Here is an 81,716-nt window from a genome sequence, read left to right on the forward strand (position 1 = left end):
GCGTCACCGGCGACAGGAAGAGGGAGGTGCACCGTGACAGTTGATTCCTCGGGGGGCCCCGAATCCGCCGGTCCGCCGCCGCTGGTCAGGCTGCTTCAGGAGTTCAGCCTCGAGGCCAACCGCTACGTGGATTCCGCCGGCGGCCGCAATGACATGCACCGGACCGACCTCAACGCCCTGGCTGTGATCATGCAGCACACCGCGAGGAACCAGATCGTCACTCCGGGAGTGCTCCGCAAGGAACTCCGCCTCAGCTCACCCGCCACGACCGCGCTGGTGGACCGGCTCTACAACTCCGGCCACGTGGTCCGCGAACGGCAGGGCACGGACCGCCGCCAGGTCCAACTCCGGATGACCCCCAAGGCCTACCGCGACGGAAGCGCCATGTTCATGCCGCTGGCCCGCCAGATGGACGCGGCGATGGCCCAGTTCACCGCCGAGGAGCTGGAAATCGCCACCCGGTTCATGACTTCGATGATTGACGCGACGGTCAGGGCCGGGCAGGAGGCGGCGCAGCGGACGGCACCGGCTCCAGCCGACCCGCACTAGTTGCCGCTTCCGCGCGTCCCGTCGGCAGCGTTCGCAAGCCGGGCAGCCGCCGGCGCGGCGCCCCCGCCACACCCGCCCGGCGGGCAGGCCGTGCCGCCCACAACGCCCCCGCCGCCAGTCCCACGGGGACCAGGAGCGCCCAGCCGCTGAACAGCAGCACGGCCAGCATGACAACAGCGGCCACAATGACGCCGTACCAGGCAGGCGTCCGGGCGGGCAGCAACCGGATCCCGGCAATCAGGCCGAACGCCGTCACTGCGGTGAAGCACGCCGACGCCGCCCCGATCTGGAACTGCGTGTTGCTCAGCCCGCCCGCGGCCGCACCGAAGGACAGGAGCGTCATCACGGCGAGCAGTCCCAGGCTGGCCGTGGGAACCTGGCCCGGACCGGCGCCCCGCACGAGGGTCCGCGGCAGCACGCCGTCGGACGCCAGGCTCGCACCCAGCCGGCTGGCACCGGCAACGAAGGTGTTGATGGGGCCGAAGGTCAGCACCGCGGCGGCGACGGCGGTCAGCGGGGCGGCGAGTCCGCCCAGCCCCTTTTCAAGCAGCTGCGCGATCGGCACGTCGCTGCCGGGGAGGGCCGGGCCCAGCACGGCGACCGAGGCGGCAACGACGCCGATGTACACCACGCCGACCACCACCAGGGTGAGCCATGTGGCCCGCTTGAGGTCCCGTTCCGGGTTGCGGAATTCACCGGCGAGATGCGTAACGGCGTCCCAGCCGGCGAAGCAGAAGAAGAGCAGGCTGGCCACCCCGCCCACAGCCCAGTAGCCGTGCGGCGCGAACGGCTCGAAGTTCCCGGCCCGGGCGAACGGGGCGGCAAGGGCGACCGCCAGCGCCAGCAGGCCGACCAGGAGCACCATCAGCACCAGCTGGATGCCGCTGGACATCCGGATCCCGACGGCGTTGCTCGCGAACGCCGCGGCCAGCAGCAGCGCCGCCGCCACCAGCGCCGTCCCGCGGCCGCCGCCCAGGGCGTGGGCGATGTAGTTGCCGCCGATGACGGCCGTCGCGGGAGCGCCGAACGGGATGGCGAAGTAGAAGAGGTAGCCGGCCACAGCTGAGGCCCGGCGCCCGTAGGCGCGCGTTACAAAGTGGGCGATTCCGCCGGCGTCGGGCTGCTGCCGGCTCATCTCCGCAAAACTGAAGGCCACGGGCGTGCAGAACACGAGCAGCAGGGTCCAGGCCAGGAGCGACGCCGGCCCGGCTTCCTTGGCGGCGATCGCCGGGAGGACCAGGATGCCCGAGCCCAGGATCGCCCCGACATAGATCCCGGTGGCCCGGAACAGGCCGAGCCCTGCCTGCCTGCTGCTGTTGATGTTCACTCCTCTAATCATCCGCGGAACGGCGCCGGGCAGAAGCGGCAAAACGGACGGGCACGCGCGAAATCCTGCMGTCTTCCCGGCCGCTTCCCCCGGCTTTCACGGATTTGTCGGCGCGGGGCGGTAGCGTTTCATTATGAGTGCGCAGCAGCCTGAAGATGTGTACAGCCACGGCCACCACGAGTCGGTGGTCCGAGCCCACGCCTCACGGACGGCGGAGAACTCCGCGGCGTTTGTGATCCCGTACCTGGCTCCGGGGGTGTCGGTGCTCGACGTCGGCTGCGGGCCCGGCAGCATCACCTGCGATTTCGCCGGGCTCGTCTCCCCCGGGAAAGTCACCGGGCTGGACCGCTCGCCGGAGGTGATCAGCCAGGCTGCTGCCCTAGCGGCCGGGCGCGGCGTGCAGAACGTCGAGTTCGTCGCCGGCAATATCTACGACCTCGACTTCGAGGATGAAACGTTCGACGTCGTGCATGCGCACCAGGTGCTGCAGCACCTCACGGACCCGGTCGCTGCCATGCGCGAAATGCGCCGCGTCGCCAAACCCGGCGGGATCGTGGCGGTGCGCGACGCCGATTTCCACGGCATGAGCTGGTTCCCGGCCGTCCCCGAGCTGGATGAGTGGATGGAGCTGTACCAGCGGATCGCCCGCCGCAACGGCGCCGAGCCCGACGCCGGCCGCCGCCTGGTGTCCTGGGCGCAGTCCGCCGGGTTCACCGACGTCGCGCCGTCCAGCAGCAACTGGCTCTACGCCACCGGCCAGCAGCGCCGCTGGCAGGCACGGGTGTGGGGCGAGCGGGTGCTGCATTCGGCCTTCGCGGACCAGGCGCTCGAGTACGGCTTCGCCAACGCCGCCGACCTGGCAAGGATTTCGGCCGGCTGGCACCGCTGGGGTTCCACGGACGACGGCTGGTTCCTGATCCCCAACGGCGAGGTGATCGCCCGGGCGTGAGTTGCGGCCGTCCACGCCAGCCATTCCCCGCCGGCGGATCTGCCGCTAGGGTGCACTCAGACACCCTGTGACAAGGAGGAAGCATGCGCAACGTGACGGCCGGGCTGTTCAGTTCCGTGGACGGCGTGGTGGAAGACCCGTTCCTTTGGCAATTCGACAGCTTCGATGAGGAACTGGGCGCGGGGATGAACGAGATGATGGGCCGGATCGATACCGGGCTCCTGGGCCGCGTCGGGTACCAGCAATGGGCGGAGTACTGGCCGAACGCAGATGCCGACGCCGACTTCGGCGGGTTCATCAACCCGCTGCCGAAGTATGTAGCGTCCCGTACGCTGGCCGGCGATCTGGCGTGGCAGAACTCGCAACTGATCGCGGGGCCGCTGGAGGATTTCGTCGCGGGGCTGAAGGACGGCGACGGCGGCGACATCGGCGTGTTCAGCAGCATCTCGCTGGTCCGCCAGCTGTTCTTCGCCGGGCTCTTGGACAGCCTGATGCTGATCGTCCATCCTGTGGTGGCCGGCAGTGGCCGGCGGCTCTTCAACGACGGCGATCCCCTGACCCGGCTTGAGCTGCAGTCATCCCAGCAGACCAGCAAGGGCAACATGATTCTGAGCTACGGCCTGCGCGGCAGCTGAGGGATAGCCAGGCTTCCGGCGACCTCCCGGCGGCCGGCAGCACACGGCGTGTGACGGCGTTGTGAAGCTGCGACCGGGCGGGTCCGTCCGCGGCCGTAAACTGGCTCCGTGCAACCCTCCCTTTGGCTGGCCCTGGCGGGCGCCGGCGTCCTGATCAGCTTCACGCCCGGCGCGGGCGCCATCAACACCATGAGCAACTCGCTGAACTCCGGCTTCCGGCGTTCCATCTGGGGTATCCTCGGGCAGCAGGCCGCACTGATCGTGCACGTCGTGATCGTGGCCCTGGGCGTCGGAGTCCTGGTGGCCAGCTCACCGGTCGCGTTCAACGTGATCCGCTACGCCGGCGCCGCCTACCTGGTGTATCTGGGCATCCAGCAGTTCCGGCATAAGCCCGATCTGGACCAGGAGAAGGCCGCAGCACTGCGCAATGAGCCGGCCGCCTCCATGTTCCGCCGCGGCCTTTGGGTCAACCTGCTGAACCCCAAGGCGATCGTGTTCTTCCTGGCCTTCATGCCACAGTTCATCCGCCCCGGCGATCCGCTGCTGCCGCAGTACCTGATCCTGGCCGCCACCGTGATCGTGATCGACATCCTCGTCATGTGGTTCTTCTTCGCCGCCGCGGCCAAGACCTTCCAGCGCTTCACTCACGATGCCCGCGGCCAGCGGATCCTCAACCGGACGTTCGGTGTCCTGTTCATGGCGGTAGGCGTCATGCTGGCCCTGATCCACTGACGGACCCGCCGCACCAACGGCATACGGCAGGCAGGGGCCACGGCCCAGGCAGGGTCCCGGCGGGCCCCCGACGGCACATGACAGCCCGGAATACAAGTGTGACAAACTTTGTAATACGCGCGGCCCGGAAACTAGCCAAGCGGACCCGCATGACTCATGCTTGCTCTATGACCTCAATGTCGAGCCAGTACCGGATCATCGCGGTCTGCACCGGAAACATCTGCCGGTCCCCGATGGCCGAACTGATGCTCGCGGAGGCCCTCGCCGCCGAGGGACTGGCCGGCGCCGTCGTGGATTCGGCAGGAATCACGGCGTATGAGGTGGGCCGGCCGATCGACCCCCGCGCCGCCCGCAAGCTCACCGCCCACAGCATCCCCTCGGACCGTCATGTAGCGCGTGAATGGCAGGCGGAATGGTTCCGGAGCCGCGATCTCATCCTGGCCCTGGACGTGGACCACTTCGGCTGGCTGCAGCAGGCGGCGCCGGACCGCGAGTCTCTGGCAAAAGTCAGGATGCTGCGCAGCTTCGATCCGGCCGTCGCGGGCAAGGACCCCCTCGACCAGGGCATCGAAGACCCCTGGTACGGCGGCCACGCGGACTTCGACCTCACCTGGAACCTGATCCACGCCGCGCTCCCCGGGATCGTGGCGCACGTCCGGACAGAGCTCGCACTGCGGCACCACCCGCACCAGCAGGGTACCGGCAGTGATCAACCCAATGCACAGCAGCCGGTACGCTCTATTTCATGAGTCCCGCACCCGTCATTATCGCCATCGACGGACGCTCCGGCGCAGGCAAGACCACCCTGGCGATCGAACTGGCGGCCCGGCTCCGCGAGCACCACAAGGTGTCCCTCTTCCACCTCGAGGACATCTACCCCGGCTGGAACGGGCTCGCGGCCGGCATTGAGCGCTACGCTTCGACCGTCCTGGCCCCGCTGCACCGCGGCGAGCCGGCCGAGTGGGTCAGCTGGGACTGGACCGCGCACTACGACGGCGCCACCCGCACCACACTGCCCGCCGAGATCGTCCTGGTGGAGGGCGTGGGGGCCGCCGCGGAGGCAGCCCGCCCCTACCTGGCCGCGGTGATCTGGGCCGATTCACCCGAACAGGACCGGCGCAGCAGGGCCCTCGCCCGGGACGGCGAAAGCTACGAACCTTTCTGGGACGAGTGGGCCGCGCAGGAAGAGGAGTGGCTGGCCCGGGACGACGTTCCCGCCCATGCCGACGTCCTGGTGCACAATCTTGCCGACGGCGAAGCCCCGGCGGAAGTGCTGCAGGCGCTCCAGTACCTGCCGGCGCTTTCCCCGGCGCTGGTCCCTGAGCTTGCCGCCCGCCGGGGCCTCGAGCTCCGCGCCGAACGGATCGACGCCGCCCCGGACCCCTCCCGGCTGTTCGAGTCCCTCTTCGGCCACTCGGCCAACGCCGTCTGGCTCGATTCCTCCCTGGCACCGGAGGCCAACGCCGCGGCGGAACGGTGCCGCTTCAGCATCCTCGCGGACGACGGCGGCCCCTTCGGCCAGTCGGTCCGGCACAGTTCGGGCAGCACCCAGGTGAGCATCGGCAACGCCAGCGTCCGGACCGAGGGCCCCTTCTTCCGCTGGCTCGACGGCGTCTGGGGCCGCCGCGCCCTCCGCGGCCCGGAGGGCTACCCCTGCGAGTTCACCCTGGGCTGGCTCGGCTACCTCGGCTACGAACTCAAACGTGAGACCGGCGGCAGTGACGTGACGGCCGAATCCCCCGACGCCTGCCTGCTGTTCGCCGGCCGCGCCGTGGTGCTGGACCATGTGGAGCGCACCGTCTGGCTGCTGACCCTGGACACTGCGGACGCCGGGGACTGGCTCGAAACGGCACGCTCCGCCACCGCGGCGGCCCGCGGGTACGCGGCAGCATCCGGCGACGGCGCCAGCGGCGTCGGCGTCGGCGTCGGCGTCGGCGCTGCTGTCCCCGGCCACGCCCCGCTGGACTTCACGGCACGGGACTCGGAGGTGGCCTACAAGTCGAAAATCACCGAGGCCCAGTACGAGATCGCCGAGGGCAACACGTACGAGGTCTGCCTGACCACCGCGCTGACGGCAAGACTTCCCGGCGAAGCGCTGGACCCGTGGCAGGCCTATCTGGCGTTGCGCCGCCGGAACCCGGCCCCGTTCGCCAGTTTCCTGCGCTTCGGGGACCTCACCGTGGCGAGCACCTCGCCCGAGCGTTTCCTGCGGATCGCGGCCGACGGCGGGATGCGCGCCGAGCCGATCAAGGGCACCCGGCACCGGGACGCCGACCCCGCGCGGGACGCACTGCTGCGGCAGGAGCTCGAGTCCTCCCCCAAGGACCGTGCCGAGAACATCATGATCGTGGACCTCCTGCGCAACGATCTCAGCCATTTCGCCGTGCCCGGCTCGGTGTCCGTCAGCCGGCTCTGCGCGATCGAAAGCTACGCCACGGTCCACCAGATGGTGAGCACCATCGACGCCCGGCTCAGGCCGGGGATGCCCCGGGCCGAGGCCGTCGCGGCGTGCTTCCCCGCAGGGTCCATGACCGGCGCCCCGAAGGTCAGCACCATGGCCATTCTCGACCGGCTCGAGGGCGCTCCCCGGGGCGTGTACTCCGGTGCGATCGGCTACTTTTCACTGAACGGCGCCACCGACCTGGCCGTCGCGATCCGGACCCTTGTGCTCAGCGAACAGGTCGGAGGCGGCACCGGGCTCAGCCTCGGCGTCGGCGGTGCGATTACGGCGGATTCCTCGCCCCAGGAGGAGTACGAGGAGATCCGGACCAAGGCCTTCGGCGTCCTCTCGGCGCTCGGCGCGGAGTTCCCGCCGGGCTGACGACGGCGCCGCAGCACGGCTGACGCCTACTGCAGGGTGGCTGTCAGCCGGGCCACGTTGTCCACGTATTTGACCCGCATCGGCCGCTTCATCCAGTCATCAAGGGTGAGTTCGCGCGAAATGCCCCGGTAGGTGTCCTCCACGGCGCTGATCCGCCGCACGATGTCCTCGCCCAGGAGCATCACCGAGACCTCGAGGTTCAGCGAGAAGGAGCGCATGTCCATGTTGCTCGAGCCCAGCACGGCCACCTCGTTGTCGATGGTGAAGTGTTTGGCGTGCAGCACAAACGGTGCTTTGTACAGGTAGATCCGCACCCCGGCTTCCAGGAGCGCCTCGTAGTAGGACTGCTGGGCGTGGTGGACCAGGAACTGGTCGCCTTTTTCCGAAACGAAGAGTTCGACGTCGACGCCGCGCTGCGCCGCCGTCGTCACCGCGTACAGCAGCGAGTCGTCGGGGACGAAGTAGGGGCTGCAGATCGAGATCTTGTGCTGCGCCGAATAGATGAGCGTGTTGAAGAGCCGCAGGTTGTTTTCCGTGATGAAGCCGGGGCCGCTGGGCACCACCTGGGCCGTGATGTCGCCGGCGTGCAGTTCGGGCCGGTGCGCGAGCTGGTCCTCGAGCGACTCGTCGGTCTCGCTGAGCCAGTCGGTGGCGAAGACGACGTTGAGGGTGGTGACGATCGGCCCGCGCAGGCAGGCCATCAGCTCGACCCATTCGCGGCCGACCTTGCGGTGCCGCGGGTTGTTGTAGGAGGGCTCGATCAGGTTCTGTGAACCGGTGAAGGCCACCTCGCCGTCGATCACCATGATCTTGCGGTGGTTGCGCAGGTCCGGGCGGCGCCACTGCCCGTGCACGGGGCGCAGCGGCAGCATGGGCCGCCAGCGGATCTTGCTGGCCTTGAGCCGGGCGATCAGCTTGCTGTAGCCCTTGATGCGCAGGGTTCCCAGGTGGTCGAACAGGAGGCGGACCTCGACGCCGCGTTCGGCTGCCTCTTCCATCGCGGTCAACAGATCGTCAGTGACGTGGTCCGAGCTCAGAATGTAGAACTCGGCGTTGACGAAGGACTCCGCCTTCCGCACGGCGGCCGCCATCGTCTTGATCGAGTCCGGGTAGCCGGGCAGGAGCTCCACGTGGTTGCCGTCCACCATCGGCAGCGAGCCCAGGGTCTTGTTCAGCTCCGCCGCGGAGGACACCCATTCCGGGCCCTCGTAGCGGCTTTCCAGCATCGCCAGCTCGGACGTGCCGGCGCGGACCCGGGTGTTCACGGCGTCCTGCTGCGCCCGGCGTTTGCGGGAGAGCCGGAAGTTGCCGAAGAGCAGGAACAGGACCAGGCCGACGGCCGGGACGAAGAAGATGATCAGCAGCCAGGCCATGGCAGTGGTCGGACGGCGGTTTCCCGGGATGATGCCGAGGGCCAGGACCCGGATGGCGAGGTCCACCACGGTCAGGATCAGGATCACCCAGGACGGGAGTGAACCCGCCAGCGAAAACGGCCACAGCACAGGCGTACCCCTCAGGTTCCAGACCCGCGGAACAGTTCCGGAACGGGCAACGGTCAAATCCTATCCCGTTGCCCGCCGCACTAAGCTGAAGCCATGAGTTCTCCTGCCGCCGCCCCCTCCCACGCCACGGTGCTGGTCTTCCTCGACCCAGCCTTCGAAGAGGGCCGGCTGGCCGATGCGTCCAAGCCGCAGCTGATGGCGACGGACCAGGGCGCCACCCGCGGCGACGGGGTTTTCGAGTCGCTGCTGGCCGTCGGCGGGCGGCCCCGCAAGCTCCAGGCGCATCTGGACCGGCTGGCCGGATCCGCGCGGCTGCTGGACCTGGACATCCCCGCGGAGGAAGCCTGGCGCCGCGCCATCGCGACGGCGATCAGCGAATACCGCAGCCAGCACCTGCCGGGGGCCGAGGCCGGCACCGACGACGAACTCGTGGTCAAGCTGCTCGTCACCCGCGGGGTCGAAGCCGCGGCCGCATCCACCTGCTGGGTCCAGGCGTCCGCCCCCGGCCCCGCCGGGCGGCGGCAGCGCGAGACCGGGGTCGATGTGATCCTCCTGGACCGCGGCTACGACAGCGAAGTCGGGGAACGTGCGCCGTGGCTGCTTATGGGCGCGAAGACGCTCTCCTATGCCGTCAACATGGCCGCGCTCCGCTACGCCCACGCCCAGGGCGCGGACGACGTCATCTTCACCTCCTCGGACGGCCGGGTCCTGGAGGGCCCGACGTCGACCGTGCTGCTCGCGCACCTGGAGACCTCCGACGACGGCGCCGGCGGCGTCCGCACCGTCCGGCGCCTCATCACCCCCCAGCTCGACAGCGGAATCCTGCCCGGCACCTCGCAGGGCGCCTTGTTCACCGCGGCCAAGGCCGCCGGCTGGGAGCTGGGCTACGGCCCGCTGGAGCCCCACGACCTGTACGACGCCGACGCCGTCTGGCTGATCTCGAGCATCCGGCTGCTGGCGCCCGTCAACCACATCGACGGCAAGGAAATCGGCACCCCGGAGCTGCGCCGGCAGCTCACGGCAGAGCTCAACGCCCTCTACTCCACGATCGAGTAGACCCGTTGCCGGTCCAGGACCCGGCTAGGACCACGCCTGGGGAACGAACCCGACCCGGCGGCCGGCTTTGCGTACCCGCCAGGACAAGGCATTGACCTCGTTCCGGACGCCCTCCGGGAACGGGCCCACGACGTCGAGGATCCGTCGGGGCATGGCCACGATTCGGCTGGCGGGGGCCAGCCCGGCCGCGCTAAGGGCCTGCCGGACCAGGCTGCGGACCGTATGGCTCGTCCCGGGCAGCAGCCTCCCCGGCCACGGCGCGCCGTCCGCCGGCCGGTTATCTCCGACGACGGCGCCTGTGCTTTCGTCCTGGAAGCCCTGTAGGAGCCGGTCCACGGTCCGCCGGGAAACACTCGCCTCCGGATCCACGAAAATGAGGACGTCTCCAGCGGAATGGTGGCTGCCGAGGTTCAGCGCCGCGGACCTACCCGACCGGGCCTGCCGTACGAGTTTGATCCGCGGGTCCGCGGCGGCCAGTGCCGCCATGAGTTCCGCTGTTGAGTCCGTGGAGCCGTCGTCGACGAGGACAAGTTCCCAGCGCTCGTAGCGGGTGAGCTGGATGGACCGGACGCACGCGGCGATGCTGGCCTCGGCGTTGCAGGCTGGGACAATGATGGACACGCTGGGCCATTGGTCCCACAGCGTGGCCCCCGCGCGGCGCGGATCAGACCAGGGCACTGACGCCCGCTCCGGCGGCTCCCGTAAAGGACGCCGGGTTGAAGGCCGGCAGCACGCAGCACGCCAGGACGGCGTCGAGCAGTTCCGGGGCACGCCAGCTGTTCGCGCCGAAACGGGCCTTCAGGTCAAGGACCACCGGGGTCCCGTCCGCGCGGCGGCGGACATCGACATCCGCGGGCCCTGTCAGTCCCAGCGAGCGCACTGCGGCCATGGCCACGTTGCCCACGTCCATGGCTTCGTCCGCGTCCACGCGCCGCATCGCGACCGCTTTGCCCACAGCGCCGCGGTCCAGTTCGGTCTTTTCCACGACGACGACGAACGGCTCGCATCCGTTGTGCGCCGGACTGCCGAAGACCATGGGTGCGTACCCCGCGCCGGGGATGAGCTCCTGGACAATCTGGCCCTCCGGCAGCCGGTGCCAGGGGAAGTCTGAGCTGCGGTCGATGACCAAGGCGGGGCGCTCCCCGCCGGACTGCCTGGGCCGGACGACGACGGGGCCGCCCAGCGCAGCCATCGCGGCGTCCGCATCGGCGAAGTCACTGGGGACGCCGAAGCGGGGAACGGGTATGCCCGCGGACTGCAGCTGCCAGGCGGTGAAGAGCCTGTCGTGGGCGACGGACACTGGCCCGGGTTCGCCGATGATGACGCGCACGCCGGTGCCGAAGGCGGCGCGGTACGCCGCGAGAAGGGGGAGTTCCGCGCTCACGGTCGGGATGACCAGGTTGATGCGCTCCCGGGTGACGAGGCGGCGGAGCGCCGAGACCATCTCCGGGTCGGTGGCCGCGGGCACCGGCACCACGGTGATGCCGGCACCGGTGGGAAGCTCGCGGATATCAGCGCCCAGGACGGGGATACCGCGGGATTTGAGTTGCCCGGCCAGGGCCCGGCCGGCCGAGCCGCCGGCACCGGTGAGCAGGACCCTGGGCTTCATGGCCGCCCCGTTCCCCGGTGCCGCCAGCCGGCCGGGCCGTATGCGGCGGCGTGGCTGCTTTCCTGCTGGCCACCACCAATGACGGTGGTGCGCGGAACGTGGATTGACATCATGTGAATGGCCCCCCGGCGAGTTTCGTGGCGCATGAGACTTTCTGGGCACTGTGGGACGTGCCCCTTCAGTAAAAGCGGGGGTCGCCTGGAATACCCGAGTAGCGGCTACTCGGAGTTGGCGGGGGGCGGGAGCTGTCGCCCGGGCGCCGGGTACTTAGGTCCGGCGGCCGGTACTCGGTTCCGCCAGCTCCTCCGCGACGTCTGGCGCCACCCGGATATGGTTTTCGGCCAGCCACACCGGGTTGAAGGCCTTGCTCAGGTAGTTGCTGCCGGCGTCGGGGGCGATGGCCACCACCACCGAGCCGTGCGGCGCGGCGAGCGCCACCCGAAGGGCGGCCGCCACGGCGAGTCCGGAGGACGGTCCCAGTGACAGGCCCTCATCGTTCAGCAGCCGGTGCGCCGTCGTGTAGACCTCGTCGTTCGGGATGCGCAGGAAGCGGTCCACCGTGGAACGGTTGAAGGCTTTCGGCCAGTCGGCCTCCGGCCAGGTGTTCCCCACCCCGTCCACCAGGATCTGCCCCGCATGGCCGCCGCTGTAGACCGAGCCGAACGGATCGGCGCCGATCACCTCGACATGGCCCGCCGATTTTTCCTTGAGGTAGCGGCCGGTGCCGCTGATGGTGCCGCCGGTGCCAACCCCGGCGACAAAATGCGTGACCGCGCCGCCCGTCTGCTCCCAGATCTCCGGCGCCGTGGTGTCGTAGTGCGCTTGCGGGTTGGCGGGGTTGTCGAACTGCAGCGGACGCCAGGCCCCCGGTGTCTCCGCCGTGATCCGTGCCGCCACCGCGCGCGCGTTCTCCGGCGATCCGGACGGCGCATCCCAGTCCGTAATCACCACCCGGGCACCGTAACGGTGCAGGGCGGCCAGCTTCTCGGCGGAAATCGAGTCACCCGTGACCACAACCACCGGATGGCCGGTCAGGGCCCCGATCAGGGCAAGCCCGATTCCGGTGTTCCCCGACGTGCTCTCCACGATCGTGGCGCCGGGCTGCAGCGCCCCGCTCCGCTCGGCTGCCCGGACCATACTCAGGGCCGTCCTGTCCTTGATCGATCCGCCCGGGTTTTCCGATTCGAGTTTGACGTAGACCGCGCTGGCCAGGCCCTTAGTGATCGTTCTCAGCCGCACCAGCGGGGTGCCGCCCACCTGGGCCAGGACGGCATCCGCGTCATTGGGCAGCTTCTCCGCGACCGTGTGCTTCCCCGTCATGGCTTTCCCCCTCCCCTGTGGCACGTTCCGCGAGCGCGGAGTGCAGATCATCGCGCGCCGCGTCCAGCAGCGCGGACGCCGTCAGCCCGCCGGAGGCGCCGTGGGCCAGCACCCGCTCAAGGCGTGCCTGGATGGCGCCCGTCCCCGCCCCGAGCGGCCGCTCTCCGGTCCCGGCCGCCCCGGGACCCCCACCGGCGCGGGCACCGGCACCGGTAGCGGTAGCGTCGCCGGCCCGGGACAGCAGGTAGGCCGCCGTCAGCGCCTCGATGGTGAAGAGCTTCTCGGCGGCCTCGGCGGAGCGTTCGAGCTGCTGCAGGGCCAGCGGCGCCAGCGTGGAGTGGTCCTCGACGTCGGCGGACAGGGTGGGCGCCCCGAGCGTGGCCGGCGCCGCCAGGGTCTTCAGCTCGGCCAGCAGCCCGGCCGCCGAGTACCAGAGCAGGCCCGGGAGCTCCTCCCGCGCCAGGGCGGCGCCGTCCCCGGCAGCGGCGAGGTGTTGCTGCCGGATCCGGCGCTGCGGCGGATAGAGCTTGGCGATCCGGCGTTCGCTGCTGATCCCCAGGTGCGCCAGGCCCAGCCGGAGGGCTTCGAAGGCCAGGGCCAGCTGCATAGGCTGGAAGTTCCCGCCGGACACCATCCGGCCCGAGGCCAGGTCGGTCAGCGGGTTGTCGCCCTGTCCGTTGAGCTCCACTTCGAGGGCTTCCTCGAGGGCGCCGAGCTGCCAGCGGAAGGCGCCGTGGGTCTGCGGTGCGGCCCGGAAGGACAGGGCATCCTGCACTGAGGCGTCCCGGCCGTCCTGCTCCAGCCAGCCGCCGCGGACCAGCCGGCGGACATTGCCGGCGGAGACAGCCTGGCCGTCGACGGCCTTGGCCGCCTGCACGGCCGCGGAGAAGGGGCTGAGGTTCCCGCCGCCGTCGTACCGTGCGGTCGCTTCCAGCGAGAGCGCCAGCGCGGTGTCGGCCAGGTCCGCCAGGCGCAGGAGCCGTCCCAGCAGGAGCGCGCCCACGCCGATCGAGTAGGAGTTGGCGCTGACCAGGGCCAGTGCTTCCCCCGGTGCCAGGGCCAGGGGCTCCAGCCCGGCGGCGGCGAGCGCCTCCCCGCCGGGGACGGGCGGCCCGTCCGGAGAGAGGACTTGTCCCTCCCCGATGGCGACGGCGGCGACGGCGGCGAGCTGGGTCAGGTCCGAGGATCCCACGGAGCCGTCGCGCGGGATCGCGGGAAGCACACCGCGGTTGAGCAGCCGGGCGTAGAAACGCGCCGTCTCCGGGCGCACCCCCGAGCCTCCGCGGCTGAAGCCGATCAGCCTGGCAAGGACCGTGGCGCGGGCTTCGGCGGCGTCCAGCAGCCCGCCGACGCCGCTGTCGTGGTAGCGGACCACCTGGATCTGGTAGGCGAGGATTGATTCCTCGGCCACTGCCGTGTCGCGGCCGGACCCCAGCAGCGTGTTGAGGCCGTAGACCTTGTGCCCGGACTCAATGGCCCGCTGGACCACTTCCCGGGAGCGGCCCAGCACTTCGAGGGCCTGTTCGCTCAGGACCACCCGCACGGAGGGGTCGGCGGCCGCCGCGGCGACCTCCCGGGCGTGCAGCCGGGCCGTGCCGATGAGGAAGGACGCTGCGGCGGCCGGCTGGTCGGTCATGGCGCTAGAAGTCCCGCAGGTTCCGGCGGAGGCCGCCGTCGCCGTAGCTGGTCCGTATCAGCCCCCGGCGGCGGAGCACGGGGGTCAGCCGGTCCAGGACGCCGTGGACCGTCGCGGGGTCCACGAACCCGGAGAAGAGGAACCCGTCGCCGCCCACCTGCGCCCCGGTCTCTTCGAGGTAGTCCGCGATCTCCTCGGCCGTGCCGATGATGCTGTCCCCCGCGCCGCCGCTGCGGGCCTGGAGGAGCTGGCGCAGCGTGGAACCCGGCGGCGCGGCCTTGGTGAAGTGGTCGAGGGTGCCCTGGTTGCTGTTGGTGTGCAGCTCCGGCAGCGGGGCGTCGAGGTCGAACTGCTTGAAGTCGATGACGGAGAGGTAGGAGATGGAGTTGAGCTGGCTGTCGATGTCCCGCTGCGTCAGGTCCCGGCGCCGGGCCCGCAGCTCCTCCGCCTCCGCCCGCGAGCCGACCACCGTGGGCTTGAGGACAAACAGCACCTTGACGTCATCCGGGTTCCGGCCGGCGGCGGCGGCCTCCGCCCGGATGGAGTCCCGGTAGGCCTTCATCCCGTCCGCTCCCCGGGCGAGCGCAATCGCGACGTCGGCGTTGCCCCCGGCGAAGGCCTTGCCCCGCGGGGAGGCCCCTGCCTGCACCAGCACGGGTTCCTCCGGCAATGGTGCCGTGTTCAGCGGCCCGCGGACCTTGAAGAACTCGCCGTCGTGGTGGATCGGGTGGACTTTGGTGTGGTCCGCAAAAATGCCCCCGCCTGCGTCCTCCCGGATCGCGTCCGGTTCCCAGCTGCGCCACAGCCGGCGGACCACATCCACGAATTCCTCGGCCTTCTCATAGCGCCGGTCGTGTTCGATCTGCTGGTCCAGGCCGTAGTTCTGGGCAGCGAGGTCGCTGCCGGAGGTCACCACGTTCCAGCCCAGCTGTTCGTGCGAGAAGTGCTGCAGGGTGGCCAGCAGCCTCGCCGCCGTGAACGGCGGGTAGAAGGAGGCGCTGATCGTGGGCACGATGCCCAGGTGCCTCGTGGCGGAGAACAGGTACGGCACGAGGGCCAGCGGATCGTGTTTCGGCGCGAAGGACGCCTGCGCCAGGGAAACTTCCGCGCTGCCGCTGTAGGTGTCCGGGACGGTGAGGGAATCCTCGATGATGAAAAGGTCCAGGCAGGAACGTTCAAAGGCCCGGACCGCGTCCTGGTACAGCGCCGGCTTCTTCCAGTCATAGCCGATCCCGTAGCCGGGGGTTCCCCAGCCCTGGACGCCGAAGCCGTGGCCCACAAACCACCCAAAATGCAGCATGGGACCGACTGTAGGGGCATCCGAGGCGTTCACGGCCACCTGATTTCATCCGGCGTAAAGGGACTTCACCTCCCGTCATTATCCCCCCGGAACCGCCGGATGGGTCCCCGCACTCCGGCGGATTCCGTTACCTAACATGACGACGGCGGCGGTGCCGGCCGGCGTCGCGGGTGTTACGTTTTTGGTGAGTAATGAGAACCGGCGCCAAGCCCTGACTGGCCGGTCGGCAACCCTCCCTTTCGCGGCGGGGTGCCTCAGGTGAATACTCGGCATATCGACCAATTCGAGCTGCAAGCGTGAAAGAAGGAGATCCGTCGTGCCTGACGCGTCCGCCCCCGCTGTCCCCGATACAGCACCCCGTACAGTGCCAGCCCCGGCCCCCGCCGTCCCCGCTGCCGGGGAGAGACTGGCGTACCGCCTGTTCACCGGCCCCGATGACCGCGCCTTCTGCGAGCGCGTCTCGGCCGCCCTGGCCGAGGGCTATGTGCTGCACGGCGGCCCGGCCGTCACGTCCAACGGCGGCAGCGTCATCGTGGCCCAGGCCGTGGTGCTGCCGGCCGCGATCGCCAGCGCCGATGCCGCCGTCGCCAATGCCGTGGATGACCTGGAGTTCGACGGCGAGGGCCACGCGTGAGCTACGCCGGAGACCTCAGCCCGCAGGAGGCCTGGGCCAAGCTGGAGGACGGCGCCATCCTGGTGGACGTGCGCACCGAGGGCGAATGGGCCCACATCGGCATCCCGGACACCAACGAGACCGACAACGATCCGCTGTTCATCCAGTGGAACCTCACCGGCGGCATCCCCAACGCGCGCTTCGTGGAACAGCTGAAACAGCAGGCCCCCGAAGAGCCGGGCACCGAACTGGTCTTCCTGTGCCGTTCCGGCGCCCGCTCGATCGCCGCCGCGATCGCCGCGACGGAGGCCGGCTTCACCTCCTACAACGTTCTCGAGGGCTTTGAAGGCGGACCGGACCGCTACGGGGAGCGCACCGTCAACGGCTGGAAGAACCGCGGCCTGCCCACCAACCTCGGAAAGCACTAAGTGGCCTTCAACCCCGATGCCGCCGGCTGGAGCGCCGACACCCAGGCCGTCCGCGGCGGGCTCGACCGCACCGGCTTCCAGGAAACGTCCGAGCCGATCTTCCTGAACTCCGGCTTCGTCTACGAATCCGCGGCCGCCGCCGAGCGTGCGTTCACCGGCGAGGACGAACGCTTCGTCTACTCCCGCTACGGCAACCCCTCGGTGGCCACGTTCCAGGAACGGCTCCGGCTGCTCGAAGGCACCGAGGCCTGCTTCGCCACCGCCTCGGGAATGTCCGCCGTCTTCACGGCCCTCGGCGCCCTGCTGGCCGCCGGCGACCGGGTGGTCGCGGCCCGCTCGCTGTTCGGCTCGTGCTTCGTGATCCTCAACGAGATCCTTCCCCGCTGGGGTGTGGAGACGGTCTTCGTGGACGGCCCGGACCTGGAGCAGTGGCGCGCCGCACTGTCGGAACCCACGACGGCGGTCTTCTTCGAATCGCCGTCGAACCCGATGCAGGAAATCGTGGACATCGCCGCCGTGAGCAACCTGGCGCACGCCGCCGGGGCGACCGTCGTCGTCGACAATGTCTTTGCCACTCCCCTGCTGCAGCGCTGCGGGGAGCTGGGCGCGGACGTGATCGTCTACTCCGGCACCAAGCACATCGATGGCCAGGGCCGGGTGCTCGGCGGCGCGATCCTGGGTACCAAGGAGTTCATCGACGGCCCGGTCAAGCAGCTCATGCGCCACACCGGGCCGGCGCTTTCGGCGTTCAACGCGTGGGTGCTGACCAAGGGGCTGGAGACCATGGCCCTGCGGGTGAACCATTCCTCCGCTTCCGCGCTGCGGCTGGCGGAATGGCTTGAGGAGCAGCCCGCGGTCAGCTGGGTCAAGTACCCGCTGCTGCCGTCGCACCCGCAGTACGATCTGGCCGCCCGGCAGATGAAGGCCGGCGGCACCGTGCTGACCTTTGAGCTCTCCCCGTCCGCCGGGCGCTCGGCGAAGGAGGCCGCCTTCGCGCTGCTGGATGCGCTGCGGATCATCGACATCTCCAACAACCTCGGCGATTCGAAGTCCCTCATCACCCATCCCGCCACCACGACGCACCGCGCCATGGGGCCGGAGGGCCGCGCGGCAATCGGCCTCAGTGACGGCGTGGTGCGCCTCTCCGTGGGGCTCGAGGACATCGAGGACCTGGTCCGCGACTTGGGCCAGGCGCTCAAGCAGGTCTAGGTTTCCGCCGCGAGTTGGCATTTCGCGGCAGTGTTTCCTGAACACATTGCCGCGAAATGCGCACTCGGCGGCGGGCCCGCTCAGCCCTGGCGGATCCGCCTCAGGGACGTCCCCTGGTCAGCCTGGTCGCCCGCGGTTCCCTCCGTGGTCACCTCGACCGCCCGTTCGACGACGGCGGCGAGCCCGCCCGCGTGGAACGGCTCCCGCTGCAGCTGCGAACCCGAGCCCTCCGCCAGGATCCGGCCGACGCCCTCGCGGACCAGATCCAACTCGCCCTGCTCCTCGAGCACGGGGGCCACGAAGTCCACGAGCGACCAGACCACGTCCGCGGCCGGGGCCGGAGTGAACGTTCCAAAGTCCAGCAACTCCCCGCGCAGTCCGCAGTTGCTGGCCTGCCAGGCCGCCATCCGCAGCAGCAGGGTCGGCACCGGGGCGGGTTCGACGCCGTCGTTCCATTCCCGGGACGCTGACTCGACCAGGGCACGCACGATCACTGCGATCAGCCCCGCGTCCTCGGCCCGCAGGCAGACATCGGCGACGCGGATCTCCACGGTGGGATGATGCCGTGCCAGCCGGGCGTCGAAATAGACCATCCCCTCGTCCATCAGGACGCCGCTTTCCACGAGCCGGGTCACCACCCTCCGGTAGACGGGAAGGCTGCCGAAGATCATGGTGGGGCCGGACCCGGGCCAGCGGTTCCACGCCTGGGTCCGGTAGCTTTCGAACCCGGTTTCGGCGCCATTCCAGTAGGGGGAGTTCGCGCTGAGCGCTATCAGCACGGCGAGCTTGTCCCGGATCCGGTCCATCACCGCCACGCCTTCCTCCGGGGACTCCACGAGGGTGTGGACGTGAAGCCCGCAGGTCAGCTGGTTCCGGACCGTGAGCCCGAAGCGCTGCTGCATGGTCATGTAGCGCTGCTTCGGCGTCAGGTGGGTGGCGGCGCCCTGCGGAGACGTGGCGAGGGCTGCGATGCGGCCGCCGTGCGCCCGGGCGGCACGGTCCGCACGGCCGCGGCCCTGCCTGAGCTGCCGGAGCAGCTCCGGGTAGTCCAGGCAGGGGCGCGTCTGGGTTTCAATCTGCTCGAGCTTGAGTTCGTAGCTGAAGTCGGCGCCGTCCTCATGGACCGGTTGCTGCCCGGGGAGAATCAGGGCGGCGTCCTGCTTAGGCGGGACCAGGACGGGCAGCATGACATCGGCCAGGGCAAGCAGCATCCCCGTTTCGGGATCCACTATGAGCAGTTCTTCCTCCACGCCGAAGGTGCGCATAAATCTATTGTGCGTCAGGAACCCCCGAAACGCTCAAGGTCCAACGCGGGGTCAGATCCGGCCCATGCGGGGCGTCCGGAGGAGCGGGATGTGGCCCCGCGTTGCTTGGAGCTGTTCAGCGGGTTCAGCGCATTCAGTCTTGGAAGTACTCGATCTTCGCGCCGATGGTGTTGAGGCGCTCGGCCAGGTCCTCGTAGCCGCGCTCGATCACGTAGATGTTGCGCAGTTCCGAGACGCCCCGGGCGGCGAGCATCGCCAGCAGCAGGCAGGCCGCGGGCCGCAGGGCCGGCGGGCAGCCAACCTCGGCTGCCCGCCATTTTGTGGGTCCGTTGACGTAGATCCGGTGCGGGTCCAGCAGTTGCACCTGGGCGCCGAGCTTGTTCAGTTCGGTCAGGTAGATCGCGCGGTTGTCGTAGACCCAGTCGTGAATCATCGTCTGGCCCGTGGCGTTAGCGGCGATGACCGCGAAGAACGGCAGATTGTCGATGTTCAGCCCGGGGAACGGCATGGGGTGGATCTTGTCCTCGGGGGCGCGCAGTTCCGAGGGCCTGGTGGTGACGTCAACCAGCCGGGTCCTCCCGTTGCGGGCCAGGTACTCGCCGGACACTTCGAGCAACTGGCCCATCTGTTCCAGGGTCGCGAGTTCGATTTCCATGAATTCGATCGGAACGCGGCGGATGGTGACCTCCGAGTCCGTGACGATGCCGGCGGTGATGAGGCTCATCGCCTCGATCGGGTCCTCGGAGGGGAAGTATTCGATGTCGACGTCGACGGCGGGGCGGCCGGTGATCTTCAGCGTGGTGGTGCCCACGCCGTCGATCTGCACGCCGAGCATCTGCAGGTAGAAGCACAGGTCCTGCACCATGTAGTTGGGGCTGGCGTTGCGGATGATGGTGGTGCCGCTGCGGTGGGCGGCGGCCATAATGGCGTTTTCGGTGACGGTGTCGCCGCGTTCGCTGAGCACGAAGGAGCGGTCGTGCCCGTCCGACGGCGGCGCCTGCACGGCGTAGAAACCTGACTTGGCGTCGACGCTGAGGCCGAACTGGCGCAGCGCCTGCATGTGCGGCTGCACGGTGCGGGTGCCGAGGTCGCAGCCGCCGGCGTAGGGCAGCCGGTACTCGCTGGATTCGTCCAGGAGCGGGCCCAGCAGCATGATGACGCTGCGGGTCCGGCGGGCGGCCTCCACGTCCATCGAGTCGAGGTCAAGCACGGCGGGGCGCCGGATCTGCAGGTCGTTGGCGTTGAGCCACGTGCATTCGACGCCGATGCTGGTCAGCACCTCGACGATCCGGTTCACCTCTTCGATCCGCGCGAGCCGCCGCAGCGTGGTGGTGCCGCGGTTGATCAGGCTGGCGCACAGCAGCGCGACGCCGGCGTTCTTGCTGCTGTTGACGTCCACGGAACCGGACAGGGTGCGGCCGCCCTCGACCCGGAGGTGCGTCATGGCGGGCCGTCCCACCTTCACGATGCTCCGGCCAAAGATGGTCTCGAGCCGCTGGATCATTTTCAGGCTCAGGTTTTGCTTGCCCTGTTCCATCCGGGCGATGGCGCTCTGGCTGGTTCCCAGCTCGGCAGCGAGCTGCCCCTGAGTCCAGCCCTTCTGGCCGCGGGCGTCGCGGAGCAGGGCTCCGACGTGTTCAGCAGTCTCTTGAGTCATTCCCCGAAAATATCACGCATGATTTATTAACCACTGCAAACCGCGGCAAACCCGCCGGAATGCCGTTAATCTCACAGTGATACCCGTACTGTGCGATAACCAGTGCTACTGCTGCGCCAGGAAGACCATGTTCCAGGTCCCCGCCGCCAGGGCAGACGCGACGGCGGCTCCGGCGATCAGCAGGCCGCCCAGGAACACCCAAACGTCCAGGCCGCTGAAAACTGAGGTCCGGGCCCAGGTCCGTTGTGCGCTGCCGAAGCCGCGGGCTTCCATGGTGACGGCCAGGCGCGAGGCGCGCCGGACGGCCTGCACCAGCAGCCCGAAGCTCTGCCCCAGGATGGCCCGCAGCCGCTGCAGCGGGTTCCCGTGCGAGCCCACCCCGCGGGCGCGGCGGGCCATGCCGATGGTCTGCCACTCCTCGGCCATCAGTCCCACAAGGCGCAGCGCGGCGAGTGTGCCGAGAACAAAGCGGTGCGGCAGTTTTGCTTTCTGCGCGAGGGCGTCGGCCAGGTCCGTGGGATCCGTGCAGCTCATCAGCAGGACGGCCGGCAGCGCGATGGCCAGGCCGCGGATCATAAAGCCGAGCCCGAGTTCGAGGGACCCTTCGCTGATCGACCAGATCCTGGCGTCGAGCAGGATGTTCCCGCTGTCCGGCGCCAGGATCGTGGTGCTCCAGCCGCCCAGCGCCGCGGCGAGGATCAGGGGCCAGCCGCGCTGCCAGAGCAGTCCAAGGGTCAGGCCGGCCAGCGGAAGCAGCGCCAGTTCGAAGGCGAGCGCCACCGACGCGGACACCCAGTCGATGGACAGCGCCAGCACCAGGGTGATGAGCATGACGGCGGCGAACTTCGCCAGCGGGTTGGCGCGCGCCAGCAGCGCAGGGTTGCCGCGCAGAGTCAGTTCCTGCCTCATGGTGCCTGGACCTTCCCTGGTTCGCGGTGTTCTGGGTTACGGCGTTCTGGTTCCGGCACTCCCGGCGTCCGGCCAGGTTCCCGGTGTTCCGGGGCGCGAAGGCTCAGTGTGGTGCCGCCCAGGACCTCGCTGAATTCGGCGTCGTGCGTCACCGATACGACGGCGGTGCCGCCGTCGAGCAGTTCGGAGAGGAAGGAGGCCAGCTCGGCCCAGGTGTTGGCGTCCTGGCCGAAGGTGGGTTCGTCCAGGACCAGCACCTGCGGGTGCGCGGCGAGGACGGTGGCCACGGACAGGCGCCGCTTTTCGCCGCCCGAGAGTGTGTACGGATTGGCGTCCACCAGATCAGTCAGCCGCAGACGCTCCAGCAGTTCGTCGACGCGTTCCCCGCCGCGGCCCAGGTGCCGGGGTCCGAACATCAGCTCGTCCAGCACACGTCCGGTGACGAACTGGTGCTCGGGCTCCTGGAACACGGTGCCGATCCGGGAGATCAGCTGCTGCGCCTTCCACCGGTAGGGATCGATCCCGGCGCCGGCGCTGAGGTCCAGGGCGGCGGACACCGTGCCGGAGACCGGCGCCAGCAGGCCGGCGAGGGTCAGGGCGAAGGTGGACTTCCCCGACCCGTTGGGTCCCGTGATGGTCAGCGCCTCACCGGCGCGGACCTGGGCCGTGATCCCGGACTGTACGGGCTCCGGCGGAATGGGACGGAATCCTCCGCGGAACCCCGCCCGCCGCGGCCGTTCCCGCGAGACGGCCAGGTCCTCCGCGGCCAGCAGCAGCTGCCCCGCGATATTGCCTTGTGCGGCTTCCGGGCCGGTGGCACGTGTGCCTGCGGCCCGTGTACCGCGCGCCCGGGTCTGCGGCACGTAGCCGGGTACCCAGACCCCGGCTGCGGTGAGCATGTCCCGTGCCTGCGCCAGGACCAGGTCCGGCGGTCCGTCGATCAGCACAGCGGAATCCGTGGCCGATCCTGGTTGCAGCACCACGATCCGGTCCACGAGGTCCTTCCACACCGAGACCCGGTGCTCCACCACCACCAGGGTGGCTCCGGTCTTGTCCAGGCAGCGGCCGACGGCGTCCCGGACTTCCAGCACTCCGGCGGGGTCCAGGTTGGCGGTCGGCTCGTCGAGCAGGATCAGCCCGGGCCGCATCGCGAGGATGCCGGCGAGCGCCAGCCGCTGCTTCTGGCCGCCGGAAAGGGCCGACGTCGGGTGGTCCAGCGGCAGCCGGCCCAGCCCGACGTCGTCGAGCGCTTCCGCGACGCGTGACCAGATCTCTGCCGGAGGCACGGACAGGTTTTCCGCGCCGAAGGCGACGTCGTCACCGAGGCGGGAGAGCACCACCTGGGTCTCCGGGTCCTGCTGCATCAGCCCGGCACGGCCGCGCCGGGCGCGGGGAGCGTCGCCGTCGATCAGCAGGCTGCCGGACTCGTCCGCGTCCCCGGCCGCGCCGCTGGCAGTAAGGTCAGCGCCGCCGGTCGCACGGCCGGCGTCACCGGCGGAGCTGTCGCCGAGCACCCCGGCCAGGGCGTGGAGCAGCGTGGACTTGCCGGCGCCCGAAGGCCCCAGCAGCAGCACGCGCTCCCCGGGCCGGATATCCAGGTCCAGGCCGCTGACGGCGGGCCGGAGCCGGCCGGCGTGCCGCCAGCCCCAGCCCCGCGCGGTGATCGCCGCCGGCCGGACGCCGCTGCCGGTGGATGTGTTGGAGGCGGGCATCAGGAAAAGACGGGCTCCGTGGCCGCCTTGCGGGAGGCAAAGGAACTGAGCACACCGGTCCGGGCCAGGCCCCGGGTGGCGATCCACGACAGTCCGCCGGCGATCACGGCGCCGGAGACGGTGGTGAAGGCGATGTAGGCCAGCTTGTCCGCGGCTTCGTAGGCAATGTTCCAGCCCCACGGCAGGAAGGAATCGTTCAGTCCGCAGAACAGCCCTGCCCCGGCTCCGGCCAGCAGGGAAACGGGCAGGTTGAACTTCTTGTAGATAAACGCGGCGAAGACCAGTTCGGCGCCAAGGCCCTGCAGGAAGCCCGAGAACAGCACGGAGGCGCCGTATTGCGAGCCCATGATCAGCTCGCCGGTAGCGGCCACGGTTTCGCAGAACACTGCCGCGCCCGGCTTGCGGATGATGAGCATGCCCAGCACCGCCGGAATCATCCAGCCGCCGGCGTAGAGCCCGGTCAGCGGGGGGTAAACCGCATTGAGCGGGACGGAAACGAGGTTGGCGCCCTGGGACCAGGCCCAGAAGATCACGCCGCCGGCCACCGCGATCAACGCGGCCACCACAATGTCCACCACGCGCCAGTTGTAGCTGCGCCGGGTGCGCGTCTGTTTCGCAGATGCAGCAGATGTATCAGTCATATCGTCCTCCTGAGGAACAGGAGGGGAGAGTGCCCCCGGGCCGCGGCTTCCGCCGCCGCCTTGGGCACTCCGAGAACTCGACTCCCTTGCGCCGGTACTAACCGGATCAGGTTCGAGGGTCTGCGGCTGTCCGCACTCTCAGCGCCCACCTGTGGTTTCCCCGGATTTCTCCGGTGATACCCGACGGCGGCGCTCCCCTGTCGTATTGAAAATAGCCCTTGTGGGCGTGGCCCAGTTTACACCCGGGGGTCCTTGCTTTCCGGGGCCGGCCGTCACAATCCGCCGGCGTCGGCGCCGGTGACCTGCGGACACCTGCTTGGTAGAGTCGGCAGGGCATGGGAACACCGGACACCGCTGCGGCCTGATGGCCACCCGACGGCGGCTCACTAACGGAAGCTGAATCACGTGACCAACCCACCAGTTCCTTCCCCCGGCTACGATCCGGACTCGACCGAAGCGCAGCCGCACGGATCCCTGGCGGCACTGATCGGCAGGATCCTGGCGGAAATGGACGAACTGCAGTTCCCGTCTTTCAGCAAAGACGACGCCCTGGATCTGGGGCTCCGCCTGGTTGAACTCGGCAGGCAGCGCTCCTACCCGATCGCCATCGACATCACGAAGGGCGAGCAGGTGCTATTCCACGCGGCACTGGAAGGCGCCACCCCGGACAACGAACGCTGGATCAGGGCCAAGCAGCGGACGGCCGCGCGGTACGAGGTCCCGTCGCTGCTGGTCGGACTCCGGGCCCGGTCCGCGGGGCGGATGATCGAGGACAACGCCTGGTTCGATGAGAAGGAGTTTGCCGCCCATGGCGGGGCCTTCCCCATCTACGTGCGCGGCACCGGAATGGTTGCCACGGTCACAGTGTCGGGGTTGCCGCAGAAGGCCGACCATGAGCTGGTGGTTGAGGCCCTGTCTGACATCCTCGGCCGCGCCGGGAATTAACTGGGACGCCGGGCCCGGACGGTTCGCCGCTTCCTGCCGGGTTCCGCGCGGTGTGCCGTTGATCACCAGCGGGTGAGTGTCCGGTTAGAGTGGTGGGCATGACGTTGGGGGACGCGGCCGCGGAGCCGCTTGTACACATCAAAGACTTCAGGATGGACTTCGGGGACACGACGGTCATTAAAGACCTCTCCTTCGATGTCCGGGCCGGGGAGACCTTCGGATTCCTCGGCAGCAACGGGTCAGGGAAAACGACCACCCTCCGGGCGCTGCTGGGCATCTACCAGCCGACCGCCGGGACCCTCCACATCGGCGGCAAGCCCTTCGCCCCGCAGGACGGTGCCCGGCTGGGATACCTGCCCGAGGAACGCGGACTCTACAAGAAAGAGTCCGTCCTGGACGTCATGGTCTACTTTGGCCGGCTCAAGGGCCTGGACAAAACCCATGCCAGGACCTGGTCGCGGGAGTATCTGGAACGCGTCGGTCTCGCCGACAAGGCGAACACACGCCTGGATAAGCTCTCCGGCGGACAACAGCAAAAAATCCAGCTCGGCGTGACCATCATGAACGACCCCGAGCTGCTGATCCTGGACGAACCCACCAAGGGGTTCGACCCGGTCAACCGGCGCCTGCTGATGGACATCATCGAGGAACAAAAACTCGCCGGCGCGACCGTCATCATGGTCACGCACCAGATGGAGGAAGTCGAACGCCTCTGCGACCGGGTGATCCTGCTCAAGGACGGCACCTCCCGCGCCTACGGCACCGTCGCGGACGTCCAGGAACAATTCGGCGGGACCGTCTACCGGCTCACCTACGTCGGAACCCTGCCGCCCTCTGCCCGGTACGACATCGTCACCGACGCCGGCGGCGCCGCTGAACTCTCCCCCGGCCCCGGCGCGGACGAAACGGCGGTCCTGCGCGAACTCATCGACCACGGCGTGGCCGTTCAGTCCTTCACCACCGCCAGAACATCCCTGGACGAGGTCTTCATCAAGGTGTACGGCGAGAACCACGAAATGGCGGAGGTCTAGATTTCAATGGCACAACAAACATCCACCCAACTCCCGCCCGAATCCCCCGCCCCGGCGCCGTCCACGCCGGTACCGCCGAAACGGCCCTTCGCCCGGCACAACCTCCGCACCGTCGTGGACTTCGAAGTCACCCGCACCATGAAAAAGCGCGGCTTCTGGATCGCGACCCTGTCCATCCCGGTCATCATGGCGATCGTTTTCGCGCTCATCTACATGAGCAACTCCTCCACCGCAGCCAGCGAAGACGCCCAGAAAACCGCCGCCATGACCTTCACCTACACCGACGACTCCGGCCTCATCACCCCGGACATCGCCACGGCCATGGGCGGAACGAAAATCACCGACCCCGACGCCGCGCTCCAGGACGTCAAAAAGGGACTGACCGAGGCGCACTTCGCCTACCCCGTCGACCCAGCCACGCAGCCGGTGAAGGTCTACGGCACAGACAAGGGGATCTTCGAAAACGGCAAGTACGACGCCGTCGCCAAACAGCTCCTTACCGCCTCAGCCCAAGGCGCGATCGGCTCCCCGCAACTCACCGCAGCGGCCAGCGGCGACGTGACGACCGAGACCAAAACGTTCAAGGACGGCCAAACCACGGGCGGGTTCGGCTCCGCCATCCCGCCGCTGATGTTCCTGGTGATCTTCTACGTCTCGATAATTCTGCTCTCCAACCAGATGCTCAACAGCACCCTGGAAGAGAAAGAAAACCGGGTCACCGAGATGATCCTCACCACCCTGAACCCCACCACCCTGATCACCGGCAAAGTCATTGCCTTGTTCATGGTGGGTCTCATCCAGATCCTGGTCTTCCTGACCCCGATCGTTGTGGCGTTCCTCTTTTTCCGCGACAAACTCGCCATCCCGGACCTGGACCTGTCGATGATCAGTTTTGAGCCCGGAACCATCATTGTCGGGGCGCTGCTGCTCCTGGGCGGATTCACCGTCTTCACCGGCGTCCTGGTCGCGATCGGCGCCATCATGCCCACCGCCAAAGACGCCGGCACAATCTTCGGGCCCCTGATGGCCTTGATCTTCGTCCCGTTCTACGCGATCAGCCTGATCATCTCCGACCCGCGCGCCCCCATCGTGCAGATCTTCACCTACTTCCCGCTCTCGGCCCCCGTGACCGCCCTGCTCCGCAACAGCTTTGGCACGCTCAGTCCGCTTGAGTCCACGATCATCATCGCCGAACTGTTCATCGCCGGATTCCTCATCCTCCGGCTCGCAGTCCACCTCTTCCGGTACGGGTCCATCCAATACTCGAGCAAACTCTCCATCGCCGGAACCTTCCGGAAACGCACCGCACCAGCCCGGAAATGACAGAACGCCGACGACGGCAAGGGGCGTTGTTCTCAGCACGCTGCGCCTTGGCTGGACCGCCGGTCCGGGAACGCTAGGCTAGGGGCAGCCCTGTTTCCTCCCGCAAGGAGTTGCGAAGAATGAACATTTTCATCAAACTGCTCGGCACCGGCATCAGCCTGTTGGCCGGCTTCCTTGGCACCAAGCTCGTTGACAGCGTCTGGGAAAAATCCACGGGGAACAAGCCGCCGAAGGGCAACGACGACGACGTGCCCACCACGCTGCGCTCGGCCCTGACCTTCGCGCTGATCTCAGCGTCCGTCAGCGCCATCATCCAGGTCCTCGCCAACCGCGGCACCCAGCGCGCGATCACGCGCTTCGCCAAGACTCAAGACGTGGTTTAAGGCGCCTCGTTCAGGCGCCTGGCTTGGGGCGGGGTCCGGCCGCTACCGCCGGCCGGCGACCTCGTCGCCGTCGTCGGTGAAACCGTCTGTACCCGCCGCCTGCTGCACCACAGCTTCCAGTTCGTCGGTGCTGAGCAGCTCCGGGTGCAGGTGTTTGGTGCGGTAACCGGCCCGGCCCACCATGTGCGCCGACACCGGCACCGTCAGCAGCTGGAAGATCCAGGCCACCACCAGCACCGGCCACACCCACCAGGTGCGCATTTGGAGCCCCAGCGCGAACAGCAGCAGGAACAGCCCCAGCACCTGCGGCTTGGTGGCCGCGTGCATCCGGGTCATGAGGTCCGGGAAGCGCAGCAGCCCCACCGCCGCCGCAAGGGACATCAGCGCGCCGACCACCATAAAGACCGCCGAGACGGCGTCGATCACAGTATCGCCGGAGAACGTCTCAGGATTCACGGGGCTGCTCCCTTCGGTCGGCGACGAACCGGGCCACGGTGACGGAGCCGACAAACCCGATGAGTGACACTGCCACCAGCAGCATGAGGTTGTTCAGGTGCCGGTTCACGGCCATGTCGATGCACAGCGCCGCTCCCAGGATGGCCAGCAACACGTCCGCGGCGAGCACCCGGTCCAGCAATGACGGCCCCCTCGCGATCCGGATGATCGCCCCGCCGGCGGCCAGCGACAGCACGACGGCGGTGACGGTCAGGACAAGCTGCATCATGGCACCAGCTCCTGGTTGAGGGCGGACAGTTCGGCTTTGGTGCCCATGATCCTGATCAAACCGGCCTCAGTGTTGCGGACGTCTTTGCGGAACTGCGCGGCGTCTTCGGCGTTGCGGACGTTGATGCCGTGGATGTAGAGCGTTGACGTGGAGCGGTCCACTTCCACCACCAGCGAGCCGGGGATCAGCGCGGTCACATGCCCCGTGGCGGTGACCAGCAGGTCGGAGTGGCTCCGCAGCGGTACGGCGACGACGGCGCTGATGACCTTGGGGCCTTTGGCCACTGCCAGGAACAGGACCTGGAAGCTCGCCACAACCACTTTGCCCAGGAACATCAGGGCGAACGGCACCGCACGCAGCACGTTGAAACGCCCGCCGAGTTCCACCGGGGGCAGGTAGAACAGCCGGGCCACGAGCACCGCGATGAGGGCACCGAAGAGCAGGTTTCCCGGGCTGAAGTTCTGCCACAGGGCGCCCCAGACGATCACGAGCCAGACCAGGAGCGGCAGTTCCTGGCGCAGGGAAATCCGTTTCCGGCTCATTTGCGCTCCTCCCCGCTGGCCGGCGGCACGCCGGCGGGGTCCGGGCCGGGCTGGGAGAGCGCCGGGACCGGCGCGCCCTCGCCGAGGACCGCGTGGATGTAAGAGGTTCGGTCCAGCATTTCGACGGCGGATTGGTCCGCCACCCGGAACAGCGGCCCGGCAAAGACCGTCAGCGCGACGCCGAAGATCACCAGTCCCAGCGTGGAACCCACCATGGTCCGCGGCAGGAGGGTGACGTTGCTCTGTCCGGCCCGGTCGCCCCTGGCCGAACCGGCGGGATCCGCCAGCAGGACCGGGTCGGGGTGTTCGGCGTCCTCGGGTTTGCGCCAGAAGGCGCGGTTCCAGACCCTCGCGATGGCCAGCAGGGTCAGCAGGCTGGTCAGCACACCGCCGATCACCAGCGCGTAGGCCAGCGGCGTTCCGAGCTGGACGCCGGCCTGCAGCAGGCCCACTTTGCCCAGGAAACCGGAGAACGGCGGGATGCCGGCCAGGTTCATGGCGGGCACGAAGAACAGCACCGCCAGCAGCGGGGACAGCTTGGCAAGACCGGCGACGCGGTCCATCGAGGAGCTCCCGCCGCGGCGTTCGATCAGGCCCGTCACCAGGAACAGGCTGGTCTGGATGGTGATGTGGTGGGCGACGTAGAAGACGGCGGCGCCCAGCCCGGCCACCGACGACATCGCCAGGCCGAACACCATGTAGCCAATGTGGCTGACCAGGGTGAAGGACAGGAGTCGTTTGATGTCGCTCTGGGCGAGGGCGCCGAGGATCCCCACCACCATGGTCAGCAGGGCGGCGACCATCAGCGGCGTATTGAACGTGTCGCCCGGGAACAGCAGCGTTTCGGTCCGGACCATGGCGTACACGCCCACCTTGGTCAGCAGGCCGGCGAACACGGCCGTGACCGGGGCCGGCGCCGTCGGGTAGGAGTCCGGCAGCCAGAAGGACAGCGGGAACACGGCGGCCTTAATCCCGAACGCCACGAGCAGCATGACGTGCAGCAGGTTCCGGGTGCCGGGATCCAGCTCGGCGAGCTTGAGGGCGAGGTCGGCCATGTTGATGGTTCCGGTGGCCCCGTAGATCATGGCGATCGCGATCAGGAAGAGCACGGAGGACACCACCGAGACCACCACGTAGGTCACCCCGGCCCGGATCCGCGGTCCCGTTCCGCCGAGCGTCATCAGCACGTAGCTTGCGGTCAGCAGGATCTCGAAGCCCACATAGAGGTTGAACAGGTCCCCGGAGAGGAAGGCGTTGGACACGCCGGCCACCAGGATCAGGTAGGTGGGGTGGAAGATCGAGACCGGAGCGTCCTCGTCGCCGTCGGCCATGCCCTGCCCGGTGGCGTAAATCAGCACGGCGAGGCTCACGGAGGAGGACACCACCAGCATCAGTGAGGAGAACTGGTCCACCACCATCACGATGCCCCAAGGCGGGAGCCAGCCGCCGATGTTGACCGCCGCGGTGCCGCCGTCCCAGACGGAGGCCAGCAGCCAGCACTCAAGCAGCAGCGTCACGGACAGGACCCCGATGCTCACGGTCCGCTGGGCCCGCGAATGCCGGATCAGCAGGAAGGTCAGCGCGGCGCCGAGGATGGGGAGGAGGACGGCGAGCGGGGCGAAACTGGCAATGTTCATTGTCCGCCTCCTTCCTGCTTGGGTTGTTTCACGTTGAGGGAGCCGGGTTGCTCCTCCGAGGCCGTCTCGTCGGCCTCGAGCTTGTGGTCGCCCACCTTCACGGTGGCGCCGGAGGCCCCGTCGGCGCCGTCCGGGCTGTTGGATATCGCGTCGCCGTCCCCGCCGATCATGGTCAGCGGGAATTCGGAGGTTTCCACCGGAATCACGGAGTCGTCCTCAGCGTCGAAGCTGGGGGTCTTGGCGACGCGGCGGTCTTCGGCGTCGTCCTGGATCTCGTCCTGGCGGGCCAGCACCCAGGTGCGGTAGATCAGGCCGAGCATAAACGCCGTGACGGCGAAGGAGATCACGATCGACGTGAGGATCAGTGCCTGGGGCAGCGGGTCGCTGTATTCGCCGGGGCCGGTGTCCTTGCTGAACAGCGGCGCCAAGCCCGCGTACCCGCCCGTCGTGAGGATCAGCAGGTTGGTGGCGTTGGTCAGCATCATCAGGCCCAGCAGGACTCTGGTGAGGCTGCGTTCCAGGAGGAGGTAAATGCCGCAGGCATACAGTGCCCCCATGACCGTCAGCAGGGTCAGGTTGACGCTCATGCTTTCCCCTTGGCTGTGGTTTCGGCCGGGATGTCGCCGGCTTCCTGGTCTTCGGACGGTTCCGCCGGGTGTTCCTCAAAGTGCTCATCGATCTCGGCGCCCAGGCTGCGGAGGACATCCAGGGCCAGGCCGACGACCACGATGTACACGCCGATGTCGAAGATAGTGGAGGTGACGAACTTGACGTCGCCAAAGACCGGCAGCCAGAACTCGAGAATGGCGGTCTGGAACACCTGTCCGCCCAGCAGCAGCGGCGCGACACCGGAGGCCGCGGCCGTGGCGAGGCCGATGCCCAGCAGCGCGCCGGCACTGACCGGGGTGGCTTCGCGCAACTCGAAACGGCCGCCGGCGAGGTAGCGGATGGTGAGCGCCAGCCCGGCAGTGAGGCCGCCGGCGAAGCCTCCGCCGGGGAGGTTGTGGCCGGCCAGCAGGAGGTAAATCGAGAAGACGATCATCGAGTGGAAGATCAGCCGCGTGACCACTTCGAAGATGATCGAGCGGCGTTCCGGCGCCAGGGTCCGGCCCGCAACGAGCCACGCATCGCGGCTGGAGGCGGCAAAGCGGCGGCTCATGGCCAGCGCGGCGTCGTCGCGGGTGTTGCCCCGGCCTACGGCGCCGGGCTTCCGGCGCCCGACGGTGCCCTCAGCGACGCTCGACGATGCACGGCTCCGGTCGCCGCGGCCCCGGACGAAGATGAGGCTGGCGACGCCGGTGGCCGCCAGGGCCAGGACGGAGATCTCGCCGAAGGTGTCCCAGGCCCGGATGTCCACGAGGGTCACGTTGACGATGTTCAGCCCGCCGCCTCCCTCGTACGCCAGCTGGGGGAATTCGAGTGAGACGGGCGCCGCCACGCGGGCGCCGAGGGCGTAGATGGCGGCGAACACCATCGTGATGCCGAAGGCGGCGCCGATGATCACGCGGACCACCCGGTACCTCCCGCCGGTGCGGTCCCGGAGCTCCGCGGGGAGGCTGCGCATGGCGAGGACGAAGGCCACCAGGATGATGGTCTCCACCAGCATCTGGGTCAGCGCTAGGTCCGGGGCGCCCTGCAGCGCGAACATCAAGGCGATGCCGTAGCCGGTGACGGAGACCATCAGGACGGCCAGGAAGCGCTTGTTGGCGCGCACGGCGGCGAGCGCGCCGATCACGATCCCGGCGCCCACCACAATCTGCAGCGGCGCGTTCGGGTCGATGAAGTAGAGGTCTTCCGGCAGCGGCTTGTTGGCCATCACCAGCGCGGTGAGCGGCAGGACGAACGCCACGGTCAGGATGACGGACAGGTAGAAGTACAGCGAACCGCGCTGGGTCCGGCCGGTAATCCAGACGGCGACGTCGTCGAGGGCGCCGATGGTCAGCTGGTAGGTGCGGTCGCCGTCGATCCAGCCCGGAACCAGGCCCTGGAGCCGGGCGACGGCATTGCGGCCGTAGAACATGGCCAGGCCGAGTGCGAAGGTGATCGCGGTGAGCCCCAGGGCGGGGGTCACTCCGTGCCACAGCGCCAGGTGGCCGGCGGCGGCCGCCACGTCCTCGCCGGCGGGCACGAACAGAGCCGCGTACGGCTGGATCCAGCCGTCCACCGGGGCGGGCCACAGGCCGTAGACGATGGTCAGCAGGCTCAGGATGGCGGGGGCGGCCAGGAAGGCCGGGTTGATCGGCTTGAACGGGGTGGCCTCGACGCCGGGCTTGACGGCGAAGGCGCCCCACATGAACCGTGCACTGTACGCGAAAGTCAGGATGGACCCCAGCACCAGGCCGACAAGGATGACCGGCCCCCACAGGCCCGCGGCGGGGTCGGACGCGTAGTGGACGAAGGCCTCGAAGACGGATTCCTTGGCGACGAAACCGGCCAGCGGCGGGATGCCCGCCATCGAGGCGGCTCCGATAGCGGCCACGATCGCGAGGGCACGGGAAGACCGGTAGACGCCGGAGAGCTTGCGGATGTCGCGGGTTCCGGCTTGGTGGTCAATGATGCCCACCACCAGGAAGAGGGTGGCTTTGAAGAGCCCGTGCGCCAGGAGCAGCGCGAGCCCGGCGAGGGCCGCGGCGGGTGTGCCAAGGCCAACCACCATGGTCAGGAAGCCGAGCTGGCTGACCGTGCCATACGCCAGGATTAGCTTGATGTCCGTCTGCCGCAGCGCCCGGTAGCCGCCCACCAGCATGGTGGCCAGGCCCAGGCCGAGCACCACCGGGTGCCAGAACGTGGTTTCCGCGAAGCCGGGGGCCAGCCGCGCCACGAGGTAGATGCCGGCTTTCACCATGGCCGCGGCGTGCAGGTAGGCGCTCACCGGGGTGGGGGCCGCCATGGCGCCGGGGAGCCAGAAGTGGAACGGAACCAGCGCGGATTTGGTGATCGCGCCCACCAGGATGAGGACGACGGCGGCTGCCACGGCTCCGGAGGCGGGCCCGGTGGTAAGGGCCGGCGCCTGCTCGAGGATGGTCGAGATCCGGTAGGTGCCGGCGGTGAAGCCCAGGATGATCAGGCCCACCAGCATGGCCAGGCCGCCGGCGGTGGTCACCACGAGGGCCTGCAGCGCGGAGCGCCGCGCTGACAACCGGGTCCGGGCGTAGCCGATCAGCAGGTAGGACAGGACGGTGGTCAGTTCCCAGAAGATGAACATCAGGAGCAGGTCATCGGCCGTCACCAGGCCGAACATGGCACCGGCGAAGGCCAGCAGCTGGGCTCCGAACCCGCCGAGGTAGTCGTCCTTGTCCTTGAAATACCGGGCGCAGTAGACCAGGACCAGCGCCCCCACGCCGAGGACCAGCAGGGACATGACCCAGGCCAGGGCGTCCAGCCGGAAGGCGAGTTCGATGTGCAGCTCGGGGATCCACGGCAGGACCTCGGATACGGCGTTGCCGACTGCCGTGCCGGTAACGTTGGCGTCCGAGTAGACGGCGCCGTGCTGGAGGAGCAACCAGACGAACGAGACGGCCGGCACCGCTGCGAGGACAAAAAACGAATTTCGGCCGAACTTCCGGAACAGAAATGGCGCCACAGCAGCCACCGCAAAGTGCACGGCAAGGACTGTGATCACTGTTATCTCCGCAACGTCAGGGTTTCGATGGTCAATAAGTTGGAGCAGGCGGCGCATTCGTTAGGTTCAGTCCAGACAGTTTACCAAGCGTTGACAAATTCTTTTCGCAGGGTTTCTTTCGCACGGTGCGCCGGGCCGCGCACCCGCTGCGGATAATATTCGAGCTATGAACTCCGCCGCCGCCCCAGAGGCCATGCGTCCCGCCTCGGAACTGGAATCCGGAAGCCAGGTCTCCCACAAGGGCCGCATCCTCGCCTGGGCTGCCTGGGACTGGGGCTCGGCCGCTTTCAATGCGGTCATGACCACCTTCGTCTTCACCGTCTACCTGACCTCGAATGCCTTCGGCGGCGAGGACCAGGCGTCCGCCGTCCTGGGCGGCGCACTCGCCGTCGCCGGCGCCGCGATCGCGCTGCTGGCCCCCGTCACCGGGCAGCGTTCCGATACGGGCGGGCGCCGGAAGCTCTGGCTCGGGGTTAACACCGCCGCCGTCGCGCTCCTGACCGCGCTGTGCTTCTTTGTGTTCCCCCGGCCGGAGTTCCTGCTGCTCGGCGTGACCCTGATTGCGATGGCGAACGTGTTCTTCGAGTTCGCCGGCGTGAACTACAACGCCATGCTCACCCAGATCTCCACCCCGCAGAACATCGGCAAGGTCAGCGGCTTCGGCTGGGGCATGGGGTACCTCGGCGGCATTGTGGCGCTGCTGGCGGTGCTCCAGCTGTTTGTCCAGCCCAGCTTCGAGTGGTTCGGCGCCTCGACGGCGGACGGCCTGAACATCCGACTGGTCGCAGTGTTCTCCGCGCTGTGGTTCTTCATCTTCGCGCTGCCCGTCATGTTCGCCGTCCCGGAGCTTCCCCGGTCCCGGCAGGGCGCCAGCCTGGGGTTCCTGGCCTCCTACGGCCTGCTGGTGCGGCGGATCAAGGCGATCTACCGGACCAGCCCGCACACCATCTACTTCCTGCTGGCCAGCGCCGTGTTCAGGGACGGGCTGGCCGCGGTGTTCACCTTCGGCGGCATCATCGCCGCGGGCACCTTCGGCTTCGAGCTCAAGGAAGTCATCTTCTTCGCGATCTTCGGGAACGTCGTTGCCGCGGTTGGCGCCATCCTGGGCGGCTTCCTCGACGACCGGATCGGACCGAAGGCGGTGATCACCGGATCCCTGACCGGGCTGCTGATCGCCGGCACCGCGATCCTGGTCCTCGGCAACGAAACCCATTCCATGTTCGGCATGGAGTGGTCCGGCAGCACCACCTTCTGGATTTTCGGTCTGTTCCTGTGCCTCTTCGTGGGGCCCGCACAGTCCTCCTCGAGGGCCTATCTGGCCCGGCTTGCCCCGCACGGAGAATCCGGCGAGCTGTTCGGCCTCTACGCCACCACCGGCCGGGCCGTCAGCTTCCTCGCTCCCGCCCTCTTCACGCTGTGCATCACGGTCGCGGCGCCGCTGGTCGAGCCCGGCCAAGCGCAGCGCTGGGGCATCCTGGGGATCATGGTGGTGCTCCTCGCCGGGCTGCTGCTCCTGCTCCCGGTCAAGGCCCCGGACAAGACGGAAATCGCCGTCGTCCCCGCCGCCTGACGCTGCGCGAAAAGCCATACGGCGCATTAGGCTGGAGGCATGAACGTGGATGAAACAGACCTCCCGGGACTGGGCCGGCGCAAGGACTTCATGACCGCCTCCGGGCGGCGGATCGGCGTCGTGGAATACCGCGAGGGCCAGACCGAACTGATCGTCTCCACCTGGGATGATCCGGACACCTGCCAGGCGTCCATCCCGCTGACCGCCGACGAGGCCGCCGCGCTGGGCAACCTGCTGGGCGGCCAGCGCCTGGCCATGCAGCTTTCGGAAGCCCACCGCGAGGTCCCGGGGATCGTCACCCGGCAGTTCTCCATCGCCGCCGGCTCCCCGTTCCACAACCAGCCGATGGGCAAGGCCGCCATCCGGACCCGCAGCGGCGTCTCGATCGTCGCAATCATGCGCGAAGGCGAGGTGGTCCCGTCACCGGGACCCGACGTCGTCCTGCACCCGGGCGACCTCCTGGTCGCTGTCGGAACGCAAGAAGGCCTCGACACGGCGGCCGGCATCCTCCGCAACGGCTGACGGCATGGATCCGCTCGCATTGACCCTGATTGAACTCGGGGCCGTCGTCTTTTGCCTCGGCATTCTGGCGAGGCTGGCCGGGCGGATCGGTATGTCCCCTATCCCGCTGTACCTCCTCGGCGGCCTGTTCTTCGGGGCCGGCGGTGTTGTGAAACTCGACGGTATGCACGAGTTCGCACATCTCTCGAGCGAGATCGGCGTCATCCTCCTCCTGCTTATGCTCGGATTGGAATACACGGCCGCCGAACTGGTCACAGGGCTGCGCCGCTCCTGGCAGGCCGGCGTTCTGGACCTGGTCCTGAACTTCGCGCCCGGCGCCCTCCTCGCGATTCTGCTGGGCTGGGGCGTCGTCGGAGCGATGGTGATGGGCGGCGTCACTTACATTTCATCGTCGGGGATCGCAGCCAAGGTGATCACGGACTTGGGCCGGATCGGCAACCGCGAAACTCCGGTGGTGCTCTCGATCCTGGTGTTCGAGGATCTCGCCATGGCCATCTACCTGCCGGTCCTGACGGCCACCCTGGCCGGGGTCAGCTTCGCCGTGGGACTGCAGACAGTCGGGATCTCGCTTGCCGTCGTCACCGTGGTCCTGCTGGTGGCTTTGCGGCATGGCCACCATGTGTCCAAGGCCGTGCACAGCGAAAATTCCGAGGTTTTCCTGCTCAACCTGCTGGGGGCCGCACTGCTCGTGGCCGGCCTCGCCGCAGCCATGCAGGTGTCCGCGGCGGTGGGCGCCTTTATGCTCGGTATTGCGATTTCAGGGGCCACCGCGCACAACGCCACCAGGATCCTGGAGCCGTTGCGGGATCTCTTCGCGGCCATCTTTTTTGTGGTCTTCGGCCTTAATACGGACCCCTCCACCATCCCGCCGGTGCTCGGCTGGGCGCTTCTTTTGGCCGCCGTCACGGCGGCCACCAAGATGCTCACCGGGATCTGGGCGGCGAAGCGCRCCGGGATCGGCCTGCCGGGCCGCTTCCGCGCCGGCGCCGCACTGATCGCCCGCGGGGAGTTCTCGATCGTGATCGCCGGACTCGCCGTGGCCTCCGGCGTGGTGCCCGCAGAACTCGCGGCCCTGGCCACCGCCTACGTGCTGATTATGGCGGTGACAGGCCCGCTCGCCGCCCGGTACGTGGAGCCGATGGTGGCGATGCTGCGCCGCCCGGCGACGCCGCCCGCGGTACAGACGGCCGACGGGATCTGACCGCACAGCCGGTCTTGCGCCGCCCACCCGCGGGAGGTGGGTCCTAGACGTCCGTGCGGTGGAAGTTCAGGTGGCTGCGGCTGGCTGTCGGGCCCCGCTGGCCCTGGTAGCGGTTGCCGTACTCGCCGGAGCCGTACGGGTGCTCAGCGGCCGAGGTGAGCCGGAAGAAGCAGAACTGGCCGATCTTCATGCCCGGCCACAGCTTGATCGGCAGCGTCGCCATGTTGGACAGCTCCAGCGTCACGTGGCCGGAGAATCCCGGATCGATGAATCCGGCGGTCGAGTGGGTGAGCAGGCCAAGCCGGCCCAGCGAGGACTTGCCCTCGAGCCGGGCGGCGATGTCGTCGGGGAGCGTCACCGTCTCGTAGGTGGAGCCCAGCACGAATTCTCCGGGGTGAAGGATAAAGGGTTCGCCGGCCTCGACCTCCACCAGGCGGGTCAGCTCGGGCTGTTCCTCGGCCGGATCGATGTGGGCGTACTTGTGGTTGTCGAAGAGCCGGAAGAATTTGTCGATCCGGACGTCCACCGACGATGGCTGAACCATGGCGGGGTCGAACGGCTCCAGAACGATCCGTTGGGAGTCAATTTCGGCACGAATGTCGCGGTCTGAGATCAGCACAGACTCAAAATTACCGTACTCGCCGCCAACAGATGTGCGCGGGCTGGTATTACAGCACCGCTGTTACGGCGCCGACTGTTTTTCCAGCACCGATTTGAGCTGCTCCAGCTGGCAGACCTCAGCCTTCATCCGCCGGCGGAAGGGGGACTTCAGCCGGGCCAGGATCCCCCGGGGCTCGCGCTCGAGGGCAAAGCGGACGCGGGTGCTGCCGCCTTCGGTGCTCAGGTAGTAGCCGCCGTGCATCCGTTCCGGCCCGGCAAGGACCCGGTACTGGATCTCCGCACCGGGGCGCGCCTCGGTGATCTCGAAATCCCCGCTGATAGTGCGCCCGCCGGGGCCGGCGATGGTCTGCCGGTAGACGGCCCCTTTCGTCCCGGCGGCGCCGGATTCCAGCTCAATGCTGCGGACGCCGGTCCGCCAGCTGGGCAGGTTGCGGGCGTCCAGCAGGAAGTCATACACGCTCATGGCATCCCGCTGGATGACGACGTCGTACTCTGCGATTGCCACGGAAATCCTTGCTCGGCGGACAGCTGATGGGCGTAGCCCGCTTCCCCGGAACTGCAGCTAACTCCTTCAGGATAGACAGCAAGGCCCGCCCCGCGCGGCTGCGGGGGCGGGCCTTTATCGAAGAGTTATGGGGCTCCGGACTGTGCACCGGCTGTGTGCTGCTCCGTGACTGCTTCGCAGTGGATAATTCAGCAGCTACTTTTCGGTCAGCTTCGGCACCGAGAACACCACGATGGCGCCGACCACGGCGAAGGCCGCGAACATGTAGAAGTTGAGCTGCCAGCCGAACGCCATGCCGGCGATCAGCCCGCCGATCAGCGGCCCGCAGATGGCGCCGATGCGTCCGATGCCCAGGGACCAGCTGAGGGCCGTGGCGCTCAGGGACTGCGGGTAGTGGGTGGCACAGTAGCCGCCCACCAGGATCTGCGTTCCCACGGAGCCGAGGCCTGCGAAGGCGACGATCACGAGCAGCATCGCCAGCGGCAACTGGAGGCTCAGCATGAGGATGGCCACGAAGGCGAGGAGGAACGACGCCGTCACCACCTTGCGGATGCCGATCTTGTCCGCCAGCACGGAGGCGCTGATGGAGCCGACGATCGCGCCGGCGTTGAGGACCAGGAGGAAGGTGAGGGCATCCCCGAGCTGGAAGCCGGCCTGGCGCATGATCTGCGGCAGCCACGTGTTCAGCCCGTAGACCAGCAGGAGACCGCAGAAGTTGGCGAAGGCAAAGAGGACGGTGGAGCGGATCCACTTGCGGGTGAAGAGGGTCTTCATGGCTGATTTGGGCGCCTCGGCGCCGGTCTTGACGTCCTCGGCGGTGACGATGTCCGAGTAGACCAGGCCATAGCGGTCCGCGGTGGCCTTGGCTTCTTCAATGCGCTGCTTGCGGGCAAGGTAGGCCACCGATTCGGGGAGGAGCTTCCAGGCGATGGGGAGCAGGGTGACCAGGGGCAGGGCGCCGATGGCGTACATCCAGCGGAAGTCGATGTGCTGCAGGAGGTTGATGGCGAGGAGCGAGGCGCCCACGCCGCCCACCGAGTACCCGCTGAACATGACGGCGTTGGCGATCTGGCGGCGCTCCTTGCGGGCGTATTCGACCGTCAGCGCAATGCAGGTCGGCACGATGCCGCCCAGGCCCAGGCCGGTCAGGAACCGCAGGAAGCCGAAGACCTCGGCGGACGGCGCGAAGGCCGTGAGCAGCATGAACGTGGAGAACCACGCGATGCAGGCCAGCATGATGCGGCGGCGGCCCAGCTTGTCGGTCAGGATGCCGACGGAGAGCGTGCCGACCAGCATCCCGACCAGGGCCAGGCTGCCGATCAGGCCTGCCTGTGCGGGGGTGACTCCCCATTCCTGGAACTTCAGGATCGTGGGGACGGTGGAACCGTAGACCACCAGGTCATAGCCATCAAAGACGATGGCCACGAAGCACAGGATGAGGACCGCGTGGCCCTTCCAGCGAGGTGTGGCCTCGTTGCGCAACTCAGTCGACATTGACTGCGTCATGGATGTACCTCTCGTTGAGATTTCATAAGGGATTTGTGCGGTAGCTCACATGCTGTGCCCACTGTGTCACGCTTTGATTCCGACAGTAAACAAATCAGCATATATCGTTTGCGTAACGATCGTCAGTCATTGCGAAGGGCGTCAGTGCCCCTTGAAAGCCTCGGCCAGCCACCAGGCACCGCCGTCGGACGCGATCTTGGCGTCGATGACCAGCGGTCGGGAGGGACGCTCCCGCACCCAGGCACGGACCTCTCCGAGGTCCGCCACGCTCCGGACCGTCACGGCGTCCGCGCCGAAGCCCCGGGCGATCGCGGTGATGTCCGTGTCCGGAAAGGTGACCGTGCTGAGATCGACGGCGGGACCCCCGTCGGGACTCCCGTCGTCGGTGCCGCCCGCGCCGAAGTGGTGGACCTCGGCCCCGTAGCCGGCGTCGTTGTAGATGATGCACACCAGGGGCAGCTCCAGCCGGACGGCGGTCTCCAGTTCGCTGATGCCCATCAGGAACCCGCCGTCCCCGGCGCCGAGTACCGGCAGCCTGTCCGGCCGGGCCAGCGCGGCCCCGATCGCCGTGGAGAGGCCCAGGCCGATCGACTGGAAGGCCTGCGTGAAGCAGAAACCGAACTCGTCGGGGACCCTCAGGTAGGTGCTGGGGTAGCCCATGAAGTTGCCTGAGTCGATCGAGACGATCCGGTCCGCGGGCAGGATGTCGTCCAGTTCGCGGCTCAGCACGCGGGGATCGATCCGCCCGCCGCCGGAGAGGTCCGGAGTTTCGACGCCGTTCCAGCGCGAGCGTTCCGCGATGGCCTCCGCGTTCTCCGCGGTGCGGTACTTCCCTGCCGGTTCCGGCTGGAGCGTCCGCAGTTCCGCCAGGACATCCGCCGCGGTCAGCGCGGCATCACCCACCACGCCCAGGTCGACGGGCCGGTTGGCGCCGAGCGCGGAGTCCTCGACGTCGACCTGCACCACGGCGGTCCCGTCCGAGATCAGGTGGCCGTGCCGCATGGTCCACATGTTCAGGGCGCAGCCCCAGCCGATAATCAGGTCGGCGCCCTGGATCAGCCCGGCGCTGAGCGGTGAGGAGAATCCGCCGGAGATCCCGAGGTTGAAGTCCTCGCCCTGGAACAGCCCGTTCGCCACCGCGGACGTGGCCACGAGCGCGCCCCCGTGGGCGGCCAGGCCGAGCAGTTCCTCCCGCGCATTCCGTGCCCCGCGGCCCGCCACGAACACCGGGCGCTCGGCGGCGTTGATCAGGTGCGCCAGGCGCCGGACGCTGGCGGCGGCGGGGCGGACCGGCTGGGCGTCGGCAACCGCAGCCGGGTGCGCATCCCGGTGCACAGCGGGGGCCGGGGCGGACTGGACGTCGAGGGGCAGGTTGAGCACCACGGTGCGGCGTTCGTTCCGTGCCGTGCGGAAGGCCCGGAGGGTGTCCGCGACGGCGGTTGCCGGGGAATGGATCCGCTCGCTCACGGCCCCGACGCTGCGGGCGAGCGCGTCCTGGTCGATCTTGAAGTTGGACCGTACCGCGGAGGACTGGGTGTCGGCCGTCAGCACGATCAGCGGCGTCCGGCTCTTGGCGGCTTCCCCGATCCCGGTGATCGCGTTGCTCAGCCCGCAGCCCTGATGGGTGCTGACCACGCCCACCCGCCCGGACATCCGGGAGTACGCGTCGGCCATCGTGGCCGCGCCGCCCTCGTGCCGGGCGGCGGTGAAGGGCACTCCGGCCAGTCGCAGGGCGTTGGTCACCTCGAAGTTGCCGCTCCCGACGACGCCGAAGACGTGCCCGACGCCGAGCCCGGCCAGGGTCCGGCCCACGAGCTGCGCGACGGTCGCCGGCACAGGCTCCTGCGGGGCATCGACGGCCTGCGCCAGCGCGTCCGGGGAACTTTGTGAAACTACTAGCATGGACTTACCTCCCACTTAGTAATGCACTCGTATTGCTCTTCTAACTCCCAGGCGGCGTCCATGAACCCCACCCAGTCACTCCCCTGCACTGCCACGACGGCAACCCTGGTTCGGACCATTGAATGGGTGGATACGGATGCCGCGGGGCACCAGCACAATTCGGCGGTGCTCCGCTTTGTCGAGGCCTGCGAGGCCAAGTTGTTCCGGGACCTGGATCTGCCGGAGTACTTTCCGTCGGCGCCGCGAGTTCGCCACGAGCTCAACTACCGGGCGAAGTTGTACTTCGGCCAGCAGGTCACCACCACCGTAGTGGTGGAGAAAATCGGCCGCACGTCCATGACGTTCAGCTTTGAAGTGTGGGGCGAGGAGTTCCGCGGCGAACCCCGCGCCCTCGCCGCCCACGGAACCTTCGTCACCGCCCATGTGGCCCGGGGCGGCACCGCCGCCACCCCATGGCCGGCGGACCTGGCGGCCAAAGTCACCGCCCGCGCGGCGCACAGCCAGGACTAGCCCGCCCGGCTGCTGCCCGGCACCGCGCCTTTGCGGTGCCGGGCAGCGATTCCGTACGGTCCCTAAACCGACGCCGGCACCTTCGCGGGCGTCCAGCGCAGATGCGTGGGCAGGTCGGCGATCTCCGGCTCCCGCACGAGCGCCAGCCGGGGCCGGACCGCGTCGGTGCGGGCCGCCGGCGGCTTCCGGCTGCCGGCGCGGAACTGCTGCGGCCAGTCCGCGCCCGGCCCGCGGTAGTCCTGCTCGATCGCCGCGTGCAGGGTCCACTGCGGATCAAACAGGTGCGTGCGGCCGAGGGCGCAGAGATCAGCCCGGCCCGCCAGCAGGATCGAGTTGACGTCGTCGTACGAGGACACCGCCCCGACGGCGATCACCGCCACGCCTGCCTTGTGGGCCACTTCCTGCCGGATGCGGTCGGCGAACGGGGTCTGGTAGCTGCGGCCGTAGGCGGGCTTCTCGTCCTTGACCACCTGGCCGGAGGAGACATCCACGCCGTCGGCGCCGTGCTCCACAAAGGCCCGGGCGATTGCGACGGCGTCGTGCTCGTCGTTGCCGCCGGGGGCCCAGTCGGTTGCCGAAAGCCTCACGGTCAGCGGCTTGTCCGCCGGCCAGGCGGCGCGGACGGCGTCGAAAACCTCCAGCGGGTAGCGGAGCCGGTTCTCCAGCGATCCTCCGTATTCGTCGGTGCGCCGGTTGGCCAGCGGCGAGAGGAACGAGGAGAGCAGGTAGCCGTGCGCGCAGTGCAGCTCCAGCAGGTCGAAGCCCGAGGCGGCCGCCCGGACGGTGGCGGCGACGAATTCGTCCCGGACCTGGTCCATTTCGGTCCGGCTGATTTCGCGCGGGGCCGGGCTGCCGGGGCCGTACGGGATGGCCGAGGGGCCTACCGGCTCCCAGCCGCCGTCGGGCAGCGGCTCGTCGATGCCTTCCCACATGAGTTTGGTGGAGCCCTTGCGGCCGGAGTGGCCCAGCTGGACGCCGATGGCCGCCGTCGAACGGCTGTGCACGAAGTCGACGATCTCGCGCCAGCTCTCCTGCTGGGCCTCGTTGTAGAGGCCGCTGCAGCCCGGCGTGATGCGGCCGGTCTCGGAGACGCAGACCATCTCGGTCATGACCAGGCCGGCGCCGCCGAGAGCCTTGCTGCCGAGGTGGACGAGGTGGAAGTTGCCCGGGACGCCGTCGGTGGCGGAGTACATGTCCATCGGGGAGACGACGATCCGGTTCTTCAGTTCCAGCCCGCCGATCCGGTACGGCTGGAACATGGCGGGGGCGCTGCCCGCGATGCCCTGGGTGCGGGCGAATTCCTCGTCCACCCGGGCCGCGAACTCGGGGTCGCGGAGCTTGAGGTTGTCGTAGGTGATCCGGCGGCTGCGGGTGAGCAGGTTGAAGCAGAACTGCACCGGGTTCTGGTCTTTGTACATGCCGATGTTCTCGAACCATTCCAGCGAGGCCTGGGCGGCGCGCTGGGTGGACTCGACCACCGGCCGGCGTTCCGTTTCGTAGGCTTCCAGGGCTGTTTCGAGCTCGGAGTGCTCGTGCAGGCAGGCGGCCAGGGCGAGGGAGTCCTCCATGGCCAGCTTGGTGCCGGAGCCGATGGAGAAGTGCGCGGTGTGGGCGGCGTCGCCGAGGAGCACGACGTTGCCGTGCCGCCAGGACTCGTTGCGGACGGTGGTGAAGTTGATCCACTTGGAGTTGTTGACCAGGACCTCGTGGCCCTCGAGTTCCTCGGCGAAGATGGCGCGGATGGCGTCCACGGCCGCCTCGTCGCTTTCGCCGGGCCGGAAGGCCTGGTGCTCGGTGGCGTCGAAGCCGGCGCTGCGCCAGACGTCCTCGTGCATTTCGACGATGAAGGTGCTGCCCTCGTCTGAGTAGGGGTAGCCGTGGATCTGCATGACGCCGTGCTCGGTGTCCTTGACGAAGAACTTGAACGCCTCGAAGACGAGGTCGGTGCCGAGCCACATGTACTTGGACTTGCGGACGTCCAGGCTGGGCCGGAAGACGTCGGCGTAGCGGGAGCGGACGGCGGAGTTCAGGCCGTCCGCGGCGAGGACCAGGTCGTAGTCCCGGCTGAGTTCCTCGACGTCGGGCGCCAGAGTGCTGAAGCGCAGGTCGACGTCGAGTTCGGCGCAGCGCCGCTGCAGCAGCTCGAGCAGCTCCTTGCGGCTCATGGCGGCGAAGCCCTGGCCGCCGACCGTGTGCTGCGCGTCCTTGAAGTGGATGTCGATGTCGGTCCAGCGGGCGAAGCGCTCGGACATGTACTCGGCGATCACGGTGTCCGCGTTGCCGATGCCGCCGAGGGTTTCGTCGCTGAAGACCACGCCGAAGCCGAAGGTGTCGGACGCGGCGTTGCGTTCCCAGACGGTGACCTCGTGGTTCGGGTCCAGCTGCTTCATGAGGGCGGCGAAGTACAGTCCGCCCGGACCGCCGCCGATGATTGCGATTTTCATGTGGTGCCTCTCAAGCGTTCTGGTGTTCGGGGGTGGCGGTGTCAGCGGCCAGCTGCTCGCGCAGCCGGAAGTGCTGGAGTTTGCCGCTGGGGTTGCGGGGCAGGCCGTCGACGAAGTTCACCTGCCGCGGGTACTTGTACGGGGCGATGGTCTGCTTGACGAAGTCCTGGATTTCCTTGCGTTTGGCGTCATCTGCCTCGACGCCCTCGCGCAGCACGATGAAGGCGCAGACCACGCTGCCGCGGTCCGGGTCTGGCCGGCCGACGACGGCGTTTTCCATCACGTCCGGGTGCTGGTCAATCGCGGCTTCGACCTCGGGGGCGCCGATGTTGTACCCGGAGGACACGATCATGTTGTCGGAGCGGGCCTGGTAGAAGAAGTAGCCGTCGCCGTCGCGGCTGAAGGTGTCGCCGGTGACGTTCCAGCCGTTGACGACGTAGTCCTCCTGGCGGGAGTCGTTGAGGTAGCGGCAGCCGGTGGGGCCGATCACGGCGAGGCGTCCGACGGCGTCCGGGCCGAGTTCCCGGCCGTCCTCGTCAAGGATGGTGGCCCGGTAGCCGGGGACGGCCGTGCCGGTGGCGCCGGTGCGGATGTCATCCCCTGCCGCGGAGATGAAGACGTGCAGCATTTCGGTGGCGCCGATGCCGTTGACCAGCTTCAGGCCGGTGCGTTCGTGGACGGCGCGCCAGGTTTCGGCCGGCAGGTGCTCGCCGGCCGAGACGGCGGTGCGGAGGCTGGCGAGCAGCCCCTCCGCGCCTTCCTTGAGGATCGCCTTGTAGGCCGTCGGGGCGGTGAACAGGATGGTGGCTTTCGCCGCGTGCACCGCCTGCGCCAGTTCGAGCGGGGTGGCGCGTTCGGTCAGCAGCGCGGCGGCGCCGAAGCGCAGCGGGAAGACCACCAGGCCGCCGAGCCCGAAGGTGAAGGCCAGCGGCGGGGACCCCGCGAAGACGTCGTCCGATGTCGGCTTCAGGATGTGCCGGGCGAAGGTGTCCGCGTTGGCGAGGATGTCGCGGTGGAAGTGCATGGTGATCTTCGGCGTTCCGGTGGTGCCCGACGTCGGGCCGAGCAGCGCGACGTCGTCTGCCGCCGTCGCGACGTTGGTGAAGTCCCCGCTCTTGGCGGCGCAGCGTGCGGCAAGGTCCGTGCCGGTGCTGCCCCCCATGGCCAGCACCGGCACGTCGTTTCCGGCGGCCTCGGCCAGGTCGTCCAAGAACCGGCTGTCGCAGAGGGCGGCGGCCGGCCGGGTCAGGTCCAGCAGGGTCCGGATCTCGTTTGCGCGCAGCGCCGGCATGATCGTGACGACGACGGCGCCGGCCTTGAGCACGCCGAGCCAGGCGGCGACGAGCCACGGGTTGTTCGGCGAGCGCAGCAGAACGCGGTTTCCGGGGACGATCCCGAAGTCCTCGACCAGGACCTGGGCCACCTGGTTGGCGTGGCGCTGCAGCTCACCGTAGCTCCAGGACCCGCCGTCGGGGGTGAGCAGGGCGGGGCGGTCGGCACCGAAGCTGCGGACGGCGTCGTCGATCAGCGCGGTGGCGGCGTTGAGCTGCTGCGGGTACTGCAGTTCCGGGAGGGTGAACTCCAGGGCGGGCCACTGCTCTGCCGGGGGCAGGTTGTCACGCGCAAAGGTGTCCTGGTGCGCCGAGGGCGTTAGATCCATGGCAAGCCTTTCGTATCGTCATTGATAGGAGTGGGAGCAATCTTCGAGTGCTCCGAAACGGCCGTTTTGACTGGCCAAAAGGGCAGTTACGGAGCAGTCGACTTCCGGATCATGCCTTCCTGGACCACCGTGGCGAGGAGCCTGCCCTGCCGGTCGTAGAAGTGGCCCTGCGCCAGGCCGCGGCTGGCCTGGGCGGAGACGGCTTCCTGGACGTAGAGCAGCCAGTCGTCCACCCGGCCTTCGCGGTGGAACCACATGGCGTGGTCCAGGCTGGCGGTGACCAGGCCCGGGTCGCCCCAGGCGTAGCCGTGCACCCGGAGTACCGGTTCCAGAATGGTGTAGTCGCAGACGTAGGCCAGGGCGGCCCGCTGCAGGTCGGGATCGTCCGGGAGCCGGTCGAAGGCTTTCACCCAGACCGCCTGGTGCGGCACCTGCTCGCCCTCGACGCTGAGGTAGACGGCGCCGGGCACGTGCCGCATGTCGAAGCTGCGGCCGCCGGACCAGTACGCCGCGGCGTCGCCGTCGACGCCGCGGAGCACGTCGGCGGAGGACGGCAGCGACTCCGGATCCGGGATCCCTGCCGGCATGGCACGGGCGAATTCCTCGCCGGATTCCTCCGCGTGGAAGGAGGCCATGGCCACGTAGACGGTCTTGCCGCCCTGGTAGGCGCGGACCTGCCGGGTGGAGTAGCCCCGCCCGTCGCGGAGCCGCTCCACCTCGTAGCGGACCTCGGCGCCGATGTCCGCCGGCCGCATGAAGTAGCTGTGCATCGAGTGCAGCGAGCGGTCATCCCCCACCGAGCGCATCGCCGCGGCCGCGGCCTGGGCCACCATGTCCCCGCCGTAGGCCTTGGGCCACGGCACGTACTGCGTCGTGGCGGTGTAGGCCTCGTCGAGGAAGTCCGGCTCGGCCGGTGTCAGCTCGAGGGCGGACAGGAGGATCTCCGACGTCGGGCTCATACCCGGCGGTACCCGTCGAGCGTGGAGTCGTCGACGTCGTCGAGGTTCACCACGATGTTTTCCGGGGTGCGGGCCGTGAGCCAGACGAGTTCCTCGGTGATGCTCATGTTGGCTTCCACGTGCGGCATGTACGGCGGGACGAAGACCCAGTCGCCCTCGGTCATGTCGATGAATTCCTTGTAGTCCTCGCCGAAGTAGATCCGGCCGTGGCCGCGCAGCACGTAGCCGCCGGTCTCGGCTTCGCCGTGGTGGTGCGGGAAGGAACGGTAGCCGGGTTCGTTGCTGACCTGGCCGTACCAAATCTTTGTAGCAGGGGTGTGCTGCGGGCTGACGCCGGAGATCCGGACGGCTCCGCCGGACTGGCCGGTGTCGCGGTGCTCGGCGCCCTTGCGGGTGACGACGGGAACAACCTGGTCTGTGATCTGTTCTGTCATGGTGATACCTCTCTAGATGCGGGTCGGTATTGGTGGCTTAGAGGCGGACTGTATTGGTGAGCGTGCCGATGCCCTCGACCTCGGTGGTGACGACGTCGCCGTCGTGCAGGAAGCGCGGCGGGGTGGCGCCCATGCCGACGCCGCCGGGGGTGCCGGTGAGGACGACGTCGCCGGGGCTCAGCCGCGTGAAGGTGGAGATGTAGGACAGCAGGGCGGCCGCCGTGAAGACGAGGGTTTTGGTATTGCCGTTCTGGACTTCCTCGCCGTTGACCAGGCAGCGGACCCGGACGCCGGCTTCAGGGTCGCAATCGTCCGGGGTCACGAGTACGGGGCCCAGCGGGGTGGTGCGGTCGAAGGCCTTGCCCTGGAACCACTGCAGGGTGCGGTTCTGCCAGTCGCGCAGGGAGATGTCGTTCGCCACGGTGTAGCCGGCGATCGCGGCGGCGGCTTCCGCCTGCGAGGCATTCCTGAGCGGGGCGCCGACGACGACAGCCAGTTCCGCTTCCCAGTCCACCTTGGCCCCGTGGCCGGCGGCGTCGATGGCCTCGCCGTCGCCGATCAGGGTGTCCGCATACTTGGCGAACAGGGTGGGGTATTCCGGCAGTTCCCGGCCCATTTCCGCGATGTGGTCCGCGTAGTTCAGTCCGCAGCAGATGACCTTGGACGGGCGCGGCAGTACGGTGGCGAACCGGGCGCCGTCGGCAGGGAGGGACTCGTGCGGGCCGCCGCCGGCTGCTCCCGCGGCGGCAGCGGCAGCGGCAGCGGCAGCCGCCTGCTCCTGCCAGCCGGCAGTCTCCAGCAGCTCATTGAGGTCCCGCGCGGGCAGGAGCACAAAACGGTCTCCCGACTGCACGGCGGCGCGGGTGGCGGGATCACCACTGGCGTCGCTGGCTGCCGTAATGACGGTCGCAAGGCGCATGATTCTTCACTTCCGGTTCGACGGCGGAACCGGCCCCATTGCCGATTCCGGTGACGTGCAAACTATGCCATCCCTCGAGAGGGTATGTCGACATTTTTACGGTCGTCACATATGCTCAAGTTAACACGAATTCACCGGTTTGGGTAGACCGGCAGAAGTGCCGGATCCGCCCGTTCGTAGTTAGCTCGAATTCCACAGCACGGATTTTCCAATGCACCGCCGACTCAATGAGGAGCCACCATGAACCACAAGGTCATCAACCCCGCAACCCTGGCCAAGCCCTCCGGCTTCGCCCACGGCATCCTGGCCGGCAACACCGTGTACCTGGGCGGCCAGACGGCCATGGACAGCAACGGCGACATCGTTCCCGGCGGCATCGTGGAACAGTTCCGCCAGTGCTTCTCCAACGTCCTCACCACGCTGGCCGATGCCGGGGGCATGCCCTCGGACCTGGTCAACGTCACCATCTACCTGACTGACGTCGAGGACTACCAGAAGAACGGCCGCGAAATCGGGCGGATCTGGCGCGAGATGGCCGGCACGGACTATCCCGCGATGGCCGGCGTCGGCGTCACGCGGCTCTGGCAGGCCGAGGCGCTGATCGAGATCCAGGCGGTCGCCGTCGTGTTGGGCCAGGGCTAAGGACCGAGGGCCAAGGCTGGGGGCTACGCGGAACCGCCCGTGGCCCCCAGCAGCCGCTCGGCATGCTGGCGGGCCGGGCCGTTCAGGAGGCGGTGCAGTTCCGCGAAGATCCGTTCCGCTGTCAGCCCGCGCCAGCCCGGCGGCAGGAACTCCTCCGGCAGGCCCGGATCCAGGTACGGCAGCCGGCGCCACTGGGTGAGCAGCTGGACGTAGTCCGCGAAGGCCGCCCGGTCGGCGTCGGGCCCGGGCTCCGGCGCTCCCGCAGGTTCCCAGCGTTCCAGCACGGGCGCGAAGCGTTCGATGAACTCCGCGTAGAGCGATTCGAGGGCCGGCAGGTCCCACCAGCGCGAGACCTTGTCCTTGACGTCCCCGGCGGTCAGGTGCTCGGCCTTGAAGAACTCCACATATTCCGTCAGCCCGGCCCGCTCGAGCTGGTGGCTGATGTCCTCATAGGTGTTGCCCGGGGCAATCCAAAGCCCCGGGGTCACGGAACCGAAGCCCATCCGGGTCAGCATGCTGCGCAGCTGGTGGCGGAGGTGGCGCTGGGATTCCGGGACGGAGAAGGCGATGAGGAGCCAGCGGTCAGCCGCCGTTGCCCGCCGGGGCGAAAAGATGCGGCGGTCGCCTTCCTGGAAGACATCCTCCAAATTGGGGGCCAGCCGGTAGGCGGCCACCCCGCCCTGCCTGACGCTTTCCAGCACGCCGCGGCGCTTGAGCCGGGAGACGGACGAGCGCACCCCGGAAGACTCGACGCCGAGATCATCCAGCATGGAAATCAGCACCGAGACGGGCAGCGCACCGCCGTTGGCGCGACCATACAGGCCATAGATCGTGACGATCAGCTGCTGGTGCCGCGGGGTCTGCCGGGGAACGGCGGGCGCGGCGTCCGGCGCGGCGTCCGGCTGGGCGTCCAGCGCCGGCGCGGGGTCCACTACCACCGCTGGCCCTTCATCGGGAGAACAGTCATGGATCTAGGCTATAGAGGTCTGCGCCCCTCGGCCGCCGTGACGCTCCGTGAACCATTCCACGCAGCGCTGGTTCACGCGGCAACTCCGCAGCGCCGGGTATTGTCGCCGCCATTCGCTTCGCCACGACCCCCACACCACAGAAGCCGAGTAACGTTGAAGTGTGCCGGGCGGCTGACCCCCAATGCAGCCGCCCGGCCGCTCGCTCCCGGCAGGACACAAGGCAGATCAGTCCCCCGGTACCTGCGTGCCCGTCGCTAGTGTTGCTGCATGAGCGACTTCGTGCCGAAGGGGCCAGCCGACCTGAACGACGCACCCGGCGAAGGCCCGGCCACACTCCGCGCCGCCGCGTCCACGCCGGACTTGCCGGGCACGACGGCACCGCCGCCTGGCCCGGATGCCCCGCCGGCCGGCCGTTCCCGCATCGGATGGGCCGACCTCCCGGAATCCGTCCGGTCCGCCGTCGAGTGCCTGATGGACAGTCCCGTCATGGCCGCCCACTCCCAACCCGGCGGATACTCCCCCGGCAGCGCGGATCGGGTGGTCACGGCCAAGGGCAGCCGGTTTTTCGTGAAGGCAGTATCCAGCTCGTTGAACCCCGAGTCGCCGCAGCTGCACCGCCGGGAAGCGCGGATCATGACCCTGCTCCCCGCCGGACTGCCCATCCCGCGACTTGTGGGCACCCATGACGACGGCGAATGGGTCGCCTTAGTGTTCACGGACGTTGACGGACGGCACCCGCAACTGTCGGGCGCCGATCTTCACGCAGTCCTCGATGCCGTCGACGCAATCTCCGCACGTTCTTTGCCGCCCCAGGCCCTCGAGGTCTTGCCGTCGCTGACAGAGGAGGTGCGGGAAATCTTTGCGGGCTTGTGACGCTGCGCAACGACCCGCACCCCGGACTCGACCCGTGGGCGGCAGCGAACCATGCCCTGCTGGAGTCCCTGTCCGCTGCCGCTGCAGAGAACGTGGGCGGTGATCGGCTCGCGCACGTTGACCTGCGGGCAGACAACATTCTCATCGACCGCGCCGGGCAGGCCGTCATTGTCGACTGGCCCTGGGCGGCACACGGAGCGCCGTGGTTCGACGCCCTCACCCTCCTCGTCGATGCGCGGGTCAACGATCCGGCGTGCGATACGGAGACGGCCCTCCGGGAGCACGCCGTCTTCGCGGGCGCCCAGCCGCAGCAGGTGGATTCCGTGCTCGCGGCGCTGGCCGGATACTTCCTTGACAATGCCCGCAGGCCCTCGCCGCCGGGGCTTCCCACTTTGCGCGCGTTCCAGCAGGCGGAAGGGGCAGCATGCCTTGGATGGCTGCAGGAACGGTTGGAGCGACCAGTACCGGCAGGGGTGTTCTGAGATGGCTTCCGGCTGGGGTAAGGTAAATCTCGTTGTTCCCCGGGACCAGGTCCAGCATTTTGGACAGTCCCACTGCGGCTGTAGCTCAATGGTAGAGCGCTAGCTTCCCAAGCTTGATACGCGGGTTCGATTCCCGTCAGCCGCTCCAATCCCCTGCAGAACCCCGTACGGCGGACGGGCCGAAGCCTTTAGGTCGCTACCTGTATCGTTCGAAGTCAGGAACCTCTTCGGTTCCGCTACAGGAGCGATCATGGCTGACAAATCACCCCGTCAAGCAGCATCCAAGAAATCCGGCAAATCCATCAAGGAAAAGCGCGCCGAGAAGAGGGACGCCGCAGCCCCGCCCAGCTCCCTGGACAAGGCCACCGGCTCCAAGCCGGCGGGTGCCAAAAAGAAGTGAGCGGCGCCATGAGCCACCTCACCCTCGGAGTCCTGGCCACCACGCGGAAGCCTGACGAACGGCGCCTCCCGATCCACCCCCACCACTTGGACCGCATCGCCCCGGAACTCCGGCAGCAGCTCATCCTGGAGGAAGGCTACGGCGAGCGTTTCGGCGTCTCGGACGCCCACCTCGCACCGCTCGTGGGGCGCATCGCCCCTCGGACGCAACTGCTGGCCGAGGCCGACGTCGTCCTCCTGCCCAAGCCGCAGCCCGAAGACCTCGCCGAGCTTCGCGACGGACAGGTCCTCTGGGGCTGGCCGCACTGCGTCCAGGACCATGCCATCACGCAACTGGCAATCGACAAGAAGCTCACGCTTATCGCCTTTGAGGCGATGAACCACTGGGCCAGCGACGGCGGCTTCGGCCTCCACGTGTTCCACAAGAACAACGAGCTGGCGGGCTACTGCTCCGTGCTGCATGCCTTGGCGCTGACCGGTTCCACGGGCGACTACGGCCGCCGCCTGAGCGCCGTCGTCATCGGCTTCGGGGCCACGGCCCGCGGCGCCGTGACGGCCCTCAACGCCCACGGCATCCATGACGTCCAAGTGCTGACCAACCGAGGCGTCGCCGCGGTGGGTTCGCCCATCCATTCGGTGCGGATCGCGCAGTTCGACCATGACGACAAGGCGCCCTTCCTCAGCGAGGTCATCACCGAGCGGGGGCGCGTGCCGCTGGCGCCGTTCCTGGCCGAGAGTGACATCGTGGTCAACTGCACCCTGCAGGACCCGAACGCGCCGCTGACGTACCTGCGCACCGAGGACCTGGACGCGTTCCGGCCAGGCAGCCTGATCGTGGATGTGTCCTGCGACGAGGGCATGGGCTTCAGCTGGGCGAAAACCACCACGTTCACCGAGCCGATGTTCACGGTCGGGGACCACATCGACTATTACGCGGTGGACCACAGCCCGTCCTACCTGTGGAACTCGGCCAGCTGGGAAATCAGCGAGGCGCTGCTTCCGTTCCTGGAAACCGTGATCACCGGGCCCGAGGCTTGGACCGCGAACGAGACCATCCGCCGCGCGATCGAAATCCGCGACGGCGTGGTCCTCAATCCGGATGTGCTGCAGTTCCAGCACCGCGGGCCGGAGTACCCGCACCTTCCCCTGACGGACTAACACCCGTTTCCGCTGCGAAAACGGACAGCCGCTGCGTGGATCCACGCAGCGGCTTTCCGAAAACGGCGCGGAAGACTAGGGCGTCGCGGCTGCCGGCGGCAGGTTCTGGTTCCGGACAATCCTCAAGAGCCTGCGTCGGTCCTTCAAGTCCACCTTGAGCATCAGCTGGTCCCGGCGTGCCAGCACGACGGCGACCGTCGCTGCGGCGAGCGCCGGCACCCCGCCGGCGACCAGGATGGCCGTGTGCGGATCCACGTGCTCGGCCAGCCAGCCCATCATCGGCCCGCCAATGGCCTGCCCGCCGATCAGCACCATAATGTACAGGCTCATGACGCGGCCGCGGATGGCCATATTGGAGCTGATCTGGACCAGCTGGTTGGCCGCGGTCAGGAACATCAGGCACCAGAACCCGGCCAGCACCATCGCCGCCCCGAACCACACCATGGACGGCGCCAGGGAGGCCAGGCAGAGCATCAGCCCGTACATCCCGGCGCCCAGCATCACCGAGCGCAGCCGCAGTTCCCGCCGGCGTGCGGAGGTGATCGCCCCGGCCAGCGCCCCGAGGGCCACGAGCGCGTTCAGCAGGCCGTAGCCGCCGGCACCGACGTCGTACACGTGGTCCGCGAAGGCTGCCAGCAGCACGGGCAGGCTCATCGCGAACACCGCGACAAAGCCGGCCATCAGCCAGGGCCAGTAGATGGTGGGCTTGCTCAGCGCGTAGGTCAATCCTTCGCGCAGCATCCCCTTGCGCTTGGGCACCGGGGCGCTGAGGTGCAGCTGGTCCTTCCGCAGGGTGAGCAGCATCGCGACCGTGAAGCAGCAGGCGACGGCGTTTGCGGCGAACGCCCATCCGGCGCCCACCGCCGTGAGCAGCAGCCCGGCGAGCGCCGGCCCGATCAGGCCGCCAAGCTGGAACGTCGTGGAATTCACGCTGATGGCGTTCCGGAGGTAGGCCGGCCCCACGAGCTCATTGACGAAGACCTGCCGCGCCGGTTGATCCAGCACGGTGACCAGGCCCAGGCACAGAGCGATCACGTAGACGTGCCAGACCTCGATCCGCTGGCTCAGCGCCAGCACCGCGAGAATGGCCGCCAGCACCGCCGCAACCGACTGGCAGAGCATCAGGATCCTGCGCTTGGCGAAGCGGTCCGCCATCATGCCGGCCCACGGGCCAAGGAACAGCGAGGGCAGGAACTGCAGCGCCACCGTGATCCCGACGGCGGTGACGGAACCGGAGAGCTGGAGCACCAGCCAGTCCTGGGCGATCCGCTGCATCCACAGGGCGATCACGGCGATGAAGTGCCCGATCGCGAAGATGCGGAAATTGCGGACCTTCAGCGAGATGAAGGTGTGGCGCCAGGGCAGTGGCGCGTTGACGACGGCGATTGGCGCGGTGACGGTGTCGGGCAGGGCAGTTACGTTGGCCTCTAAAGGCGGAGGGGGTGCCACGGAAAGTCCTCAAGGGAGCGGGTGAGCGGGGATGCCTTAACGCTAAGCTGGCCGCAGCGGATTGTGGAAGATTATTCACCGCATAACTAGCATTACGGAACGCAATGTGGCACGAGTTCGCCGCAGGTCAGGAGCCCGCATGTTCGAACCGGCCCAGCTGCGGTCCTTCCTTGCCGTGGCCGAAACCCTGAGCTTCACCAAAGCCGCCGAACGGCTGGGCCTGGCGCAGCCGACGGTCAGCCAGCACGTGCGCAAGCTTGAGGCCGCCGCGAAGCGCGTCCTGGTGGCACGGGATACCAGGGACGTGCGCCTGACGGACAACGGGGACGCCATGGCCGGCTTCGCCCGCAGCATCCTGTCCGCGCACGACGCTGCCTCCCGCTACTTCTCCGGATCGGCCATGCGCGGCCGGCTGCGCTTCGGCACGGCGGACGACCTCGCGATCACCGGCCTGCCGAGGATCCTGCGGGAGTTCCGGCAGGTCTACCCGCAGATCAATCTGGAACTGACCGTGGGCCAAAGCGACCAGCTCTACAAGAGGCTGAATGCGGGCCAGCTGGACCTCGTCTTCGTCAAATGGGTGGCCGGGGCCAAGGACGGCACAGTGGTGCAGCAGGACTCCTTCGCCTGGGTGGGCCTGGAGCAGACCTCGCTGGACCCTGCCGAGCCCGTGCCGCTGATTGCTTACCCGTCACCCAGTCTGAGCCGGAAGCTGGCCATCGACGCGCTCGAATCCGCCGGGCGGACCTGGCGCATCACCTGCACCACCCGGCAGATCAGCGGCGTGCTGGCGGCTGTCCGGGCCGGCATCGGCGTGGCGGTCATGCCGGCTTCGCTGGTGCCGGAGGACCTGAAGATCATCACCCGGCGCTTCGACCTGCCGCCGGTGGGTGAGGTCGATTTCACCCTCATCCGCAACCCGCTGGCCAACACCGAGGTGATCGAGGCGCTGACCCAGACGATCGCGGGCCGGACCCTGCGGCGCCCGGCCTGAGCCGACACTCGTGCCGGAGTGGAACATCACTGTTTCCACGGCCTGCGTACACGCCGATGTACCTACTCGGATTGCGTACTTACGCATACCATTGATCCACTCGGATTCCTGGCTTATCCTGAGTGTGTTGCAGGTCAAGCAGAGGCCTATGACAACGATTCGATATACGAACGCTGTCCTATTGGTCTGCCGTGCGGCGACCTGCCGGAGGCGTTCGGGATAGGCCGACAGTGACGCCAGCCATTAACCGCCCGCACTCCCCTTCCGCATCAACAGCCCGAAGCCTCAAGCCCGTGGGCCCGTTCTCACAGGCTGTGCACCGCGGCGCGGCCGCCAAGCACCCCAGCCTCGGACGTCTGGACCCGCATCCCACCACGCTGGTTGAGGCGGAATACGTCGGCAGCCCGTATTGCGAACGGTGCGGAACCGACGAGTTCATCTACCTCGAGACCTTTATCCCCGCCACCCACCACCGGGACGGTTCCATCAATAAATTGGGCGAAGTCACGTACTTCTGCTCCGGATGCGACGACTTCTCCGCGCATGCGGTGCCCGCGTCGTGGGTTCCGCCCGGCTGGTATTTCGGCTGAGTCCGCGGGCGCCGCGCACTCCCCACAGACCACGAGCCGGGCAGCCACCATTGGAGGGTGGCTGTCCGGCTCGTTTGTGTCTGCCCTTCAGGAGGCAGCCGGCGAGGGCCGGCCCTAGATCAGGCCGTCCGTGATGAAGTTCGGCGTACCAAAGCGGTGCGCTGTGATGCTGATGGCCTGCTCGTGCAGGAACGGCAGCAGCTCAACGCGTCCGGCCTCGGTCACCGGGTGGAAGTAGATCGCCAGGTCCGGGCGTCCGCCGGTCACCTCGGCCAGGGCCTTGGCGTCGCCGCCGATGAGCCGGATCCGGGAGGTGGCGAGTTTGGCCGTTCCGGCGAGCTTGCCCGCGGAGGCCAGCCAGTCGGCGTCGTTCTGCACGGTGACGTCGATGCCAAGGCCGGAGAGCACAGTGCGCAGCTGGGCGGGGAGCTCGACGGCGGTGGACACCGTCAGTGCCGAGCCCGCCAGGACGCCGGCCGCCACTGTCCGGACGAGGCGGGCGAGGGGCTCGCCCTCAGAGAGCCGCACGGTGACCGGCAGCGCGCGGTAGCGGAAGATGTTCCGTTCGGCGCTCAGCCCAGAGACGTCCTTGGCCGTGCCGAATTCCCCCGTCCAGGCGAGGGTGTCGGAGGCCAGGGCACGCTGCAGCGCGTCCAGTTCGTCGGCGGCCAGGATGCCCGCGGCCGCCTGCCCGATCCGGCGGACTCCCGCATGGGGGGAAACGGCGGCCGGGGCGGTGCTGGGCTTGCCGGCCCATTCGCCGAGTCCGACGAGGTAGTTGGGCCCGCCGGCCTTGGTGCCGGCACCGACGGCGGATTTCTTCCAGCCGCCGAAGGGCTGGCGCTGCACGATGGCGCCGGTAATGCCGCGGTTGACGTAGAGGTTGCCGGCCTGGACGGTCTCAAGCCAGAGGGCCACCTCCGCCGGGTTCAGCGAGTGCAGCCCGGACGTGAGCCCGTACTCAATCTGGTTCTGGATGGCGATGGCCTCCTCCAGGGTTTCTGCGGTCATCACGCCCAGTACGGGGCCGAAGAACTCGGTGAGGTGGAAGTAGGATCCGCGGCGCACACCGTAGCGGACGCCCGGGCTCCAGAGCTTGCCCGTCCCGTCCAGCTTCTTCGGCTCGACGGCCCAGCTTTCGCCTTCGCCGAGGGTGGTCAGGGCGTTGAGGAGCTTGCCGTTGGCGGGTTCGATGATCGGGCCCATCTGGCTGGCGGGGTCCTCGGGGTAGCCGACCTTGAGGGAGGTGACGGCGTCGATCAGCTGGTTGTGGAAGCGCTTGGACTTGGCCACGGATCCCACGAGGATCACCAGCGAGGCCGCGGAGCACTTCTGGCCGGCGTGGCCGAAGGCGGAGTACGCGACGTCCTTGGCGGCGAGGTCCAGGTCCGCGCTCGGCGTGACGATGATGGCGTTYTTGCCGCTGGTTTCGGCCAGCAGCGGCAGGTCCTGGCGGAAGGAGCGGAACAGCTCGGCGGTCTCGTAGCCGCCGGTGAGGATGACGCGGTCCACCGCCGGGTGGGAGATCAGCTGCTGCCCCAGTTCCCGCTCGCCCAGCTGGACCATGGTGAGCACGTCGCGGGGAACGCCGGCCTCCCAGAGCGCCTCGATCATGACCGCGCCGCTGCGGCGGGCCTGCTTGGCGGGCTTGATGACGACGGCGGAGCCGGCGGCAAGGGCCGCGAGGGTGGAGCCGGCCGGGATGGCGACCGGGAAGTTCCACGGCGGGGTCACGACGGTGAGCTTGGCCGGGACGAACGTGGCGCCGTCGACGTCGTCGAGCTTGCGGGCGGACTCGGCGTAGTAGTGCGCGAAGTCGACGGCCTCGCTGACCTCGGGGTCGCCCTGGTCGATGGTCTTGCCGGTCTCGCTGGCCATGACCTCGAGGAGGTCCGCGCGGCGGGCCTCGAGGACGTCGCCGGCGCGGTGCAGGATGGCGGCGCGCTCGGCGCCGGAGAGTGCGCCCCAGGCCTTGCCCTTCTCGACGGCGGTCTCGATGACCGTGTTCAGGGTCGCGGCATCGTTGATGGTGGCGGCGTCGACGGCGGCGTTGCCGAGGGTCGAGGTCGTGACGCGGCCGAGGATGGCGCGGCCCCAGTCGCGGTTGGCCGGCAGCGACGGGTCGGTGTCGGCGGTGTTCTCGAAGGAGTCGTGCGGCATCGGCTCGGCCGGAAGGCTGCGGTTCTGCCGGCGGTTCGGCGGCGGGGCCTCGTCGTCGAGCTTGGCCAGGGAGGCAAGGAAGCGCTGCTTCTCACGCTCGAAGAGCGTTTCGTTCTCGCTGAGTTCGAAGACCGCGGACATGAAGTTGTCCTGGCTGGCGCCTTCCTCGAGCCGGCGGATCAGGTAGGCGATCGCGACGTCGAACTCGGCCGGGTGGACCACCGGGGTGTAGAGCAGCAGGGAGCCGACGTCCTGCTTGACGGCTTCGGCCTGGCCCTGGGCCATGCCGAGCAGCATCTCGAATTCGATGCCGGACTCAACACCGCGCTGCTTGGCCAGGAGCCACGCGAAGGCGATGTCGAAGAGGTTGTGGCCGGCAACGCCGATCCGGATGTTGTTGATGCGGTCCGGGTGCAGCGAGTAGTTGATGACGCGCTTGTAGTTGGTGTCCGAGTCCTGCTTGGTGTTCCAGGTGGCGAGCGGCCAGTCGTGCAGGGACGCCTCGACCTGTTCCATCGGCAGGTTGGCGCCCTTGACCACACGGACCTTGATCGCGGCTCCGCCGCCGGCGCGGCGGGCGGCGGCCCAGTCCTGGAGGCGGATCATGGCGGCGAGCGCGTCCGGGAGGTAGGCCTGCAGCACAATGCCGGCTTCGAGGTCCTTGAACTCGGGCTTGTCCAGGATCCGGGTGAAGACCGCGATGGTCATGTCCAGGTCCTTGTACTCCTCCATGTCCAGGTTGATGAACTTGGCCTTTTTTCCGCCGGCGGCAAAGGATGCGGCGCGGGTGAAGAGCGGGGTGAGCTTCTCGACGACGTGCTCCACGGCCTCGTCAAAGGCCCAGGCCGAGTGCGGGGCCACGGTGGAGGAAACCTTGATGGAGACGTAGTCGACGTCGGGGCGGGACAGGAGCTTGTGGGTTCCCTCGAGGCGGCGCGACGCCTCATGTTCGCCGAGGACGGCCTCGCCGAGGAGGTTGACGTTGAGTTTGATGCCGTCCTTGCGGATCTTGGCGATGGCGGGGCCCAGCTTGGCGTCGGTGGCATCGACGATCAGGTGGCCGACCATTTCGCGGAGCACACGGCGGGCGACCGGGATGACCACCTGCGGCAGGGCCGGGGCCATGGTGCCGCCGAGGCGGACGGCGCTGCGCATGTACCAGGGCAGGAAGGCGGGGACCTTGGGCGCCAGCGCGGCAAGGTTCCGGGCGGCGACCTGCAGGTCCTCGGGGCGGACGACGCCGTCGACGAACCCCACGGTGAAGTCGAGGCCGTTGGGGTCCTTCAGGACGCCGGCGAGCTGTTCGGCGGAGGCGTCGACGGGGACCTTCGCCGCTTCGGTGAGCCAGTGGCGTACCAGCCCGATGGTCTCCTCGGCGAGGGCTGCGGCTTCAAGGACCGGCGAGCCTTCCGAGACGGGTGCGTGGTCGGCGGCGCTGCCAGTGTTCACGTCGGACTCCGTTGAAATGTTGGTCATGGCTGGTACTCGTTCTTTCTCAAAATGTGGACCCTTCTTGATTCAGTATGCGACCCGATTTTCATAAGATAAAGCGATGTTTTCTGAGCAATACTGGTTAGGAAAATCGAAGAGTCCCAGGCCGGGCGCAACACCCTCCGGACACACGAATGCGCTATCATTTTTGGCTTCCAAAGGGCGCGGATGGGAGCCAAAAGTGATAGCGCAACTCGGGTGGTGCGCGGCTATTTGAGGGGGCGGTGCATTTCCACGAACTCCTCGTGCCGCGGGCTGTCCGGGTTCATCAGCGAGTGCTTGCGGCCGTAGCCGAAGTAGATGACCAGGCCGATGACGAGCCAGATGCCGAACCGGGCCCAGGTCTCCCAGTGCAGCTGGAGCATCAGGAAGGCCGATGCCAGCACGCCGAAGGCGGGCACCAGCGGCATCAGGGGAAGCCGGAAGGTGCGCGGGGCCTCGGGCTTCTTGTAGCGGAACACGATGACCGCGGTGCAGACGACGACGAACGCTGCCAGGATGCCGATGTTCGTCAGGTCGGCGACGGCCTTGATCGGGAACACACCGGCGAGCAGCGCGGAGGCGACGCCGGCGATCCAGGTCACGCGCTGCGGCGTGCCGTGGCGGTCCGTCTTGGAGAACCAGCCGGGGAGCAGCCCGTCGCGGCTCATCGAGAACCAGACGCGGGTGACGCCGAGGAGGAAGGTGAGCATTACGGTCAGGATCGACAGCACGGCAAAGACCGAGATGATCGTGGCGATGACCGGCAGTCCCACACTGTTGAAGGCGGACGCGAAGCCGGCCTTGGGGTCGATTGCCGTGTAGTTCTGCATGCCGGTGAGCACCAGGGTTGCGGCGACGTAGAGGAGCATCGCGATGATGAGGGACATGATGATGGCCTTCGGCATGTGCTTCTTGCCGTCCTTCGCCTCTTCCGCGGCGGTGCTCATCGCGTCGTACCCGAACACGGCGAAGAACACGGTGGCAGCTCCCGCCACCACCGGACCGAAGCCGCTCGGCATAAACGGGTTGTAGTTTCCGGTATCGATGTAGAAGATGCCGAGACCGATGATGAACAGGATCAGGATGACCTTGATGGCGACGGCGATCAGCTCGAACCGGCCGAAGGTCTTGGTGCCCCGGGACAGGATCCAGGTCACGAGCAGGCAGACCGCGATCGCCGGAATGTTGACGATGCCGCCGGTGCCTTCATCCGGCGTCGCAGTCATCCAGACGGGCATGTTGACGCCGATGCCGGAGAGGAAAGCGTCGAAGTAGCCGGAAATGCCGATGGCCACGACGGCCACAATCGCAATGTATTCCAGCAGCAGGTCCCAGCCGATGAACCAGCCGATGATTTCGCCGAGCGCCACGTAGCCGTAGGTATAGGCCGACCCCGCCCGAGGGATCATGCCGGCGAATTCCGCGTACGACAATGCGGCCGCCGCGGAGGCGAGTCCCGCGATCAGGAAGGAAAACAGCACCGCCGGGCCGACGCCGGGCTCGGACGAGCTTCCGTGGGCGACGAGGCCCGCCAGGGAAAAGATGCCGACGCCGATGATTCCGCCGACGCCGATGGCTGTCAGTTGCCAGAACCCCAGGCTTTTCATCAAACCGCTGTGAAGGTTCTCTTCCTCAATGTCGTCGATCGGCTTGCGCCGCATGATCGACCTGTCTATGTCTTGTGTAGCCATCAGGGCCTCCCGTGTTTAGGTGTGGCGCCCATCAATCCACCCTGTGATGGGGGTTACTCAACGACAACAGTATGCAACCGGGATTGCATTAGATAAAGTGAATTCTCCTAATCAATAACCATTAGAATTCACAAAGGAATAGCGATGCTGGATGTCCGGCGGTTGCGCCTTCTGCGCGAACTGAAGATCCGGGGCACCCTGGCCGAGGTCGCCGAGGCGCTACAGTACAGCCCCTCCTCGGTCTCGCAGCAGCTGGCCCTCCTGGAAAAGGAGGCCGGCGTCGAACTTCTCCGCAAGACCGGACGCCGCGTCCAGCTCACCCCGCAGGCAGAAGTCCTGGTGGCCCACACCGCCCAGCTCCTGGAAACGCTGGAACAGGCCGAGGCGGATCTGGCAGCCTCCCTGACAACCGTGACGGGTACGGTCCGCATCGCCGTGTTCCAGTCTGCGGCGCTGGCCCTGATGCCGGACGCCCTCACCCGGATGGCGTCCAGCTATCCCGAGGTGCGGATCGAGATGACCCAGCGGGAACCCGAGACGGCACTCCATGAAACGTGGGCGCGGGACTTTGACCTGGTGATTGCCGAGCAGTACCCCGGACACGCGGCTCCCCGGTATGCCGAACTCGACCGCGTCCGGCTCACGAGTGATGCGATCCGCCTCGCCGTTCCGCCGCAGGGACCCGGCCGTCCGGCCATCACATCCCTTACGGATACCGCCGGGATGGCCTGGGTGATGGAGCCGCGCGGGGCGGCGTCGCGGCACTGGGCCGAGCAGGCCTGCCGCAGCGCCGGATTCGAGCCCGACGTCCGCTTTGAGACGGCCGACCTGCAGGCCCAGATCCGGCTGATTGAATCCGGGAACGCCGTTGCCCTCATGCCGGACCTCGTCTGGACCGGGCGGGGCACGACGTCGCAGCTGATCACCCTGCCGGGCGATCCGCACCGGACCATCTTCACCTCGGTACGGCGCTCCAGCGCCACGCGCCCGGCGATCCTGGCCGCCCGGGAGATCCTGGCCGAGACAGCGGCCTCGATCCCGCCCGCCGGACCCTGACCGGCGAGTGTTCGCTGGCTCACAGCGCTCCCGGCGGCCCGGCGCTAGACTGGTCCCGTTATGAATCGCACAATATTCAAGTCCAAGATCCACCGCGCCACGGTCACGCACGCGGACCTCCACTATGTCGGCTCGGTCACCGTGGACCTGGATCTGCTGGAAGCGGCCGACATCCTCCCCGGCGAGCTGGTGTCCATTGTCGACGTCACCAACGGGGCCCGCCTGGAGACGTACACCATCGCCGGCGAGCGCGGTTCAGGGGTGATCGGGATCAACGGTGCCGCTGCGCACCTCATGCACGAGAACGACATCATCATCCTGATCACCTATGCCCAGATGACCACGGATGAGGCCAAGGCCTACAGCCCCAAGGTGGTCCATGTGGACAAGGACAACAAGATTGTCCAGATCGGCAACGACCCCGCGGAAGGCCACACGCCCGGGATCATGCGCCCGCCGTTTGCGCTGAACAACGCCACGCTGAACTGACGGCCCCGAACGCTGCCCGGCGCCTTGCACCGTAACAGGCGCCCGGTACTAATAAAGCTGATTACTCTGGAAGGGTGACCGCCACCCTTTCCCTGCCCAGCACGCCGCGGACCGTCGCGTGCTAGGCGTCCTCGCCGGATTCTTCGTGGTCTGGTGCATCATCTTGGTGGGCATGTTCGTCGGCCGGCGCGGGATCCTGGGCGAGAACGCCCGCTCCGTACTCAGCGCGCTGACGTTCTTCGTCGCCAGTCCGGCCCTGCTGTTCGACACCCTCAGCAAGGCCAACGTCCACAACATCTTCGCCGCCCCGCTCCTCGTGGCGGCGGTCGGCGCCTTCGCGACGGCGGGGCTCTTCTTCATCATCGTCCGCTTCCTGCTCAAACGCTCCCTGGCGGAATCCCTGATGTCGTCCATGAGCGCTTCACTGGCCAACTCCGCCAACCTCGGCATCCCCATCGCGGTCTACGTCCTGGGCGACGCCAGCTACGTGGCGCCGCTGCTGATCTTCCAGCTGGCGTTTTTCACTCCCCTGTTCCTGATGGCCTTGGACGCCACCACGAGCACCCACCGGACCACCCCGCTGAGCTTCCTGCTGATGATCCTGCGGAATCCCGTGATCGTGGGCACCGGGCTGGGCCTGGTGGTGGCCGCAACCGGGTGGCAGGTGCCACCGCTGGTGATGGAGCCGATCCACCTGATCGGCGGGGCCGCCATCCCTGCCATGCTGCTGGCCTTCGGCATGAGCCTGAACGGCTCCCGCCCGCTGCCGGCCTCGGCCGGCCGCCGGATCGACACCCTCCTGGCCTGCGGCTTCAAGCTCGTGGTCCACCCGCTTCTGGCTTACCTCTTCGCGCGTTTCGCCCTGCACCTGGAGGACCAGGCACTTTTCGCGGTCGTGGTCACCTCAGCCCTGCCCACCGCGCAGAACGTTTTTGTCATCGCAACCCGCTACCGGGCCGGCCTGGCCGTGGCCAAGGACACCGTGCTGATCACGACGGTGGTGGCCGTGCCTGCCATGATCGTTGTGGCCCTGCTCCTCACCTGACGCCTGCCATGCCTGCCTGCCATGCCCGCCCGCCTTCCCGCACCAACACCATCCGGAGGACCCATTGACCACCCACCTTGACACCGTCGTGATCGGGGGCGGCGCCATGGGCTCGGCAGCTGCCTGGGCCCTGGCCAGCCGCGGCCGGGACGTGACCCTGTTGGAGCAGTTCTCCCCGGGGCACCGCAACGGCGCCTCGCACGGCGCCACACGGAACCTCAATCCCGGCTACGCCGATCCGGACTACGTCGCGATGCTGGCCGAAGCGGTCCGATTGTGGGACGAACTCGAGGCCGACGGCGGCGAGCGCCTGCTGGCGCGCACCGGCGTCGTGAACCACGGGACCGATCCGCGGCTGGGCGACGTGCGGGACGCCCTCCACGCCGCGGGCCTGCGGGCCGAGTTCCTGGGCGCCGCGGAAGCGGCCGAACGCTGGCGCGGCATCCGGTTCGACCAGGAGGCGCTGTACATGCCCGACGGCGGGCAGCTGAATCCCGACGCGGCCCTGCCGGTGCTGCAGCGCCTCGCCGCGGTCCGCGGGGCCGACGTCCGGCACCAGGTCAAGGTGCTGGAGCTCGCTGTGGAGGACGACGGCGTCCGGCTGACGGTCGACGCCGACGGCCGGACCGAGGTGCTGGCCGCCCGGCAGGCCGTCGTCACCGCCGGCGCCTGGACCTCGAAGCTGCTCGGCGGGCTGGCGTCCCTTCCCCGGCTCACCGTGACGCAGGAACAGCCGGCACACTTCGCCGTCACCGACGAGGGCGCGGTCTGGCCCGGGTTCAACCATGCCCCTGGCCACGGCGCGGAGTTCGCGGACTGGTACTCGCCGGTCTACGGGATGCAGACGCCCGGCGAGGGAATCAAGGCAGGCTGGCACGGCGTGGGACCGGTCGTGGACCCGGACCGGAGGTCGTTCACGCCGGAGCCGACCCAAATGGCGGCGCTGCAACGCTACGCCCGGACATGGCTCCCCGGAGTGGACGCCGACTCCCTGACGGATGTCAGCTGCACGTACACCACCACCGTGGACGAGAACTTCATCCTCGACCGCATCGGGCCGCTCGTGATCGGCGCGGGCTTCTCCGGCCACGGGTTCAAATTCACTCCCGTCGTCGGGCGGATCCTCGCCGACCTCGCGACCGGCGAAGGCACGGCGCCGGCAATCTTCTCGGCGTCCCGCCTGGGCGTCCGCTGATCCCCGGCCTGTACCGAAGCAACGCGGGGTCAGACCGCGTCGGACAAAACACGCGGCACGGCTGGACCCCTGACCGCTGGATCCCTGTCGACCAGGTCTCTGACGGCCAGATCCGGCGCCGTCGACTGGATCGCGGCCGGGCTGGCCGGGCTGCTGCTGGTTTCCGCCACGGCCTGCGCCAGCCCAGGGACGGCACCGGCCGCCGCCCCGACCGCCGTCGAAAGCTCCGTGGCCGCCGTCGAGACCTCCGCCCCGGCCGTGGAGGGCGCCCCGCTGGACCCCGAGACTCCCGCCGCAGCCGAGGGCTCCAGCGCGCCCCACCAGCAGCCGGCGTTCGCCAGCAAGGCCCTAGAGGTGCTGGCCACGATCCCGGTCAAGGGCCGCGCACCCAAGACGGGCTACTCGCGCGACCAGTTCGGCCAGGCCTGGGCCGACGTGGACCGCAACGGCTGCGACACCCGCAACGACATGCTCCGCCGGGACCTGAGCAACCTCGCCCTCAAGCCCGGCACCCGGGACTGCGTTGTCCTCTCCGGCGTCCTGGCCGACCCCTACACGGCTACCCTGATCAACTTCCTCCGCGGGGGCAGCACAAGCGCTGCCGTGCAGATCGACCATGTCGTAGCCCTCAGCGACGCCTGGCAGAAGGGCGCCCAGCAGCTCACCGCGGCCCAGCGGCTCTCCTTCGCCAACGATCCGCTGAACCTGCTCGCGGTGGACGGGCCCGCCAACCAGCAAAATAGCGACGGCGACGCCGCCACCTGGCTGCCGCCGAACAAGTCCTTCCGCTGCGACTACGTGGCCCGCCAGATCTCGGTCAAGTCCAGCTACGGGTTGTGGGTCACCCGGGCCGAACACGATGCAATGGCGCGCGTGCTCGGGGACTGCCCGGACACGGCCGCCCCCACCAGCCAGGTTGCGCCCGCTCCCCCGGCGCAACCCCAGCAGGCAGAACCCCGGCCGGCACCCCCGGCCAACGACGCGCCCGCCCCGGCCGCCCCGGTCCCCGCAGCCCCGGCTCCCGCGGAGGTCTACTACGCGAACTGCGCCGCCGCCCGGGCTGCCGGCGCCGCGCCGCTGCGGGCCGGCCAGCCGGGCTACCGCGAGAAGATGGACGGCGACCGCGACGGCGTCGCCTGCGAATAGCGGGCCGCCAAAAGCAGGGTATGCAGCGCCCCTAGTCCTTCGGCAGCGCGTCGAGCAGCCGGGCGCAGCGGATGAAGCCCAGGTGCGAGTACGCCTGCGGGTGGTTCCCCAGGTGCGTTTCCGTGCCCGGGTCGTACTCCTCCGGCAGCAGACCGGTGGGGCCGAACAGGTTGACCAGCTGGTCGAACAGGTCCCAGGCCTCCTCGATCCGGCCCACCGCGACATAGGCCTCGATCAACCACGTCGTGCAGATGTGGAAGCCGCCCTCCAGGCCCGGCAGCCCGTCGTCGTACCGGTACCGGAACACGGTTGGCCCCACGCGCAGTTCCCGCTCCACCGCCGTAACGGTGTCCAGGAAGCGCTGGTCCGCAACGTCCAGCAGCCCGGAGAGCCCGATGTGCAGCACCGCGGCGTCCAGGTCCGGGCTGTCGTAGGCCACGGTGTAGGACTCCGAGCTCTCGTCCCAGCCCTCGCGCAGGACTTCCTCCCGGATGGTCGCGGCCGTCGGTTCCCACTCGGGGAGCGGCTCCCGGCCGTGCCGGGCGGCGGTGCGCAGGGCCCGGTCCAGCGCCACCCAGCACATCACTTTCGTGTAAATGTGGTGCCGCGGCGCCCGCCGTGCCTCCCAGATCCCGTGGTCGGCCTCGTGCCAGCGGGCCAGCACGGCGGAGGCCATCTGGACCATCAGCTCCCAGTGGGCGTCGGCCAGTGTGCCCTGCCGGGCGCTCAGGGCATCGATCAGTTCGGCGATCGGACCGAAGACGTCCAGCTGCACCTGGTGGTCCGCGGCGTTGCCGATCCGCACCGGCCGGGAGCCCGCGTAGCCGGGCAGGCTTTCGATGATGGCTTCGGTGGACAGCGGCGCACCGGTGACGGAATACAGCGGGTGCAGCCACTCCGGTCCGGGGGCGTGGGCCAGGATCCGGCCCAGCCAGGCCAGGAATCCTTCCGCCTCCGCGGTGGAGCCGAGGTCCACCAGCGCGTTGACCGTCATGGAGCCGTCCCGCAGCCAGCAGTACCGGTAGTCCCAGTTCCGGGTGCCGCCGATCCCCTCCGGTAGCGAGGTGGTGGGCGCGGCCAGCACAGCGCCGGTGGGCTCATGGACGAGGGCGCGGAGCACCAGGGCCGACCGGCGGACCAGGGAGGGTTTCACGGCGGGCAGCTGCAGTGCCTGCACCCAGCGCCGGGAATGATGCGCGACGGCGGCGCGGCGCGAGTCCTCCTCCGGCGGTTCAGCCCGCTGGGGTTCCGTGTCGCCGCAGCGCAGGTTCAGCACCACCGGGCCGTGCCGCAGCTCGACGTCGGCCGTGGCGGTGGCATGGCGGCCGTCCGAAGTGATCGTGAAGCCGACGCCGGGCGCCAGCAGGATGATCGGGTCCGCGGTCCCGACAACGTGCAGCTCCGGGCCGCGGGCTTCCATGCTGAACGGGGCGTTGGCGTAGTCAGGGCGCGGCGCAAAGACAATCCGCGCCGTACCGGTGCCGGAGAGGACCCGGACCAGGCTGGTGATTCCGTCCGGCGCCGGTTCCAGGTAGTCCGTGACGGTGACGTCGGCCCAGCGGGTTTCCACGATCATGGTGCTGTCCACGTAGCGCTGGCCCAGGACCTGCGAGGCCTTTACCGGTTCCACCGAGAAATGGCCCGCCGCGTCGCCGCCGAGGAGGTGGGCAAAAAGGGATCCCGAGTCCGGCAGGGGGTGGCTCATCCAGCAGATCCTGGCGTCCGGGGTGATGAGGGCGGTGGAGGAGCCGTTGCCGATCATCGAGTGCCGCTCCAGGCCGACGGCGTCCTCCCCGAAGAGCCAGGCCCGCCGGAGTTCAAAGAGGATGCCCAAGACCCGGGCGAAGGACTCCGGATCCCGCAGCCGGTGCGCCGCGACCGTCTGCCCCGCGCCGACGCGCAGGCCCAGGTCCGGGCCGCGCAGCGTGGCCATGGCGGCCTCGTCGCTGGCGGCATCCCCGGCGTAGAGGGCGGCGCTGACCCCGAGCATGGACCGCAGGTGCTCCATGGCGGCGGCCTTGGACGGTTCCACTACGGACAGGTCCAGGACGGAGCCGTCGACAATGAAGTTCAGCCCGTGCGCCCGGGCGATTTCCTCCGCCTGCCGGGTGGCCAGCGCGACGACGTCGGGAGCCGCCGGGCGGGTGTGCACGGACACGGCGACGGGCTTGCGCTCGATGGTGATGCCGCGGTAGGCGCCCACGGTTTCAGCGAGGGCCTGGCTGGCCTGCTGCAGCACGGATTCGGTGGCCAGGGACAGCCCGTGGGCGAAGCCCATGTCGAACTCGGCGCCGTGCGAACCGACGAGGTGCACCTCGGCGGGGAGCCGTGAGACGGCGGCCAGGTCACGCAGGGAACGCCCGGAGATGACGGCTGCGTGGGTGTTCGGGAGGGCGGCCAGCGCGCGGAGTGCAATCGCCGCACCGCCCAGCGGCAGGGTCTCGGTGGAGATTCCTTCTGCTTCGCACAGGGTCCCGCCGTAGTTGCAGGCCACGAGCAGCCCCGGGGTGCGGGCCAGGATCTTGAGTTCGGCCAGCAGCTGGGGCGTCAGCCCGTCGTCGGCGGCGTTGGTCTGCACAAAGGCGCGGAGCAGTCCCAGCGGCAGTGATTTCGTCAGGAGGGCAGAGTCGGCCAGGGACTGGTTGAGCGGAGTGGGCATGCGCGGAGTCCTTCGAGTCGTCCCCAATGCCTGCATGAGACCGTCCCCGCGGGACGTACTTCCAGTATCCTCCCGGCTCGATTTCCCATGGGTGTCCCGGCGGTTGCGGGTGTGTAACATCCGCTCCCGCCAGCCCGCGTCACGCAGGGCAGGTTTTCGGCGGCCAAGAAGCCGTCCCGCCGCGCCAATCAGCGGCAGGACGGCGTCGAACCCCGCAATAGCCTGCCGTGCGCGACGGGGCCGGACGGCACAACCGGACGGCAGAACCCGTCTGCGGCGCGGGCGCCGGCCCCTAAGGCTAGACCCGGACCAGTCCGGCGACGTCGGCGAGGAGCTGCACCGAGCGCAGCCGGGCCTCGGTGCCGGTGCTCTGGTGCGCGACGATCAGCTCGTCGGCGTCGGCGTGGGCGGTGAATTCGTCGAGGTATTCCAGCACGGCGTCCGGGGTGCCGACGGCGGAATACTTCATCATCTGGGCCACGTGCTGGCCCTGCGGCGAGTCCAGGATCATGTCCGCCTCGTCGTCGCTGAACTCGCGGCCGTTGCCGAAGAACAGGGAAACGCGGGCGCGTTTGGTGGCCCGGAACATCTCCTGCGCCTCGGCCGCGGAGTCCGCGGCGATTACGTTGACGCCGGCGATCACGTGCGGGGCGTCCAGCTGCGCGGAGGGCTGGAAGTCGCGGCGGTAGATGGCGACGGCGTCCTGCAGCGCGTTGGGCGCGAAGTGCGAGGCGAAGGCGTAGGGCAGGCCCAGCTGCGCGGCAAGCCTGGCGCCGAACAGCGAGGATCCCAGGATGTACAGCGGCACATTGGTGCCCTTGCCCGGGGTGGCCTCCACGCCCTGGATCCGGGTGGGGCCGGTCAGGTAGCCCTGGAGTTCCAGCACGTCCTGCGGGAAGCTGTCTGAGGACATCGGGTCGCGGCGCAGGGCCCGCAGCGTGTTCTGGTCGCTGCCGGGCGCGCGGCCCAGGCCCAGGTCGATGCGTCCCGGGTGCAGGGTTTCGAGGGTGCCGAACTGCTCGGCGATGGTCAGCGGGGAATGGTTTGGCAGCATCACGCCGCCGGCGCCGAGGCGGATACTCTCCGTCTGCGCGGCGACGTGGGCGATCAGCACACTGGTGGCCGAGGAGGCGATGGCCGACATGTTGTGGTGCTCGGCGTACCAGACCCGCCGGTACCCCAGCTTCTCGGCAAGCTGCGCCATCGCGACGCTTCCCGCGAGGCTCTCTGCCGCCGTCTGGCCCTTGCCGATGGTTGCCAGGTCAAGGATGGAAAGCGGAACAGTCACGGAAAAGCCGGCCTTTCGTAGCGGGGAAGTCTCAGGTGCCGCGCCGGATCACGGCACGCTCACACTGGCGACAACGACGCCGGGTCCCGGGATATTTCTGCCCCGGCTGTGGCGCTCCCCATGCAGCCGGCGGCTTAGGGGCACGAATAGTTGTAGTCCAGCCCGCCGGAAATGTACTGGGTCAGGGCAACGCGGCTGCCGGGGGTGAGCGCCGGCAGCGAGCAGTTGGCTTTGGCCCCTGCCAGGGACCGCGCACCGGCAAGCCAGCTCGGCAGGCCGGCGAGCGGGCTGCCTGCCGGAACCGTGCCGGCAATCTGGTTCCACTGGTACCCCGTGGAATATAGCCCGACGTTCGCGTTGATGCTCTTGAAGTACGCGGCCATGCCTTCGAGGTCGGCGACGTTGGAGGCCTTGTCCGGCTGCCAGCTGTTTTCGGTCTCCACGTCCAGCCACCACAGGTACTTTTCCGGATTGTCGACGCCGCGGATGGTGGCGTCGTCGTAGGCCTTGGCATAGCCGTACACGTAGGAGCAGGCCCGGAAATCGCCCTGGCCGCTGCCGCAGACACCGTACGGGTTGGCAACGTCCGCACCCCCATAGTGATTGGAGCTCGGCCACCATGAGCCCTGGAGGCCCGGGTTGGCCGTATTGACGTAGAGCGCCACCCTAGGCTGGGCCGACAGGGCCGGGGAGGGGGCGGCGTTCGCCCAGGAGAGCTGGGCCGGCAGGCACGGGTTGGTGGTGTTGGCGAGGCCGTTGTTCACGCCGACGATCGCGAAAGCCGGCTGTTTGGGGAGGGTCTTGCCGCATTGGGGCCAGGAAACGTCGATGCCGACCGGATCGGTATTTCGGGGCGGGGCCGCACTGGCCGTTCCCCCGCCCAGCAGGACAAGGCCAAGCGTGATGGCGGCGGAAACCAGCTTCGTCAATACCCGGGTAGCCATGCCCCAGCTTACGACCGGCCCCTGCCCCGGGCCGGGAAACCCGCCGTGCGCGTCGGCCGTTGGAATACCCGGCAGGCTGAGGGAGTTGCCGTCCCTAAGTCCCTTCACTTTCCAACGCCGGCCTGCTGGCCGGCAGAACAGGAGCCTGACATGGCAAACATTCTGATGGTCGTATCCGCCGCCGATTCCCTCACCATGCGGGACGGCAGCAAACACCCCACCGGCTACTGGGCCGAGGAACTGGTGGTTTCACACCAGACCCTCCGCAGCGCCGGGCACACCGTCCACATCGCCACGCCCGGCGGTGCCAAGCCCACAGTGGACGAGGTGAGCCTTGCCGCCGGGTCCGCCGGCGGCCAGGACCGCGCCGACAGTTTCCGCAAGTACCTCGCCGGGATCGACGCCGAGCTGTCCGCGCCGCTGGCGCTGGCCGACGTCGACCCCTCCGGCTACGACGCGATCGTCCTGCCCGGCGGCCACGGCCCCATGGCCGATCTCTACCAGGACGCGGACCTCGGCAAAATCCTGGTGGCGGCCAACACGGCGGGCACCATCATCGCGCCGTTCTGCCACGGCCCGGCCGGCCTGCTGAGCGCCACCGACGACGCCGGCACGTTCGCCTTCGCGGGACGCAGCCTGACCGTATTCACGAACGAGGAGGAACTGGGCGGCGGCACCGGGCCCAACACGCCGTGGTTCGTGGAGGACGTGCTCCGGGACAAAGGCGCCGTCGTCGAGACCGCCGCCGTCTGGAGCTCCCATGTGGTGCGCGACGGCAATCTGATCAGCGGCCAGAACCCGCAGTCCAGCGAGGACGTGGCGCAGGCAGTCCTCAAGGCCCTGGCCGGGTAGCGCCCCCGGAAACAACTCCGGCCGAAGCCGGGTCCGGGCTGCCGGACCCGGCTAAGCTGTCCGCATGGCCATCAAATCCACTGCAGATAAAGTCGCCACCATCCAGAAGGGGTACACCCTCGAGGGCCCCACAATTGAGCTCGGCGCCGCGATCATCGACGGCGAAGTCCACAAGGACGCCCCCGTCCGGCTGCCGCTGTCCATGATGAACCGCCACGGGCTGGTGGCCGGGGCAACCGGCACGGGCAAGACCGTCACGCTGCACATGATGGCCGAACAGCTCTCCACCGCCGGGGTCCCGGTGTTCCTGGCGGATATCAAGGGCGATCTGTCCGGGCTGGCCACGGCCGCCGCGGGCAGCGAAAAACTGCTGGCCCGCACGGCAGGGATCGGCCAGCCCTGGTCCGGCAAGACGTTCCCGGTGGAATTCCTGGCCCTGGGCGGTGACGGCAACGGGATCCCGGTGCGCGCCACCATCACGTCCTTCGGGCCCATCCTGCTCTCCCGCATCATGGAGCTCAACGACACGCAGGAATCGAGCCTGCAGCTGGTCTTTCACTTCGCGGACAAGAACAACCTCGAACTGATCGACCTGAAAGACCTGCGCGCCGTCATCCAGTTCCTCACCTCCGCCGAAGGCAAGGACGAGCTCGAGGAACTCGGCGGGCTGTCGAAGGCGACGGCCGGCGTGATCCTCCGTGAACTCATCACGCTCGAGGCGCAGGGCATGGAGAAGTTCTTCGGCGAACCCGAGTTCGACACCGCCGAACTGATGCGCACGGCCCCCGACGGACGCGGCGTCATCACCTGCCTGGAACTGCCCACCCTGCAGACCAAGCCGATGCTGTTCTCCACCTTCCTGATGTGGCTGCTGGCCGACCTGTTCGAGGACCTGCCCGAGGCCGGCGACCTGGACAAGCCGAAGCTGGTGTTCTTCCTGGACGAGGCCCACCTGCTGTTCAACGGCGCCTCTAAGGCGTTCCTGGACGCCATCACCACCACCGTTCGCCTGATCCGGTCCAAGGGCGTCGGCATCTTCTTCGTCACCCAGACCCCCAAGGATGTCCCCGCGGAGGTTTTGGGGCAGCTCGCCAACCGGGTGCAGCACGCCCTCCGGGCCTACACGCCGGAGGACGCCAAGGCGCTCAAAGCCACCGTCTCCACGTTCCCGATGAGCGACTACGACCTGGAGGAAACGCTCACCTCGGCCGGTATCGGCGAGGCGGTGATCACCGTCATGAACGAAAAGGGCGCCCCGACGCCGGTGGCGCTCACCCGCCTGCGCGCGCCAGAATCCGTCATGGGGCCCAGCGCCGACGCCCTGATCTCGAGCACCGTGGCCGGCTCGGCGCTGCTGCCCAAGTACGGCACCGCCGTCGATAACGTCTCCGCGTACGAGAAGATCTCCGGGAAGGCAGCGGCGGACAGCGGCGCGGTGGAGTCTCCGGCTCCCGGCGCCGGCCCGTCCGGCGTCCGTACGTCCGGTGTCGACGCCGAGGCGCGGCGGATCGAGGAGGACATACTGGGCCGTCCCAGCAGCCGGCCCGCTCCCGCTCCTCAAGAAACCCGCCAGGAACCTCAGCGCCAGGCACCCCGCCAGCCGCAGCGGCAGCCCGCGGACGACGGCGGCACGGCTGGGGACCTGGCCGGTGCTCTGGGCGGCGGGCTCAAGAGCATGGCCCGCTCGCTGGGGACCCAGCTCGGCCGGGAACTGCTCCGCGGAGTCTTCGGCACGGCCCCCAAGCGCCGCCGCTGAAGCGCGGCCGCTGAGCGGACCTTGTCACATGGTGCCCTTGTGACAAGGGGATTCCTGTGGGGTGCAGGTAACGTAAGGTAAGTGCAAATGAGTCAGGCGTTGGTCAGGACCGCAGCCGGGTGGCTGCTGGGCCTGATGCTTGCCGTGGCCGCGGGCGTCGTCGCGATCAATGTCGTGAACAACTCCATTGCGAGCCCGCAGCAGCCTGTCCGCGAATATTTCGACGCCTTGCAGAAGGGCGAGGGCGAGAAAGCCCTCGGCTTGTTGCACGCCACCGTGCCCCAAAGCAGCGCGGCCATGCTGGACGGGACGGCACTGCAGACCGCCGCCGCGCGGATCAGCGGTGTGAAGTACGGCGACGCGGAGGACCGCGGTGGCAACCGGGTCATGGTCCCGGTTGAATACACGATTGACGGCAGCGCACTGCGGACGGAGTTCCTGCTGGAAAAGTCCGGCACGGAATGGCTGTTCTTCCACCGGTGGGCCATTGTCCCCGCCGCCCTTCCGGTCCTGGACGTCACTGTGGTCAACGAAAATGAGGCCACACTCAACGGGGTCCCGGTGAACATGCCCAACGGCCGCAACTCCTTCGCCGTCTTCTACCCGGGCGAGTATGAGGCGTCACTGGCCGGTGAGTACTTCTCCGCCCCGTCCACCAAGGCCACGCTGTCCGGCCGGGAGGTCCCCGCGGCCCCGCTGAACCTGATGACCGAGGCCACCGACGGGCTAAAGGACGCCGTGGGCAGCAAGGTGAAGGAGTTCCTGGACACCTGCGCCGACGCCGCCGACAAGGAGCAAAGGCTCCAGCCGGACTGCCCGTTCTACCACACCACCAACAACCGGGTCATGGATGGCACCATTGACTGGAGCATCACGGAGTATCCCACGGTCAGCATCGAGCCCTTCGGCGGACGCTGGGTGATGGCGCCGCTGAACGGCAAAGCGCAGATCAAGGCCAAGCAGGAGGATCTGTTCACCGGCGCCGTGACGCAACTCAACGCAGTCCACGATTTCAGCTTTACCGCCCGTCTGGACATCGACGCCGACACTGTCAAGGTGACCCCGCTCCTGAGCTACTAGACCTGGCTGCGGCACTGGCCCGGTTTTGGGTGCGCCGCCGGCATTTTATCGCCACGTCCCGGTCTCAAACGCCTCAATTCCGGGCCGGTTCGGCTGCGGCCACCGCAAGGAGCCCCGCGCCAAGACCTCCCGCACCTGCGCCAGGACAGTCTCCGGCGCAAATACGACGTCATCGTAGAAGAAGCGCAGCACGGGAAGGCCCTGGACCACGGCCGAATTGTCCCGTCGGCGGTCCTTCTTGAACTGCCGTGGTTCCAGATGGAAGGCCAAGCCGTCGATTTCCACGATCAGGAAGCCTTCAAGCAGGAAGTCCACTCTCCCGATACCGTCGATCCACACTTGGGTTTCGGTGGAGATGCCAGCCTCCCTGAAAAGGACCCGGGCCAGCGTCTCCAGAAGGGAATCCGCACCACGCTCAACCTTTGCAACCACGTCCCGGGCCTTTCCGCAGCGGTTGCCCACGAGGTGCCGGAGCAGGAACGTCAGATCGATGTCTCCCTGGTTGTAGGCGCTCTCGACCATCACCAGGGACTCCAGAGGCGGTAGGCAGAGCAGGGCGTGCAGGAGGACATCCGGCAGGGCCGCCACAGCTCCGTGGCCTTGTGGCTGGGTCAGGGGCGTGCGGTGGCTGACGCAGGAATGGGTCCGTCTGCCGTTGCTGTGCCAATAGTGCGGCTGAGTTGCCAGGCGCAATATCCACAGCTGGAAGCGTGGCGCCGCCGACGCACATGTGAGCAGCGCCCGGGACTTCTTGGCGGCCACCAACTCGGGGTCCGCACCAGGAAGAGCCAGCAGCCCGCGCTCCAGCCGAACAACGGCACCGCTTCGGACAGCGCTCCTGATAGCCGATTCACCGGCCCCTTTTTCCAAGACAACCCGGGTTAGCGCCACTCCGCCCACGGAACTAAGTATCTGCACGGGATCCATGTCCCCAAATGTGCTGGAACCCGGGCAGGCTCAAAAGATGGATCGAGCAGTATGTGGACAATCATCCCCTGCCGGGCTGGCCCATCAATGGCAGTCCTCGGCCTGAGCCGATACCGGGGCGCCACGGAACAGCAGCCAGAACCGGGCCACCCCGGTCGGAGGTCAGTCCATTCCGCGCAGGTCCAGCACCAGCTCAGTGTCGCCGTCGGCCTGCAGCAGAACCGGGATGCCCCAGTCCTGCTGGTACAGGTGGCAGGCGGCGTGGTCCGGGATCTCGCCGTCGGCGTCTTCCGGGCCATCGCAGGCCGCCGCGCGGGCGGTGATATGCAGGACGCCTTCGGGAACGTCGGAGGAAAGCTCCAGGGTGCGGAGCAGGCCCACCGAGGTCCCGCCGCCGGACACCAGCAGTTCCGGCGGGGTGGAGGAGATTTTCAGCTGGGTCGGGTCGCCCCAGCGGTCGTCCAGCTTCTGGCCGGTCGGCGCGGTGAAGCGGACGGCCAGCTCCAGCAGCCCGGGGGCCACGGGGCTCTTGGGCCGGTGGGTCTGGGCCGCACCCTCGTCCACCTGCTGCGCTTCCTTGGGGATTGGCACGTAGACCAGCTGGTGCTTGTTCGCCTCGACCACCACCAGGAGCGGCTCCGCGCCGGCCACCTGGGTGTGGTCCACGATCACGTCGGAGGGCTCGGACAGGCCGCGCGCCAGAGTGGAGACCGTGCCGGAGGACGGGTCGTAGCGGCGGACTGCACCGTTGTACGTGTCCGCGATCGCCACCGAGCCGTCCGGGAGCACCGTCACCCCCAGGGGGTGCTGCAGCCGCGCCTCGGCAGCGGGCCCGTCGCGGAAGCCGAAGTCGAACAGGCCCTTGCCGACGGCCGATTCGACGGTGACCGAACCGCCGTCGGCGATCACGAGCTTGCGCAGGGCGGAGGTCTCGGAGTCCGCCACCCAGATGTTGCCGTCGGCGTCCTCGGCGAGGCCGGAGGACTGGGCGAACCAGGCTTCCTCGGCCGGGCCGTCGAGCAGGCCTTCGAGGCCGTTGCCGGCGATGATGGACACGGCGCCGGAGCGCGGGTCGAAGCTGAAGATCTGGTGCACGCCGGCCATCGCCACCACGACCGCGTTCAGCTTGGTGGACCAGACAACGTCCCAGGGCGAGCTGAGGGAAACGCGCAGCGGGTCCGCCTCCAGGCGGGCGCCATACGCGGCGCCTTCCTCGTCCACCCGGGCCGGTCCCGTCTCGAGGAGCCGCTGCACGCCGTTGCCGGCCAGGGTACTGACGGTCCCGTCAGCCAGGGACAGCCCGCGCAGGCGGTGGTTCACGGAGTCGGCAATCACGACGTCGTAGCCGGTCTCGGCGGCGACGTCGTCCGGGAGCAGCACCAGGCCCTGGGGTTCGTTGAAGCGGGCTGTGGCCGCGTTGCCGTCGGCATGGCCCTTGTCACCGGAGCCGTAGGTGGCCAGCACTGTCTGGAAGTCGGTGGAGAGCTCCACGAGGCGGTGGTGCCCGGTGTCGGTGACCAGCCAGGAACCGGCTTCCGAGGCGCTTCCGACGCCGCGGCCGTCGGGGAGGAACAGTGCCTTGCCGGGGAACCGCAGGGTGCCCGACGTCGGCTCCGGCGCCACATACGGCCCGTCGCCGCGGTGCAGGGTGCCTTTGGCCTCGTGTTCGGCGATCAGTTCCGGGATGAGGACGGCGAGGCCGTCGGCGTGGCCCTCGCCGGAGAGGTGCGCCACGATGTAGCCCTCGGGGTCGATGACCACCAGCGTGGGCCAGGCGCGCGCGGTGTAGGCCTTCCAGGTGTCCAGCTCGGGATCGTCCAGGACCGGGTGGCGGATCTCGTAACGCTCGACGGCGGCGGCCAGCGCCACCGGGTCCGCCTCGTGCTCGAACTTGGGAGAGTGCACGCCGACCGTGACAAGGACGGCGGAGTACTGCTGCTCGAGCGGGCGGAGTTCGTCCAGCACGTGCAGGCAGTTGATGCAGCAGAACGTCCAGAAGTCCAGCAGCACGATCTTGCCGCGCAGGGATTCCAGGTCCAGCGACTTGCCGCCGGTGTTGAGCCAGTTGCGGCCCACCAGCTCGGAGGCCCGGACCCGGAGGTGGGTGCGTACGGTTTCGGTCATGAGCGTCCTTCCAGCTTGGAGTTGCGTTCGGCCAGCCGGGCATCGCGCTCGGCCAGCTTGGCAAACATATCGTTGTAAGCGGTGAGATCGGCGTCGTTATTCCTGTCCGCCGCCCGGTCGGTGCGTTTGGATTCGCGCGCATCGGAGCGGGACCACTGGACGGCGACGCCGATCGCCACCAGCAGCGTGGGCACTTCGCCGATGCCCCAGGCCACCGCGCCGCCCAGCTGCTGGTCCAGCAGGGCCGATTCGCCCCAGGTCCGGCCGAGGTTGCCGAAGTAGTCCGCGGCCAGCAGCCCGGTGCCGCCCATGATCGCGACGCCGAAGAAGGCGTGGAAGCCCATCGTGGCCAGCAGGAGCAGCAGCCTCATGGGGTACGGCGCGCGCCGGGGCAGCGGGTCGGTGCCGATCATGGTCAGCACGAAGATGTAGCCGGTCAGGGCGAAGTGCAGGTTCATCAGCTCGTGGCCCACGTGGTCCCGCATGGCATATCCGAACGCGTCGGAGTAGTAGAACAGCACGATCGAGCCGGCGAAGTTGGCGGCGGCGAACAGCGGGTGCGTCACGAGCTGGGAGAACTTCGAGTGGATGAAGATCAGCAGCCATTCGCGTGGGCCGCGGGAACTGTCCCGCCGCGGCGTGAGCGCGCGCAGGGCCAGGGTCACGGGGGCGCCGAGGACGAGGAAGATGGGGGCCACCATGGTCAGTGCCATGTGGTCCACCATGTGCGCCGAGAACAGCACCCGGCCGTAGACCGCCGGCGGACCGGATGTCACGTACGTGAGGACGCCGAGCCCGATCACCCAGTTGACGGCCCGGAACCAGGACCAGGAGTCCCCGCGCCGGAGCACCTTCCGCATGCCGAGGATGTAGGCCACCAGGCCAAAGACGGCGACGGCGACCCAGAGCCAGTCGGGCCGCCATTCGGTCAGCCAGCGCTCGGGGGTAAGTTCGGGCGGCAGGTCGTAGCCGGAGACGATGAAGGCCGGGGTGGCGTTGGGGGCAAGCGCCTCACCCTGCGGCGGCGCAGAGCGGCCGAGCGCGACGGCGATACCCGACGTCGCGCCCATCACGAGCAGTTCGACGGCGATGAGCTGCCAAAGCACGCGGCGGGCGGACAGCCCGCCGGTTTTGCTGCCCAGCTGCGGAATGACCCAGCGCCGGTGCATCAGGCCGATGCCGCCAAGGACGAGGGTAGCCGCCGTCTTCGCCAGGATCAGCTGCCCGTAGGCCGAGCCGAAGAGGTCGTTCCAGGACGTAAGGCGGATGCTTGAATTGATCACGCCGGAGGCGAAGACGAGGATGAAGGCGAACCCGGCCAGGGCGGAGAAGCGGCGCAGCGTCGGATCGGTGATGTCCGGGCGGCCGCCAGTCTTCGTGCCGGACGCAGAGGCTCCCAGCAGACCGGAGAGCAGCGCGAGCATGATGATGCCGCCGACCCAGGCCGATACGCCCACCAGGTGCAGGCCGAGGGAGTTGATGGCGCCTTCGTGGTCGGCTGCGCTGGCGGAGTGCCCGATCAGCGCTGAGGGGACCAGCCCGATGAGTGCGAGCACCAGGGTGGCGGCGAGGCCGCCTAGGGAGCGGACGCCGAAGAGGGCCGTGGTGACGACTGCGGCGATGATGACCACGGCCAGCCAGGCGCGGCCGGTCTCGATGTCGGTCATGAAGTAGACCAGGGAACGGGTGAACTCCGGATCCCCGGAGATGCCCTGCCCGGCGATGTCCGAGTAGCTCAGCACCAGGACCGCAATCGCCGACAGGGTCCAGACGGCGCCCGCCGCGGCGGCGACTGCCAGGGCGCGGGTAAATGCCGGGTGCTCCGGGGCGTCCGTGGCCTTGGACCGCGAGAGGGCCAGCGAGCGGGGCAGGATTCCGACGGCGAAGATCAGCCCGCCGATCACGGTGGCAAGCGCGACGTTGTGGACGGCTTTGCTGACCGGGAGACCCCAGCGGACCAGGGCACCCGGGTCGGAGACCTCCCGGGCTGCTGCGGCGCCGGAGAACAGCAAGGCGGCGACAAGTCCCAGGAACAGGCCAGCCAGGCCCGCGAACAGCCAGGGCCGGGAGATCCCGGCGGGACCCGCAGCAGGGCCCCTCCCTCCCCCGGTCGGGGTGGGAGCGGTTGCGGTGGCACGGGGATTTGCTGCGGAAGGCACAAGTCCATTGTCCGCCACGCCCCGCCTGCTCACCGAATCGGCAGCGGCCCGAAAACACCGGGGCGACGTTGCCGGACGCCGCCCTTAACCAAAAAGGAGCGGCGACCCAGGGGGTCGCCGCTCCTTTCAAGCATTCAAGAAGACTACTTCTTCTTGGAGACCGCAGCCTTCAGCTTGGAGCCGGCGGTCAGCTTGACGCTGTGGCCCGCGGCGATCTGGATGGTCTCGCCGGTCTGCGGGTTGCGGCCGGTGCGAGCTGCACGGTCGGTGCGCTCAACTGCGAGCCAGCCCGGGATGGTGATCTTTTCGCCCGCGGCGACAGAGGTCTCGAAGACCTCGAACAGTGCATCCAGCACGGAGTTGACGGCTGCCTGGCTGGTGCCGGCCTTGCCTGCTACCTCTGCAACAAGTTCACTACGGTTCTTAGCCATTTATGTCCTCCTGGACGGTCATGATTTCTGGAGCCTGCACACGGCATGCGTACAAGCCACTGTCCGAAAACTTACCAGCTTGCTGCCGCCGAGGTGGCAAATTCCGCGTGTTTTCGGCCTTTTTCGAGGAAAAACCCGCGAATCGGCGCCTTTCGAGGCATTATTTCGCCATCAGCGGACGCTTCCGCAGCTCCGGCGGCATCCGCCCGGATGCTCACGCAGTTTGGGTGCTGTCCGGGGCGACGCTGCCGCGCTTGTCCCGGTGGCCGACGACGGCGGCATCCGGCCGGCTGCTGGCCCGGCGTGTGCGCTTCGGAGGCGGGTGGGGCCGTTGTGGTTGCCGGCGATGGTGTGGGCCCTGGACGCTCCGGCAGGATGTGCGGGAGGGTACGGCTACATGCCCCGGAGCTGCGGGAGGGTCGGGTTTTATGCCGCCGGCGATGGTGTGGGGCCTTGGACGCTCCGGCAGGAGGTGGTGGAGGTCCTGTGCGGCGCGTACCGGATGTGCGGGAGGGTCTGTGCGGCGCGTACCGGACGTGCGGGAGGGTGCGGCTATTTGCCCCCGGGTGTGCGGGAGGGTTGGGGTGTGGCCTGCATGATCTGCGGTGAGTGGGCAGTTGGCGGCAGTGTTGGTGCGTGACATTGGCGTGAACTGCTGCCTCGACGGTGCCCTCGGGTATGCGGGAGGGGTTGGACCGTATGCGGGTGGGTCCTGGTTGTGGTTTGTGGGTTAAATGCGGGAGAGCCCCAACCTGTGGTTGGGGCTCTCGACCGTGTAATGATGTTCCGGCGGTGACCTACTCTCCCACACCCTCCCGGGTGCAGTACCATCGGCGCTGTGGGTCTTAGCTTCCGG

Annotated in this window: 71 protein-coding genes, 1 tRNA gene, 1 rRNA gene and 2 riboswitches; of the genes, 34 read left to right on the top strand and 39 right to left on the bottom strand. The window is 68.5% G+C overall.

Features of this window, described 5'->3' with window-relative positions:
* The first annotated feature begins 33 nt into the window (after positions 1 to 33).
* On the top strand, positions 34 to 549 hold the full coding sequence (locus tag AB4Y67_RS13015) for a MarR family winged helix-turn-helix transcriptional regulator (protein WP_441406197.1): 516 nt from the start codon (positions 34 to 36) through the stop codon (positions 547 to 549).
* Here the strand turns inward: AB4Y67_RS13015 and AB4Y67_RS13020 are convergent.
* Positions 491 to 1,876: an APC family permease gene (locus AB4Y67_RS13020; RefSeq protein ID WP_441406198.1), complete on the bottom strand. Its 1,386-nt coding sequence runs from the start codon at positions 1,874 to 1,876 to the stop codon at positions 491 to 493. The two genes, AB4Y67_RS13015 and AB4Y67_RS13020, sit on opposite strands and share 59 nt — an antisense overlap.
* Before the next feature lie 133 nt (positions 1,877 to 2,009).
* On the opposite strand from AB4Y67_RS13020, the gene AB4Y67_RS13025 reads away from it, so the two are divergent.
* From AB4Y67_RS13025 to pabB, 5 genes are all read left to right on the top strand, one after another.
* Positions 2,010 to 2,825 carry a methyltransferase domain-containing protein gene (locus tag AB4Y67_RS13025; protein WP_441406199.1) on the top strand — a complete coding sequence of 272 codons (816 nt, stop codon included), beginning with the start codon at positions 2,010 to 2,012 and terminating at the stop codon, positions 2,823 to 2,825.
* 83 nt (positions 2,826 to 2,908) lie between these two features.
* Complete coding sequence (locus AB4Y67_RS13030; RefSeq protein WP_441406200.1) at positions 2,909 to 3,460, top strand: dihydrofolate reductase family protein; 552 nt, start codon at positions 2,909 to 2,911, stop codon at positions 3,458 to 3,460.
* Between the two features lie 108 nt (positions 3,461 to 3,568).
* Positions 3,569 to 4,192, top strand: a complete 624-nt coding sequence (locus AB4Y67_RS13035) for a LysE family transporter (protein ID WP_441406201.1) — start codon at positions 3,569 to 3,571, stop codon at positions 4,190 to 4,192.
* A 167-nt stretch (positions 4,193 to 4,359) separates the two neighbouring features.
* Entirely contained in the window at positions 4,360 to 4,941 is a 582-nt protein-coding gene (locus AB4Y67_RS13040; RefSeq protein ID WP_441406202.1) for a low molecular weight protein-tyrosine-phosphatase, read from the top strand.
* The gene (gene pabB / locus AB4Y67_RS13045; RefSeq protein WP_441406203.1) at positions 4,938 to 7,013 is read left to right on the top strand and encodes an aminodeoxychorismate synthase component I; all 2,076 of its coding nucleotides are present in this window, start codon (positions 4,938 to 4,940) and stop codon (positions 7,011 to 7,013) included. Before AB4Y67_RS13040 ends, pabB begins: the two co-directional genes overlap by 4 nt.
* A 26-nt stretch (positions 7,014 to 7,039) precedes the next feature.
* Here pabB and cls read toward each other — a convergent pair whose 3' ends face one another.
* Positions 7,040 to 8,515 carry a cardiolipin synthase gene (gene cls / locus AB4Y67_RS13050; RefSeq protein ID WP_441406204.1) on the bottom strand — a complete coding sequence of 492 codons (1,476 nt, stop codon included), beginning with the start codon at positions 8,513 to 8,515 and terminating at the stop codon, positions 7,040 to 7,042.
* Between the two features lie 93 nt (positions 8,516 to 8,608).
* On the opposite strand from cls, the gene AB4Y67_RS13055 reads away from it, so the two are divergent.
* Positions 8,609 to 9,571 carry an aminodeoxychorismate lyase gene (locus AB4Y67_RS13055; protein WP_441406205.1) on the top strand — a complete coding sequence of 321 codons (963 nt, stop codon included), beginning with the start codon at positions 8,609 to 8,611 and terminating at the stop codon, positions 9,569 to 9,571.
* A 24-nt stretch (positions 9,572 to 9,595) separates the two neighbouring features.
* On the opposite strand, the gene AB4Y67_RS13060 is transcribed toward AB4Y67_RS13055, so the two are convergent.
* The 5 genes from AB4Y67_RS13060 to AB4Y67_RS13080 form a co-directional block, all read right to left on the bottom strand.
* On the bottom strand, positions 9,596 to 10,192 hold the full coding sequence (locus tag AB4Y67_RS13060) for a glycosyltransferase family 2 protein (protein ID WP_441406206.1): 597 nt from the start codon (positions 10,190 to 10,192) through the stop codon (positions 9,596 to 9,598).
* A 43-nt stretch (positions 10,193 to 10,235) separates the two neighbouring features.
* Positions 10,236 to 11,180 carry a hypothetical protein gene (locus AB4Y67_RS13065; protein WP_441406207.1) on the bottom strand — a complete coding sequence of 315 codons (945 nt, stop codon included), beginning with the start codon at positions 11,178 to 11,180 and terminating at the stop codon, positions 10,236 to 10,238.
* A gap of 267 nt (positions 11,181 to 11,447) precedes the next feature.
* Positions 11,448 to 12,500 carry a PLP-dependent cysteine synthase family protein gene (locus AB4Y67_RS13070; RefSeq protein WP_441406208.1) on the bottom strand — a complete coding sequence of 351 codons (1,053 nt, stop codon included), beginning with the start codon at positions 12,498 to 12,500 and terminating at the stop codon, positions 11,448 to 11,450.
* On the bottom strand, positions 12,460 to 14,136 hold the full coding sequence (locus AB4Y67_RS13075) for an aromatic amino acid ammonia-lyase (RefSeq protein ID WP_441406209.1): 1,677 nt from the start codon (positions 14,134 to 14,136) through the stop codon (positions 12,460 to 12,462). Before AB4Y67_RS13075 ends, AB4Y67_RS13070 begins: the two co-directional genes overlap by 41 nt.
* Positions 14,137 to 14,140: 4 nt before the next feature.
* On the bottom strand, positions 14,141 to 15,436 hold the full coding sequence (locus AB4Y67_RS13080) for an NtaA/DmoA family FMN-dependent monooxygenase (protein WP_441406210.1): 1,296 nt from the start codon (positions 15,434 to 15,436) through the stop codon (positions 14,141 to 14,143).
* Positions 15,437 to 15,623: 187 nt separating this feature from the next.
* A riboswitch (SAM riboswitch) is annotated at positions 15,624 to 15,739 on the top strand.
* Positions 15,740 to 15,800: 61 nt separating this feature from the next.
* On the opposite strand from AB4Y67_RS13080, the gene AB4Y67_RS13085 reads away from it, so the two are divergent.
* The 3 genes from AB4Y67_RS13085 to AB4Y67_RS13095 are packed head-to-tail and all read left to right on the top strand — an operon-like array spanning position 15,801 to position 17,686.
* Positions 15,801 to 16,070, top strand: a complete 270-nt coding sequence (locus tag AB4Y67_RS13085) for a DUF1737 domain-containing protein (protein WP_441406266.1) — start codon at positions 15,801 to 15,803, stop codon at positions 16,068 to 16,070.
* A complete protein-coding gene (locus AB4Y67_RS13090; RefSeq protein ID WP_441406211.1) occupies positions 16,067 to 16,477 on the top strand; it encodes a rhodanese-like domain-containing protein in 411 nt (136 codons plus the stop codon). The genes AB4Y67_RS13085 and AB4Y67_RS13090 overlap by 4 nt, the downstream gene beginning before the upstream one ends.
* Positions 16,478 to 17,686: an O-succinylhomoserine sulfhydrylase gene (locus AB4Y67_RS13095; protein WP_441406212.1), complete on the top strand. Its 1,209-nt coding sequence runs from the start codon at positions 16,478 to 16,480 to the stop codon at positions 17,684 to 17,686. It abuts the gene before it with no gap.
* 80 nt (positions 17,687 to 17,766) lie between these two features.
* On the opposite strand, the gene AB4Y67_RS13100 is transcribed toward AB4Y67_RS13095, so the two are convergent.
* The 5 genes from AB4Y67_RS13100 to AB4Y67_RS13120 all read right to left on the bottom strand — a co-directional run bounded on the left by AB4Y67_RS13100 (position 17,767) and on the right by AB4Y67_RS13120 (position 23,870).
* Positions 17,767 to 18,951: a glutamate--cysteine ligase gene (locus AB4Y67_RS13100; RefSeq protein ID WP_441406213.1), complete on the bottom strand. Its 1,185-nt coding sequence runs from the start codon at positions 18,949 to 18,951 to the stop codon at positions 17,767 to 17,769.
* Between the two features lie 133 nt (positions 18,952 to 19,084).
* Positions 19,085 to 20,608: a UDP-N-acetylglucosamine 1-carboxyvinyltransferase gene (locus AB4Y67_RS13105; protein WP_441406214.1), complete on the bottom strand. Its 1,524-nt coding sequence runs from the start codon at positions 20,606 to 20,608 to the stop codon at positions 19,085 to 19,087.
* Between the two features lie 105 nt (positions 20,609 to 20,713).
* A complete protein-coding gene (locus tag AB4Y67_RS13110; protein WP_441406215.1) occupies positions 20,714 to 21,517 on the bottom strand; it encodes an energy-coupling factor transporter transmembrane component T family protein in 804 nt (267 codons plus the stop codon).
* On the bottom strand, positions 21,514 to 23,229 hold the full coding sequence (locus AB4Y67_RS13115) for an ABC transporter ATP-binding protein (RefSeq protein WP_441406216.1): 1,716 nt from the start codon (positions 23,227 to 23,229) through the stop codon (positions 21,514 to 21,516). The genes AB4Y67_RS13110 and AB4Y67_RS13115 overlap by 4 nt, the downstream gene beginning before the upstream one ends.
* On the bottom strand, positions 23,229 to 23,870 hold the full coding sequence (locus AB4Y67_RS13120) for an ECF transporter S component (RefSeq protein WP_441406217.1): 642 nt from the start codon (positions 23,868 to 23,870) through the stop codon (positions 23,229 to 23,231). The genes AB4Y67_RS13115 and AB4Y67_RS13120 overlap by 1 nt, the downstream gene beginning before the upstream one ends.
* 65 nt (positions 23,871 to 23,935) lie before the next feature.
* Positions 23,936 to 24,079, bottom strand: a riboswitch (TPP riboswitch).
* A gap of 196 nt (positions 24,080 to 24,275) precedes the next feature.
* Here AB4Y67_RS13120 and AB4Y67_RS13125 point away from each other — a divergent pair.
* From AB4Y67_RS13125 to AB4Y67_RS13140, 4 genes are all read left to right on the top strand, one after another.
* Entirely contained in the window at positions 24,276 to 24,815 is a 540-nt protein-coding gene (locus tag AB4Y67_RS13125; RefSeq protein ID WP_441406218.1) for a heme-degrading domain-containing protein, read from the top strand.
* A 98-nt stretch (positions 24,816 to 24,913) separates the two neighbouring features.
* Positions 24,914 to 25,846 (top strand): ABC transporter ATP-binding protein, encoded by a 933-nt coding sequence (locus AB4Y67_RS13130; protein WP_441406219.1) that lies wholly within the window; start codon positions 24,914 to 24,916, stop codon positions 25,844 to 25,846.
* A 6-nt stretch (positions 25,847 to 25,852) separates the two neighbouring features.
* Positions 25,853 to 27,169 carry an ABC transporter permease gene (locus AB4Y67_RS13135; protein WP_441406220.1) on the top strand — a complete coding sequence of 439 codons (1,317 nt, stop codon included), beginning with the start codon at positions 25,853 to 25,855 and terminating at the stop codon, positions 27,167 to 27,169.
* 119 nt (positions 27,170 to 27,288) lie between these two features.
* Positions 27,289 to 27,552, top strand: a complete 264-nt coding sequence (locus AB4Y67_RS13140) for a DUF4235 domain-containing protein (protein WP_441406221.1) — start codon at positions 27,289 to 27,291, stop codon at positions 27,550 to 27,552.
* 42 nt (positions 27,553 to 27,594) lie between these two features.
* Here AB4Y67_RS13140 and mnhG read toward each other — a convergent pair whose 3' ends face one another.
* Genes mnhG through AB4Y67_RS13170 form a run of 6 tightly spaced genes read right to left on the bottom strand, consistent with a single transcriptional unit; the run spans position 27,595 to position 34,077 of the window.
* Positions 27,595 to 28,008, bottom strand: a complete 414-nt coding sequence (gene mnhG / locus AB4Y67_RS13145; protein ID WP_441406222.1) for a monovalent cation/H(+) antiporter subunit G — start codon at positions 28,006 to 28,008, stop codon at positions 27,595 to 27,597.
* Positions 27,998 to 28,276 (bottom strand): monovalent cation/H+ antiporter complex subunit F, encoded by a 279-nt coding sequence (locus AB4Y67_RS13150; RefSeq protein WP_224047824.1) that lies wholly within the window; start codon positions 28,274 to 28,276, stop codon positions 27,998 to 28,000. The genes mnhG and AB4Y67_RS13150 overlap by 11 nt, the downstream gene beginning before the upstream one ends.
* A complete protein-coding gene (locus AB4Y67_RS13155) occupies positions 28,273 to 28,818 on the bottom strand; it encodes a Na+/H+ antiporter subunit E (RefSeq protein WP_441406223.1) in 546 nt (181 codons plus the stop codon). The genes AB4Y67_RS13150 and AB4Y67_RS13155 overlap by 4 nt, the downstream gene beginning before the upstream one ends.
* Positions 28,815 to 30,455, bottom strand: a complete 1,641-nt coding sequence (locus tag AB4Y67_RS13160; RefSeq protein WP_441406224.1) for a Na+/H+ antiporter subunit D — start codon at positions 30,453 to 30,455, stop codon at positions 28,815 to 28,817. The genes AB4Y67_RS13155 and AB4Y67_RS13160 overlap by 4 nt, the downstream gene beginning before the upstream one ends.
* Positions 30,452 to 31,042 carry a Na(+)/H(+) antiporter subunit C gene (locus tag AB4Y67_RS13165; protein ID WP_441406225.1) on the bottom strand — a complete coding sequence of 197 codons (591 nt, stop codon included), beginning with the start codon at positions 31,040 to 31,042 and terminating at the stop codon, positions 30,452 to 30,454. The genes AB4Y67_RS13160 and AB4Y67_RS13165 overlap by 4 nt, the downstream gene beginning before the upstream one ends.
* Positions 31,039 to 34,077, bottom strand: coding sequence for a Na+/H+ antiporter subunit A (locus tag AB4Y67_RS13170; RefSeq protein WP_441406226.1), 3,039 nt, complete (start codon positions 34,075 to 34,077; stop codon positions 31,039 to 31,041). The genes AB4Y67_RS13165 and AB4Y67_RS13170 overlap by 4 nt, the downstream gene beginning before the upstream one ends.
* A gap of 166 nt (positions 34,078 to 34,243) precedes the next feature.
* On the opposite strand from AB4Y67_RS13170, the gene AB4Y67_RS13175 reads away from it, so the two are divergent.
* Genes AB4Y67_RS13175 through AB4Y67_RS13185 form a run of 3 tightly spaced genes read left to right on the top strand, consistent with a single transcriptional unit; the run spans position 34,244 to position 37,370 of the window.
* On the top strand, positions 34,244 to 35,647 hold the full coding sequence (locus tag AB4Y67_RS13175; protein WP_441406227.1) for an MFS transporter: 1,404 nt from the start codon (positions 34,244 to 34,246) through the stop codon (positions 35,645 to 35,647).
* Between the two features lie 39 nt (positions 35,648 to 35,686).
* The gene (locus tag AB4Y67_RS13180; RefSeq protein WP_441406228.1) at positions 35,687 to 36,169 is read left to right on the top strand and encodes a cation:proton antiporter regulatory subunit; all 483 of its coding nucleotides are present in this window, start codon (positions 35,687 to 35,689) and stop codon (positions 36,167 to 36,169) included.
* Between the two features lie 4 nt (positions 36,170 to 36,173).
* Positions 36,174 to 37,370: a cation:proton antiporter gene (locus AB4Y67_RS13185; RefSeq protein WP_441406229.1), complete on the top strand. Its 1,197-nt coding sequence runs from the start codon at positions 36,174 to 36,176 to the stop codon at positions 37,368 to 37,370.
* Between the two features lie 43 nt (positions 37,371 to 37,413).
* Here AB4Y67_RS13185 and dcd read toward each other — a convergent pair whose 3' ends face one another.
* The 4 genes from dcd to AB4Y67_RS13205 form a co-directional block, all read right to left on the bottom strand.
* Positions 37,414 to 37,989 carry a dCTP deaminase gene (dcd, locus tag AB4Y67_RS13190; protein WP_224047832.1) on the bottom strand — a complete coding sequence of 192 codons (576 nt, stop codon included), beginning with the start codon at positions 37,987 to 37,989 and terminating at the stop codon, positions 37,414 to 37,416.
* Positions 37,990 to 38,052: 63 nt separating this feature from the next.
* Positions 38,053 to 38,496 carry an SRPBCC family protein gene (locus AB4Y67_RS13195; protein ID WP_441406230.1) on the bottom strand — a complete coding sequence of 148 codons (444 nt, stop codon included), beginning with the start codon at positions 38,494 to 38,496 and terminating at the stop codon, positions 38,053 to 38,055.
* A gap of 195 nt (positions 38,497 to 38,691) precedes the next feature.
* Positions 38,692 to 40,002, bottom strand: coding sequence for an MFS transporter (locus tag AB4Y67_RS13200; RefSeq protein ID WP_441406231.1), 1,311 nt, complete (start codon positions 40,000 to 40,002; stop codon positions 38,692 to 38,694).
* 141 nt (positions 40,003 to 40,143) lie between these two features.
* On the bottom strand, positions 40,144 to 41,904 hold the full coding sequence (locus tag AB4Y67_RS13205; RefSeq protein WP_441406232.1) for a thiamine pyrophosphate-binding protein: 1,761 nt from the start codon (positions 41,902 to 41,904) through the stop codon (positions 40,144 to 40,146).
* Between the two features lie 60 nt (positions 41,905 to 41,964).
* On the opposite strand from AB4Y67_RS13205, the gene AB4Y67_RS13210 reads away from it, so the two are divergent.
* Positions 41,965 to 42,414: an acyl-CoA thioesterase gene (locus AB4Y67_RS13210; protein ID WP_441406233.1), complete on the top strand. Its 450-nt coding sequence runs from the start codon at positions 41,965 to 41,967 to the stop codon at positions 42,412 to 42,414.
* A 62-nt stretch (positions 42,415 to 42,476) separates the two neighbouring features.
* On the opposite strand, the gene AB4Y67_RS13215 is transcribed toward AB4Y67_RS13210, so the two are convergent.
* The 5 genes from AB4Y67_RS13215 to AB4Y67_RS13235 form a co-directional block, all read right to left on the bottom strand.
* Positions 42,477 to 44,858 (bottom strand): bifunctional salicylyl-CoA 5-hydroxylase/oxidoreductase, encoded by a 2,382-nt coding sequence (locus AB4Y67_RS13215; protein WP_441406234.1) that lies wholly within the window; start codon positions 44,856 to 44,858, stop codon positions 42,477 to 42,479.
* A 10-nt stretch (positions 44,859 to 44,868) separates the two neighbouring features.
* On the bottom strand, positions 44,869 to 46,518 hold the full coding sequence (locus AB4Y67_RS13220) for an AMP-binding protein (protein ID WP_441406235.1): 1,650 nt from the start codon (positions 46,516 to 46,518) through the stop codon (positions 44,869 to 44,871).
* Positions 46,519 to 46,604: 86 nt separating this feature from the next.
* Positions 46,605 to 47,477: an acyl-CoA thioesterase gene (locus AB4Y67_RS13225; RefSeq protein WP_441406236.1), complete on the bottom strand. Its 873-nt coding sequence runs from the start codon at positions 47,475 to 47,477 to the stop codon at positions 46,605 to 46,607.
* Positions 47,474 to 47,911 carry a cupin domain-containing protein gene (locus AB4Y67_RS13230; protein ID WP_441406237.1) on the bottom strand — a complete coding sequence of 146 codons (438 nt, stop codon included), beginning with the start codon at positions 47,909 to 47,911 and terminating at the stop codon, positions 47,474 to 47,476. Before AB4Y67_RS13230 ends, AB4Y67_RS13225 begins: the two co-directional genes overlap by 4 nt.
* A gap of 37 nt (positions 47,912 to 47,948) precedes the next feature.
* On the bottom strand, positions 47,949 to 48,830 hold the full coding sequence (locus tag AB4Y67_RS13235) for a fumarylacetoacetate hydrolase family protein (RefSeq protein WP_441406238.1): 882 nt from the start codon (positions 48,828 to 48,830) through the stop codon (positions 47,949 to 47,951).
* A 240-nt stretch (positions 48,831 to 49,070) separates the two neighbouring features.
* On the opposite strand from AB4Y67_RS13235, the gene AB4Y67_RS13240 reads away from it, so the two are divergent.
* On the top strand, positions 49,071 to 49,472 hold the full coding sequence (locus AB4Y67_RS13240) for a RidA family protein (RefSeq protein WP_441406239.1): 402 nt from the start codon (positions 49,071 to 49,073) through the stop codon (positions 49,470 to 49,472).
* A 23-nt stretch (positions 49,473 to 49,495) separates the two neighbouring features.
* On the opposite strand, the gene AB4Y67_RS13245 is transcribed toward AB4Y67_RS13240, so the two are convergent.
* Entirely contained in the window at positions 49,496 to 50,404 is a 909-nt protein-coding gene (locus AB4Y67_RS13245) for a PaaX family transcriptional regulator (RefSeq protein ID WP_441406240.1), read from the bottom strand.
* 303 nt (positions 50,405 to 50,707) lie between these two features.
* Here AB4Y67_RS13245 and AB4Y67_RS13250 point away from each other — a divergent pair, with 303 nt between their 5' ends.
* The 5 genes from AB4Y67_RS13250 (at position 50,708) to AB4Y67_RS13270 (ending at position 53,352) form a co-directional block, all read left to right on the top strand.
* On the top strand, positions 50,708 to 51,313 hold the full coding sequence (locus AB4Y67_RS13250; protein WP_441406241.1) for a hypothetical protein: 606 nt from the start codon (positions 50,708 to 50,710) through the stop codon (positions 51,311 to 51,313).
* Positions 51,310 to 51,795, top strand: a complete 486-nt coding sequence (locus AB4Y67_RS13255) for a hypothetical protein (protein ID WP_441406242.1) — start codon at positions 51,310 to 51,312, stop codon at positions 51,793 to 51,795. The genes AB4Y67_RS13250 and AB4Y67_RS13255 overlap by 4 nt, the downstream gene beginning before the upstream one ends.
* A 74-nt stretch (positions 51,796 to 51,869) precedes the next feature.
* A tRNA-Gly gene (locus AB4Y67_RS13260) sits at positions 51,870 to 51,943 on the top strand.
* 102 nt (positions 51,944 to 52,045) lie between these two features.
* The gene (locus AB4Y67_RS13265) at positions 52,046 to 52,195 is read left to right on the top strand and encodes a hypothetical protein (RefSeq protein ID WP_441406243.1); all 150 of its coding nucleotides are present in this window, start codon (positions 52,046 to 52,048) and stop codon (positions 52,193 to 52,195) included.
* An 8-nt stretch (positions 52,196 to 52,203) separates the two neighbouring features.
* Entirely contained in the window at positions 52,204 to 53,352 is a 1,149-nt protein-coding gene (locus AB4Y67_RS13270) for a N(5)-(carboxyethyl)ornithine synthase (RefSeq protein ID WP_441406244.1), read from the top strand.
* A 75-nt stretch (positions 53,353 to 53,427) separates the two neighbouring features.
* Here the strand turns inward: AB4Y67_RS13270 and AB4Y67_RS13275 are convergent, their stop codons facing one another.
* On the bottom strand, positions 53,428 to 54,801 hold the full coding sequence (locus tag AB4Y67_RS13275) for an MFS transporter (RefSeq protein ID WP_441406245.1): 1,374 nt from the start codon (positions 54,799 to 54,801) through the stop codon (positions 53,428 to 53,430).
* Between the two features lie 139 nt (positions 54,802 to 54,940).
* On the opposite strand from AB4Y67_RS13275, the gene AB4Y67_RS13280 reads away from it, so the two are divergent.
* Both AB4Y67_RS13280 and AB4Y67_RS13285 read left to right on the top strand, forming a co-directional pair.
* Entirely contained in the window at positions 54,941 to 55,795 is an 855-nt protein-coding gene (locus AB4Y67_RS13280; protein ID WP_441406246.1) for a LysR substrate-binding domain-containing protein, read from the top strand.
* A 293-nt stretch (positions 55,796 to 56,088) separates the two neighbouring features.
* Entirely contained in the window at positions 56,089 to 56,385 is a 297-nt protein-coding gene (locus AB4Y67_RS13285) for a hypothetical protein (RefSeq protein ID WP_441406247.1), read from the top strand.
* Between the two features lie 114 nt (positions 56,386 to 56,499).
* On the opposite strand, the gene AB4Y67_RS13290 is transcribed toward AB4Y67_RS13285, so the two are convergent.
* A complete protein-coding gene (locus tag AB4Y67_RS13290) occupies positions 56,500 to 60,021 on the bottom strand; it encodes a proline dehydrogenase family protein (RefSeq protein ID WP_441406248.1) in 3,522 nt (1,173 codons plus the stop codon).
* Between the two features lie 224 nt (positions 60,022 to 60,245).
* Positions 60,246 to 61,709, bottom strand: a complete 1,464-nt coding sequence (locus AB4Y67_RS13295) for an amino acid permease (RefSeq protein WP_441406249.1) — start codon at positions 61,707 to 61,709, stop codon at positions 60,246 to 60,248.
* 144 nt (positions 61,710 to 61,853) lie between these two features.
* On the opposite strand from AB4Y67_RS13295, the gene AB4Y67_RS13300 reads away from it, so the two are divergent.
* The 5 genes from AB4Y67_RS13300 (at position 61,854) to AB4Y67_RS13320 (ending at position 66,640) form a co-directional block, all read left to right on the top strand.
* Positions 61,854 to 62,765 (top strand): LysR family transcriptional regulator, encoded by a 912-nt coding sequence (locus AB4Y67_RS13300; RefSeq protein ID WP_441406250.1) that lies wholly within the window; start codon positions 61,854 to 61,856, stop codon positions 62,763 to 62,765.
* Between the two features lie 60 nt (positions 62,766 to 62,825).
* Positions 62,826 to 63,254: an aspartate 1-decarboxylase gene (gene panD, locus AB4Y67_RS13305; protein ID WP_224047853.1), complete on the top strand. Its 429-nt coding sequence runs from the start codon at positions 62,826 to 62,828 to the stop codon at positions 63,252 to 63,254.
* 118 nt (positions 63,255 to 63,372) lie between these two features.
* On the top strand, positions 63,373 to 64,299 hold the full coding sequence (locus tag AB4Y67_RS13310) for an AEC family transporter (RefSeq protein ID WP_441406251.1): 927 nt from the start codon (positions 63,373 to 63,375) through the stop codon (positions 64,297 to 64,299).
* Positions 64,300 to 64,363: 64 nt separating this feature from the next.
* The gene (locus AB4Y67_RS13315) at positions 64,364 to 65,494 is read left to right on the top strand and encodes an FAD-dependent oxidoreductase (RefSeq protein ID WP_441406252.1); all 1,131 of its coding nucleotides are present in this window, start codon (positions 64,364 to 64,366) and stop codon (positions 65,492 to 65,494) included.
* A 228-nt stretch (positions 65,495 to 65,722) separates the two neighbouring features.
* Entirely contained in the window at positions 65,723 to 66,640 is a 918-nt protein-coding gene (locus AB4Y67_RS13320) for a GmrSD restriction endonuclease domain-containing protein (protein ID WP_441406253.1), read from the top strand.
* A gap of 31 nt (positions 66,641 to 66,671) precedes the next feature.
* Here the strand turns inward: AB4Y67_RS13320 and AB4Y67_RS13325 are convergent, their stop codons facing one another.
* The 3 genes from AB4Y67_RS13325 to AB4Y67_RS13335 form a co-directional block, all read right to left on the bottom strand.
* Positions 66,672 to 69,299 carry a trehalase-like domain-containing protein gene (locus AB4Y67_RS13325; RefSeq protein ID WP_441406254.1) on the bottom strand — a complete coding sequence of 876 codons (2,628 nt, stop codon included), beginning with the start codon at positions 69,297 to 69,299 and terminating at the stop codon, positions 66,672 to 66,674.
* Between the two features lie 298 nt (positions 69,300 to 69,597).
* Complete coding sequence (locus AB4Y67_RS13330) at positions 69,598 to 70,587, bottom strand: LLM class flavin-dependent oxidoreductase (RefSeq protein ID WP_441406255.1); 990 nt, start codon at positions 70,585 to 70,587, stop codon at positions 69,598 to 69,600.
* A gap of 134 nt (positions 70,588 to 70,721) precedes the next feature.
* A complete protein-coding gene (locus tag AB4Y67_RS13335; RefSeq protein ID WP_441406256.1) occupies positions 70,722 to 71,531 on the bottom strand; it encodes a hypothetical protein in 810 nt (269 codons plus the stop codon).
* 150 nt (positions 71,532 to 71,681) lie between these two features.
* Here AB4Y67_RS13335 and AB4Y67_RS13340 point away from each other — a divergent pair, with 150 nt between their 5' ends.
* The 3 genes from AB4Y67_RS13340 (at position 71,682) to AB4Y67_RS13350 (ending at position 75,219) form a co-directional block, all read left to right on the top strand.
* Positions 71,682 to 72,383, top strand: a complete 702-nt coding sequence (locus tag AB4Y67_RS13340) for a type 1 glutamine amidotransferase domain-containing protein (protein WP_441406257.1) — start codon at positions 71,682 to 71,684, stop codon at positions 72,381 to 72,383.
* Between the two features lie 64 nt (positions 72,384 to 72,447).
* Positions 72,448 to 74,139: a helicase HerA-like domain-containing protein gene (locus tag AB4Y67_RS13345; protein ID WP_441406258.1), complete on the top strand. Its 1,692-nt coding sequence runs from the start codon at positions 72,448 to 72,450 to the stop codon at positions 74,137 to 74,139.
* Positions 74,140 to 74,226: 87 nt separating this feature from the next.
* The gene (locus AB4Y67_RS13350; protein ID WP_441406259.1) at positions 74,227 to 75,219 is read left to right on the top strand and encodes a hypothetical protein; all 993 of its coding nucleotides are present in this window, start codon (positions 74,227 to 74,229) and stop codon (positions 75,217 to 75,219) included.
* A gap of 45 nt (positions 75,220 to 75,264) precedes the next feature.
* Here the strand turns inward: AB4Y67_RS13350 and AB4Y67_RS13355 are convergent, their stop codons facing one another.
* The 5 genes from AB4Y67_RS13355 to rrf form a co-directional block, all read right to left on the bottom strand.
* Entirely contained in the window at positions 75,265 to 75,807 is a 543-nt protein-coding gene (locus AB4Y67_RS13355; protein WP_441406260.1) for an endonuclease domain-containing protein, read from the bottom strand.
* A 501-nt stretch (positions 75,808 to 76,308) separates the two neighbouring features.
* Positions 76,309 to 78,270 (bottom strand): NHL domain-containing thioredoxin family protein, encoded by a 1,962-nt coding sequence (locus AB4Y67_RS13360; RefSeq protein ID WP_441406261.1) that lies wholly within the window; start codon positions 78,268 to 78,270, stop codon positions 76,309 to 76,311.
* Positions 78,267 to 80,429, bottom strand: a complete 2,163-nt coding sequence (locus AB4Y67_RS13365; RefSeq protein ID WP_441406262.1) for a cytochrome c oxidase assembly protein — start codon at positions 80,427 to 80,429, stop codon at positions 78,267 to 78,269. Before AB4Y67_RS13365 ends, AB4Y67_RS13360 begins: the two co-directional genes overlap by 4 nt.
* A gap of 143 nt (positions 80,430 to 80,572) precedes the next feature.
* Entirely contained in the window at positions 80,573 to 80,860 is a 288-nt protein-coding gene (locus tag AB4Y67_RS13370; RefSeq protein ID WP_024367639.1) for an HU family DNA-binding protein, read from the bottom strand.
* A 784-nt stretch (positions 80,861 to 81,644) separates the two neighbouring features.
* Positions 81,645 to 81,716 (bottom strand): 5S ribosomal RNA (gene rrf / locus AB4Y67_RS13375); the annotation flags it as partial.

Origin of the sequence: Arthrobacter sp. YAF17, assembly GCF_052113365.1 — a bacterium.
GTDB lineage: Bacteria > Actinomycetota > Actinomycetes > Actinomycetales > Micrococcaceae > Arthrobacter.

Excerpts from the sequence above, each read along its gene's own strand:
- AB4Y67_RS13325 (WP_441406254.1), bottom strand. The coding sequence starts at position 69,299 with ATGCCCACTCCGCTCAACCAGTCCCTGGCCGACTCTGCCCTCCTGACG.
- AB4Y67_RS13280 (WP_441406246.1), top strand. The coding sequence starts at position 54,941 with ATGTTCGAACCGGCCCAGCTGCGGTCCTTCCTTGCCGTGGCCGAAACC.
- AB4Y67_RS13075 (WP_441406209.1), bottom strand. The coding sequence starts at position 14,136 with ATGACCGACCAGCCGGCCGCCGCAGCGTCCTTCCTCATCGGCACGGCC.
- AB4Y67_RS13130 (WP_441406219.1), top strand. The coding sequence starts at position 24,914 with ATGACGTTGGGGGACGCGGCCGCGGAGCCGCTTGTACACATCAAAGAC.
- AB4Y67_RS13270 (WP_441406244.1), top strand. The coding sequence starts at position 52,204 with ATGAGCCACCTCACCCTCGGAGTCCTGGCCACCACGCGGAAGCCTGAC.
- AB4Y67_RS13025 (WP_441406199.1), top strand. The coding sequence starts at position 2,010 with ATGAGTGCGCAGCAGCCTGAAGATGTGTACAGCCACGGCCACCACGAG.
- AB4Y67_RS13055 (WP_441406205.1), top strand. The coding sequence starts at position 8,609 with ATGAGTTCTCCTGCCGCCGCCCCCTCCCACGCCACGGTGCTGGTCTTC.
- AB4Y67_RS13105 (WP_441406214.1), bottom strand. The coding sequence starts at position 20,608 with ATGACTCAAGAGACTGCTGAACACGTCGGAGCCCTGCTCCGCGACGCC.
- AB4Y67_RS13150 (WP_224047824.1), bottom strand. The coding sequence starts at position 28,276 with ATGATGCAGCTTGTCCTGACCGTCACCGCCGTCGTGCTGTCGCTGGCC.
- AB4Y67_RS13160 (WP_441406224.1), bottom strand. The coding sequence starts at position 30,455 with ATGAACATTGCCAGTTTCGCCCCGCTCGCCGTCCTCCTCCCCATCCTC.
- AB4Y67_RS13340 (WP_441406257.1), top strand. The coding sequence starts at position 71,682 with ATGGCAAACATTCTGATGGTCGTATCCGCCGCCGATTCCCTCACCATG.
- AB4Y67_RS13030 (WP_441406200.1), top strand. The coding sequence starts at position 2,909 with ATGCGCAACGTGACGGCCGGGCTGTTCAGTTCCGTGGACGGCGTGGTG.
- AB4Y67_RS13265 (WP_441406243.1), top strand. The coding sequence starts at position 52,046 with ATGGCTGACAAATCACCCCGTCAAGCAGCATCCAAGAAATCCGGCAAA.
- AB4Y67_RS13120 (WP_441406217.1), bottom strand. The coding sequence starts at position 23,870 with ATGACTGATACATCTGCTGCATCTGCGAAACAGACGCGCACCCGGCGC.
- AB4Y67_RS13140 (WP_441406221.1), top strand. The coding sequence starts at position 27,289 with ATGAACATTTTCATCAAACTGCTCGGCACCGGCATCAGCCTGTTGGCC.
- AB4Y67_RS13205 (WP_441406232.1), bottom strand. The coding sequence starts at position 41,904 with ATGCTAGTAGTTTCACAAAGTTCCCCGGACGCGCTGGCGCAGGCCGTC.
- AB4Y67_RS13240 (WP_441406239.1), top strand. The coding sequence starts at position 49,071 with ATGAACCACAAGGTCATCAACCCCGCAACCCTGGCCAAGCCCTCCGGC.
- AB4Y67_RS13165 (WP_441406225.1), bottom strand. The coding sequence starts at position 31,042 with ATGAGCGTCAACCTGACCCTGCTGACGGTCATGGGGGCACTGTATGCC.
- AB4Y67_RS13100 (WP_441406213.1), bottom strand. The coding sequence starts at position 18,951 with ATGCGCACCTTCGGCGTGGAGGAAGAACTGCTCATAGTGGATCCCGAA.
- AB4Y67_RS13115 (WP_441406216.1), bottom strand. The coding sequence starts at position 23,229 with ATGCCCGCCTCCAACACATCCACCGGCAGCGGCGTCCGGCCGGCGGCG.
- AB4Y67_RS13220 (WP_441406235.1), bottom strand. The coding sequence starts at position 46,518 with ATGGATCTAACGCCCTCGGCGCACCAGGACACCTTTGCGCGTGACAAC.
- AB4Y67_RS13180 (WP_441406228.1), top strand. The coding sequence starts at position 35,687 with ATGAACGTGGATGAAACAGACCTCCCGGGACTGGGCCGGCGCAAGGAC.
- AB4Y67_RS13225 (WP_441406236.1), bottom strand. The coding sequence starts at position 47,477 with ATGAGCCCGACGTCGGAGATCCTCCTGTCCGCCCTCGAGCTGACACCG.
- AB4Y67_RS13335 (WP_441406256.1), bottom strand. The coding sequence starts at position 71,531 with ATGGCTACCCGGGTATTGACGAAGCTGGTTTCCGCCGCCATCACGCTT.
- AB4Y67_RS13300 (WP_441406250.1), top strand. The coding sequence starts at position 61,854 with ATGCTGGATGTCCGGCGGTTGCGCCTTCTGCGCGAACTGAAGATCCGG.
- AB4Y67_RS13215 (WP_441406234.1), bottom strand. The coding sequence starts at position 44,858 with ATGAAAATCGCAATCATCGGCGGCGGTCCGGGCGGACTGTACTTCGCC.
- AB4Y67_RS13295 (WP_441406249.1), bottom strand. The coding sequence starts at position 61,709 with ATGGCTACACAAGACATAGACAGGTCGATCATGCGGCGCAAGCCGATC.
- AB4Y67_RS13360 (WP_441406261.1), bottom strand. The coding sequence starts at position 78,270 with ATGACCGAAACCGTACGCACCCACCTCCGGGTCCGGGCCTCCGAGCTG.
- AB4Y67_RS13040 (WP_441406202.1), top strand. The coding sequence starts at position 4,360 with ATGACCTCAATGTCGAGCCAGTACCGGATCATCGCGGTCTGCACCGGA.
- AB4Y67_RS13200 (WP_441406231.1), bottom strand. The coding sequence starts at position 40,002 with ATGACGCAGTCAATGTCGACTGAGTTGCGCAACGAGGCCACACCTCGC.
- AB4Y67_RS13230 (WP_441406237.1), bottom strand. The coding sequence starts at position 47,911 with ATGACAGAACAGATCACAGACCAGGTTGTTCCCGTCGTCACCCGCAAG.
- AB4Y67_RS13135 (WP_441406220.1), top strand. The coding sequence starts at position 25,853 with ATGGCACAACAAACATCCACCCAACTCCCGCCCGAATCCCCCGCCCCG.
- AB4Y67_RS13155 (WP_441406223.1), bottom strand. The coding sequence starts at position 28,818 with ATGAGCCGGAAACGGATTTCCCTGCGCCAGGAACTGCCGCTCCTGGTC.
- panD (WP_224047853.1), top strand. The coding sequence starts at position 62,826 with ATGAATCGCACAATATTCAAGTCCAAGATCCACCGCGCCACGGTCACG.
- AB4Y67_RS13350 (WP_441406259.1), top strand. The coding sequence starts at position 74,227 with ATGAGTCAGGCGTTGGTCAGGACCGCAGCCGGGTGGCTGCTGGGCCTG.
- AB4Y67_RS13080 (WP_441406210.1), bottom strand. The coding sequence starts at position 15,436 with ATGCTGCATTTTGGGTGGTTTGTGGGCCACGGCTTCGGCGTCCAGGGC.
- AB4Y67_RS13250 (WP_441406241.1), top strand. The coding sequence starts at position 50,708 with ATGAGCGACTTCGTGCCGAAGGGGCCAGCCGACCTGAACGACGCACCC.
- AB4Y67_RS13110 (WP_441406215.1), bottom strand. The coding sequence starts at position 21,517 with ATGAGGCAGGAACTGACTCTGCGCGGCAACCCTGCGCTGCTGGCGCGC.
- AB4Y67_RS13370 (WP_024367639.1), bottom strand. The coding sequence starts at position 80,860 with ATGGCTAAGAACCGTAGTGAACTTGTTGCAGAGGTAGCAGGCAAGGCC.
- AB4Y67_RS13210 (WP_441406233.1), top strand. The coding sequence starts at position 41,965 with ATGAACCCCACCCAGTCACTCCCCTGCACTGCCACGACGGCAACCCTG.
- AB4Y67_RS13235 (WP_441406238.1), bottom strand. The coding sequence starts at position 48,830 with ATGCGCCTTGCGACCGTCATTACGGCAGCCAGCGACGCCAGTGGTGAT.
- AB4Y67_RS13345 (WP_441406258.1), top strand. The coding sequence starts at position 72,448 with ATGGCCATCAAATCCACTGCAGATAAAGTCGCCACCATCCAGAAGGGG.
- pabB (WP_441406203.1), top strand. The coding sequence starts at position 4,938 with ATGAGTCCCGCACCCGTCATTATCGCCATCGACGGACGCTCCGGCGCA.
- AB4Y67_RS13175 (WP_441406227.1), top strand. The coding sequence starts at position 34,244 with ATGAACTCCGCCGCCGCCCCAGAGGCCATGCGTCCCGCCTCGGAACTG.
- AB4Y67_RS13070 (WP_441406208.1), bottom strand. The coding sequence starts at position 12,500 with ATGACGGGGAAGCACACGGTCGCGGAGAAGCTGCCCAATGACGCGGAT.
- AB4Y67_RS13065 (WP_441406207.1), bottom strand. The coding sequence starts at position 11,180 with ATGAAGCCCAGGGTCCTGCTCACCGGTGCCGGCGGCTCGGCCGGCCGG.